Raw genomic sequence first — 109,170 nt, forward strand, 5'->3', positions numbered from 1 at the left:
CCGACTCCCAGGGGCCCCCGACCGTGTACCGCCACCGTCGGTCGCCGTCGTCGGCGTCGAGCGCGTACAGGTACCCGCCGCCCGGTGCGTAGACTGTCCCGCCGGCGACCTCGCCCCAGAGCACGTTCATCCGGCGCTTCGTCTCGAACGACCACTGCTCGCTCCCGTCCGACGGGTCGAGCGCGTAGATGGTTCCCAGCCGCGTCGGCGCGTACACCGTCCCGTTCGCAACCTGTGGGCGGTACCCGACGTTCTGCTCCTGGGTCGCATCGTCGAGTTCGAACCGCCACCGCTCCGTCCCGTCCGCCACGTCGATGGCGTGCAGCGCCGTCCCCCAGACGTACATCGTCCCCTTGTGGAGTCGCCCGGGGTACCAGTAGGACTCGCCGTCGACGGTGAGCGTCCACTCGACGCTGCCGTCTCCGGCGTCGAGTGCGGCCACGCCGCCGCCACCCTCCTCCCAGACGTACACGCGCTCGCCGTCGGTAGCGACCGGCGGGCCGTCGAAGTGTTCCGGCTCCGCCAGCCACAGTTCCGTCCCGTCGTTCCGGTCGACGGCGTACACGTTGCCGGACCCTCGTTCGCCGACGAACACCGCCCTGTCGGTGTATACGAGAGGCGAACCCATGTTCGACGCTCTGACCCCTGCCGGTCCGTCGAAGGTCCACAGCTCCTCGCCCGTCGCCGCGTCGTACGCGACGAGCGCCCGGGACCGGGCGACGTACAGCGTCCCGTCGACGAACGTTGGGACGCCCGCGAAACGCTCGGCCGATTTCACCCACTCGACGCTGCCGCTGTCGGCGTCCAGTGCGTAGAGAGTGGCGGTGGTCTGGTCGTCGTCGCGAACGGTGCCGACGGCGTACACGCGGTCGCCGCCCCGCTCGTGGAACGCGCCGAAGCCGCCGAGGGCCTTCTTCCACTTCGTCTCGCCGCTATCGAGGTCGAACGCGCGCATCTCCGCGCCCTCGCTCCGATTCTCGAACCCGCCGTCGGTCTGGAACCGGACGACGGCGTGGGCCAGTCCGCCGTCGACGGTCGGCGGATAGACCAGCTCGGCGTTCTCTTCGTTGACCGACCACCGCGTCTCGGGGGCCGACCCGCCGGTCGTGGTGGTCGTCTCGCTGGTCGTTGTTGCGGCACCACGGCCGGCCGCGCCGAGCGCGGCGGCGGTGAGCAGGCCGCGCCGGGAGAGGGAACCGCTGCTCGGGGGACACATGGTAGTACGGTCCGCGACCACTCATTTATATCTGACCACGCGGGAACGATGCGGCGATGGCGCGCCCCGGAGCCACCCACGGCCCGCGCAGGACAACTGCCGGAACGGAAAGCGACTTGCCCGCGGTCCCACTAGGTCGTCGCATGAGCGCCAGTTCACAGCGACGGGAGGCCGAGACCGCGTCGGTCGTCGTGGTCGACTACGGGCTCGGGAACCTCCGGAGCGTCTCGCGCGGCCTCGAACGCGCCGGGGCGACCGTCCAGGTGTCCGACGACCCCGACGACTTCGAAGCCGCAGACGGCGTCGTCCTGCCCGGCGTCGGTGCGTTCCGCGAGGGCGTCGAGAACGCGGGGCCGTACCGCGACGTGCTGGTGGAGGAGGCCGGGCGCGGCACGCCGCTGTTCGGCATCTGCCTCGGGATGCAGATGCTGCTCACGTCCAGCGAGGAAGCCGAGCGCACGGGCCAGGGCGACGCCCGCGGCCTCGACCTGATTCCCGGGACGAACGTCCGCTTCTCGGGCGACCTGACGGTGCCCCACATGGGCTGGAACCGCCTCTCGGTCGAGCGCGACCATCCCATCGTCGACGGCGTCGACGGCGATTACGCCTACTTCGTCCACTCCTACTACGCGGTCCCGGACGACGGGGACGCCGTCGTGGCGACGACCACCTACGGTGAGAGCGACGACGCGCGCACCGACGGCGCGTTCCCGAGCGTCGTCGCCAACGAGGCGGGCAACGTCTTCGGCACGCAGTTCCACCCCGAGAAGAGCGGGGAGACGGGACTGCAGATTCTCCGGAATTTCGTCGACATCTGTCAGGAGTAGTCGGAACGGTATCGGCGTCCGTCAGCCATCGCCGTCCGTCAGGAGCAGTCAGAGGAAGTCGCGGACGTCCGAGTACCACATGTCGTGGTCGTCCATCGCGTCGACGCGGCGGGCGATCTCGTACGCGAGGACGTGCCAGCACTGTTCGGTGGGGTCGTCGGGGTCGATGTTGTACTCGCTGTCCTTGCAGGTGCAGCCGTCCTCGACGACGTACTCGTCCTCGTAGCCGACGACGACGACGAAGTCGCGGTACTGCTTGACGCGCCGTTCCGTCACCGCCTCGATGGCGTGCTGGCCGCGGTCGCCGTGGACGGCGAGGATGCGCTGGACGACCTCCGGCGTCAGTTCCCCGGCGTCGTCCAGGTCGGCCTGCCACTCTTCGACGGCGTTCACGCTGGCACCTCCTCGCGAACCCGCAGGCCGGACGGACGCGTCGCCGGGAGCACGAGCGGGGCGTTCGAACGGGCGCGACATACGCGTTCCGGTCGCCCCGGGAGCGGTTCCGCCCGCTCGCTGGCAAACGCATCTCTTTTCGCCCCGGACCGTCGACCCGTGTACATGAACGTCCGCGAGGGAGGAGTCGAGGTCGAGGTCCCCGAGCAAGGGAGCGAGGGAATCGGCGACGAGGTGTTCTTCAACCCGGTCCAGGAGCTCAACCGGGACGTGACGGTCGCCGTGCTGCGGGCCTACGAGGACCGCGAACCGCGCGCGGAGACGTACCTCGACGCGATGGCCGCCTCCGGCATCCGCGGCGTCCGCGCCGCCGCGGCGGGGTGGGACGTCACCTGCGCGGATATCGACCCCGACGCCGTCGACCTCTGCCGCGAGAACCTCGCGCGCAACGACCTCGACGGCGAGGTCGTCCACCGGAACGCCAACGCGCTCATGCACGAGTCGGTCTTCGACGTGGTCGACGTCGACCCCTTCGGGACGCCGGTGCCCTTCGCCGACGCCGCGTTCGCCAACACGCGGGACCTCGTCTGCGTGACCGCCACCGACACCGCGCCGCTCTGTGGCGCCCACTTCGACAGCGGCGTCCGCAAGTACGGCGCAGTCCCGCGCAACACCGACTACCACGCCGAGATGGGCGTGCGCGTCCTGCTGTCGGCGATGGCGCGCACGGCCGCCCGCTACGACGTCGGCGTCACGCCCGTGCTGACCCACGCGACGAACCACTACGTCCGTACCTACCTCGAACTCGACCACAGCGCTACCGACGCCAACGACGCCGTCGACCGGCTCGGCCACGTCTACCACTGCGAGGACTGCCTCCACCGCGAGCACGAGTTCGGACTCATCGCAAACCCGCTCGACACCTGTCCGGCGTGCGGCGGCAACCGGATGCTCACCGCCGGCCCGCTGTGGCTCGGGCCGGCCCACGACGCCGACTTCGTCGACGCCGTCCGCGAGCAGGTCACCGACGACATGGCGACCGCCAAGCGTGCCCGGAAGCTGTTGGCGACGCTCGCCGGCGAACTCCACGAGCCCACCCACTACGACCAGCACCGCCTCTGCAAGGAGTGGACCCGGGAGGCCTCGGGCATGGACGCGTTCCTGGAGCGCCTTCGCGACGCCGGCTTCCCCGCCTCGCGCACCCACTACGGCGGGACGACGTTCAAGACGCCCGCGACCGTCGCCGAGATACGCGAGGCGACCGCCGGGGACTGACCGGCCGAGGGCCGCCTCACCCCCACCGTCTTCACTGCCGCGCCGCAACTACGGACGATGCGCTCGGTGCTGGCGATCGACCGGCGCGTGCTCGCGCTGGCGCTGGCCCGGATGGCCGACGCCGTCGGTAACTTCTTTCTCATCGTCGTCCTCCCCGTCTACGTCGCCCCGGGCGTCGCGGGCGCGCTGGTGTTCGCGCCGGCGCTCGCGCTCGCCGGCGACCTCGCCCGCGAGGGCCAGTCAGGCACCCAGCTCTCCGTGTTGACGATGGCGTTCGGGCTCGGCACCGCCGTCGGGCCGCTGGCCTCCGGCGCGCTCGTCGCCCACGGCTTCGTCGCCCCCTTCGCGTTCGGCGCGACGCTGGCGGCGCTCGCGGCGGTGCTCGTCTACTCGCAGGTCGAAGAGACGGTGACGCCGGGCGCGACCGAACCGGGAGCCGCGCCGCAGGACTGACGCTACTCGAACTCCGGTTCGCGGTCCTCGACGAACGCTTCCATCCCCTCGCGCTGGTCGTGGGTGCCGAACAGCGAGCTCCAGAGCCGGCGCTCGTAGCGCAGCCCCGAGTCCAGGTCGCCCTCTTGCACCTGGTTCAGCGCCTCCTTGGCCGCCTCCAGTGCGTAGGTCGGCTTCGCGGCGAGGTCGGCGGCCATGTCCGCGACGTAGCCGTCGAGCTGGTCGTGGGCGACCACGTCACCGACGAGGCCCATCTCGTGGGCGTCCTGGGCGTCGACGCGCTCGCCGAAGAAGACGAGTCGGCGTGCGAGTTCGTCGCCGACGAGCCGCGCGAGGCGCTGGGTGCCGCCCCAGCCGGGGACGATGCCGAGGTCGATCTCGGTCTGGCCGAGGACGGCGTTCTCGCTGGCGACGCGGAGGTCGCAGGCCAGCGCGAGCTCGCAGCCGCCGCCGAAGGCGTAGCCGTTGATGGCCGCGATGGTCGGCCCCGGGAACGTCTCGAAGGCGTCGGCGACCTCGTGGCCGAGTTCCGCGTACGCCTGCGCCTCCGGCGTCGAGAGGTCCTGCATGTACCCGATGTCCGCGCCGGCGACGAACGCGTCCTCGCCGGCGCCGGTGAGCACGACCACCTGCGCCTCCTGTTCGGCTGCCTCGGCGAGTGCCTCCTTCATCGCCGTCAGCGTCGCGACGTTCACGGCGTTCAGCCGGTCCGGTCGGTCGACGGTGAGCGTGGCGACGTCGTCCTCTATCTCGAGTCGGATGGTGTCCCACTCTGACATGCGCGATACGTCTCCCGGGGGCGGGGTAAGCGTTCCGGGGGACGCGGGGACCCGGTGGCACAGGGAGACCGGCTCTTCGTTCCGTGCTCTCGACCGTGGACGTGGGTGCCGACGGCGGCGGCCTCGCTGCTGGTCGCTGACCGCTCACTGGTGGCCGCCGACTCGTCGGTGTCCGACTGTTCGACGTCCCGTCAGTCGACACGTCGCTATCGGAGGGGTGCCGTTCTCGAACCGGCGACGAAAATCGGTCCGACGACGTTCAGGAGATGAACTTGTTGTCGCGCCAGTCGACGCCGCCGCTCGAGGAACTGTCGCTGCTCGGTCCCTCGACCACCTCGATGGTCGCGGGGCGGTCCTCGCCGTCGACGATGCGGGTCGCTTCGAGTTCCTCGTCGATCTCCGCGATGGCGGTCAGCGTCCCCTTGTCGGCTTCGCGGGCGAGTTCGCAGAGCACCTCGAACATGGGGTACTGGAGCGCGCTGTTCTGGAGGACGGTCTCGCGGTCGCCCTTGAACGCGGCGACCTCGATGAGTTCGCCCAGCGGTTCCTCGTTCTCCTCTTCCTCTTCGTTGCCCCACTGGGGCTGGTTGCGCAACTCTTCCTCCTCTTCCGTGAACACTCGCGTCTCGGTCACGCTCGCCTTCAACTGCGCCGTCGGCGTGTACTTGCTGATGCTTTCGTCGGTCGAGACGGCGCTGATTATGAGCGTGTTGTTCCGCCGCGTGATGTCGACGCTGTCGATGGCGCCCGGAAGATCCGGGTCGTCCTCGAAATAATCGTACACCGTTTCCAGCGGCAGTTCGAGCGTCGAGTGCAGTCTGTATACCTGGCTCATTTGTTATGCTGTGGTCCGTCTCCCATCGGCTGTTCACGGTACAGTACGCGGTCCGAACTTATAGGGCCTGCCCTTCGGCTCGTCGTCGGCATGGCGTCAGGTCCGGAGCGTCTCGGCGAGGTCGCCGCGTTCGGCCATCTCCGCGAGCACGTCGCTGCCGCCGACGAACTCCCCGTCGACGAACGTCTGGGGGATGGTCTCCCAGTCGCTGTGCTCCGCCAGGACCTCGCGGTACGCCTCGAGGTTCTCGAGCACGTCCACGGTCTCGAACTCCTCCTCGCGGTGCTGGTCGATCAGTTCGAGCGCACGTCGCGAGTAGCCACACTGGGGCATCATCCGCGTGCCCTTCATGAAGAGGACGACGTCCTCCTCTTCCAGAGCCGTGTCGACGCGCTCGCGGACGTCGTCCTCGCTCAGTTCCTCGCCAGGCGTGAACGTCATACGGTTACGTTAGCGCTCCCAACGCAAAGAAGTTGCGACCGCTTCGTCGGTACGAGCGCCTGTCTTCGTCGTTACGGCCGTCTGCCTTCGTCGCTACGGGCACCTGCACCGCCGGTCGAGGTGAACGTGCTCCGCTCGCCCACCTCCCGTCACTCGTTCAGCCGTTCCAGCGACCGCTCGATCTGCCTGCACTCCGCGGTCTGCTGTTCGGCCGCGGCGGCGATCTCGCGGACGGAGTCGGATATCAGGTCCGCCTTCTCGGACGCCTGGTCGACCATCGCGGCGATCTCCTCGGAGCTGGCGGCCTGCTCGTCGGTCGCCGTCGCGACCTCCTCCAGGCCGTCCGCGGTGGCCTGCACGGCGTCGACGATCTCCTCGAGCTGGCGGAGCGACGACTCGATGTGCTCGATGCCGCGGTCGATACGCTCGTCCGTCTCCTGGAGGCTCTCGACCGTCTCCTCGGTGTTCGCCTGCATCTCGTCGATCATCCCCTCGATGCGCCCGGCCTGTGCCTTCGACTCCTCGGCGAGTCCCTTGATCTCCTCGGCGACGACGGCGAACCCGTCGCCGGCCTCCCCGGCGCGCGCCGCCTCGATGTTGGCGTTGAGCGCGAGGAGGTTGGTCTGGTCGGCGATGTCGTTGATGACGTCGGCGATCTCGGTTATCTCGTTCGCGGTGGTCTGGAGGTCGTCCATGTCGTCCGACACCTGCTCGCTCGCCTCCTCGATGTCGGTCATGACCTCGATGGCGTCGCCGGCCGACTCCTGGCCGTCGAGGGCGAGCTCCTCGGCCTCCTGACTCTCGCGTTTGACCTCCTCGGCGCTGGCCGCGACCTCCTCGACCGTCGCGCTCAGACTGGACACCTCGGACGCTATCGACCCCATGTCGTCGGACTGCTCGTCGGCGAGGTCGGTGATCTCCTGGGTCCCGTCCGCCACGCCCCCTGCCGACTCGTGGAGGTCCGACACCGACTCCTCTATCTCGCGGGTGGCCTCCGCGCGTCGCGCCAGTTCGCCCTCGACCGTCTGGTTGTACGAGTGGATGTACGTGTCCATCGCCACCTGCTGGTCGATGTTGATGAGCCGCAGCACCGACATCGCGCGCTCGACGGTCTCCTCGACGGCGAGTTCGACCGCGTCGTCGCCACCGCCGCTCCCGTACGCCGCCGACACGTCCTCCGCGATGGCCTCGAGGATGCCCTCGTAGTAGACCGCGTACGCCCCCAGGTAGATCTTCGGTCCCAGGTCCAGCAGGTCGTGTATCTTCCCGATACGGGCCCGTCCCTCGAAGTAGCGCTCGTCGTAGCGGCCGCGGCCGAGGCCGCGGAGGTATTCGACCTGGGACGCCTTCAACTGGTCCATCGACCGCGTCGACTTCTCCAGGAACGCTACCGTCTCGTCGCGCTGCTGGAGGTGCGCGTAGAACCGCTCGACCAGGTCCTCGCTGACGTCGTCGAACAGACCCGACATCTCGTCCAGCCGTCGTGCGTCCTCGGCGTCGAACCCGGTGTACTCCTTGCGCCACCGAATCTCCGCTTCGTCGATGCCGATGTCCCCGAGAAGGTCCTGTCCGTCGATCTGTGACGCCCGCCCGCTTTTTTCTCCGGCCCCTGACATACATCGCTTGTCACGGACACAAGTTATAAACGTAGTGCCAACACCTACCACACAGACGGTTGGTTTTAGGGCTAAACGGAAAGATTACTGGCGTCTCTGGGCGTTTCTATCGCCGGAACGGGGCCGTCGCGGACGGCTCTTCCCTCGCCGTCACTCCTCGCTGCCGACGCCGATGACCTGCACGAGCGAGTAGACCGGGACGTCGCGGATCTCGTCGATGCCCTGCTTGTCCGCGAGGACGACGCAGGCGACGGGGTTGCCCCCCTGGTCCTGGATGGCCTCGATGGTCTCGGTCATCGTCGTCCCGCTCGTGATGGTGTCGTCGACGACGTAGCAGTCCCGGTCGCGGATCTGGGCGAAGTTGCGCGAGAAGCTGCCGCCGTACTCCTCGATGTCGCCCTCCTCCCACTGGTGCTTGCGGGGAGCGTACGTCCCGAGGTCCGTGTCGAGTTCGCGGGCGACGGTCGTCGCGAGCGGCGCGCCGGCCTTCTCGATGCCGATGGTGAGGTCGACCTCCTCGCCGTGCTTCGACAGGAGGTCCGCCATTGCCGCGCCGACGTGGCCGAGGCGGGCGCTGTCCCGCCCGACTGCGCTCCAGTCGACGTGGATGTCCTGGGTGCCGCCGGCCGGTTCGTCCCTCGCGGTCGCCGCCGTTCCGCTGCGCTCGACCAGCCAGCTGGCGGTCTCGCGCGAGACGTTCAGTTCGTCGGCGATCTCTCCCTTCGACAGGCCGCCCTCGGCCAGCTCTGCCGCACTCTCTATGAGGTCGTCTACGTTCTTCATTGGTTATCGAATTTCACGGCCGTCTTTATTGTCGTTTCGTCGTCGGCGAACGCGCGGTCGACGTTCTCCAGGTCCGCGACCTCTGTGACGAGGTCGTCGAGCAGCCACGCCGGCAGGTCCGCCAGCGTCTCGACGGCCGCCTCGAAGTGGCGGTAACCGGAGTTGACGCTCCCGACGAGCGCCTTGTTCGTCATCACCAGTTCGCGGTGGAGGGCACCGCCGTCGACCTCGAACGTCCACGAGTCGGGGACGCCCAGCAGCGCCGCGACGCCGTTCGGCGCGAGCGCGTCGACGCTCTCGAAGGCGTGTCGCGCGTAGCCCGTCGCCTCGAAGACGAGGTCCGTCGCCTCGTGGGCGTCCGGGACCGTCGACACCGGCGTCTCCCGGGAGTCGACGTAGGTGCCGCCGAGCGCCTCGATGACGTCGACGGTCGGGTCGGGGCGGTCGCGCCGTCCGAGGCAGTAGGTGCGCTCGACGCGGTCGCCCAGCATCGCCAGCGTGAGCAGTCCGAGGCTCCCGTTGCCGAGCACCATCGCGGACTCGGGCCGCCAGTCGAACGACGACCGCGAGGCGTCGGCCAGTTCGAGTGCCTTCTCGGCGACGCTGACGGGTTCGACGAGGAAGCCCCACTCCGCGAGGTCCGCGGGGATGGGGACCAGGTACTCCGCGGGACTCGTGAAGTACTCGCTCATGAACCCGTGCGCCCCCGAGATGCCGCGCTCGACGGTCTCGTCCGGCGGCGCCATGTCCGGTTGCCCGCGGTCGAACCACTCGGTCGGGCCGTCGGCGGGCGGTCGTCGGACCGTGGGCACGACCACGTCGCCCTCGGACAGCGCCGTTCCGTTGGCGTCCGCGACGACGCCGACCGCCTCGTGTCCGAGGACGAGGTGGTCGGCGTCAGCCGGGAACTCGCCGTGATGGCCCGCCAGTATCTCGTGGTCCGTGCCGTCGACGCCCACGCGGAGCGTCCGGACGAGCGCCTCGCCGTCGTCCGGAACCGGACGCGGCTTCTCGACGAGTTCCGGGGACGACGACCCCCGGCGGAGTGCGACTGCTTGCATACCCGACCGTTGTCACCCCACACGCAAAAGATTTATTCTTATCCGAGTTAACCCTGGGCGGTGGCTGGCGTCCGCCGTCGTCGTCTTCTCCGCTCTCCCGACGGCTGGCGCTGCCGTCGAGCCGTCAGGGGTCCTCGAGCCGTCAGGACGTCACCGCGACGCGCTCGCCCGCGTCCGCCGACTCGTATATCGCCGTCGTCGTCCGCACGTCGACCAGTGCGTGCTCGCCGTCCGGGCCGGGGTCGCGCCCGTCGAGCAGGCAGTCGGCGAAGTAGTCGAACTCCGCGCGCACCTCGTCCACCGGTTCGACCGAGAACGCCGCCTCGGCGTCGTCGCGCTCGACCGTCAACTGGGCCTCTCCGAAGAACGCCGGTTTCAGCGTGGCCCGTCCTTCCGTTCCGGTGACGGTGAGGTGGTCGCGCCGCTGGGCGTACTGGCTGGCGACGCAGGCGGCCGCGACCCCGTCGTCGAACGCGACCTCGAAGGAGACGTGCTCGTCCACCCCGGCGAACGCCTCGTCCGGACTCGCGGTCGTCCCCTGGGCGTGCGTCGGGTCCGCGTCGAGCACGAACCGCGCCGTGTTCAGGGGGTACACCCCGAGGTCGACGAGCGCCGACCCGCCGGCGAGGTCGGGGTCGAGTCGCCACTGGTCGGGGTCCGGCGACACCGTCGCGAACACGTCCTGGCACATCGCCCCCTCGACGAGCGCCGGGTCGCCGAGGAACCCGTCCCGCACCAGCTCCCGCATGCGCCGCGCGGCCGGTTCCACGTGCATCCGGTAGCCGACCATCAACTGGACGCCGGCAGCGTCGCAGCGCTCGACCAGCCGCTCGGCGCGCTCGACCGTCGCCTCCATCGGCTTCTCGCAGAGGACCGCCTTGCCGTGGTCGGCCGCCGTCGCGGCGAAGTCCAGGTGGGTCGCGTTCGGCGTCGCGACGTAGACGGCGTCGTAGGCGTCCGTCCCCTCGCCGTCGTGGTACGCCTCGTAGTCCAGCGCCCGCTCGGCCTCCGTCCGCTCGCGCACCCGCTCGGCCTTCGACGACGACCCGCTGACGACCGCTCCCACCTCGCAGTAGTCACTCGCCGCGAGCGCCGGGACGACCTGTTCGCGCGCCCACCACCCCAGGCCGACGAGCGCGAACCGAACGGGCTCGTCGGGGACGTCGACCGTCTGCCAGTCGCGCCGCGTGAACTCCGCAAGATGTTCGGCCAGTTCCATGCCGCCGGCACGGCGTCGCGTCGATTAGGTCTTCGGGCTTCCGCGCTACACCACCAGTACGCTCGAAGACGATGAGTACGCTCGAAGACGATGCTGGGAACGACTCTGCGTGTGAGAAATCAACGACGGCCGTGAACGACCCGAAAGCCCCTGGCGGCTCCGGTCGAGGGGCTCGTTGCGGTCCTCGCTCCGCTGCGGTCCTTACGTCGCCCGTCTTCCCGGAGCCGCCAGCCCCTTTCAGTCCCACCCGTGTGCTTTCCCGGCCAGCCGGAACGGGTGGGACTGAAAGGGGCCGCGTGCTCGACGTGCCCGGACGACGCAAGCACCGCAGGTCGAAGACCGAGGAGCGCAGCGAGTCCCCGGCGTCGAGCACGCGGGGGCTTTCGGGGTGTTCGAAACTGGTCCAGTAGCCGCCCGATACGATTGCAACACTATCTTGGCGTTCACTCGGGTTGCAGCGTTCGGGTCGCGTACGTGGCGCTTTTGAGGACGGACCGACTACGGCCCGGTATGCAGTTCTGCGACGACTGTGGCTCCATGATGAAGTCGATGGGGTCGAAGATGATCTGCACGAACGACGACTGCCAGGCGACGGTCGGCAAGGACGAGGAGAAGGCCGCCGAGTTCGTCTCGACGGAGGAGCAGACCGGCGACGAGGTCATCGAGACCGACGAGAACGCCAACTTCGAGGGCAAGCCGACCGCCGACGACGTGACCTGCGAGAAGTGCGGCCACGGCGAGGCGTGGTACACCATCAAGCAGACCGGCGCTGCCGACGAACCGCCGACGCGCTTCTTCAAGTGCAAGGAGTGTGGCTACCGCTGGCGGGAGTACGCGTAGCCCCGTTTCTCCTGTGGTCCCTGACGTGCGACGAGGTGGACGTTCGGCGTTGTCTGTGCCGCTCGAGGTCACCTGCCAGAATGGTGTCGTAGATGACCAGTTGTGTTTGAGTGACGAACGCTCGCAATATTTGCTCTGACGCAGATTTTTTCCTCCTGCCCGTGTAAATTTCTGGCATGGAACTGCATGCCAGGGACGTCCGCCAGGACGTCCGCGAGCTCGGCACGATGCTCGGGGAGGCGCTCGAGCAGCACGCCTCCTCCGAGGCGTTCGAGACGGTAGAGACGCTTCGCACTGCGGCTATCGACTACCGGCGTGGCGACGCCGACTCCCGCGACGCGGTCCGCGAGACCGTCGCGGAACTGTCGTCGGACCGGGCCGTGGCCGTCGCGCGCGCGTTCGCCCTCTACTTCGAGCTCATTAACCTCGCCGAGGAGCGCCAGCGCGTGCGGGCTATCCGGGAGGGCCGCCAGTCGGGGACGCTGCCGGACGACGTGCGCGCCGCCGCGGAGCGACTCGCCGCGTCGGACGCCGACACGGAGACGGTCCAGTCGCTACTGGACGACGTGCTCGTCGAACCGACCTTCACCGCGCACCCGACGGAGGCGCGCCGGAAGACGGTGAAGGCGAAGCTGCGCACCGTCGCCGACCTGCTGGAGACGCTCGACGAACACCGGCTCACCGAGCGCGAGCAGCGCCGCCTGGAGCGTCGCCTCGACGCCGAGGTGGTCGGCCTCTGGACGACCCGGCAGGTGCGCGAACGCCAGCCCGAGGTGGCCGACGAGGCGCGCAACGTCCAGTGGTACCTCGAGAACGTACTCTTCGACGTGGTCGGCGAGGTGTACGAGGAGCTCGGGCAGGCGTTCGACGACTTCGACGCCGACGTCCCCAAGCTCTTCGAGTTCCGCTCGTGGGCGGGCAGCGACCGCGACGGCAACCCCTACGTCACGCCCGAGGTGACCGCCGAGACGCTCGACCGCCAGCGCGAGATCGCCTGCGAGCGCTACCGCTCCGAACTGGAGCGGCTCATCGGCGTCCTCAGCCAGGACGGCGCTCGCATCCCCACGAGCGACGCGTTCGAGGCGAGCCTCGACGCCGACCGCGAGCACCTGCCGCGCGTGGCCGAGGCCGTGCAGGAGCGCTACCCCGACGAGCCGTACCGCCAGAAGCTCGCGGTGATGCTGGAGCGCGTCGACCGCGTCGGGAGCGTCCGTCCGGGCGGGTACGACGACGCCGACGAACTGCTGGCGGACCTCGACGCCGTCGCCGACGGTCTCCGGGCCGCCGGCCTGGACGACGTCGTCGCCGCGGAGGTGACGCCGCTCGCCCGCCAGGTCGACACGTTCGGCCTCTCGCTGGCGAACCTCGACCTGCGCGACCACCGCGAGAACCACGAGATGGCGGTCGACGAGGCGCTCGCCCGGGAGGGTGTCGACTACGCGGCGATGGACGAGGGGGAGCGCCAACAGCTGCTCACCGAGGCCATCCTGGACGACGAACGGGTGATCTCACTCGACGGCGAGGGCCTCTCGGAGACCGCCGCACGCGTGCTGACGCTGTTCGAGCGGCTGGGCGAGTGGCAGCGCGAGTACGGCACCGACGCCATCGACACCTACTGCATCAGCATGACCGAGGAGCCGAGCCACGTCCTCGAGGTGCTGTTCCTGGCCGACCAGGCCGGCGTCGTCGACCTGCCGGGGCACTGCGGCATCGACGTGGCGCCGCTGCTGGAGACGGAGTCGGCGCTCGCGAGCGCCCAGGAGTTCCTCGCCACCCTGTTCGAGAACGAGGCGTACGCCGCCGCGCTCGACGTCCGCGGCGGGACCCAGGAGGTGATGCTCGGCTACTCCGACTCCAACAAGGAGAACGGCTTCCTCGCGGCGAACTGGGAGCTGAACCGCGCCCAGCGCGACCTCGCGGCCGTCTGCGACGAGTACGGCGTCCGCCTGCGGCTGTTCCACGGGCGCGGCGGCTCCATCTCCCGCGGCGGCGGCCCGATGAACGAGGCGCTGCTGGCGCTGCCGCCCGAGACCGTCTCCGGGCAGGTGAAGTTCACCGAGCAGGGCGAGTCCATCGCCGAGAAGTACGCCAACCCCGCCGTCGCGGAGCGGGAACTCGAACAGATGCTCAACGCCCAGATCCGGGCGCGGTACGGCGCGGTGAGCGACGAGCGGACGGCCCCCCGCGAGGAGTGGGTCGACGCGATGTCGACGGCGGCCGAGAGCGCCCGCGTCGCGTACCGCGACCTCCTCGAATCGGAGGGGTTCGTCCGCTACTTCGAGGAGACGACGCCCATCACGGTCATCGAACAGTTGAACCTCGGGTCCCGGCCGGCCTCGCGGTCGGGCGAGCGCACCGTCGAGGACCTCCGCGCGATACCCTGGGTGTTCTCGTGGACCCAGACCCGCTGCATCCTCCCGGGCTGGTACGGGCTGGCGTCCGGGTTCGACGCCTACCTCGACGGCGGCGGCGACCTCGAACGGCTCCAGGAGATGTACGCCGAGTGGCCGTTCTTCCGCACGACGCTGGAGAACGCCGCGCTGGCGCTCGCCCGCACCGACCTCGAGATAGCGGCCGAGTACGCCGACCTCGCCTCCGACGACCTCGACGAGAAGTTCTTCCCGCGACTCCGCGCGGAGTACGAGCGCGCGGTCGAACTGGTCACGGCCATCGTCGGCCGCGACGACCTGCTGGCGCGGGAGTGGCTCCGCGAGAGCCTCGACCGCCGAAACCCGTACGTCGACCCGCTGAACCTGCTGCAGGCCGACCTCCTGGGGCGAACCCACCGGACGCCGGCGGAGGAGCGGGCGCTCCGGTTGACGGTCACCGGCGTCGCGGCCGGGATGAAGAACACCGGCTAGGCGGCGTCGTAGGCCGTACCCTGGTAGCCCGTCAGCTCGTCGACGTTCATCCGCACGAGTTCGAACTCGACGTCCTCGCTGCGCGCCCCGAACGCCCGGAGGGGCGGTATCGACGCGTCGGTCGCCAGTCGCTCGAACGCCTCCGCCGACTCCACGTCCGGGACGGGCGTGAGCGCCCCGGCGGCGACGACGCTCCGCCACTCGTGGACGCCGTCCATCTCGGTGACGACGAGGCGGGCGCGGGACGTCGTCTCGAGGAACTCGTCTTTCGTGCCGCCGTCGAGACTGCCGAACTGGAAGAAGAACTGGCGGTCGCCGTCGTAGCCGTACGACATCGGTATCGCGTACGCCTCGTCGTCCCGGGCGAGGGCGAGCGTCCCGTACCCCATCTCACGGAGGAACGCCGTCCGCTCCGTCGCTTCCATCACGATACCCTGTTGGTTGGTCATAACCCTGTTAAGAATCAGGGTGGAAAAAGGATAGCGGTTCGGCCAGGTTCGCGGAACGAGCGTCAGATGCGGTCGGTGTCCGTCGACTTCTCTCCAAGTTGCTCGACCGTCTCGTCCAGGTCCCTGAGGGTGTTCGCCATCTCCTCGTTCGTGCTGGCGATGGTCGTCACCTCTTCGGAGACCTGCGTCGCGGTTGCGGCGGCCTCGTCGATCATGTTCGCCACCTCCTGGGTGCTCGCGGCCTGCTCGTCCGTCGCCTCCGTTATCTCCTCCATCCCGATGGCCGTCTCGGTCGCCGCCTCGACGATGCGCTCCAGTTTCTCGCTCGTCTCCTGGACCGCCTCGACCGTCTCCTCGATCGACGACTCGCTGTCCTCGAGACTGTCGAGGGTGCTCCCGGTCCGCTGCTCGATGCGGCCGACCATCGACTCTATCTCGGCGGCGCGGTCCTGGGACTCCTCGGCGAGCGACTTCACCTCCTCGGCGACGACGGCGAACCCGTCGCCGGCCTCGCCGGCGCGCGCCGCCTCGATGGAGGCGTTGAGCGCGAGCAGGTTCGTCTGGTCGGCCACGTCGTTGATCATCTCGACGGCGTCGCCGATCTCCTCGACGGCGTCCTGGAGCGCGCGGGCGTCCTGCACCATGCTCTCGCGGGCCTCGTCGGTCGACTCCGTCGCCGCGATGGCCTTCTCGCCGAGCTCCTTCCCCTCCTCGGCCAGGTCGCGCGCCTCCTGGCTCTGCTCCTCGACCTCGGCGGCGCTGGCGGCGATCTCCTCGACCGTCGCGCTCTGGGTGCCGACCTCCTTCGCGACGTCGTCCATCTTCTCGGACTGCTCGCCGGTGAGGTCGCTGATCTCCTGGGAGCTCTCGGCGACCTCCTCGGCGGACTCGTGGAGGTCGACGATGGTCGACGCCGTCTCCTCCCGCATCTCGCGGGAGTGTTCGATCTCCGTCCGCATCTCCTCGGAGTGGGAGTGGACGTACGTGTCGGCGGCGATCTGCATGTCGAAGTTGATGAGACGCAACAGCGAGAGGGCGTCGTTCATGCGGTCGTCGACGGCCGACCGGAGGTCGTCCACGAGCGCGTCCACGTCCGTGCCCGCGGCCGCCGCCTGCCCGCCGTCGGCGGCGTGCGACGACACGCGCTCGCGTACCATCTCCTCGACCTGGTCCGCGAGGCGACCGGACAGCAGCGGCAGGATGAGGTCGTAGTAGACGCCGTACTGGCCGATGTAGTGCTTCAGCGGCATGTCGATCATGTCGTGGAGCTTGCCGATGCGCGCGCGGTTGCGGACGTACTCCTCGCCGTACTCGCCGTCGGCGAGCGAGACGAGGTAGGCCGCCTGGGTCTCCTTCAGCGACTCGACGGACCGCGAGGACGACTCCAGGATCTCCATCGTCTGGTCGTACTGCTGAAGGTTGTCGTAGAACTGTTCGGCGATTTCCTCACGGTTCGCCATCAGCATGTCGCGCATCTCGGCGAGCCGTTCGGCGTCCTCGTCGTCGATGTTCAGGAAGTCCTTCCGCCACTCGATCTCGTCTTCGTCCATTCCGATGTTCTCTAGCTGTCCCCTCGCGTCGATCTGCTTCGACCGGCTAGAGTTCCCGAAAATCTCCTCGGGGTTTTCCATGACGGTTACTGTCGACACCCCTTTAAATTCCTACCGTTATCAGAGACGAAATTCCCGATGCAAGAATTTGGATAAAACACAGGTGAACTCCGGGATGGTTGAATACTCGCCGGACCAGGCGACGGTGGTCGTCGTTACATCGGTGTCAGGGGGTATGCACGTCTGCGCTCGGCCAACGACGGCGCGCCGGCTCGCATCGTCCGCGGTCGACGTGGGCGAATCCGTGCCGACCGGGGCGTTTATTCGGCCGGCTCCCCAATCGCCCGTCGATGGACGGCGAGATCGCTCCGGCGGAGGTGTACGAACTCCTCGAGGACGGCGAGGACGTCCGCGTCGTCGACATCCGCTCCGAGGCGGAGTTCGAGACCGGCCACGTTCCGGGCAGCGAGTGCATCCCCTTCCACGCGCTCCCCGGTCGCATCGACGAGCTCGACGGCGCGAGCTACGTCGTCACCGTCTGCCCGCACGGCAAGTCCAGCGTCCAGGCGGCCCGACTCATCGGGTCCTACGAGGGCGTCCCCGACGACGCCCGCGTCGAGAGCATGGCGGGCGGACTCGACGCGTGGGACCACGAACTCGAGTCCGACGCGGACGTCGCGTCGAGCGACGAGCCGACCTCGGACGCAGCGTCCGACGCCCCGTTCTGAGACGGCGGCCGCTACGCTCCGTGGGCCGTAGACGCGCAATGGGCCGTGGACGCCCGTAGTCCCGCGAGCGTCGCCACTTTTCGGGCTTTCGACCGGCGAGAGTTAGTTAGAGAGCCGCGTGGCGCTCTTCACCCCGCGAGAGCGGCAGAGTCGACGTGAGGTCAGGCGACGTTGAATCCCTTATCGCGCAGGAAATCCTCGACGCGTCCGGTGTGGTTGCCCTGGAGTTCTATCTGGCCGTTTTCGACAGTCCCGCCACAGGCGAACTTCGATTTCAGATCTGAGGACAGACTGTCCAGGTCCACGTCCTTGGGGTCGAATCCTTCGATGATCGTTACTTCCTTTCCGTAACGGCGCTCGTCGATGCGGATGGTGATCTGCTGGGACTCTTTCGCGACGTCTTCGCAGACGCAGAGCTCCTCGGGCAGCCCGCACGTCGAGCAGACTTCCGACATTACGTCTTGGCGTACGAAATCAACCTATTAAACATTGTCGGGTATGTTGCCATGTCCGGCGGTAGGTGTCCTCACGCCCCGTTCTCGGCGTCGGGGCCGCAAACCGGTGCCACAGGAATCAGTCGCGGTGTTGCAGGTTACCGTGTGTCGAACACCGGGAGCGCGGTCACTCCAGGGCGCTGCCGACCCGGACGATGGTCTCCTCGCCGAACTTCGGGCCGATGAACTGCGCGCCGACCGGTAGCCCGTCGGTCTCGCCGGCCGGCACGGAGATGGCAGGCAGGTTCGCCAGGTTGACGGGCACCGTGTTCGCGTCCGCGAGGTACATCGTCAGCGGGTCGTCCAGGCTCTCGCCCATCGGGAACGGCGGCGTCGGCATCGTCGGGCTCGCCAGCACGTCGACGTCCTCGAACGCCTCGTCGAAGTCCTGCTTGACCCACGCGCGGGCGTCCTGGGCCTTCTTGTAGTACTTGTCGTGGTAGCCAGCCGACAGCGCGTAGGTGCCGAGCAGGATGCGGCGCTTGACCTCGTCGCCGAACGCCTTCTCGCGGGCCTTCGCGAACGTCTCGTTCCAGTTGCCGTCGTAGCCGCCCGAGTGGCCGTACCGGACCCCGTCGTAGCGTGCGAGGTTCGAGGACGCCTCGGACATGGCGATGACGTAGTACGCCTCGACGGCGTGCTCGACGGAGGGCAGCGACACCTCCTCGACGGTCGCGCCCTGGGCTTCCAGGTCGTCCATCGCCGCCCAGAACTGCTCGACGACGCCCTCGTCGGCCCCGTCGACGAGTTCGGTCGGGACGCCGATTGTCGTCCCCTCGACGTCGCCGTCCGCAGCGGCAGCGTAGTTCGAGTCGGCACCGTCCTCGCGCGTGGTTGCATCGTTGCCGTCCGGGCCCGCGATGACGTCGAGTAGTTCCGCCGCTTCCTCGACCGTCGGCGCGATGGGGCCGATCTGTTCGAGGCTGTTCGCGTACGCGACGAGGCCGTAGCGCGAGACGAGCCCGTAGGTCGGTTTGATGCCGACGACGCCGCAGAACGCGGCCGGGCAGCGGATGGAGCCGCCGGTGTCGGTGCCGAGCGCGAGGTCGGTCTCGTCCGCGGCGACCGCGGCGGCGCTCCCGCCGGAGGAGCCGCCGGGGACGCGCCCCTCGGCGACGGGATTCTCGGTCGGGCCGAACGCCGACGTCTCGGTGGTCGTCCCCATGCCGAACTCGTCCATGTTCGCCTTGCCGGCGATGGTCGCGCCGGCGTCGGTCAGGCGCTCGACGACCGTCGCGTCGTACGGCGGGACGTAGTCTTCGAGCATCTCGGACCCGCAGGTCGTCCGGACGCCCTCGGTGCTGATGTTGTCCTTGACGGCGACCGTCTTCCCGGCGAGCGGGCCGTCCTCGCTCCCCTCGATGGTCTCCTCGGTGATGAAGACGTTCGAGCTCATGACACGTTCGGTCCCTTGAAGTAGCCGTCCTCGGTCTCGGGTGCGTTCGCCAGCGCCTCCTCCTGGGAGAGACCCTCGCGCACTTCGTCCTCACGCATGACGTTCACGAGGTCGGCGTCGCGGTCGACCTCCGGCACCTCGTCCAGCGTCTCGAAGTAGCCCAGGATGTCCGCGAACTGCCCGGCGAACTCCTCGGCCTCCTCGTCGGAGACGCCGACGCGGGCCAGTCGGGCGACGTAGCGGACCTCGTCGGGGCCTGGGGCCGTGTCGCTCATGGTTTCACGAAGCCCCGGACGCGCGGTAAGGGTTTCGATACACCCGACCCGCGCGGCGGCCGCACGACAGTACATAAATGGTGCCGTAACCGGGGGAATCGGAAGATACTGGAACAGCTGCTCTCGGCCCCTCTCGGCCGATTATTCCGGCTCGAACGGAGCGAGAGAATCTCTGCTTTACCCACCGGATTTAAGTACGAAGAACACATACTGGATATGTCTGTCGAATTCTCCACGCTCTCCACGCTCCGCTGCACCCGACGTACGCTCTCTACCGCTCCCAACGCACGCTCCCATGACTGACACACGTATCCGAACGAACGCCGACGAAGAACGCAGTGAACGAACCGAGGAAACGGCCGACGAGCGCCAGCGGTGTCCCGAGTGCGGCGGGCCGCTGGTAACCGACGAGGAGCGCGGCGAGCGCGTCTGTGACGACTGCGGTCTCGTGGTCGAGGAGGGCGCGATGGACCGCGGGCCGGAGTGGCGCGCCTTCGACGCCACCGAGCGGGAGCAGAAGTCCCGCGTCGGCGCCCCCACGACCACGATGATGCACGACAAGGGGCTGTCGACGAACATCGACTGGCGGGACAAGGACGCCTACGGCAACTCGCTGGGGTCGCGCCAGCGCGAGAAGATGCAGCGCCTGCGCAAGTGGAACGAGCGCTTCCGCACCCGCGACTCGAAAGAGCGCAACCTGAAGCAGGCGCTCGGCGAGATCGACCGCATGGCCAGCGCGCTCGGCCTTCCCGAGAACGTCCGCGAGACGGCGTCGGTCATCTACCGTCGCGCCCTCGACGAGGACCTCCTCCCCGGCCGCTCGATCGAAGGCGTCGCCACCTCCTCGCTGTACGCCGCGGCGCGCCAGTCGGGCAACCCCCGCAGCCTCGACGAGGTGGCCGGCGTCTCCCGCGTCGAGAAGGAAGAGATCGCGCGGACCTACCGCTACGTCGTCCGCGAGCTCGGCCTGGAGATCGAACCCGCCGACCCGAAGAGCTACGTCCCGCGGTTCGTCTCCGAACTCGACCTCTCGGAGGAGACCGAACGCCGCGCGCGGTCGCTGCTCGAGACCGCGACCGAGAAGGGAATCCACAGCGGGAAGTCGCCGGTCGGCCTCGCCGCCGCCGCCGTCTACGCCGCCGCCCTCCTCACCAACGAGAAGGTGACCCAGAGCGAGGTCAGCGACGTGGCCAGCATCAGCGAGGTCACCATCCGCAACCGCTACCACGAACTCCTCGAGGCCGAGGACGGCACCGTCGCTCCCTGACGACACTCTTCTACCGGGAGCGGTCGGTCCGACCGAGCGAGTGCGGACCGTAACCGGGAAGCCACCGCTCCGACACGGCATCCGCATGGAGACGACCCGTCACTTCACGGCGACCGTCTACGTCGTCCACGACGGCGCGACCGCCCTCCACGAGCACAGGCGACTCGGCATCCGAACGCCGCCCGGCGGACACGTCGACAGGGACGAACTCCCCCACGAGACGGCCGTCCGCGAGTGCCGCGAGGAGACCGGTCTCACCCCGACCATCGTCACCGACGAGGACCCCATCGAGGCCGACGCGGGCCGGTCGCTCCCCCGCCCCCGCCGGCAGATGCTCTACGACATCGACGTGTTCGACGGGACGGCCGCCCACCAGCACGTCGACCACGTCTACTACGCGACGGTCCCGGATCGCGACGTCGACCCCGCCGACGGCGAGGAGGGAGCCGACGCCTGGGACTGGTACACCCCCGCGGACCTCCGCGCGGGCGACTTCGATTCGGACGTCGTCGAACTCGGCGTCGAAGCCATCCGGGTCGCGGGAGCCACGTCCGAGTAGTTCCGTTCCGCACCTCCGTTCCTCACGCGCGATTAGGCCCTGCCTAACGGCCGTCTCTCCCCGTCCAGCCCGCGCGTCGCCGGTGCCCGCCGGCGGCCTCGAACGGGCGACGCGTGGTGCGCCAGCGACGAGCGCGCGTCACGCTCGACGACGTCTGCGGTCGCGGCGGTGGCACTGCCGTGTGTGGGTATCCCATGGCACCGACCGACGGACCGGGTGGCGGTTCGCCACAGCGACGTGTCACCGAGACGGCCGTACGGGACGAACCGGACCGTGAGACGGGGAATGGGATGTCGGACGTGTCAGGCAATCGTTCGGACGTTGCGACAGCTGAATCCGGTAATTTCCCGGTAGACGCCGCTGAATTGACCTTTAGGCGGCGTATAATAATACCGTTCCTGGCTGTTGGGACAACTCGGAGATGAGATTTGTCAGCCGGGCCGCGCTGGAATTCCACCGTGAACCGGAGGTGGAACCGGAGCGGTTCGAGTGCAAGGCGTGCGGTTCGACGTACGAACTGAACCGGCAGGAGTGTCCCGAGTGTGGGTGCTTCTGTATCGGCTACCGCGATTCGTGGCTCGAACGGGAACTCGACGACGCGGGTACCACTGAATCCACGTCCTGATCCCCCGGCTACTGCGGCCCTCCCTCACTTGCTCGCGACCGGACGTACTCCGTCACGTGGTCGTCCTGCCGCCGCTTGAATCCCGCCCGACGGGCGAGCCTGTCGAGTTCGCGCGCGACGAAGCTACCGTACTGGACCGCCTTCTTCTCCCGGAACGCGACCCGGTCGGGGACGAACGCGCGCGCGGCCAGCCTCAGCGCCCACTTCCGGTCGCCGCGCTCGCTCACCAGCGCCTCGCCCGGGAGTCGAAGCGCCGTCGAGACGACGCGGTCGTCCAGCAGCGGCGCGACCGGTTCGACGCCCCCGGAACGGACCGCCAGTACGTCGCGGGGCAACTGTTCCGGGAGCGTCCGTATCGTCTCCCGGGTCGCCCCGCGGACCGTGTCGGCGTCGACGCGGTGGTCGACGCGCGCCACCTTGTCGTACCCGCCGAACAGTTCGTCGGCGCCCTGGCCCACGGCGAGGCGGTCGTGGCCGTCGGCAGCGGCGCGCTCGGCGGCCAGGTGGAGCGGCAAGGCTATCTCGACGTCCATGGCGTTCGTCCGTCCCGTCGCGCGAGCGACCCGCGGGACGGCGCGCTCGACGGCGTCGTGGTCCAGTTCGACCACCCGGAGGTCGCAGTCCAGCATGGCGGCCCCTTCCCGCGCGGCGACCAGGTCGGGGCTGCCGGGGAACCCGGCGACGTAGCACGGGAGGTCCAGCGCGGCGGCGACCAGCGCGGAGTCGACGCCGCCGGAGAACGCCACCGCGGTCCCGTCGGCGGTCAGGTCGTCGAGACTCGCCGCCAGCGCCTCGCGGACGGCCGCGACGGCCGCCCGTTCGTCCGCGAACGTGGGCGGGTCGGGCAGGTCCCAGAGCCGCTCGTCACTACCGTCCCCGTCGAGAGGGGTGCGGGCGTGTCCGGCGGGGACGGGGTCGGGGTCGTCGAGGTCGGTGGGGTCGTGACTCCACGTCGTCGGGTCCGTCCGTTCGGAGAACAGTGGGACCCGCCCGAGCACGTCCCTGACGAGGCGGCCGTCCGCCAGGCGTCCGGCGAACCCCCGCGTCCCCGGGAGGGGGTCGCCCTCGTCGACCGCCCGGCGGACGACCGCGGCGTCGGTGCCCCGCATCGACGCCCCCGTCACCCGAAGAATCCGACGAGGCGGTTGATGACGCGGCGCTTCGCCCCGCCGGCGGCCTGGCGGAAGCTGATGTGCCACGGCGTCCGCTTGCCGTCGGTCACGGTCCGCCCGGCGGCGATGGCGTCCAGTATCGCACCGCTGCTCCGGCCGTCGGCATCGATCCTCGTCACGGCCTGGCCGACCATCTCGCTGATGTGGGCGTCGCTGCCGGCCGTCATCGGCAGGCCGTGCGCCTCGGCGAACGCGCGGGCGCGGCGGTTGCCGCGCCCGGTCAGCAGCCGCGAGTTGTACACCTCGATGGCGTCCGCTTCGGCGAGTTCGGTCCGCGAGACGTTGGCGGCGACGCCGCTCCGCGACTTCTGGAAGGGATGCGGAACGACGGCGACGCCGCCCTGGTCGTGGATGCGGTCGAGCGTCTCGCCGAACGAGAGCCCGGCCGGAACGAGTTCCTCGAGCCCGAGTCCGAGGACGTGTCCCGCGCTGGTGGTTATCTCGGCGCCCGGGATGCCGACCAGCCCGTAGTCCGACGCCAACTTCGCGGCCCGGAGACTCGCCTCTATCTCGTCGTGGTCGGTGACCGCGAGCGCGTCGAGGCCGACCGCCTCGGCCTGCTCCAGCAGCAGTTCGACGGGGTCACGACCGTCGTGCGAGAGCTCGGAGTGCGTGTGGAGCTCGACCGTCAGCACGGGCGACGCTTGGCAGGGTGGTGGCAAAAGCGCCTCGGTATGCGCCCTGTTCAGGCGACCCGGTTGACGAACCCCTCGTCGGCGGCGTCGCGGACGTTCTCGCGCACCAGGTCGGCGACGTGGCGGTGATAGTCGCGCTCGGCCGCCGCCGCGTGCGGCGTGACGACGACGTCGTCCATCCCCCACAGCGGCGACTCCTCCGGCAGCGGCTCCGTCTCGAACACGTCGAGCGCCGCGCCGGCCAGCGACCCCTCCTGCAGCGCCGCGACGAGCGCGTTCTGGTCCGCGCAGGCGCCGCGCGCGACGTTGACGAAGTAGGCGTCGTCGCGCATGGCGTCGAACGCCGCCGCGTCCATCAGCCCCCGCGTCGCCTCCGTGAGCGGCGTCGCCAGCGCGACGAACCGGGCGTCCGCGACGGCCTCGTGCAGGTCGTCGGCCGCGTACACCTCGTCGACGTTCGGGACCGGGTCGGGCGTCCGGCGCACCCCGTCGACCGTCATGCCGACGGCGGCGGCGCGCTCGGCGATGCCGCGCCCGAGCGTGCCCAGGCCGACGACGCAGAGGCGCTCGTCCGCTAGCGTGAACGGCTCGTCCCACGCCGGCCAGGCCCACTCGCGCTCGGTCTGGTTGCGGGCGTAGGCGTGGAGGCGGCGCGCCAGCGCGAGCATCATCCCGAGCACCGTCTCGCCGACGCTCGTCCCGTGGATGCCCGTGCTGTTCGTCAGGACGACGCCGGCGTCGTCGAACGCCTCGACCGGGAAGCGGTCGTAGCCCGCCTGGATGGAGTGGACCCAGTCGACCGACGTGAGGAACGCCTCGCGGTGTTCGAACGTGACGACTGCGTCGCACTCGCCGATGTCGTCGCCGACGACGCGGACGGTCTGGTCGAGGTCCGCGAGTTCGTCCCGCAATTCCCCGGGCGGGAAGACCTGTTCGACGGACTCGTGGACGCCGATGGTGGACACCTGCATGGCCCCCGATACCGCGGGCTCAGGATTCAATCTTCGGAACGGGGCGGCTCGGGGTGAGTGCCTCGTCACAAGGGGCTCGGAGGGGGTAACTCTCGTCACCGCCGCCCGGATGGAGGTAGACCGCTCGCCGTGAAAAGCGTCACGCAGTGTCGGTCCCCTCTGGCGAACGGTGTCGACGCGAGGTCGCCCTCACTCCCGGGGGGGCCCACCCGGACCGCTGATCAGCATCGCGTTGATGCCGTCGGCGTGCTGGATGAGGACCGTTCCGAGGACGCTCATGATCAGCACGTAGCCGACGGCGAACGCCGGTATCACCGACCGCAGCGTCTCAGTCCCCGCACCGGAGGCCAGCGCCGCGATGACGAGCGAGAACTCCCCTCGCGGGACCAGTCCGAGGCCGACGCGGAGCGACCGTCTCGCGTCGAGTCCGTACGTCCGACCGGAGAGGGTCCCGCTCGCGGCCTTCCCGACCGTCGTGAGGACGACGGCGCTGGCGAGCAGGAGGACGACGTCGTCGAGCACCGTCACGTCGGTCGTCAGCCCGATGGCGAAGAAGAACACCGCGGCGAAGAAGTCCCGCGTCGGGGCGACGACGTCCTCGATGCGGTCGGTGTGGTCGGTGTTGCTGAAGGCGGTGCCGATGAAGAACGCCGCGACGGCCTCGCTCAGGCCGATGGCCAGGGCTGCGCCGGCGACGAGCGTCGTCACCCCGAGGATTCGAAGCAGGAACAGCTCGTCGGACGAGACGTCGAACGCCCGTTCCACCGTCTCCGCGCCGTACCAGGCGACGACTGCCAGGCCGCCGAGGAAGCCCAACGCGACGCCGACGGACGTCATTGCTTCGACCACGGACCCGCCTCCGAGGACGACCGCCGACAGGAGCGCGAGATAGACGGCGATGAGGACGTCCTCGAACACCAGCGTTCCCAGTATCGGACCGCTCTCCGGGTTCGCGATCCAGCCGTTCTCCGTCAGCGACTTGGTGATGACGGCGCTGGAGGAGATGTACACGATTCCGGCGACGAACAGCGTCTCGACTATCGAGAATCCGAACGCGAACCCGAGGGCAGTCCCGAGCCCGAAGTTGACGAGGAAGTCGATCGTCCCGGCCTTCACGATCCGCGTCCGATCGGACAGGAGTTGCGAGATGCTGAACTCCAGCCCCAGGAAGAACAGGAGGAAGACGATGCCGAGTTCGGCGAGGACGTCGATGAACTCGCGGTTCTCCACGAGCGTGAGCGAGACGCCGCCGACCGACGAAGGTTCGTTCGGGCCGATGAGGATTCCGACGAGGATGTACGCGGGGATGACGGAGAGGCCGACCCGGTCGGCGATCGCGCCGGCGATGGCGATACCCGTGAGCGCGATCCCGGCCTCGAGCAGCAGCGTCTTCGCCATTCTCAGCCGCCGCTGTCGTCCGTTTGCTCGGTGAGTTCGGAGAACGACTGCTGTTCGTCGCGCGTCCCGAGCGTGACGAGGATGTCGTCGGCCTGGACGACGGTGTCCGGTTGCGGATTGCCGATGGTCTCGTCACCGCGCTGGATCGCGATCACGGAGACGCCAGTCCGTTCGCGGATCTCCGCCGCCTGGAGCGATTGCCCGACCAGCGACGACCCGCCGGGAACGTCGTTCCACTCGATGATGGATTCCCCCATCGGGACCTGGATGTCGTCCATCTCGACGGGCTGGAAGTACGCCCCTTCGAGGATCGACCCCAGTTGTCGTGCGCGCTTGCCCGGAAGCTCGAACAGCTTCCGACTGTCCGCGTTCTCCTCGGGGCGGAGATAGACCTCCCGCTTCCCGTCGTGGTGGAGGATCACGACCAGCCGGGACTCCCCGTCGAGTTCGAGTTCGAACTTGTGTCCCACCCCAGGGACGTCCGTCTCGTAAACCGTCATGAGTGAATACAGGGCGTTGCGGCGTGATAAACGTCATGCGTCCACAGGGTCGCCCCGCCAGTAGAAGACGATACCGACGTGCCCCTGTCGTTGAATCGAAACGCCGGCGTCCGTCTCCGGACGAACGCAACGACCCTCTCTGCATGAACGGTTAAGTCGTCGCGTGACACGTCTTCGTACGATGAGTTCGCGGAGCTTCGAGACCGTCCATCTCTCCATCGACACGACGGACGCGCACCGGATCATCGCCGCCGAGGTCGACGGTATCCGCTCGAAGCGGGTCGACGGGTCCGTCGAGTATCAGGTCGACGGCGGAATGCTGATCGCCGTGCTCTCGAACGACGTCGTCGACGGTCGCGGTGACTCGAAACTGCGATACCAGACGTCGATACTCACGCCGCCGCTCGCTCACGGAGAGGCGAAAGCCCGAGAGATATACGAGGCAGTCGCCGACCACCGCGTCACGAAGTAAGGCCCCGGGGCCGCCGCCGTCAGCCCCGCCACGTCGCCCGGTCGCGGTGCTCCTCGGCGACCGCGCGGACGTCGTCGGCGTCGAGCACCCCGCGCTCGGTGACGTAGCCCGCGACGCAGTCCGCGGGCGTCACGTCGAAGGTCGGGTTCAGCACGTCGAGGTCGGCGTCGCCGTCGTACACCGCGGCGGGGTCACCGTCCTCCAGCGCCGCCTCCTCGTCGGTCGCCACCTTGTCGTTCGCCGCCACGACGTCGACGGGGACGCCCTCCCGGTCGGCCGCGAACGCGGCGGCGCGCGTGCCGGTCTTGTTCACCACGTCGCCGTCCGGCAGTATCGTGTCCGCGCCGACGACCACGCGGTCGACGTCCCGCGTCGCCAGCACGTGCGCGACGGCGGCGTCGGTGTGCAGCGTCACCGTTCGTTCCTCTCGCTCTCCATCCTCCGCGAGCGTCGCCGCGACGCCGACGCCCTCGCGCGCCGGCCGCGACTCCGCGACGAAGACCTCCCGGGCGGCGTCGAGCGCGTCGAGCACGGTCCCCGACCGCGAGAGCGTCAGCACCGCCTCGCCGTCGACGCGCTTTCGTGCTTCGGCGGCCGCCTCCTCGTCGGCCGCCAGCGCGCGCTCGACGCTCTCGGTCGCCGCCGCCTCGACCGCTTCGGGGGTGCGCTCGTCGCTCGCCGCCGCCATCGCGCGGTTCACGCGGTTGCCCAGCGCCGCCATGCTCGGCCGGGCGTCGAGTAGCGCGCCCGCGAGGGCGGCGAGTTCGTTCCACCCTCCGCCGTCGCGGACCGCGAAGCTCCCCGCCCGGTCCCGGAGGACCTCCAGCGCGCGGACGGAGATGTACGCCGACCCGTGCTCGTCGTCGTCGGCGACGCTCGACACCGACGGCGCGACCCGCGAGTACGACGTCCAGAGCTGCGGGACGGTGTCGCGCCGCAGTATCTCGGTCGGCGTCACCCACTCCGCCTCGGCGGTCTCCCAGTCGGTCTCGACCGCGCGGCCGTCGCAGTCGAAGCAGTAGGGGTGGACGACCCAGCGGGTGTCGAGGTCCGCGTCCTCGAACTCGAAGGTGACGCCCTCGCGGGCGAGCGTGCAGGCGTCGAGCAGCCCCGTCTCCTCCTCGACCTCCTCGCGCGCGGCGGCGTCCGGGTCGCCCTCGGCGTGACCGGCGACGCCGCCCCACTGGCCGGGGTACGACCCGACCTCGTCGCTTCGCCGGAGCAACAGCACCTCGCCGCGGTTGCGCAGGAAGCAGGTGACGACGTGCGTCTCGTCCATACCGGAACTGACCGCGTTCGTCGCCTTGAACGTGTGGGGAAGTGTCGTACCCGTGTGCTGGAAAGAGTCGGTAACGTGAGCGGTTTCGTTGAACCGCCAGAAAGCCCTCGGCCGTCTCGACTCCCGCGCACCGGAAGACTCGCACTGCTCGTCGTCCGAGGTCCCGTTCGCTCCGCTCACGGGACGCTCGCTGCGCTCCTCGCCGCCGTCGGCGACTGCGGTGCTTGCGTCGTCGGGGTTCGCCGGACGACTCGCGGTGCTCGTCGTCCGAGCCATCCGCTCGCTACACTCGCGGAGACGTCGACACGGCCTCGCCCTTTCAATCCGCCAGGGTGATGCCTGGTCCGGACCTCGACACCGGCGGTTGTCCAGTGCCCAACCGAGGCGGCGGCTTGGGGCGTGAAAACGCTGTGAAATGGTACGGTCGTAATGAACGATGCCGAGAATACCCGCCACGCTTGCACGTTCCGGGCGGGTTTTTACCGGGCCGTCCCAACGAGGGGTATGAACGTTTTCGCGGTGGAGGGCCTGCCGGAGGTCCGACCCGGCGACGACCTCGCGGCGCTGGTCGAACGGCGCGTCGACCTGGAACCGGGCGACGTGCTCGTGGTGGCGAGCACCGTCGTCTCGAAGGCGGAGGGCCGGACGGCCGACCTCGACGACTTCCCGCCGAGTCCGCGCGCCGAGGAGATCGCCGACCGCCTCGCCGACGTCGCCGGCGAGGAGAAGGACCCCCGGTTCGCCCAGGCGGTCCTGGAGGAGAGCACCGAACTCGTGATGGAAGCGCCGTTCCTGCTGACGGCGACCCGGTTCGGACACGTCGGCGTCAACGCCGGCATCGACCGCTCGAACACCGGCGACGCCGACCTGCTGTTGCTGCCGGAGCGCCCGCGCGAGAGCGCGGCGCGCATCCGCGACGGCCTCTCGGTCGACGTCCCCGTGGTCGTGACCGACACCAGCGGGCGACCGTTCCGGCACGGCCAGCGCGGCGTCGCCATCGGCTGGGCGGGGATGCCGGCCAGCCGCGACTGGCGCGGCGAGCGCGACCGCGACGGCCACGAACTCGAGGTCACGGTCGAGTCGGTCGTCGACGAACTCGCGGCCACGGCGAACCTCGTCACCGGCGAGGGCGACGACGGCCTCCCGGTGGCCGTCGTCCGCGACTGGGAGTTCGGCAACCACGAGGGCAGCGACGAACTGTACCGCGCCGTCGACGGCGACTTCGTCCGCCAGGCGCTCCGGGAGTGGGAGTATGCGCGGGATTGAACTCACGCCCGAGGCGCCGGTCGAGGAGATGGTCGCCCTCGGCGAGCGCGCGGAGGAGGCCGGGTTCGACGCCGCCTTCGCCAGCAGCCACTACAACAACCGCGACCCGTTCGTGGTCCTGTCGCGCATCGCGGCCGCCACGGACGGGATACGGGTGGGGCCGGGCGTCGCCAACCCCTACGAGACGCATCCGGTGGCGCTCGCCTCGCGCGTGGCGACCCTCGACGAGGCGAGCGACGGCCGTGCCGTCTTCGGTCTCGGGGCGGGCGACCGCTCGACGCTCACGAACCTCGGCGTCGAGCGCGACCGGCCGCTCCGGCGCGTGCTGGAGACGATGAAGGTCGCCCAGCGGCTGTTCGACGGCGAGCGCGTCACCCACGACGGCACGTTCGCGGCGCGCGACGCCGGGCTGAACTACGAACCCGGCGACGTGCCGGTGTACGTCGGCGCGCAGGGCCCGCACATGCTCCGGATGAGCGCGAAGCACGCCGACGGCGTGCTCGTCAACGCCGCCCACCCGCGCGACTTCGCGTGGGCCGCGGAGCGCATCGAGGAGGGACTCGCCGAGCGCCCCGACGACCGCGGCGACTTCGACGCGGCGGCGTTCGCCAGCGTCAGCGTCGACGAGGACGGCGACGCCGCCCGCGAGGCGGCCCGGCCGCCCGTCGCGTTCATCGCCGGCGGCGCGCCGGAGCCGGTGCTCGACAGGCACGGAATCGACCGCGAGCGCGCACGGCTGGTCGGCGAGAAGATCGAGGCCGGCGACTTCGCGGCGGCGTTCGAGGCGGTGACGCCGTCGATGGTCGACGCCTTCTGCATCGTCGGGACGCCCGAAACCGTCGCCGACAGGATGGAAGCGGTGCTGGAGTACGTCGACAGCTTCGTCGTCGGGTCGCCGCTCGGTCCCGACAGGGCCGAGGCCGTCAGCCTCGCTGCTGGGGCCCTCGACCGGGCCGCTCGGGGATGATGGCCGCGCCGATGCCGCCGATCGCGAGGTAGCCGAAGACGAGCACCGAGACGCCCACGAACGCCGCACCGAACAGCAGCAGTACGGCCGAAACCGGACTGGTCGTCGCCACGTCGGCGAACAGGTTCACCATGTCGATGACGTTCTGCACGAGTCCTGCCATGTGTCGACGTGTGTAGTCCTGGTACTTGTGTGCTCCGTCACGCTTACGACGGGGGCATCCGTAGGAGCGCGCGTGTCACGAGACGCGTCGCTCTCCGACTACGCCGCCACCGACAGCGACGGGGACGACGAGCGCGAAGCAGCGACGGACGACGCGGCGGACGACCCCGACGCGGCGCCCGAACTCGACGGCGTCGACCCCGCGCAGGCGACGTACGCGTGGGTGCCCGACGGCGCGGCCTGCGACCGCTGTGCGGCGACGGTCACCGCGCGCTGGCGGGACGGCGACGACCTCGTGTGCGCCGACTGCAAGGACTGGTAGGCCGACGCGCCGGCGCGGTCGGCGCTCGCCTCACTCGTTGCGGTATCCGCCACGTTGAAGCCACCCCGATTCCACGGTGAGAGTATGACACGTTCCGTGTGGCTGAAGGCCGACGACCAGGTCGGCGACTGGGACGCTCGCCGCCAGCGAATCACCGCTGGTCTGGAGGCGGGCGTCGACTGGGTACTCGTGGACGAGGCCGACGTGGCCCGCGTCCGAGAACTGGGCGACGTCAACGTCGCCGCGTTCCGCGAGGACGGCGACGTCCACGTGATGGACGCGGAGGGCAGCGACGACGCCGCCGACCCCGACACGCTGTTCGTCGGCAAGGGCGGCGAGGGCGACGGCACGGTCGACCTTCCCTCGGACTTCTCCGGGTCCGCGGACCTCTCGACGCTCCGGCGCGACGGGGCAGACGGCGCGTACGTCCGCATCCACGACGAGGAGTACGAGGCGTTCGCCGAGTCGGCGGCCGACGACGCGACGTACACCGTCGTCGTCGGCGAGGACTGGACCATCATCCCGCTGGAGAACCTCATCGCACGCATCGGCGAGGAGACGGAACTCGTCGCCGGCGTCACCAGCGCGGAGGAGGCCCGCACCGCCTTCGAGACGCTGGAGATCGGGGCCGACGCCGTCCTGCTGGACACCGACGACCCCGACGAGATCCGCGCCACGGTGTCGGTCCGCGACGACGCCGAACGCGAGACCCTCGACCTGGAGTGGGCGGAGGTGCGAACCGTCGAGCGCACGGGCAGCGCCGACCGCGTCTGCGTCGACACCGGGAACCTGATGGACGACGACGAGGGGATGCTCGTCGGGTCGATGTCCCGCGGTCTCTTCTTCGTCCACGCCGAGACGGCCGAGTCGCCCTACGTCGCCTCCCGCCCGTTCCGGGTGAACGCGGGCGCGGTCCACGCCTACGTCCGGACGCCCGACGGCGGCACGAAGTACCTCTCGGAGCTGTCGAGCGGCGACGAGGTGCAGGTCGTCGACACCGACGGCAACACCCGCGAGGCGGTCGTCGGTCGGGTGAAGATAGAGAAGCGGCCGATGTTCCGGGTCGAGGTCGAGACGGGGGACGGCGACCGCATCGAGACGCTGCTGCAGAACGCCGAGACCATCAAGGTCCCCACCCGCGACGGCCGGACCGCCGTGACCGACCTCGAGTCGGGCGACGAACTGCAGGTCTACCTCGAGGGCGGGGCGCGCCACTTCGGCGAGACGGTCGAGGAGAGCATCATCGAGAAGTAGCCGCTCACTTCGCGGCGTCGTCGTCCAGCTGCGTCGTACACCAGTGACAGAAGTCCAGGTCCTCCTCCAGTTCCTTGCCGCAGTGCGGACAGCTAGCGCCGTTCGACCCCACGGGCACGTCGGGGCCGACGCTCACGGTCCGGTTGCCCCTGATGGCGGTCCAGTAGGCGTCGATGATGTTTATCGCCTGGACCGCGAGGATGGGGAGGACGGCGTCCAGCCCGAGGTTCCGCGTCGCCTCGGCGGCGGCCTGCAGGTTCCCCGGTTCGACCGCCTGGAACGTCGACTCGGGGATGAACACGAACGCGGTCGCGATGGTCAGCCCGAACCAGAGGAGCGCTCGAAGCCACTTTCGCAGGTAGACGTGGCCCAGGCCGGGGTAGACGAACGCGAACACGGCGGCGAGCCACGGGCGTTTCTGGGTACTGGTCACTGTCCCCCACTAGCGAGTCCGCCGAGTTAAATGCTTCTTACCGCATCCTTCGTTCACGAGATTTTCGCTGCGGTTCCGACCGCCGCCCCGTCGCCGGTTCTCACTCCACAAACCCTTAACCCTCACGACGCTAACGTCTACCCATGGCATCGCCGCTCGACTCGCTCCCGCTCCTGCTCGTCATCGCCGGAGCCGGCCTCGCGCTCGCGGAGGCGATCATCCCCGGCGCCCACTTCATCGTCCTCGGCGTCGCGCTGCTGGTCGCCGGCCTCGTCGCGCTGTTGTTCCCACCGCTGGCGACGCCGTTCGTGCTGGCTGCGCTGGTGCTCGCCATCGGCGGGGTCGCGCTGTACGGCTACCGCGAACTCGACCTCTACGGAGGGAAGGGGACCGGCCGGACCAGCGACTCGGACTCGCTGAAGGGGGCGATGGGCCGGGTGACCGAGCGCGTCACGACCTCCGAAGGAGAGGTGAAACTCGACGAGGGCGGTTTCAGCCCCTACTACGCCGCGCGGTCGATGGACGGCGAGATACCGGAGGGCACGCAGGTGATGGTCATCGACCCGGGCGGCGGCAACGTCGTCACCGTCGAACCGCTCGAACACGTCGAGGACCGCATCGACCGCGAACTCGCGCAGGAGCGCGACCGCGAAACGCGCGACCGCGAACCCGAGACCGAGGGGGCGTGAGGACGCCGCGGACGGTCACGCCCGAGGACGTGGCAGGTCGCCATCCCCGCCACCGGTCACCCGGACGGACCCTGGCCAGGGTGTGAGGCTCCGTCGGACCCGTCGCTTCTCTCGAATCTGCAACGCTCCGGTATTCCGGCGCGTCTGCCTTCGTCGCGGAATTTTCCAGCGGTATCGGACTCGTGAACGGCAGAATACTTAACAAGTCTTCATTCCAAGACTCATGTATGCTGCCCCCAGTACCCCTACAGTCAGTCCCTGGAACGGGGACGTTCACGATAATCGCGTTGCTGTTCCTGGTTCTCGCTATCGTCACCATCTGGCAGTCCGTCGAGATCGTCGACGCGACCGAGAAGCGGGCGCTGACGGTGTTCGGCGAGTACCGGAAGCTGCTCGAACCGGGCATCAACTTCGTCCCGCCGTTCGTGAGCGCGACCCACCGCTTCGACATGCGGACCCAGACGCTCGACGTGCCACGCCAGGAGGCCATCACCCGCGACAACTCGCCGGTCACCGCCGACGCAGTCGTCTACATCAAGGTGATGGACGCGAAGAAGGCGTTCCTCGAGGTCGAGGACTACAAGCGCGCCGTCTCGAACCTCGCCCAGACGACGCTGCGCGCCGTGCTCGGCGACATGGAACTCGACGACACGCTCAACAAGCGCCAGGAGATCAACGCCAAGATCCGGCGCGAACTCGACGAACCCACCGACGAGTGGGGCATCCGCGTCGAGAGCGTCGAGGTGCGCGAGGTCAACCCGAGCAAGGACGTCCAGCAGGCGATGGAACAGCAGACGTCCGCGGAGCGCAAGCGCCGCGCCATGATCCTGGAGGCGCAGGGTGAACGCCGCAGCGCCATCGAGAAGGCCGAGGGTGACAAGCAGTCCAACATCATCCGCGCGCAGGGTGAGAAGCAGAGTCAGATCCTCGAAGCGCAGGGTGACGCCGTCTCGACCGTCCTCCGCGCGAAGTCCGCCGAGTCGATGGGCGAGCGCGCCGTCATCGAGAAGGGCATGGAGACGCTCGAACACATCGGCCAGGGCGAGTCGACGACGTTCGTCCTGCCCCAGGAGCTGTCGTCGATGCTCGGCCGCTACGGCAAGCACCTCACCGGTAGCGACGTGGCCGAAGACGGCGAACAGCTCGAGAGCCTGGAGTTCGACGAGGAAACCCGAGAACTCCTCGGCCTGGACAACATCGAGGAGATCCTCGGCCAGATCGACGAGGAGGCCGAGATGGACGTCGAGGCCATGGAGAAGGAGGCCCAGGCCATCAAGGAGGGCGAGGACCCCAAGAACATCAAGAGCGCCGACGAGGTCATCGAGGAGATGGACGCCGAGATGGAGCCACCCGAGGAGGAACTGGAGACGGAGACGGAGTGACCATGCTGGTAGAGGAGGCCATGTCCACCGACGTCGTGACCGTCGACGTCGACGCGAACCTCCACGAGGCCGTCGAGCGGATGCTCCGCGAGCGCGTCGGGAGCGCCGTCGTCGAGGACGACGGCCCGACCGGCATCGTGACCGAGACCGACGTGCTGATGGCCGGTTACCGCGCTGAACGACCGTTCGCCGACATCGCCGTCGCGAAGGCGATGAGCAGCCCGCTCGTCACCGTCGACCCGACGACGACCGTCCGGACCGCCGCCGAGAAGATGCGCGAGGAGCGCGTCAAGAAGCTCCCCGTCGCCGAGAACTTCGAACTCGTCGGCATCCTCACGACCGCGGACGTCGTCGCCAACCAGTCCGAGCTCCTGCAGGAGGCCGGCTCGTTCGCCCGCGAGCGCGGCACCTGGTCGATGGACTGACCCGCGGTTCTCCGTTCTCCTGCCGTCCCCTTCTACTCCCACAGCGCGTAGAGGTCGTCGCGTGGCGCCTCCTCGATCAGTTCGTCGTCGAGCGCGACGGCCGGACGGTCGGCCTCGACCGCGGTGCCGATGACGGCCGCGTCGACGTTCGCGTCGTCGAGGTCGGCCAGCGCCACGTCGACGTGTTCCTCCGGGACCGCCGCCAGCAGCGCCCCGGACCCGAAGATGTGAAGCGGGTCGACGGCGGCGGCGTCGCAGAGCGCGCGCGTCGGCTCGCGGACCGGCACCGCCGAGCGGTCGACGTCGAGGCGGACGCCCGCCGCCGTTGCCATCTCCAGCAGCCCCGTGAGGACGCCGCCCTCCGTCGGGTCGTGCATCCCGGTGGCGTACTCCCGGAGTACCCGGGCCTCGTGGGCGACGCTGATCTCGTCGAAGAAGCGCTCCGCGCGCTCGATGGTCTCCGCGCCCGCCGACTCGACGCGCTCGCTGAAGTCGGTCGCGAGGATGGCGGTCCCCTCGACCCCCGCGCCCTTCGTCAGCACGAGGCGGTCGCCCGGTCGCGCGCCGCCGGTCGGCACGAACTCGTCGGCGAGCCCCATGCACGTCATCGAGACGGTCGGCCGCTCGAGGTCGGGCGCGTACTCGGCGTGTCCGCCGACGATGGAGACGCCCAGCGACTCGGCGGCCGCGTCGATCTGTCCCGTGACGACGTCCAGCGTCTCGGGGTCGTCGTCGGGGAGGAAGACGACGTTCGTCAGCCAGCGCGGGTCGGCGCCGCTGGCCGCCACGTCGTTGCAGGCCACGTCGACTGCGAGCGAGCCCAGTCGCTCGCGCGCCAGCGAGAGCGGGTCCGAACTGACGACCAGCGTCTCGTCGCCGACCTGTATCGCCGCGGCGTCCTCGCCGTACCGCGGACCGACCAGCACGTCGTCGTCCGACGCGCCGGTCCGTGAGAGGATGAGCCCGAGCGCTTCCGGGTCGAGTTTGCCGATCATCGTGCGAACCGTTCCAGCGGCGCGGGCATGTAGGTTTCGCCCGGCGTTACCGGCGCTGCTCCGCCTCTCTCGCCACCGACGCGCCCGTTCGCGTCCGCCGGACCCTCGGCGACAAGCGACTTGCCGCTGTCCGTCGTACCCGGCCGTCATGTGGGGATGCGGTGAGCGACGATGACCGTCCTCGACGACGCCCGGGCGCTGCTGGCCACCGGGCCCCTCTGTGACCCCTGTCTCGGCCGGCCGTTCGCAGAGCGGAGCCACGGGCTGACGAACCGCGAACGGGGGCGCGCGCTCCGGGTCGCCGTCGCGCTCGACGACGACGAGTCGTTCGCACCGCCCGACGAGACGTGCCGGGTCTGTGCGGGCCACGCGTCGGAGTACGACGCGTGGGCCGAGCGCGCTGCGAACGCGCTCGCGGACACGGAGTTCGCGACGTACCTGGTCGGGACGCGCCCGCCGCCGGACCTCGCCGACCGCGAACGGAGCGCGCGCGAGCAGGCGGACCTCCCGGCAGACGCCGGCGAGTCGTTCCGGTCGGAGTGCAACCGCGAGGTGGGCAAGCGCCTCGGCGACCGCACCGACGCGACCGTCGACTTCGAACGCCCGGACGTGACCGTCCTGGTCGACTTCGAGCGGTCGACGGTCGACGTCGAGCGGAACCCGGCGTTCGTCTACGGGCGCTACCGGAAACTGGAGCGCGACGTGGCCCAGACCGACGCCACCTGCAGCGCCTGCGGTGGCCGGGGGTCGGTCTGGCGCGAGGGTGAGGCCCGGCCCTGCGAGCAGTGCGGCGGGACGGGTCGCCTCGCGGAGACCAGCGTCGAGGAACTGGTCTGTCCGCCGGTCCGCGAGGCGATGCGGGGACGGGAGGCGGTGTTCCACGGCGCGGGGCGCGAGGAGGCCGCCGCGCTGGTGCTGGGGTCCGGCCGGCCGTTCGTCGTCGAGGTGAAGGCGCCGCGCCGGCGGACGCCGGACCTGTCGGCGCTGGCCGACGCCGTCGCCGAGCGCGCCGGGGGCCGCGTCGAGGTCGAGGCGCTCGCCATCGCCGAGCGGGAGATGGTCGACCGCGTCAAGGAGACGCGGCTCCGACAGCGGTTCCGCCTCGAACTGTCGTTCGACGACGGCGTCGACGCGGCGGCGTTCGACGACGCGGTGGCCACCCTGGACGGCGAGCGCGTCCGCCAGCGGAGCGAGGCGACGGCGGAGGAGCGAACCCGGACGCTCCGCGACGTCACCGGCGAGTTCGGGGACGGCACCGCGACGCTGGAGTTCGCCGTCGACGCGGGCACGGACGTCCCGGCCGTCGCCACGGGCGAACGCACCGACCCGAGTCTCGCCGACCGCCTCGGCGTGGACGTCGCGGTCACGGCGGTCGACGTGGTCGGCGTGACGGCCCGCGACGGGTCGTTCGAGGACACGCCGCTGCTCGGGGCGTGACGGCCCCTCCGCTCTCCGGTCGCGCCCGGGCGGTACGAACTGGGGCGACGTCAGGGCCGGGCGACGTCAGGGACGGCGTAACGCGGTCGCCGGATGACCGTTGCGGCTCAGGGGTGGTCTGTGTCCCGGTAACCGCGGTCAGACGGCGCGAACGCGCCTGAACCGACACCCGGCCTTTTTCCGGAGACCGTCGAACGCCGGAACACGATGCGACGGCTATCACGGCTGGTGGCGACCGTACTGGTCTGTGGGCTGCTCGTCGGCGTGGGCGTCGCCACCGCCTTCGCGGGCGGCGGTGGCGACACCACCGAGCAGGTCGGCAGCCAGCGGATCACCATCAGCGACGCGACCGTAACCGTCTCGAACACGACCATCCGCGGGACCGGACTCCCGAACCTGACGCTCACCGACCAGACCATCACCGTCGAGCGGTCGACGACCACCGTCAGCGGACTCCAGTTCACCGTCGGCGGGACGACCTACGAGTTCGGTCGGACGACCGTCGTCGTCGACGACGTCGGCGTGCGCCTGGAAGCGGTGCGACTGGTCGGGGAGTAGCGGCCGGACCCCGTTCTCGCGCGTTCACTCGTCGGCGTCGAACCCGAGGTCCGTCTCCTCGGCGACGACCGGGCAGTCGGCCACCCGGAAGTGTTCCGTGTCCTCGACCGCCAGTATCTCCGTTCCCTCGTGCGTGCAGCGGAGCTCCGGTGGGTCGTCGAGGTGGGGACAGCCGTGACACGTCGCCTTGTCGACGGTGTGGACGTCGCGGTCTGCGTCATCCTCGGCCGCCCTGACGCTGACGCGGTCCGTCCCGTCGTCGCCCCGCAGGTCCGCCCACAGCTCGTCCCGGTCGACCTCCCCGACGTCGACCGCGGTGAACGCGTCGTCGACCGACGCGTCCGCCCGGTCACGCCGCTCCTCTATCTCGCTGACGAGGTCGGCCATCGGTTCGTCGCCGGTCGCCGGCTCCTCGTCGGCCGCCGGTTCCCCACTGGGCGTCGTTCCGTCGCCGTCAGTCGTCGGTTCGTCGTCGTTCACGTCCGTCACGCCCCCACGGTCCGTCTCACTCCTCGCTCACCTCGTCGAACAGTTCGTCGAAGTCGACGTCGTCGAGCGTCTCGCCCTCGAGCGCGGGCGGGTCGCCGACGACCAGGGTGTTCGAGCCGAAGAAGCCCTGCTTCGGATCGATGTCGCGGACCGCCGCGCCGCAGTGCGGACACTCCGGCTCCCGGAGCAGCGAGATGGTGACGCTCAGGTCGCAGCTCTCACAGACCGCGCTCTTGACGCCGTTGCGGTTCGCGGTGCGCGCGAGGTCGGCGACGGCCGCCCGCTCCTCGGCCGCCGCCGCCAGTTGCCGGGTGCGGTCGCGGACGTCCACCATCGCCGCCGCGAGCACGTCGAGCTTCTCCTCCAGCTCGTCGGTCGTCTCGGTCAGGTACGAGAGCACCTCCTCGTAGTTCTCGAACCCCGAGTCCACGTGCCGGCGGTTCGCCTCGACTTGCTCGCGCAACTCCTCCATCTCCTCGACCGCGGCGTCGAGTTCCGCGAGGTCCTCGCGGAGGTCGGCGTGGTCGTGGCCCGCGGGGGCCTTCTCGTCGGCCTCGCGCTTCACCTGGATGACGCGCTCGCGGACGTCCTCTAGCTTCTCCGTGAACTCCTCGCGGAGGTCCTCGACGGCCGCCGCCGGGCGGTCCGCCTCTACGGGGTCCGCCTCCTCGCCGTCTATCGAGCGGTGGGCCGCGAGCAGTTCGCGGACCACGGCCTCCCGCGTCGTCCCCGCGTCCTCCGCACGCTCGTCGAGCCATTCCTCGACCGAGTCCGGAAGGTCCAGCCCCAGTGCCCACGCCTCGTCACTCGACATTCGATTCCTTGGACAGTTCTCGCACCCGCGACTTAATCTTTCGGTCCCGAGAGGTCGCCGCGGCGGCGACGCACGGCGACGGCGCGAACCCCGTCGGTTCGTCGACCAGACCCGCCGACGGTACCGGGGCCGGCCGTCCGCCCGTCCTGTGGTCCGCCGCCCGTCGCGACGTGACAGCACGATTGGGTGAACGCGGGATTCTCCGCGCGACCGCGGGCCCTGCCTGTCAGCCTTGCCCGCCTGCCAGTCGGCCCTGCCCGTCAAGTTGCCTGCCCGACGACTCCGTCCGCGCGTGCGTCGGCGACTTCCCGCTCCCGCCCCGTCGCTCCCGCCGGTCTCCCCCATCCCGACGCCACACATCCCACCGCCGCCATCCGTCCGCTGCCCGGTGAATCACGGTCGGACAGACCTAAGTGTGACCGCCACCAATCGTCGCGAACAGGAGCATGAAACGCACCGACACAATCGAGGTGACGGCCTGATGGGGGCGCGACTCCGCCGTCTGTTCGCCGGGACGACGGCGCTGACGTTCGCGCTCATCCTGCTCGGCGTCTACACGGCTTCGGCCGGCGCCGGCCTGTCGTGCGGTGCCGACTGGCCGTTCTGTAACGGTGGGCTGATGTGGGAGACGGTGCCCGGGTTCATCGAGTGGTTCCACCGTCTCGTGGCGATGATAACCGGCTTCTTCATCCTCGGGTCGACGTGGGGCGCCTGGCGGTACTACGACAGCACTCGCATCCGCGCGGCCGCGACGCTGGCGCTGCTCGTCCTGCCGGTCCAGATTCTGCTCGGCGGCGGCACCGTCCTGTTCTACGGGGCCTGGGTCCAGGTCGCCCACCACGGCGCGGCGCTGATAATCTTCGGCGCGCTGCTGGCGACGACGCTGTGGGCCTACGAGGAACCGCGCCGTAAGACCGGCGCGACGGCCGAGGCGGGAAGCGGCTACCCCTCCGACGACTGACGCGGTTCTCCGCCGTCGGAGAAAGTTTTAGCGTCCGCCTCCGGACAACCGATAGTAAGGTTATATAGCACTATCGACCATGTAGTTCCGGGGGATATCACAATGCACAGACGGCAGTTTCTCAGGGGGAGTGCAGGAACCGTCGCGGGACTGACCGTGGTCGGACGCGCCGCCGCACAGGACGGCGGCGTCGTCCGGATCGGCTCGGACATCCCGTACAAGCCGTTCGAGTACCGGACGGAGTCGGGCGAACTCATCGGCTTCGACGTCGAACTCGCGGGCGCCGTCTTCGAGAACCAGATGAACCGCGACTACGAGTTCGTCCAGACGGGGTTCGACACCATCATCCCGAGTCTGAACAACGGCAACTTCCGCATCATCATGTCCGCGATGACCATCAACGAGGAGCGCGCCCAGAAGGTGGACTTCTCGGACCCGTACTTCGTCGCCTACCAGACCGTCGCGGTGCTCCAGGGAGGCGACGTCCAGTCGGTCGACGACCTGCAGGGCACGACCGTCGCGGTCCAGAAGGGGACGACCGGCGAGACGGCCGCAGAAGAGTTGAAAGAGGAGTTCGGCGGCGACCTCACCATCGACAGCTACGACCAGATTCCCGGTGCGTTCAACGCGCTGTTGAACAACCAGGCGGCCGCGGTCATCAACGACAACTCGGTCAACGTCCAGTACTCCGAGGACAACGAGAACATCGTCCTGCTCCAGGGTGAAGGCGAAGCCGCCCAGCAGAGCGAGAGCGCGCCGGACTATCTCACGCTCACCGTCGAGGAGTACGGCATCGCGTTCCGCCAGGACGACGACCAGTTCCGCCAGCAGGTCAACGAGGCGCTCAACGCGGTCGTCAGGAGCGGTACGTACGAGGAACTGTACTCCGAGTACTTCTCCGGCGAGCCGCCGGCGTCAATCATCGAGCGGGCGAGCGGGACCGCGACGGGAACCGAGGGAACCACGACCACCGGTACCGGCACGACCACCTGATCGGTCTGGTCCGGACCCGCGACCGTCGGACCGTTTCTCGTCGGCGTCACCCTCGAAGACCGTCGGTTGAAGACAGAAGTATTGGGTGAATCAAAACAGATAAACACACCCACGTTAAACCACGCCACACCACATACATGAAACGGCGCACTTTTGTCAAGGGTAGCGCAGGTGCCGCTACCGGCTTGACGCTGGCTGGCTGTCTCGGCGGGTCCGACGGTGGGTCGGACCAGGACACGACGACCGAGGGTACCACGACCGGGGACTCGGGGTCCACAGAGAAGATCGTCATCGGTTCGGACATCCCGTACAAGCCGTTCGAGTACAAGACTGAGAGTGGCGAGCTCAAGGGATTCGACGTCGATATCGCGGAGGCGCTGTTCAAGGAGCAACTCGACCTCGAGTACGAGTTCAAGCAGACGGGGTTCGACACGATCATACCGAGCCTGAACAACGGCAACTTCCGCATCATCATGTCCGCGATGACCATCAACGACAAGCGGGCGGAGAAGGTCGACTTCTCGGACCCGTACTTCACCGCCTACCAGACGGTCGCCGTGCTGAAGGGGGACGACATCTCGACGCTCGACGACCTGAAGGGCACGACCGTCGCGGTCCAGAAGGGGACGACCGGACAGTCGGCCGCAGAGGACCTGAAGGAGGAGTTCGGCGGCGACCTCACCATCGACAGCTACGACCAGATCACGGGCGCGTTCAACGCGCTGTTGAACAACCAGGCGGCCGCGGTCATCAACGACAACACGGTCAACGCGCAGTACGTCGAGGAGAACGACGCGGTCGGCTTCCTCGAGGGCGAAGGCGAGGCCGCGGAGCAGGGGAAGAACGCACCGCCGTACCTCACGCTCACCGTCGAGGAGTACGGCATCGCGTTCCGCCAGGACGACGACGACTTCCGCAAGCAGGTCAACGATGCCCTGGCTGCCATCAAGGATAGCGGCCGGTACGACGAGATCTACAACGAGTACTTCGGCTCCGGCGGTAACTAACCCCCGAACGAGTGATTTTTGGTCTTTGGTAACACCGTGATACACATTGAGTAGCAATGGCAGGAACATATTCCGAAGAGACGACGGCCGAACGTCGGACTGAGGACGGACTCCTCACCGACAGGCGGGTCAAGTGGTTCGGCATCGTGGTGGCCGGGGTGTTCACCACGGCAGTGGCGTACCTGCTGTATCGTATCCTGAGTGACTTCGTCGACTACGACCTGCTCGTCGGGGTTATCCCACGGTTCCTGGACGCGTACCTGCTGGTTCTCCAGATATTCCTGATATCGAGCGTGCTCTCGCTCGTCGCCGGTGTCTTCGTGGGGCTCGGTCGCGTCTCCCGGACCAGGTTCACCCGCTCGATAGCGACGGGGTACGTCGAGTTCTTCCGGGGGACGCCGCTGCTCTTCCAGCTGTTCATCATCTACCTGGGCATCCCGGCCTTCTGGCCGCCGGGCCAGTTCCCCATCGGCAACTGGAACGTCCCAGCCGCCATCATCGGCCTGACGCTCAATCACGCGGCGTACTCGGGGGAGGCGATCAAGGGCGGTATCAACTCCGTCCCCGACGGACAGATGGAGGCCGCCCGGTCGCTCGGCATGTCGTACATCGACGCGATGCGGGAGGTCGTCATGCCGCAGGCCGCCCGGAACGCGCTCGCGGCGCTGGGCAACGACCAGGTCATCCTCGTGAAGGACACCTCGCTGCTGACGGTCATCGCGGTGCCGGAGATCATCAGCGTGTTCCGGAACGTCAACAGCACCGAGTTCGACGCGTGGACGCCCATCGTGCTCGTGGCCGTCGCCTACCTCGCCATCACGCTCCCGCTCGGCAAGACCGTGCGCTACTTCGAACGTCGCTCCGAATGGGGTGGGACGGATGAGTAGCGACTTCGATGGAACCCCCGAAGTCGAGTTCGACGGGGTGGACAAGTACTTCGGCGACACGCACGTCCTGAAGGACGTCGACCTCGCCATCGAGGAGCGCGAGGTCGTGGTCATCGTCGGCCCGAGCGGCAGCGGGAAGTCGACACTGCTCCGGTGTACGAACCGCCTGGAGGAGATACAGAGCGGCGAGATCCGCATCGAGGGGACGGCCATCACCGACCCGGACGTGGACGTGAACCGCCTCCGCCAGCGCATCGGGATGGTGTTCCAGAGCTTCAACCTCTTCCCGCACAAGACGGCGCTGGAGAACGTCATCCTCGCGCCGATGAAGGTGCGCGGCGTGCCGCGCGAGGAGGCCGAAGAGGCCGGCCTCGACCTGCTCGAACGCGTCGGCCTCGCCGACGAGGCGATGTCGTACCCGAACCAGCTCTCGGGGGGACAGCAGCAGCGCGTCGCAATCGCCCGGGCGCTGGCGATGGACCCCAGCGTGATGCTGTTCGACGAGGTGACCAGCGCGCTCGACCCCGAACTCGTCGGCGAGGTCCTCTCGGTGATGCGGACGCTCGCCGACGAGGGCATGACGATGATGGTCGTGACCCACGAGATGGGCTTCGCCCGCGAGGTCGGCGACCGGATCGTGCTGATGTCTGACGGGCGCGTCGTCGAGAGCAAGTCTCCCGCCGACTTCTTCGACAACCCCGAGACGGATCGCGCGAAGCAGTTCCTCTCGCGCGTGCACTGACCTCGGTCTCTCTACGCGCCACCGCCTCTCTCGTCTGTCCATCCCGACCGCCTCATCGTCGACCCGTTTTCTCTCCGTCGCGTCGACGATAATCGCTGTGTCTACATGTAACGCAGAAAACTGATATGGGCGGGGATACAGGGACCGGTATGGCCGCCATCCAGACAAGGTCCCTGACGAAGCGGTTCGGCGACGTCGTCGCCGTTCGAGACCTCGATCTCACCGTCGAGGCGGGCGAGGTGTACGGCTTCCTCGGCCCGAACGGCGCCGGCAAGTCCACGACGATCAACCTCCTCCTCGACTTCATGCGCCCCACCGAAGGGTCCGCGACGGTGCTGGGCCACGACGCCCAGACCGAGTCGCGGACCGTCCGCGAACGCGTCGGCATCCTCCCCGAGGGGTACAGCCTGTACGACCGCCTCACCGGGCGCGAACACCTGTCGTTCACCGTCGACGCGAAGGACGCCGCCGACGACCCGGACGCGCTGCTGGAGCGGGTCGGCCTCTCCGCTGAGGAGGCCGAACGCCGCGTCGGCGGCTACTCCAAGGGGATGACCCAGCGCCTCGCGCTCGGCTGTGCGCTGGTCGGCGACCCCGACCTCCTCGTCCTCGACGAGCCCTCCTCCGGGCTGGACCCGCACGGCATCCAGCAGATGCGCGAGATACTCCGCGCCGAGGCCGACCGCGGCACGGCCGTCTTCTTCTCCAGCCACATCCTCTCGGAGGTCGAGGCGGTCTGCGACCGCGTCGGCATCATGAACGAGGGCGAACTCGTCGCGGAGAACACCGTCGAAGGACTCCGTGAGATGTCCGACGCGACGTCGCAACTGCTGCTCGACGTCGAGCGCGTCCCGACCGACCTCGACCTGACGGCGGTCGACGGGGTGTCGAGCGTCACCGCGGACGGCGAGCGACTGCGCGTGGCGTTCTCCGACCCCGCGGCGAAGGCGGCGGCGGTCGAGCGCGTCAACGCGGCGACGCGCGTCACCGACATCGAGTCCGAGGAGGCGTCGCTGGAGGACCTGTTCACCTCCTACACGACCGAGGACGAGGCGGCGGACGACGCGGTCGAAGCACCGGCGGAGGTGTCGGCATGAGCTGGCTCTCGGTGGCGAAGAAGGACTTCCTCGACGCCCGCCGCTCGAAGGGGCTGTTGGCGCTCGTGACGCTGTACGTCGCCCTGCTGTCGATCATCGTCTACGTCGGCGGCGACGGTTCGTCGGAGCTCGCGATGGCCGACGTCCTCCAGCTGGTGGCGATGGTCGCCATCTTCATCGTGCCCATCAGTGCGCTGGTCGTCGCCTACCTCGCGGTCGCCGGCGAACGCGAGTCGGGCAGCATCAAGTACCTGCTCGGGTTGCCCTACACGCGCAGGGACGTCGTCGTCGGGAAGTTCCTGGGCCGGACCGCGGTCGTGGCGGTCGGCCTGCTGCTGGCGTTCGTCGTCGCGGGTGCGCTCGGCGCCGTGATGCTCGCCTCCGTCTCGCTCGAGACGTTCGCGTCGTTCTTCCTGTTGTTGTTGTTCTTCGCGGTGGTGTACGTCGGCATCGCCGTCGGCATCTCGGCGGCCTGCGCCTCCCGGTCGCGCGCGATGGCGGGCGCCGTCGGCGTCTTCTTCGTGTTCAACGTGCTCTGGACGGTGCCGGCGGTGTCGCCCACGAAGATACTCCAGTACGTCGCGGAGGACACGCTCGGCATGAGCCTCGGCGCGTCGGTATACGAGTTCGTCTACCTCCTGAGCCCGCCGTACGCCTTCCAGAAGGCGAGCAACATGGTGTTCGAGGACCAGCTGTACTACTCCCGCTACGTCGACGCGTCCGCCGACCTGCCGTTCTACCTCGACGGCTGGTTCATGCTGGTCGTGCTCGGCGCGTGGCTGGCCGTCCCGCTCGTCCTCGGTTACTGGCGGTTCCAGCGGGCGGACCTGGGCTGACTGCCGGACGCCCGTCTGGCTCTCCCTTCTCCCGACGCCTCAGACGACGCCGGTCGTCTCGACCGCCTCGACGGCTGCTGCCTCGCTCATCCCGTTGCCGAGGATGGTGTAGCGGTCGCGGATCTCGTGGGCGGTCGTCAGCGCCTCGACGACCGTGTCGTCGTCGATGCCGAGTTCCTCGGCGGTCGTCGGCGCGCCGATGGTCGCGAGCGCGTCGCGGATGCCGCGCCAGTCGCCGCCGTGGAGGTACTCCGTCACGATGGAACCGACGCCCACCTGGTGGCCGTGCAGCGCCGCCCCGGGCGCGATGCGGTCGAGCTGGTGCGAGAAGAGGTGTTCCGCGCCGCTCGCGGGCCGCGAGGAGTCGGCGATGGACATCGCGACGCCGGAGGAGACGAGCGCCTTCACGACCACCCACGCCGACTCCTCCAGGCCTGGCTTGATCGAGCCGGCGTTGTCGACGAGCATCTCGGCGGTCATCTCCGCGAGCGCGGCGGCGTACTCCGAGTACTCGACGTTCTGCAGTCGCTGGGCGAGCCGCCAGTCCTTCACCGCGGTGTAGTTGCTGATGATGTCCGCGCAGCCGGCAGTGGTGAGCCGCCACGGCGCGTCCGCGAGCACCTCGGTGTCGGCGACGACCGCCAGCGGCGGCTCGGCGGCGACGCTGTGGCGCGTCCCCTCGTCCGGCACCGACCCGCGCCCGCTGACGATGCCGTCGTGGCTCGCGGCGGTCGGGACGGAGACGAAGCCGAGGCCGAGTTCGTCGCTCGCCATCTTCGCGATGTCGATGGCCTTCCCGCCGCCGACGCCGACGAGGAAGCCGACCTCCGCCTCGCGCGCGGCGTCGATGACGCGCGTCACGGCGGCGAAGCTGGCTTCGTCGACGACGACCGTCTTCGGATCGAGGCCCTCGTCGGCGAACCCCGCCGCCACGCGCTCGCCCGCCACCTCGCGCGGCGTCGGGCTGGTGACGATCAGCGGCCGCCCGTGGAGGTGGAGCTCGTCGACGGCGTCCACCGTCTCCGAGAGGACGCCGTGGCCTACCACGACGTTCCGCGGCAGGCGAATCCAGGTGGACTTCTCGAACATACCCCCACCTCTCTCGCGCGGTGGGAAAACAGTTTACTCTCGACCCCCTGGGGCCGCGCCGCCCGCTACCTCACTCGTAGCGGATCCAGAACGTCCGTTTCTCCGGTGCGTCCGTCCCGCCGAAGTACAGCGTCAGCCAGTCGCCGTCTCCCGAATACTCGTAGTCGTCGTAGTCGTCCGGTCGGAAGACCAGACTTCCCTCCTCCGGGTCCTCGATGCAGAACGTCGGCCTGGCGCGCTCGCCGCTGGTGCTCTCCCCCATGGTAGGTGCTCAGGTGTGAGAGATGATAACGATTGTTGCCGAGGAACTGCCGCGTCGCGACTGCGAAGCCGTCTGCAGGTCGTAGTCGTCCCGCGGGTCAGTCGAGTTCGCGAGCCAGCAGGTCGCGGCGGTCGGCGATCTCGGCCGCGTCGTACTGGAGTCGTTCGCCGTCGACGGTCAGTTCGAGGGCCCCGGAGTCGTCGGCGCTGCCGATGCGGGTCACCGGCGCGACGCCGTCGAACGCCGCCTCCACGGCCGCGGGGTCGGTCGTCTCGACGACGGCGCGGCCCGGCCGTTCGCCGAACAGCAACTCCGCGGCGCTTCCGTCGCCGTCGAGCGACACGGACGCGCCGGCCTCCGCCGTCACCATCTCCGCGAGCGTCACCGCGAGGCCGCCGTCGCTGACGTCGTGGACCGCGAGCGTCCCGTCCGCCTCGGCCACCTCGCGGAGCGCGTCGACGACCGCAGCGGGCTCGTCGGGCAGGTCCGGGAAGCGGTCGTTCCCGCCGAACTGGGCGAGGTACTCCGACCCACCGAGGTCGCTCGCGACGGGACCGCCGACCAGCAGGAGGTCGCCCTCGCCGGCGAGCGCCGTCGGCGGCGCGTCGTAGCCGGCCTTCGTCCCGGTCATCGCCAGCGTCGGCGTCGGCGGGATGGGGCCGCTGGGCGAGTCGTTGTACAGCGAGACGTTCCCGCCGACGACCGGCACGTCGAGCGTCGCACACATGTCCGCGAGACCGTCGACGATGCCGGCGAAGCCGCCGTAGACGTCCGGCTTCTCGGGGTTGCCGCCGTTCAGGCAGTCGACCGCCGCGAGCGGTCGCGTCCCCTTGGCGGCGAGGTTCGTCGCGTTCTCCAGCGCGACGGCGCGGGCACCGTCGTACGGCGCGGCCGTCGTCCAGTGGGGGTTCGCACCCGCCGAGACGGCGAGGCCCGTTCCGTCCTCGCCCTCGCTCACCGCCTCGCGGACGGCGAGCAGGGCCGCGTCGTCGCCGGGCGGCGTCGCCGTCCGGGTACCGACCTCGTGGTCGTACTGGCGGTACACCCACTGCTTGCTCGCGCAGTTGGGCGACCCGACGACCGCCTCGAACGCGTCCGCCAGGTCGGCGTCGGGCAGGTCACGCTCCGGTTGCGCGACCTTCTCCGTCGGCAGGTCGTTCAGCGGCGCGCCGTCGCCGAGGAACTCCGCCGGCACGTCGACGACCGTCTCGCGCCCTCGCGGTTCGCTGCCCTCGCCGCTCGGGTCGTCCGAGGCGCTCTGCGCCTCGCCGTCCTCGAAGGTGCAGACGTAGTTGCCCTCGGTCACCTCGCCGATGACCGAGCAGCCGAGGTCGTACTTCTCCGCGACGGCGCGGACGGCGTCGACGTCCTCGGGCCGGACCTCGTAGCACATCCGCTCCTGGGACTCCGCGAGCAGGATCTCCAGGGCGTTCATGTTCGGCTCGCGCTGGTGGACGCGGTCGAGTTCGATCTCCGCGCCGAGGTCGCCCTTGGCGACCATCTCGCTGGAGGCGCCGCCGAGGCCGGCCGCGCCGAGGTCGCGAGCGGCCATCACCAGGTCGTCCGCGACCAGTTCCTCGTTGGCCTCGATGAGCAGCTTCTCGGTGTACGGGTCACCGACCTGCACCGCGGGGCGGTCCTCCGTCTCGGCGTCCTCGCTCAGGTCCTCGCTGGCGAAGCTCGCGCCGCCGAGGCCGTCGCGGCCGGTCGCGTTGCCGACGAGCACCAGCTTGTTGCCGGGCTCCTTCGCGTCGGCCGTGACGAGGCGGTCGTCGTCCAGCAGGCCGACGCAGGCGACGTTCACGAGCGGGTTGCCTTCGTAGTCGGGGTGGAACTGCGTGCTGCCCCCGACCGTCGGGACGCCGATGGAGTTGCCGTAGTCGCTGATGCCCTCGACGACGCCCTCAAGCAGGTAGCGGGAGTGCTCGCGGTCGAAGTCGCCGAAGTAGAGCGAGTCGGTGAGTGCGATGGGGTAGGCGCCCATCGAGAGCGTGTCGCGGACGATGCCGCCGATGCCCGTCGCCGCGCCGTCGTACGGGTCGACGTAGGACGGGTGGTTGTGGCTCTCGATGCCCATCGTGACGTACGTCTCGTCCTCGCCGTCGCCCGACGGCAGCGCGACGACCGCCGCGTCGTCGCCGGGGCCGACGACGACCTGCTCGCCGTCGGAGTCGAACGCCGTCAGCAGCGCCCGGGAGGAGCGGTACGCGCAGTGTTCGCTCCAGAGGTTCTCGAACAGGGCTTCCTCGGCCGGGGTCGGGTCGCGGCCCAGCTCCGCGACCACCAGTTCGCGATCCGAGTCGGAGAGGCTCATTCACTCTCCTGTACAGACAGCGCGGATTAATGCCTTTCCATGTGCAGGTGCGTGTATACTCTTCGGCAGGTCTGGTGGCGGCGACCGTCCACCGACAGACATTTATCACTACTGGCACACTTTCCGGGCGATGCCTGGACGAACGTGGGCGACGCTCGACGGGACGGCGTTCGAGGGCCAGGCGGACGAGTTCTACTGGCTCTGGATGCTCGCCACGGTCACCTACGGTGTCGGCGACGTCGTGACGACCGTCGCGCTCGTGCGATTCAGCGGCCGGGTCGACGAGGCGAACGTGCTCGTCCGGACCGCCGTCGACGCGTTCGGACTTGCGGGGCTCGTGGGACTGAAACTGGCCGTCTTCCTCCTCTGCATCGGGGTGCAGGTCGCCGCGATCGACGACACCGACGACCCCGTCGTCGTCTACGCACCCCCTGCCGTGCTCGCCGTCTTCGGCGCGTTCACCACGACGTTCAACCTCCGACTGCTGGCCGGGTAGAGTCGGTGAGCGACGCGACCGTGGCGTTGACCTCCGCGTGGATTCCGACGGCGGCGTCCTCGTCGGTCCCGTCCGACGGTTCCGAGTCGTCGTCCGTCTCGTACCACCAGTTCTCGTCGTCGCTCGTCCCGTCGCTGGCGTCGGCGGTGGTCGTCGTGGCCGTCGGGGTCACGACCGCGGTCCCGTCGTCTCCTCTCTCCGATGCCCTCGTCGTCTCCCCTGGCGACTGCCTCGTGGTTGCTCGCTCGCTCGCCGTCGTCGTCGGGTCGCTCGTCGTCCCGGTCGGCCCGGACGACGGAGGTCCGGCCCCAGCCGGGACGTCCGTCGAGTCGGTCAGCACCGGAAAGACGTACCCGACTCCCGCCCCCAGGACGCCGGCCGAGGCGACGAGCAGGACGATGACGCCGCGCTTGGTGAGCACGAGTCCGGACACGCCACGGCTCGCCATGGTCACGCGCCCTCGTCCGCCTCGTCCGTCGTGGCGTCGCTAGCGTCTGGTTTCGAAGTCACGCTCTGGTTCGTCGTCTGGTTCGGCGACGTCCGACTCGTCGTTGTCGTCTCCCGCTTCGTCGTGGTTCCGCTCCGTTCCGTTGTCGTCGTATCGTCGGGCTCACCCGTCGACGTCGCGGTCGGCGTCTTCACCTCGACGTTGGCCGTCCCCGAGACGTCCGCCGTCTCGGCGAGGTTCCTGACCGTCACCACGAACGTCCCGACCGCGTAGTCCGTCGTCAGCGTCGTCCCGTCGGGCGCGCTCACTGCGATCTCGAACCGGAGCTGGACCGGCGTGGTCTTCGCGTCTCCGTCGCGGGCCGCGAAGTCCGCCGCCGAGAACCCCTGGTGGTCCAAGAGCGCTAGCGTCTCGAAGGCGTAGTCCGTTTCGCCGTGGAGTCCGGCCGCGTCGAGTCGCCGGGTGGCGAGTGCGGCGTACTCGCGGTCGCGTGCGAGCTTCGCGTACAGCGCCAGCGTCACGCTTCCCGCCGGCTTCTCCAGCCCGGACCACGAGACGGCTCCCGACGGCGCGACGCTGAGGGAGCGCAGCGTCCCGTCGTCGCTTGTGACCATCACGTCGCCGGCGTCGAATCGCACGCGGGTGCTGGCTCCGGTTCGCTGGGCGAGCGCGGCCGCTCCCGTTCCGCCGGCTGCGACGCCCGCGAGCGCGCCCAGCAGTCGTCGTCGGTCGGCGTTCATGGAGGACCCACCGGGGGAGTCGAACCCCCGCGTGGCCGGCGTGGGTCGGTCAGAGAGCGTTTGCAGTCGCTACTCCGAACCGGTCGGCAGTTCTTCCGTCAGGTAGTACTCCGAGGAGGTCCAGTTGTTCTTCGTGGACCAGAACGACTGGTCCTTGCTCCCGACTGCGGCGTTCGGTGCCTCGCCGCCGGCGGCCATGTACGCTCCCGTCTTGTACTGTGCGCCGCCGTCGTCGAGTCTCGAACGCGGGACGACGAACGTGAACGTGTTCCCGGCCTTCGAGACGCTGATGTCGGTGGGGACGTTGCTCCACCCGGCGGACGTGTCTTTCTCCCACTGCGGCGTGCTGGTCACGCCCGAGTACCCCCAGTCGCTACCGAGTTCGCTCTGGAACTTCTCGGGGTGCCATGCTATCTGGAAGTCCCCGACGCCGTCGGCGTCCACGTCGAACCCCATCGTGACGTTCGCGGTCGTCCCGCTCTCGGTGTAGAGGTGGTCGATCGCGTCGTCCGGTTCGTCGAGGACGACCTCGAACACGACGTTACCGTTCCGACCGTAGTAGATGAACAGCTTCAGTTTCCCGTCTATCTGAAGTTCGTCGTCGGAGTCGTAGTAGTACTCGCCCTGGTAGAACTGGTCGTAGCTCGACGCGCTGGCGTCGGACTCGCCGTCGATGTTCGCGTCCGACGCTTCGTTTTTCGACCGGACGCGCATCGAGTCGGCCGCGTTCGCACCGTTCGTGCTCCCGTCCTGGGAGGTGACGGTGACGGAGACTCGGAGGTCGACCCACGTCGCGGTCAGTTTGCCATCCGTGTCGCTCTCGAAGTGGTCGTCCCCGAAGTGTTCGGTCAGGTCGACCGTGGGCAGCTCGAACGCCGCCTCTCCCGAGAGTCCGTTGACGTCGTACGTGTCCGAGGCCACCTCCGAGTAGTGCGCTGCCCCGACGCCGTGCCGTTTCGCCTCCAGCGTCACCTCGGCGGAGTCTGCGGGCGAGTCGAGGCCGCTCCACGACACCGTCCCGCTCGTGTCCACCATCACCTTCCGGACGCTGCCGTCCGCGGTCGTCACCGTGCCCGCGTTGTTGGCCTTGAACTCCGTGCTCACGCTCGCGGCCGCGCTCCCGGTGAACGCCGCGAGTCCGCTCCCCGCGATGGCGAGTCCGCCGACTGTGCCCAGTACCTTCCGTCGATCGAGATCCATGTTCGGTTTCATGTTTCGGTCGTTGTGTTCGTGCTCCGTGACGCCCGCTCCGCCGGAGCACTCGATTCGGGCAGTCGACCCGTTCCGTATTATTCATGAGCTCCGACACGAACGACAGTCGATCCAAGAAACCGTGCAAAGAGTGCCAGACGCGGTGCATGCAGTGGCAGACGTCGGTGCATGGAGTGGCAGAAGTCGGTGCAGGCGACGGGGGTCGCCCGAACCGCATCGAGCCGACTCCGGCGGACGACGATCGTCGGGATCGGCCCGGAAGTATTGGCGAGTAATAAATTGTCCGGTGGCGATAGGTACAAGGGGATGGCGTCACGTGCTATCAACCTGACAGCAGTCGTCGGTTCGCGCCGGGGGACTACAGAGAGAATGACAGTCGACCTTCGCACGGACGATACAGGCACCGCCTCGACAGGCACCGCCTCGGACGACCTCACGCAGGAGGAAGTGTTCGAGACGCTACGGAATCGGCGCCGAAGGTACGTCGTCCACTACCTGCTCCACGAGGAGGACGAATCCGACCTCCGTGACATCGCCCGGGTGGTCGCGGCGTGGGAGAACGACAAGCGACCGGGCGAGGTGACGTCGGAGGAGCGCCGTCGCGTGTACAACGCCCTCCAGCAGACCCACCTCCACAAGATGGACGACGCCGGCGTCGTTCGATTCGACGCGGCCCGGGGAACGGTGTCGGCGTCGGAGCGACTCGACGACCTGCAGGTGTACCTCGAGATCGTCCCCGGCAACGAGATCTCGTGGAGCCAGTACTACCTGCTGCTGGGGCTGTTCTCCCTGTCGCTGGTGCTCGCGCAGCTGGTCGCGGTCCCCCCGTTCGGACGCGTCCCCGGCGTCATTGTGGCGGGCGTGATCGCCCTGCTTTTCACCTGCTCTGGACTCGCCCACGAGTACTACAGCCGCGAGATGCGCCTCGGCGGCGACGAACGTCCGCCCGAGGTCTGACCGTCACCCTCGAGCGGGCGACGCTGGGCGGCTTCCGCTCAGACGTGCTCGTCGAGGAAGTCCGCGATGGAGGTGTACGCCTCGATGCGGTTCTCCAGCTTCGTGAAGCCGTGGCCCTCGTCGGGGAAGATGAGCTTCTCGACGGGGACGCCCTGCTCGGCGGCCTCGTCGGCGATCTGCTCGGCCTCGCCGACCGGCACCCTGGGGTCGTTCTCGCCGTGGAGGACGTACAGCGGCGCCTCGATGTCCTGGATGTTGTTGATGGGGCTGACCGACTCGAGGAACTCCCGGTCCTCCTCCAGGGAGCCGTACTCCGCCTCGCGGAGTTCGCGCCGCCAGTCGCCGGTGTTCTCCAGGAACGTGACGAAGTTCGCGATGCCGACGACGTCGACGCCCGCCGCCCAGAGGTCGGGGTACTCGGTGAGCGCCGCGAGCACCATGAACCCGCCGTAGGAGCCGCCCATGGCGACGATGCGGTCGGGGTCGACCGCGGGCTGGTCGTGCAGCCACTCGACGGCCGCCTCGATGTCGGCGACGGAGTCCATCCGGTTCTCCACGTCGTCGAGGTGGGTGTACTCGCGGCCGTAGCCGGAGGACCCGCGGACGTTCGGCTCGAAGTAGGCGTAGCCGCGGTTCAGGAAGTACTGCTTGACGGCGTGGAAGGAGGGTCGGCGCTGGGACTCCGGCCCGCCGTGGATGTCGACGACGACCGGCGTCTCGCCGTCGGTGGCGTCCTCGGGCACCGAGAAGAACGCCGGGATGTCGCGGTCGTCGAACGTCTCGTAGTGGACGAGCCGCGGTCGGACGAACGTTTCGGGGGGGATGCCGGCGGTCGAGGCGTCGGTCCAGCGCTCGGCGTCACCGGTCTCCGTCTCGACGACGTAGACGTTCGTGTTGTTCGTGCTCCCGGTGACGGTGATGGCGAACTGCTCCGCGTCCGGGCCGAAGCTCACGCCCCCCGCGACGCCGCGCGGGAGGTTCGGCGTCGGGAACTCCCGGAGCGTCCGTTCTCCCGTCAGCTCGGCGACCGTGAGGTCGGTGTAGCCGTCCTCGTTGCGCGAGTAGACGAGGCGGCCGGTGTCCTCGTCGAGCGCGACGCCGTCGACGTTCCAGTCGCCGCCCTCCTCGACCGTCTCCAGCTCCGTCGTCGCCAGGTCGAGGCGGGCGAGGTACATCGTGTCCGCGCCCTCGTCGGTGACCAGGTAGAGTGCGTCGCCCTCCGGTCCCCACTGGACGCTCTGGTACCGCACGTCGCCCTCGTGGGGGGTCACGTGTTCGAGGTCGCCCGAGGCCAGATCGAGCACGTAGAGGTCCTGGTCGAAGCTGGAGTAGGCTTCGCTGACGACGAGGCGGTCGTCGTCGGGGCTCCAGCCGGCGACCGTGAGCCAGCCGTCGCCCTCGTACACCAGTTCCGCGTCGTCGCCCCGTGCGTCCCGGTCCTGGACGTACACGTCGAACACGGCCTCGTCGCGCCGGTTGGAGGTGAACGCGAACTGCGACCCGTCGGAGTTCCAGCCGCCCCAGCGGTGTTTCGCGTCGGGTTTCGCGGTCAGCGGCGTGATGGCCTCGCCGTCGCCGTCGAGCCGGAACAGCTGTGCGCGCTCGTTGCCGCCCTCGTCCATGCCGAAGACGAGTTCGTCGCGCTCGGGCGACCACGAGGCGAAGGTCACTCGCTCGTCGTAGAACGTCATCTGCGTCGGCCACGACCGGGGTTCGTCGAGCCGCCACACCTGCGGAACGCCCGTCGTGTCCATCAGGAACGTCAGCCGTTCGCCGTCCGGGCCGAACGAGGCGCTGTGGGCGCTTCGTACGTTGAGATACCGTTCGAAATCGTAGGTAGCCATCTGTCTTCTCTTGTAAGGGGACCCCCAAATCCCTTCGGGCTCAGGTAACGTGTCACTCGAACTGTGGGTGTCGAAAGCAGCCCAACAGGAGATGTGACGTCTCACCCCTCATGGAGAACGGATATAGCCACTGAGGGGTGCTGTCGAACCGGTAGATTGAATTGAGCCACGTACTGGGATATACTATGGATGCGACATCTTCGGGGACCAACACTGAGCGTGAACTGATACGAGAGTTCACGTACGACGAGGGGCGGGTGGACGGCCTGGTCGTCGCCATCAGCGAAGCGGTCGCAGACGTCACCGACACGCCGATGGAGGAACTACCGCCGTTGCAGGCGACGCTGGACTGCGACGCGGTGGAGACGCTCTTCGCGTCGCTCGACCCCGGTCACGACGTCGCGCACGTGCAGTTCCCGTACCACGGCTGTACGGTCCGCGTCGACACGACCGGCACGATCCAGGTGTACTACACGGACGACCGTCTCACCCCCGAGAGCTCAAGGTGTTAGAACCGTGTCGGAGGACACGCAACTGGTCTCGCTGGGCGAGTTCGAACGCGAACTGGGTGACCTCGTCGCCGTCGGCGCACGCAACGGCATCGACTTCGACCGGTCGTGGACGTTCCGTCACCCCGAGGACGGCGTCCCCGACGTGATGGTCGAGGTGACCTACCTCGAAGAGTCCGACGACGCCTGACCACTCGCCGACCCGAAACGCATCCCTGCGGTAACGACGAGTTTCGTGGCCGCCTCGTCGACGCCGCCCGCTCTCAATCTGGACGTACGGCGACCGATCGCGACCGCCGTCCCGTCCGACGATATCTGTGTCCGTTCGTCCCGCCAGCGACGAGCCGCCGCCTCGAACGACCTGGCCGTTCGTCCCGCCCTCTCCTCGGGGGGCAGGAACGGACGTTCCCGGTTCGCTGGCGACGAGGCGGTCGCCGACCCCTGTCCAGGTTTCCGCGCCGTCGAGGTCGAAGCGAACGGTGTTACGCCGAGAATCCGGCCCGTGACCGGGCGGTCGGTGGGCCGGTAACGAGCGATTGAACCACCGACGTCGGACGCGATGCGCAGGAAATCATTCTGACGCCGGTGGAAGGGTTCAATACTACTTTGCCGCGAAACTGACTGTTCAGCAGCTCGGGACATCTTCCGATACGGTCTAAACGGAGTCGCCGATTTATGCGGCCGTTCGGCGTCACCGGGACTGGGTGGGAGGAATGTCGACAAGGTCAACGACACAATCAGAGTCTTCGACGCGGTCACGTGACTTCTCCGAGGAGGAGGTGTACGACGCGGTGAAGAACTTGCGTCGTCGCTACGTCCTGTACTATCTCAACGAACGGGGCCGCCCCGTCGAACTCGGCGACCTCGCCGAACAGGTGGCGGCCTGGGAGAACAACGTCGCCGTCGAGGACGTCTCTCCGGAGCAACGCAAGTCCGTCTACAGCGCGCTCTACCAGACACATCTGCCGAAACTGGAGGACATCGGCATCGTCACCTACGACCGGGAGTCGAAGCGGGTCTCGTTCTCCGACTGTGCGAACGACTTCCAGCTGTACCTGGCGAACGACTCCGGAACGACGATACCGTGGGACAGGCTCTACCTCCTCTTCTCCGTTCTGGGGACGGCGCTGGTCGGCCTCGCGTGGCTCGGCGTCCTCACCGTCTCGCCGCTGGGCGTGGCGACCCTGCTTCTGGTCCTCTTCGGAACGGCCGCGGTCGGCCACGTCTACGACCGCTACTGCTGGCGACAGCGATTCGACGGGACGACCCCCGACTTCGCGCTGGAGTTCGACGGCCAGCGCTGGTTTCGATGACGACTGACCCCGTCGACCCGCCGACGCTGCACGGACCGTAACGCCGCTTGCTCTGCTCGCGCTGCATCGTCCACGCACGTCACTCCACAGTCGCGTCGCTCCCGTCCGCTCGCCGTCCCCTTTCCTCCCCGTCCCCGTTGCCAATGCACGGGCCGCGTGTCCTCTCCGATGCCCGTCCGGTTTCCTCGACCCGCCGCCCGTCCTTTCCACGTCCTGACCCGCTGTTCGTCCTCTCCGCTTCCACCGTCTCGTCGCCGCGACTGGCGGTCCCGTCCCCCACCCGGCCATCCTTCCGACGGCTATGAAAGAAGTTTTTTACTTACCCGTTTCGTGCCGACGAGTATGCGCGTCGCGTTCGTCGTAGAAGTGACGGCCCAGCAAGCAGACACGGGGGCGACCCGTCGGCTCCGGCGCACGGCCGAACTCCTGGCCGGCCGGGGACACGACGTCGTCGTCCTCTGTGCGCAGTGGTGGGACGGCGAACACGACGCTTTCGAACAGGACGACGTGACGTACCGTGCGGTCACGACCGAACCGCCGACGGACGGGCCGTCGCGCCGGTTCGCGATGGCGCTGCCCGGCGCGCTCAGGCGAGCGAAGCCGGACGTCATCCACGCCGACGCCGCGCCGGAGCACGTGCTCGCGGCGAAGACGGCGAGCAAGCTCGTCCGTGCGCCCCTCGTCGTCGACTGGTACGACGCCCCGCTGGCGAGCGAGGCGTCGAACACCCGGACGCTGCGGATGGCGGCCCGGGCGGCGGACGAGATCGTCGCGCCGTCCGAGACCGTCAAGACCCGGGTCCGCGAACTCGGCGCGGACGGCGACGACGTGCGCGTCATCCCCAACAGCATCGACGTGGACGCCATCCGCGAGGCCGACGTCGTCGAGGGAGCCGACGTGGTGTACTCGCGGCGACTCGACGAGGACGCCAACCTCGAGAGCCTGCTGCTGGCGCTGGCGGAGCTCCGCGACCGCGACTGGCACGCCGTCGTCATCGGCGACGGTCCGGAGCGGGACGGCTACGAGCGGCAGGTGCGCGACCTGCGCATCGACGACCGCGTCGAGTTCACCGGCAGCCAGCCCGTCGAGAAGCGCATCCCGGTGTTCAAGGGCGCGCACGTCTACGTCCAGACGGCGCGCCGCGAGGCGTTCCCGACCGACCTCCTCCGGGCGTTGACCTGCGGGTGCTCGGGCGTCGTCGAGTACCACGTCGACTCCAGCGCGCACGAACTGGTCGAGAACGAGGACCGCACCTTCCGGACGACGAGCGAACAGGAGCTCACCGAGGCGCTCGTCACCGCCGCCGACCTCCCCCAGATGGAGGTCAACGAGGCGTTCGCGGAGTACGACCACCAGCAGGTGCTCGAACGCTATCTCGACTGCTACCGCGACGTCCAGGACGACTTCGGACTGTTCTAGGACGAGCCGTCGTCCCGTCGGCGCTACCGTTCTCGATGCAGTCGCTCGGCAGTCTTATCGCGTTCGAAAGAAGTAGTGAGTTCAGCTTACTCCGCGGCGATGACGTCGTCGATGCGGACGATCATCGTCGCGGACTCGGTGGCGCTCTCGACGGCCTCGCGCTTGACGGCGGCCGGGTCGATGACGCCCGCCTCGACGGGGTCGGCGATCTCGCCCGTCTCGCCGGAGGAGATGATGCCGGCGCGGCCCTGCTCGTCGTCGTTGGCGGCGCGCAGGTCGACCAGCGCGTCGATGGGGTCCATGCCGGTGTTCTCCGCGAGCGTGCGGGGGAGCGTCTCGACGGCGTCGGCGAACGCCTCGACGGCCAGCTGCTTGCGCCCCTCGATGCCGGCGGCCTCGTCGCGGACGAGCGCGGCGACGTTGATCTCGGTCGCGCCCGCGCCCGGGACGACGCTGCCCGTGTCGACGGCGGCGGTGACGACGTCGAGCGCGTCCTCGAGGGCGCGCTCCAGTTCGTCGACGACGTGGTCGGTGCCGCCGCGGACGAAGACGGTGACGGCCTCGGCGGCCGCACCGCCCTCGACGAACGCGAAGGTGTCGTCGCCGTACTTCTCGACGCTCACGCTGTCGGCGTGGCCGAGTTCGTCGTCCTCGACGTCGTCGGGCTTGCTCGTGCGTTTGCCGCCGGTGGCCCGCGCGATGGCGGACGTCATGTCGTCGTCGACGTCCTCGAACGCCAGGACGTCGCGGTCAGCGAGGTAGGCCGCGGTTCGGTCGTCGATGGAGGAGTGCGAGAAGACGACGTCGACGCCGGCGTCGGCGATGGCGTCGGCGAGCTCACGTAGCTGGCGGTCCTCGGCGTCCATCGCGGCGGTCAGCTGTTCGACGTCGTCGACGGTGTACTCGGCGTCGACCTCGGTCTCGCGGACGCCGAAGGAGCCGTCCGTGGCGAGAACGGTGGCGTCCTCGACCGTGGTCGGCATGTTCTTGTGGGCGGGTTCGGCGTCCTCGACGATGCCCTCGACGAGCTCCGTCGCGCTGGAACTGGAGCCGACCTGCGTGTGGACGCGGACGTCGCCGCGGGCGACGTCGTCCTCGCGCTCGGCGTGGCGGATGGCGTCGACGACGACCTCCGCGAGGCGCTCGGTCGTCACGTCGCCAGTACCCTTGCCCGTCATGCTGGATTCGGCGACCTGCCGGAGGACGTCGTCGTCGACGTCGGCCTCCAGCGTCAGGTCGTCGATGCCGTCGATGGCGATGTCGCGAGCCTGGGCGTACCCCTCGACGATGGTGGTCGGGTGTACGTCCTGTTCGAGCAGGTCCTCGGCCTTCGCGAGGAGTTCGCCGGCGAGCACGGCCGCCGTCGTCGTGCCGTCGCCGATCTCCTCCTCCTGGGTCTCGGCGACCTCGACGATCATCTGGGCGGCGGGGTGCTCGATGTCCATCGTCTCCAGGATGGTCGCCCCGTCGTTGGTGATGGTCACGTCGCCGCTGTCGGTGACCAGCATCTTGTCCATCCCGCGGGGGCCGAGCGTCGTGCGTACCGACTCGCTGACGGCCTTGCCCGCGCTGATGTTCGACGCCTGTGCGTCCTCACCCTGCGTGCGCTGGGTGTCCTCGCCGAGGATGAACATCGGTCGTCCACCCATGCGCCGCTGACCGTAATCTGATCCTGACATCATGTTAAACGATGTTTGATGTTCTATATATATTTTTCCACTGATGCCGGGCTGGTCAGCCGTTCGCACACGTACCGGGACCGACAACTACTAAGACCGATACGTGCCAAGGATTTCGCGATGCTGGAACTGGAGCACCGCTTTCGCGTCGTCGACGTCCACGCACGACTCACGCTCGACGAGGCGGTGACGGCGCGCGGGCGAGCCATCTCGCCCGAGAAACTGGAACGCGAGATGCATCAGGCGGGCGTCGTGTCGACCGTCGTCTTCGCAGGCCCCCGCGAGGGGCAGAGCTACCTGAGCGCGAACAACGCCGTGGCGCGACGCAGCGTCGACCGGCCGTTCGTCACCTTCGCCCGCATCAACGGTCCGCGGGACCCGACCGGGAACGCGACGGCACGACTGCGCAACCTCGGTGCACGGCGCAAGGACCACCACACGTCGCCGGGAGACGTCGAGCAGTACGCCTACGACGACCGCTTCCACGGCTTCAAGCTCGACCCGACGACCGACGGACTACCGACCGAAGACGTGCTCGACGAACTGGAGGCCGTCGACCTGCCCGTGCTCGTCACCGCCGGGCAGGGGTTCCCGCCGGACGCGGCTGCGGAGGCGCTGCTCGGCCGGTCGTTCCCCGTCGTCCTCTCGCACTTCGGCGGCTTCCCCCTCGACCGCGACCTGATGGACGACGCCATCGACCTGCTGGAGTTCTACGACGACTGTTACCTCGACACGAGCTTCGTCCGCTATCGCGCCCCGATGGAGCGGGCCATCATGGAACACCCCGACCGGGTGCTGTTCGGCAGCGGCACCCCCGACGTCCACCCCAACGTCGCCGTCATGGAGATTCTCACGCTCGACGTCCCGGAGGACGCCATGCGGAAGGTCTTCTCCAGGAATCCGGGGCGCGTCGTCGACGCGCTCGCATCGGAGTAGCGTCGGCGCACCCCTCCGTCGCTATCGCCAGTCGTAGCGCTCGACGGCGCGGTCGGCGCGCGAGGAGAGCCCCGCCGGGTTGCGCGCGTCGGTCCGGTCTTCGACGCGCGCTCGCACGCCGTCGCGTGTACCGGCGGCGATGTTCCGGAGGACGTGCTTGCCGGAGTTGATCCACGAAGAGGGCTGGGCGTCGCCGGCCACGACCTCCCTTGCGACGGACGTCCCGTCCTCGACCGCGTCCTGCAGCGTTCGCCGGAACACCGTCAGTCGCGGGCCGTAGTTCTTCACCAGTCGGTAGCTCAGCGCGTGGTACTTCACGCCCCAGTCCCGGTCGACGCCCTCGCCGTCGTCGGTCGACTCGACGCAGACGTCGGTGGACCACGACACCGATAACCCCTGGTGGGTGAGTCGGTGGGCGCAGTCGCGCGCCCCGCCGGTCAGGAGGTTCTCGTCGAAGCCGTCGACGCTCTCCAGGGTCTCGCGTTCGAACGCGACGTTCTCCCCGGCGAAGTACGTCACTTCGCGCCCGGCGATGGTCCGGGTCTCTCTGTCCTCGGTCGTCATCCCCGCCCGGACCGCCCGGTGGACCGGACCGGTCACCGCCGCCGCCGCCGCGCCGTCCGCCATCGCCTCGGCGACGCCGTCGCGCCACGATTCCTCGACGACGACGTCGTGGCCGACCAGCGCGACGACGTCGCCGGTCGCCTCGACGATGCCGGCGTTCCGCGCGACGTTGAGGTTGCGGTCGGACACCTCGACCAGCGCGCTCACGTCGTCGCGCTCCCGCACCATCCCCGTGGTTCCGTCGGCCGAGGGGCCGTTGACGACGACCACCTCGGCGTCCGGGACGTGGTCGTCGAGCGCGTCGAGACAGGTGCTGAGGCGCTCCCGACCGTTCAGGGTCGGCACGACCACGGAGATATCCATACGACCCTCTCAGATTCCAGCCCCCTAAAAGTTCTCCGGGATTACTCCACGGCCGTACTCCAGTAGGAAACCGACGCGAGGCTGTCTCCGACCATCGAGTCGACGATCGTCTCGTCGACGTTGCGGATCGGGCTCGCCACGCTGTCCGGAATCTTCCGGTAGAAGCCGTACGGCAGCACCCAGTCGTGCTCGGCGTCGACCAGCGTGAGGCCGGTCTCGTCGAGCAGTTTCTCGACGTCGTCGGGGGAGTAGAGCCGCGACCCCATCGGCAGTAGCCAGTTGTAGAGGCTGCGGGTGCTCGGACCGGCGAACGTGTCGAAGAAGACCTGCTCCTTCGCGACGCGTCGCATCTCGCTCAGGAACGTCGCGGGCGTGTCTGCGAGGTGGAAGAACCGCATGGCGAAGACGGCGTCGAAGTGGTCGTCCGGGAACGGCAGCCGCCCGGCGTCGCCCCGCATGAACTCCAGGTGGTCGGCGACGCCGGCCTGGCGTGCCTTGTGCCGCCCCTGTTGGAGCATCGCGGAGGAGATGTCGAGGCCGACGATGTCCGTCCCGCGCTCGGCCAGCATGACGGTGAAGCGTCCGGTTCCGCAGGCTATCTCGAGCACCTTCTTCTCGTCGACGGGTGCGAGCGCGTCGAGCACGGCCTGTTTCTCGCGCCGGTCGATGAGGCGACCGCCGCGCGAGAACCGCTTCTCCTCGTACTCCTCGGCGACCTCCGTCGCCTGGTACCACTCCTGCCCTTTCACGCTTCTCTCACACGGGATTAGCTCGCCGGGGGGATAAAATGGTACTGAATATCGCTCGTCCTGGCTCCCGTCGGCGAGTGCTGCGCGTTCTGGTTCTGCCCACGCGAGTCCCCCTATCCACCTCGATAAATCACATACTGCGATATAGAATGTCGTTCGTTCGCCCCCGTGGACTCTGCCGTGTCGCTGCAAGTCGTCGGGACCGGCCCGGCGACTCTGCCACGATTCCGGTCCTCGAACGGTTGCCCGGCGCCTTTTTCCGGTTCGAACGCCCGAGCGTGTGGGTGTGGCGCAGTTCGACTGCATTTTAGGTCGGTGGCGCTATCGGCGTCGTGCGATGGTCCTCGAATCGCCCCGTCCCGAGCGACTGGCGTTCGTTCCGATCCTGCTCTCCAACCTCGTTCCGCTCCCGGGAATCGCCTTCCTCGGCTGGTCGGCACGGAACGTCCTGTTCGTGTACTGGGTCGAGGTCGGCGTGCTCGTCCTGCTCTACAGTGGGTTGACGCTGTTCGCGCAGCGGGAACCGCGACCGGAGGAACGAACGATGCGCCCGGTGACGCTGTCGGTGCCGTTCGTGGGTACCTCGTCCGATTCGATACGCCCCGTCAGTTGGCTGCCGCCGATTCACTACCGTAACCTCCGGTACGCCGCCGGAATGTTCGTCTGGGGGCTCGGGTTCTGGGCGTGTCTCAGCGTCCTGATGGTCGTGCTTCCGTCCCCTCGGCACGCCGGGTACGACTCCGGTATGAGCGAACTCGCCGCTGTCGTCTCGGCCGCCTACTCGCCGACGGTTCTCCTGAGCGTGTGTGCGCTGGTCGTCTCACGGGTCGTGACCGTGCGTCGCGAGTTCTTCGGCCGCCGGGTGTACGAGCGGCTCTCGGCACCCATGACGGCCGAGATTCCGGCACGGCAGGTCGTCTTCTGGTTCCTCCTGACGCCGGTCGCGCAGTTCGGGTTGCCGATGGTGGCGCTGCCGCTCGTGGGAGTGTTCGACCAGCGGGCGCTGGTCGAGGGGGGAATCGCCCTGCTGGTGGTCGCTGGGAAACTGTTCGTCGAATGGTCGAACTTCAGGGCACAGGAACTCGGCGAGACCGACGGGGTCGCGGGATGGTTCACGCCCGAAGAACTGGAGTAATAGACAGGTTTTTATTCAGTTCGTTTTCAACTTGTCAGCATGGTCCCCCCGATCGTCAGACACGGAATGGGTCTTACGAGTGCTCTCGTCCTCGCAGCGGTCGCGTTCGTCTTCCTCGACGGGACGGTGAAGTGGCTGGTGCTCGGTATGGCGGTCGTCGAGGCCGTGCTCGTCCCGCAATTGCTGAAGCGGACGACGTAGCATCGCGGCTGGTGGATGGACGCCTGGAGGAACGCGTTCGCTGACCGCGGTGGGGTCGGACTCGCGTTCGTCGGCCTCGACGCGACGCCGTTCGCCCCGTGACGTCGTTCCCTCGACGCCGTTCGTCCCGCAACGCCGTGCTCGACGCTCACCGGTCGAACGCCGCGGAGACGTATGCGTCACCGCCAGTACGCGACCGTTTCCTCTCCGCCTGAAATCGTGGGCCGCGAGCGTCGACACCAACGCTTTTCGACGAATCTCTCGTAGTCCCGGTGCCTTGGGGTTTCAGAAGTCGCATCGGACGACGTGGTCAGCGTCGACCAGGACGATACGGTAGAAACGATGCACAGCAGATGTTCCAACGCGGCGTCGGCAGCGTGGTTGTCGAGGGGGCGTCGAACTCCGCGGCATCGTCGCGTTCGACGACCTGGTGGTGCACGCGACGGCCGACGCCGAGCGTCTCACGGCGATGCTGCGCGGCTTCTCGGACGTCATCGAGGCTGAGACGCCGCTCGAACGCTAGCCTGCACTCGTGCTGGCGTGCCGGCGGTCGTCGCCGCGGCGAGACCAGCGCCGACGGTGCCGACGGGTGCCTGACTATTCGTCGTCCTCTCCGTCGTCTCCGGGTCCGAACAGCCCGAGACAGACGTACGCCCAGCTCCTGCCGCGGTTGGCACGGCGCTTGCCGAGTCGTTCGCTCTCCATGCGAGGGTTTAGGCCGGCCTAATTATTTAATCGTTGTCGTCGGTTCCGTCCGCCGACGCACCGCAACCAGTCCGCGAAGCGGCGTGTCGTTGTCGACGTCGCGCTCCGCAATCCACTTGGTCGCCACGCGCCAAGCGACCGGTATGACGCTGGCGGACCGGGAGTGGCGGCTGATCAGAGAGGAGTCGTGGGAGGGTCCGCTGAACATGGCCCTCGACGAGATAGCGGCGGAGACGGCGGCGGCGGGCGGTCCCCGGACGCTCCGGGTGTACCGCTGGGAGCCGAGCACGCTCTCGCTGGGCTATCGACAGGACCCCGACACCGTCGACTGGGAGTTCTGCGACCGGGAGGGGATCACGGTGACCCGCCGGCCGACCGGCGGTGGCGGCATCTACCACGACAGCTACGGCGACGTCTCCTACACCATCGTCGCGCCGGCCGACGAACTCCCGGGCGACCTGATGGAGACCTACGAACTGCTCTGTGCGCCCATCTTCGACGCCTTCGAGCGCATGGGCGTCGACGCCCGGTTCACCGACGAGGAGCGGCCGGCCATCCACCAGCCGGCCTGTTACCTGCGCGAGCTTCACCCCGCCCACGACGTGGTCGCGGACGGTCGAAAGGGCGACGACGGGGGCGTACCGGCGAAGAAGATCAGCGGCAACGCCCAGTACCGGCGCAAGGACGCCGTCATCCAGCACGGGTCGCTCAAGTTCTCGCTCGACGCGGACCGCCACCTCGGCGTCTTCGACGCCCCCGACGCGACGCCCGCCGAGTTCCGCGACCGCGTGACGACCGTGGACGCGCTGTCCGAGGTCGACCGCGAGAACGCGGTCCGGGCGGTCGAGGAGGCGCTGGCCGACTGGGCCGACGCCGAGGCGGGGGCGTGGACCGACGAGGAACTGGCGCGGGCCCGCGACCACGCCGACGCGAAGTTCGCGAGCGAGGCGTGGAACCGGCGGCGGGAGGACCCGACGGCCTGACCCGCTACAGTCCGAACGTCTCCATCTCCGGCCCGAACTCGTCTTCGAGCGTGGCGTGTATCTCCGACAGCGGCGGCGTGTCGAGGGTCGGGTCGACCGGATGCTCGCCGACCCAGACGTACCGGACCTCCCTGTTCTGGTCGACGAGGAAGCACGACCGCCGCGCCCGCGCGACGACCTTGAACGTCCGGTACTTCACGTCGAACGCCTCCGCGACGGCGAGGTCGCGGTCGGAGAACAGCGGGAACTGGAGGTCGAGGTGGTCGATGAACCGCCTGTGGGTGCCGGGTCTGGACTTGCTGATACCGACGACCTGCACCTGTTCGCCGCTGGCGAACCACTCGTAATCCCGGAACGAGCACCACTCGTCGACGCAGTCCGGCGCGAAATCGTTCGTGTAGAAGGAGAGCAACGCCGGCCGCTCGTCGAGCAGCGCGGAGAGGGACGTCTCCTCGACCGTCCCGTCGGGGTGGACGAGCGGTGCAGAGAACTCCGGCGCCGCGTCGCCCACGTCGAGTCCCGCTGAACGAGTCATGGGCTATCGTCTCACCACTCTTACTTAAGATTTCAGCCACTGGCCCGTGACGGCGGTTCGAAGTACCTTTGAGGGCTGGTTGCTAGCGCAACCACATGAGAGTTGGAGCACACGTCTCGATCGCTGGCGGCGTCGACAACGCCGTCGAACGGGAACTCGACGTCGGTGGCAACTGCGGACAGGTCTTCACCCACTCCCCGCAGGTGTGGCAGGACCCCAACATCGGCGACGGGGAGGCCGAGCGCTTCCGCGAGGAGACGGCGGCCGAGCTGGACGGCCCCTGGGTCATCCACTCCTCGTACCTCGTCAACCTCTGTACGCCCAAGGACGACCTCCGCGAGAAGTCCGTCGACAGCATGCAGAAGGAGGTCGACGCCGCGGCCAAGCTCGGCATCGACTACGTCAACGTCCACCTCGGCGCCCACACCGGCGCGGGCGTCGACGGCGGCCTCGACAACGCCGCGAGCGCCCTCGACGAGCTCGACGTCCCCGACGGCGTGACCGTCCTCGTCGAGAGCGACGCCGGCAGCGGGACGAAGCTCGGCGGCGACTTCGAGCACCTCGCCGAGGTCATCGACCGCAGCGAACAGGACCTCGACGTCTGTCTCGACACGGCGCACATGTTCGCCGCCGGCTACGACCTCTCCAGCGCCGCGGCCGTCGACGAGACGGTCGCGGAGTTCGACGACGTCGTCGGCCTGGACCACCTCCGGTGCATCCACCTCAACGACTCCAAGCACGAGTGCGGCACGAACAAGGACGAGCACGCCCACATCGGCGAGGGACTCATCGGCGAGGAGGGGATGGAGGCCATCGTCAACCACCCCGACCTCGCGGATATCCCCCTCGTCCTGGAGACGCCCAACGAGGACGGCAAGGGCTTCGCGTGGAACATCGAGCGCGTGAAGGAACTGCGCGAGTAATCGAACCCGACTCCGTCACTCCTCTTCCTGTTGTGTCCTCTCACGGCAGCAGCGCGGACAGCAGCCACATCGCGGCCATCCCCGAGACGAGCGTCGCCAGGATGTCCTCCGTCTTCCACGACACCACCACCGCCAGCGTCCCCGCGAGCAGGCGGGCGTTGGTCGGGGACAGCGACATCGCCCCGTCGACGAAGACGAACTGCGGGACGACGAGCGCCGACAGCACCGCCGCGGGGACGAGGCGGAGGCCCCGCTCGACGCTCTCGGGAACGTCGTCGAGGCGGCCGAACAGGGCGATGAACGACAGGCGCAGCGCGAACGTTCCGACGCCCGCCGCCAGGATGATGAGCCACAGCGTCCCCGCGTCGAAGGTCGTCTCAGTCATCGAGCACCTCCTCGACGACCAGGCCGGCCGCGATGCCGGCGACGGCGGCGGTCAGCAGGCCGAGGTTGAACGGGAGGCCGTTCGCCGCGACGGCCACCGCGCCGCCGACGACGGCCGTGACGACGGTCGTGCGGTCGGTGATCGCGGGGACGAGCACCGCGAGGAAGACCAGCGGGACGGCGAACTCCAGGTGCCAGCTCGCGGGGACGCTGCTCCCCAGGAGGATACCGGCGACCGTCGAGGCCTGCCACACCACCCACAGCGGCGTCGCGACGCCGAGGTAGTACCACCGGCGGCTGGTCGCCTCGTCGCTGCGGAACTCCATCACCGAGACGGCGTACGCCTGGTCGGTGAGCAGGTACGCGAGCCAGGCCTTCCAGCGCGCCGACTGGCGCTCGAAGTACGGTGCGATGGACGCGCTGTACATCACCAGCCGCAGGTTGACGACGATGACGGTCAGCACGACCACCGCGACCGGAGCGTTCTGGCCGATGAGCTCGATCGCAGCGAGCTGCGACGCGCCGGCGAAGATGACGACCGACATGGCGAGCGCCTGGATCGCGGGGACGCCGACGCCGACGGCTGCGACGCCGGCGACCATCCCGAACGGGGCGACGCCGAGGATTATCGGAACCGCGACACGAACGCCGGAGAGGAAGTCCGCACGTGCTGAAGACACTGCCTCGGTGTAGGCCCCGGTGGTGGTATCAAGCTTGGTATCGCGGCCAGTGACGACGGCGTATCGTCTCACTTTTGCCCCTCCCATCCGAACAGTCGCGCGTGCGAGAGTTTTCTGCCGACTACCTGCGGCGCACGCGAGAAGGGCTCTGGGAGGACCGCGACGCGCTCGCGGACCTCGAACTCGGGTCCCGCGAGCGCGTGCTGGACGTCGGCTGTGGGACGGGCGAACTGACCCGCGTCCTCGCCGCGGAGACGTCGGGCGAGGTCGTCGGCGTCGACGCCGACACCGCCCTGCTCGCCGTCGCGAACGACCACCGGGAGCCGGGCGACCGCACGTCGTTCGTCGCGGGCGACGCCAACCGGCTTCCGTTCCCGGACGACCACTTCGACCTCGTCGTCTGCCAGGCCCTGCTCGTCAACCTGCCCGACCCGGCACGCGCCGTCCAGGAGTTCGCCCGCGTTTCCCGCGACCTCGTGGCCGCGGTCGAACCCGACAACGCCGCGGTGTCGGTCGAGTCGACGGTCGACGCGGAGCGCGACCTGGCCCGCCGCGCCAGGGAGGCGTTCGTCGCGGGCGTCGACACGGACGTCGCGCTCGGCGGCGGGGGCACCAGAGCGGCGTTCCGCGACGTCGGCCTCCACGACGTCCGGACCCGCGAACACTACCACGCGAAGACCGTCGAACCGCCGTACGACGAGCGCGACGTCGAGGCCGCGAAGCGGAAGGCCAGCGGCGCGGCGCTCGCCGACCGCCGCGAGACGCTGGTCGGCCCGCTCGACGCCGAGGAGTACGACCGCCTGCGGACGGCGTGGCGCGAGATGGGCCGCGACGTCGTCGAGCAGATGGCCGACGGCGACTATCGGCGCTCGGAGGTCGTCCCCTTCTACGTGACCGTCGGCCGGGTCGACGGCCCCCCGACCTCCTCCGCGGGGTAACCGCACCGACACGAGCCGACGGCCCCGATGCCTCGCCGACGCGCGGCAGAACGCGACCGGTCTCGAAAACCCTTATCGGACTGCCGTACCGCCTATCCGCATGGACCCACGAATCAGGCAGCACGCCGAGATCCTGGTCGACCACAGCACCGACGTGCAGGCGGGCGACAACGTCCTCGTCCGTGCGCCGGCCGTCGCGGAGGACCTCGCCGTCGCCGTCTTCGAACGGCTCGGCGACCGGGGTGCGAACCCCTCGCTCGCGATGCGGAGTCCGCGCGCCGACCGCGCCTTCCTCCGGGCGACCGACGAGGAGGACTTCGAACTCCACGGGCACGAACTCGCCGAGATGGAGGAGACCGACGTCGTCATCATCGTCAAGGGCACCCGGAACGCGGCGGAGACGAGCGACGTTCCGCCCGAGAAGACCGCGGCGATGGCCCGCGCCAACAGCGCCGTCAGCGAGGAGCGGATGGGCAAACGCTGGGTCGGCACCCAGTTCCCGGCGTCCGGCGAGGCCCAGCTCGCGGAGATGAGCACCGAGGCGTACGAGGACTTCGTCTACGGCGCGGTCAACAAGGACTGGGAGGCCCAGCGCACCCACCAGGAGCAGATGGTGGCGATCCTCGACCCGGCCGACGAGGTCCGCGTTGTCTCCGGCGACGCCACCGACCTCCGAATGAGCGTCGACGGCATGAAGACGGTCAACGACTACGGCGAGAAGAACCTCCCCGGCGGTGAGGTGTTCACCGCGCCCGTCCCCGACTCCGTCGAGGGTGAGGTGCTCTTCGACAAGCCGCTCGTCCGGAACGGTCGCGAGATAGAGGACGTCTACCTGAAGTTCGAGGACGGCGAGGTCGTCGACCACCGTGCAGCGAAGAACGAGGAGGTCCTGACGGGCGTGCTCGAGACGGACGAGGGCGCGCGCCGTCTGGGCGAACTCGGCATCGGAATGAACCGCGACATCGATCGGTTCACCTACAACATGCTATTCGACGAGAAGATGGGCGACACCGTCCACCTCGCCATCGGCAAGGCTATCCGCGAGACGGTGCCAGAGGGCCAGCCCTACAACGAGAGCGCGACGCACCTCGACATGATCGTCGACATGAGCGAGGACTCCTACATCGAGGTCGACGGGGAGATCGTCCAGCGTGACGGAACCTTCCGGTTCGAGGACGGTTTCGAGGGCTGACGTCAAGACTTTTTGGTGCAGCTTTTGCGAGCGAAGCGAGACAAAAGGTGCGGGCAGGTGGTTCAGCGTGACGGAACCTTCCGGTTCGAGGACGGTTTCGAGGGCTGACGTCAAGACTTTTTGGTGCAGCTTTTGCGAGCGAAGCGAGACAAAAGGTGCGGGCAGGTGGTTCAGCGTGACGGAACCTTCCGGTTCGAGGACGGTTTCGAGGGCTGACCGACCGGCACGAGATTTTAAATACGAACCCGCGGCCACACCCGGCGTGACCTGACGCCGGCGCGCGAGCGGCCGAAGCGGGTGTGCGGTGCTCCCTCGCGCGCAACCGACGCTGCACCGCCTGTTCGCCCCTTACACCACGTCGCCGCGGACCGTCGCTCCGTCCTGACGCTTGCGGTAGGACTCGACCGCAGCGGCAGCCTCGTCCGTCTTCTCCCCGGCCATGCCGAGCATCTCCAGCGCGTCGGGTAGCGTCGGGAAGGCGAGCTCGCTCTCCTGGAGCTTCCGCAACGCCTCGTCGCTGCGCTGTCCCCCGGCCCAGAGACAGACCCCGCGCGGGTCGAGGATCTGTTCGTAGGCCTCGCGGGCGACGGCGCCCTTCAGCCGCTGGGTGACGTTGTCCTCGAAACTGGAGTTGCACACCTCGAGATGGACGGGTTCGTCGTCGTGCAGGAGATGTGCCGCGAGGCACTTCTCGGGCGCGGCGTGTCCGTTCTCGTTCGCGCGGAGCAGGTCGGGGTGGGCGTCGGCCCACTCCGCCCGGACCGTCTTGCCGACGCCTTTCACGCCGTGGGACCTGTGGAACTCCTCTTCGCGGTCGGCGTCGCCGCGCAGCAGGATGTCCTTCGTGACGTACACGTCGAGGCGGTCGATCGGGTCGAGCCCGAGCGCGACGTCGCCGTACACCCACACTTCCCGCACCGGGACCGGCATCGTGTCGTTCTCGACGGTGTCGACGATCTCCTCGACGCGTTCGATGGCCACGCTTCGCTCCATTCGGTCGGTCAGTTCGGGTTCGCACCGCATAAACGCGCTGGATGCTGGAGGTCGGCTATCGACAGGTCCTCAGTCGTCGGGGGAGGACTCGACCTGGCTGGTCCGGACGCTGCCGTCGACGCCGACGTCGCCCGTGAGCTGCCGGTGGGGATAGGGCATGTCGATGCCCTCGGCGTCGAAGCGCTCCTTGACGCGCTTGACGAACTCGGAGTTGACGCCTACCACGTCGCCGCGGTCGGGGTTCCGGATCCAGATCCGCGACTGGAGGTTGATCGACGAGTCCCCCAGTTCGGTCACCCGTACCGACGGTCCGGGGTCGTCCATGATCCCTTCGACGTCGGCGGCCTCGTCGAGGATGGCCTCGATTGCCTGGTCGATGTCGTCGCCGTACCCGATGCCGAAGACGATGGTCCGCCGGAGCTTGTCGTACGCGACGGGATTCGTCACGGCGTCGTTGGCGAGCGTCCCGTTCGGTACCGTCACGAGTTCGTTGTCGAACGTCCGGACGCGCGTCACCCGCAGGTCGATCTCCTCGACGCGCCCCTCGCCGTCGACCCACTCGATCCAGTCGCCCACCTCGAACGGGCGGTCCTTGAGGATGAACACGCCGGCGACGAAGTTCGCGAGGAGGTCCTGCATGGCGAACCCGACGGCCAGCGCGATGGCTCCTGCGAAGACGGAGAAGGCGGCGATGACGCTCCCGAATCCGGCGACCGTGAACGCGACTGCGACGGCGAGCAGGACGACGACGACGTTCGCCACGTTCTCGCCCAGGCTTCGCACCGTCGGATCGAACCCGCGCTGGTCGAGCACGCGCCGCACCAGCGGCAAGAGCACGAACTTCCCGAGCAGGTAGACGACGACGAAGGCGAGCAGGAACGCGAGGACCTTGCCGACGAGGCCGCTGTACTGGCTCAGGAGTTCGTCGACCGAGTTCGGAACCGGGCCGTCGCCCTGTGCGAGGATGATACTCTGCACTACCGGCGGTAGAAACGACATAGGGGCGATTCGAAGAAGTAGGTGAAGAACGTTTTGGCCGCCTCGACGCAGGTCCGGATATTGTCCGTCATTGGTCGCACTGTCCATCACCGTTAAGCCGGTACGCGTCGATTCTGATGCTTGAGCCATGGTCACGGAGATCACAGCGGAACAGCTGGCAGACCGGCAGGACGCCGGCGAGCAGTACCTCCTCCTGGACACGCGGCCCGAGGAGAGCTTCGAGTCGTGGCACGTGGAGGGCGCGAAGAACTTCCCGTTCAGTTCGGACGACTCGCTCTCCGAGTCGGACGTAGAGGAAGTCCACTCGATGCTGGACGGCCACGACGAGATACTGACCATCTGCGCGAAGGGTATCTCGTCGTTCCACTTCGCCGAGGAGCTACGCGAACAAGGGTTCGACGATGTGACGGTCGTGAAAGGCGGGATGGAGGACTGGAGCCAGGTGTACGAGCACGTCCTCGTCGACACGCCAGGCGACGCGAACGTCGTCCAGGTCCAGCGGCGTGCGAAGGGCTGTCTTGGCTACGTCGTCGGCAGCGACAGGGAGGCCGTCGTCGTCGACGCGACGCGGCACGTCCGGGAGTTCCAGGAGGCCGCCGCGATGCTGGGCTGTGAGATAACGCACGTCCTCGACACGCACGTCCACGCCGACCACGTCTCCGGCGGGCGGAAGCTCGCGGACGAACTCGGCGTGCCGTACCACCTCGGCGACCGCGCGACGGAGCGCGACGTCGAGTACGAGTACGAACCGCTCGGGAGGAACGAGGTGCTGACGGTCGGCGACGCCGAGATCAAGGCCGTCCGCACGCCTGGCCACACCTCCGAGCTGGTCAGCTACCTCGTCAACGACGAGGCGGTCCTGACGGGCGACGCCCTCTTCGTCGACTCCATCGGGCGGACGGAACTGGAGTTCGGCGACGCGGGTGCGGCCCGCGGCGCGCGGATGCAGTACGAGTCGCTGCACCGGTCGCTGATGAGCGAACCGGACAGCGTCGTCGTCCTTCCGGGCCACGTCACCGTCACCGAGGAGGGGCGCTACGCTTACGGCAGCCCCGGCGAACCCATCTACTCGACCATCGGCGAACTGCGCACCACCCTCGACGTGCTTCAGCTCGACGAGGAGGCGTTCGTCGACCGACTGTCGAGCGACGTCCCGGAGAAGCCGCCGAACTACGAGACGGTCATCGCCATCAATCGCGGCGCGGAGCAGCCGGACGACGAACAGGCAGCGACCGAACTCGAACTCGGTCCGAACCGCTGTTCAGCGCCCTGATCGGTCATTTTCTTCCTGCGCCGCCCGACGCTTCAGGTCACCGTCCGCCACCTGCCGTTGCGGTCGCGGACCGCGGCGAACGCCATGGAGGTACCGCCGACTGCGAGGCCGACGCCGAACAGTGACCAGCGGACGTGTGCGCCGCCGGGCCAGCCGACCGCCAGCAGCGCCGCCAGCGTTAGCTGGACCGCGGCCGTCGCCAGCAGCGAGCGTCGGTCCGCGCCCGTCTCCCGGAGGCCGGCGACGACGCGGTGGGCGGCGAACGCACCGAGCACGCCGGCGAGCAACAGCGCGACCGTCGTCGGCCCGACCGGGAACGCCAGAAGGCCGAACGCGGCGAGGCCGTAGACGACCGCCAGGGCGAGCCCTCGGACCGTCTCCTCGGTGTCGTCGGGGACCGCCACGGCGTGCTGTGTCAGGACGAGCGCGACGACGACCAGCGCGACCGCGAGCCAGCCGGTGAGCACGCCGAGCAACGCCGGCAGGCCGACGACGAGCAGGCCGACGCCCGTCACCACCACGCCAGCCGAGAACCGGCTTCGCCACTCCTCCGTTCCGGGCGGTTCGACCCCCGTCGCCGTCCCGGTCCCCCCGTTCGACCCCATTCTCGACCGAGGTACGTGACCCTCGCAGAAGTGTGTTCCCCCGGAGATGGCCGCTTCGGCGACCGTCGGTCGCTGTCCCGATATCCGGTTCAGCGACGGCCGTCGCGCCGAGCCGCGGCCTCTCTCGCAGCCGACACGACCGACCCAGGGCCGATTTGCTATAGCATCATCGGCTTTATACGAACCCGAAACGGTGAAACGGCCGGCGACGCAACCCGCTCGTAATGGACTGCGACAAGTGCGACCGGGAGGCGGTCATGCACGCCGCCTACTCGGGGTTGCACCTCTGCGACGAGCACTTCCGTCGGTCGGTCGACAAGCGCGTCCGGCGCCGCATCCGCGAGGACGATCTCCTGTCATCGTCGGCGACGCCCGACGACCCCGAGACGTGGCTGATCGGCCTCTCCGGCGGGAAGGACAGCGTCGTCCTCACCAAGCTGTTGCACGACACCTTCGAGGAGGACCCGCGGGTCGAACTCGTCGCGCTGACCATCCACGAGGGAATCGAGGGGTACCGCGACGAGAGCCTGGCAGCCTGCGAGGAGCTGGCCGCCGACCTCGGCATCCGCCACGAGGTCGTCACCTACGAGGAGGAGTTCGACCTCCGGATGGACGACGTGGTCGAGAAAGACCCCGAGAACATGGCCGCCTGTGCCTACTGCGGCGTGTTCCGCCGCGACCTGCTGTCGAAGTACGCCGAGGAGTTCGGCGCGGACAAGCTGCTCACCGGCCACAACCTCGACGACGAGGCCGAGACGGCGCTGATGAACTTCCTCGAGGGCGACGTCGCCCAGACCGCCAAGCACTTCGACGCCAGCCTCGCCCCGTTCGGCGAGCGCGACGACGAGGCGACGCGCAGCGACCAGGACCACTTCGTCCCGCGCGCGAAGCCGCTCCGGGACGTCCCCGAGAAGGAGGTCGCTCTCTACGCCCGGCTGGCCGACCTCCCGGCGCACATCACGGAGTGTCCCCACTCCAGCGAGGCCTACCGCGGGGAGATACAGGACCTCATGCTCTCGCTGGAGGACAACCACCCCGGAACCCGCCACTCCATCATGGCCGGGTACGAGCAGCTCGCCGCCCTCGCTGCCGACGAGTACGGCGCCGGCGAGGGCGACCGGGAACTCGTCGAGTGTGAACGCTGCGGCGCGTCGACGACGCGCGACCTGTGCCGGAAGTGCGCGCTCGTCGACGCCATCGAGGCTGCGTGAGCTACCGCCTCACTCGTTTTTCGTCCACTCCGGTGGGTCGGCCGTTTCGAGGTACCCGTGGACGATTCCGAGTTGTACGAAGCAATATCCAATCCCGGCTACGCTCACGAAGGCTGCATACGTCACGCTACCGAACTGGAGACCGTTCAGACTGTCAAGCGCACCGATGATGGCTCCAACGACGATGACGACGAACAGTCGCGCCACTTGCCCCTTCGTCGCTATCCAGGACTGGACGAGCGCCGGGATCGGCTCCTGACCGTCGATGGTGACTGCCGGAATGGCGAACGAGACCGCAGCAGGCAGTAGATGGCGACCGGCAGACCCATGAGCGCGAACACCCACTGGTCCGTTACCAACGTTACCACGGCTGGAATCCCGATAACGACAGCCATGACGAGTGTGAAGATGATCTCCACCGCGAACACCATCGGAACGAACCACGCCATCGCGCGCAGATGACTCCTGACGTCCGTTGGTCCGCCGAACCTGGCGACGGCGGCGTACCGGTGGGTGAGTCCGAGTGCAGCGGTCATGACCACGAGAACGCCGACCAGACCCACCCCGCCGAGGAGCGGGTCTTCGATGGCGCTGTCGCGGATAAGTTTCGCGAGGCCGTACGCGACGGTCGTTATCAGGAACAGCACGATGACTGTCGGCTGTGAGCGGGCGACCCAGACGCCCTCCAAAAGCGCTTCGAACGGGTTCCACGAGGGTGCCCCGCCGACCGCCGACTCCCAGTCCGTGGAGTCAGTCTTCACCGCCGTCACCTCCGGCCCGACCGCCGCTGTGACCGTATCCGAAACTACAAGAAGTATTCACAAACATACTTAACAACATTAAATCACATAAGATTATTTATATATAAAACTGTCGCCGTGCGTCATTGCCGTTCGAGTCGACCCCGAGTCGGGCGATTCCGCGCAGGGGGCAAACTCACGTGGTACGAATCCCCGCCGTTCTTCCCCCAACAGGCGCGAGGAGGGACCTATCGTCGGTCCGTCCGCGCTGGCTCGCCGCTGTCCGTCCACCTGGGTGGGTCGGCTGTTTCGAGATACGCGTGGGCGAATGCGAGATACACGAAACCGTAGGCTATTCCGATTGCCCCGATGAACGCGGCGTGCGTAACGTTCGTACCGAACTGGAATCCGTTCAGTTCCTCGACTGCACGGATTGCGCTCGCGGCCATGACGAGGACGAATAGCCGGCCAAGTTGTCCCTTTGCTGACCTCCAGGAGTAGACGAGGGCCTGTACTGGATTCTGTCTGCCGATGGTGACGGCCGGATAAGCCAGGGAGATGCGCAGTAGGCAGTAGATGGCAATCGGAACGCCCACCAGTTGAAACACGTGCTGGCCGGTTATCGACGCGAACACGTACGGCACCGCGACGATGAGGGTCATGCCGATGATGATGAGGATGTTCAGTGAGAGGAACATCGGTATCAACCACACCAATGCCCGCAGGTGGGGTTCGAGGCCCGTCGGACCACCATATCTGGCGACTGCAGCATACCGATGCGTGATTCCGAGTACCGCGGTCGCTATCAAGACGGTGCCGACCAGCCATGACCCCGCGAGAAATAGATTCTCGATGGGTCCGTCGCTGATCACCTTCTCAAGCCCATAGATGGCCCCCAGTGTAACAAACAGCCCCACGACTATCGGCTGTGAACGAGCGACCTGAATACCCTTGACGAGCGCTTCGAACGGGTTCCACGAGGGTGCCCCGCCGACCGTCGACTCCCGACCCGTGGATTCAGCTCTCATCGTCGTCACCTCCGAGAACGATCGCGCCGAGGGTCCAGACGAGCCCCAGTCCTGCCAGACCGAGGACTCCCTCCAACTTCTCGTCGTCAGCCTCGACGAGTTCGAACAGCCGTGCGGTTTGGCGCTGGCCTGTTATCGCAGTGTCTGTTCCAGCGACGACGACCGAATCGTCTCGAACCACGATACCGGCCACGGTGTCCAGCTCCCGATAGCCGGTCCGCCCCCACCGTTTCGTGCCATCGGCCGCGTATCGACTCACCGCTGTACCGCCGCTCCCTATGCCGACGACGAGAATATCGCCGTCGTCGCCGACGGAAACGCCTCTCACTCTTCCGGCCTCCGTCAGGGAGTGTTGCGAGCGCACCTCGAACGACTCCGTCAGCGAGACGAGTCGACGGGACCCGGTGATACGTTTAAATCCGTTCCCGGCGTCGCGTTCACGCTCTACGTCCACTGCCATCGCGTATCCACCATCCGGATGGCGAGCCATCGCGTTCACTGCTATCTTGCCTTTCAACTCGAGGTCGACGCTTCTGCTCCCCTGCTCCGTTCCGTCGTCGCCGAACTGGACGACCTGCGGGTCGGCTATGCTGGACTGATAATCGCGGTAGTCCAGCACCGCACGGAACCCACTCTCGGTCGGTTCGAGGAGTACGACGTCAGTTTTGTACTTATAATGCCTTTTCGTCTCCCAGGTCCGTCTCCACGCGACTTCACCGTCGGACGTCAGTTTCGTGAACATGGGATAGGAGGATTCACCTTTGAGGGTCGTCCCGGCGATGACGTAGCCGCCGGCTTCGAGTTCAACCGCGCTCGTGACCTCCTCGTCGACTGGCTCCCCGGGAATTTCCGACCATTCCATGCGCGTTCGCCACTGCTTCTCTCCGTCGGGGCCGGTCTTCACGGCGAACGTCTCGTGCTCGCCGCCGTCGTCACTTGTTCCATCTCCGGCGATGAAGAATCCGCCGTCATCTGTCTCGACGACGTCTTTCCCCGACACTTCGTAGGTAATGCCGGTCCAGTACCTGCGCTCCCACTGCTTCGTCCCGTCGGCGTCAACCTTCACGAACCAGAGTCCGTTGTTGGCGACGTTGCCAGTGAAGACGTAGCCGTCGCTCGTCTGGATTAGGGCGTTGCTCGTGCCTCTTTTCCCCTCTTTACTGCCGTAGTACAACTCGTTTGTGGTCTCGACGATACGCTCCCCCAGTCCGAACAGAGGACGTGCGGAAAGGTTCAGTGGGCCTGCGCCGCCAAGCGCTAGTGTGGAGCTGACAAATTTTCGTCTTCCCCCAGCTTCGAACATATATTCTATCAAATATTAACAGAATAAATAACTAATGGAAGTGTCACACTGGGGTGTTCGAGAAACGTTCCGTAGACGTGACGATGTAGCGGTCGTGAACCAGAGGGTCGACCGTCCGCTGGCGTTCGAGTCGATTCCGAAAGGACGACCCCGGCTTGTACTGAAACGAACTCCAATGGTCCTTTATTTCGACAGTTCATCCCCCAGCAGTGAGCCGTCGCCGGCGGTTTCGGTCTCGTCACGCCGGCCACCTGCCTGACGGTGAATCCCTTGGACGTGCTGTGGCAGCCATTCGCCGCAGCGCTGGGAGCGTCCCGGTCACGCTCTGCCTGTTCGCGCTCGTCGGTGGCTCGAGCCGACGGTGGGCCGGCATCGGCTTCGGAACTGCCATCGGCTTCGCAGTCGCCGAACACCTCGCGCTCGCCGGCGCGGCGTAACCGTCCAGTGCGTCGACCCGCGGCGGCGAGTGCTTCTATTCCGCTGGAGCGCGTTCGTGTGGGCGATGACCGACGTGCTCGTCTGCTACGGCACCACCGAGGGACAGACCGCAACGGTCGCCGACCGCATCGCCGACGTCCTCCGCGGGGCGGGTCACGACGTCGACGTTGCAGACCTGCCTATCGACGCCGCTCCGGCCGACTACGACGGCGTCCTCGTCGGAGCGTCCGTCCACGCCGGCAAGCACCAGCGGCCTGTCACGGAGTTCGTCGCCGACCACCGCGACGAACTGAACGCGATGCCGTCCGGCTTCTTCTCGGTCAGCCTGTCGGCCGCGTCGGAGAGTCCCGACGGTCGCGAGGAGGCGCAGGCCGTCGTCGACGACTTCCTCGACGAGACCGGGTGGTCGCCCGACGTGGCGACGACCGTCGCGGGGGCGCTCCGGTACAGCCAGTACGGTCGGATCAAGCGCCTGCTGATGCGGTTCATCGCTGGCCGTCACTCCGGCGACACCGACACCTCGCGGGACTACGAGTACACGGACTGGGACGACGTCGAGGCGTTCGCCCACGAGTTCGAGCGGACTCTCGTTCGCCCCGGCGGACCGTCCGTGTGACCGGCATACGGAGGGCGTTCGGGACCGTGGACGGGAGAACCTGCGGTTGGGGGACGTTGCGACCCGATGAAAAGCGATCAGAGACGATCGCCGTGAACGGTACGGCGGATTACCGGATGACGTCGAGTCCGTTGTTCTGTTCGACCTCGTCGCGCCCGCCGTCGCTCTGCGTGCCGAAGGAGGCGGTGTCCTCCGTCGGGACGTTCTGGCTGGCGTCGAACGCCTGGGCGTCGACGTCGCGCATCTTCTCGCGGGACTTGTCGGCCTGCTGCTGCGTGGAGGGGCCGAGCACCTGGGCGCTCTGGACGCCCGTCATGATGGCCATCACGCGCACCTTGTTCTTGTAGTTCTCCTGGATGCGCGCGCCCCAGATGACGTTCGCGCTGGCCTCCAGTCGCTCGGTGATGTTCGCCGCGATGCCCTCGGCCTCCTTGAGGGTGAGGTCGGGGCCGCCCGTGATGTGGACGAGGCCGCCGGACGCGCCGCGGTAGTCGACGTCGAGCAGCGGGTGGTTCATCGCGTCGCGGACGACCTCCTCGGTCTTGTTCTTGTCCTGGGTCTCGCCGACGAGCATCACCGCGACGCCGCCCTGGTTCATGATGGAGGTCATGTCGGCGTAGTCGAGGTTGATGAGCGACGGCTGGGTGATGGTCTCGGAGATGCCCTTCACCGTCTCGGCGATGATCTGGTCCATCACCGAGAACGCCTTGCCGATGGGCAGGTTCGGGACGTAGTCGAGCAGGCGGTTGTTGTCGAGGACGATGATGGAGTCGGCCTCGTTGCGAAGCTTCTCCAGCCCTTCCTCGGCCTTCACCGTGCGGGCGCGCTCGACGTTGAACGGCGTCGAGACCATGCCGACGACGATGGCGCCCTGCTCTTTGGCGATCTTCGAGACGACGGGAGCGGCGCCGGTACCGGTGCCGCCGCCCATGCCTGCGGTCACGAAGACGAGGTCGGCGTCGCCGAGTACCTCCTTGATGGTCCCCTGGGCCATCTCGGTGGCACGCTCGCCCATCTCTGGGTCGCCGCCAGCGCCGAGTCCCTGGGTGAGCGACTTGCCGACGAGGATCTTCGTGTCGGCCTCGATCATCTTCAGGTGCTGCTTGTCGGTGTTGATGGCGACCGTGTCGGCGCCGTCGACGCCGATGTTGTAGAGGCGGTTGATGGTGTTGTTGCCCGCACCGCCGCAGCCGACGATGACGATTCGCGGGTCGCCGAACTCGTCGCCAGTCGCCGCGTCCATCTCGCGCTGTTCTTCCTCGGCGTTGTCGAGGGCTTCCTGGACGATGTCCTGCATCGTTACACCTTCGCCCAGGTGCGTTTGTTGTTCGTGGTCTCCGTGCTCGAGTCGCTCTCGCTGAGCATGTCTCGGACTGCCGCCCGGATCGCCTCGCTGCGATTCGGGAACTCGCCAGTCTCGACCATCTGTTCGACTTCCTCGATCTGCTGTTTCGGAATGCGAAGTGTCACGCGCTCCATAGCTGTATTCCCCTTGTTCGGTAAGACGATGCGCGCGGTGTGCGCCGCCCCGTCTTACGCCGCGTTACGGTCTGAGGCAGTTATTTGCCCGGCTTTGGCGTGCGGCGTAAGACGACCGTCTTACGTAGACTTACCCACATACGCATTGCTTATATAATTAACGGCGGCTGTAAAACAACTCGTTTTACGACGGGTCTAAAACGTCCGCCGACGGGGTTCTGCGGCCGCAGCCCGGGCAGAACGCCCAGTCCGAACGCAGTTCGTCGCCGCAATCGCAGAAGACGCGACGGGTGGCCTTCTCTCCGCAGTTGGGGCAGTAGACGTGTCCCTCCGCGATGGACTCGCCGCACTGCGCGCACGTATCAGATGCCAAGGGTGTGTCGGCGGATGTCTGACGGTCCGCGTCGCGGCTCTCGGCACGCCGATCGTCGCTTGCACTGGCGCGTTCGGCGGACGCCTCGCGCACGCTGCCCTCGTTCGGACCCTCGACAGTGACGTTGACGTTGATGTCCTGTGCGTCCTGGCGCGGCGGACGTCGGCCGAGTCGCTCCTCGACGAGCGCGTCCACGCGCTCCGCGACCACGGCGTCGATGCTGCCCTCGTCGTCGTCGGCAGCGTCGGACGCGTCGAGGTACTGTCGGAGTGCCTCCCGCATCACCTCGCTCTTGGAGGTGTCGAGCGCCTCAATACGCTCGACAAGGTCGTCGTCCGCGCGGAAGGTAATCTTGCTCATGTCGGCCACCTGAATTGCTGTGTGTGACGATACCACTTGCTCCAACATATTTGAATCTTTCCGTCGAGGCCATCTCCGCGAATAACAATTCTTAAGTCCGGCAGGGCTCCTACCTGTAACTGCGTGCCCGCCCTTAGCTCAGACTGGTAGAGCAGTCGACTGTAGATCGACTTGTCCCCCGTTCAAATCGGGGAGGGCGGACTTTTCCTGCGAACATCGTAAGCAGTGAAAAGTCCTGACCGACTCTATTTGAGCACGGAAGTCGCAGTCCGCGAACGAAGTGAGCGGAATCGTCTTCCGGCGTTCAAATCGGGGAGGGCGGACTACTTCTGCCGTCGCTCGACTCCGAGCGACGGCTGTGTAGGTTCACCGACCCGATGTGTTCTCGTGCCGTGCGCGATGTGCCCTCGTGCCGTGCGGACCGTTCCGTTCTTCGCCGCTAGGCCTCTGACGTGCTCCGGACCCGTATCACTCGCCATCCACCGACTCGTCTAACCGCTGTAAACGCTTCCTCTGGCGCCGCTGCTCCGCCATCTCTTGCGGGGGTACTATTGCGCCTTTCCGTAATACGGCTGACGTAATACGGCTGGCTTGCGCCGGTCCCGCTGGCGTGGCGGCCGTTCTGCAGCGGGTCCGACGCCCACCTCAGACGGGGAACCGGTGGGTGCGCTCGCTGTGGACGGCCTCGGGGACGATCGTCTCGCCGTCCACCTCGACCGCCTGGCCGTTCGACAGCTTTCCGAACGCCGGTCCCTCCGGCACGCCCAGTTTCCGGGCCTTCGCGGGGTCGAACGCGGTCTCGTGGGCGACGACGGCACCGTCGGCGCGCTCGACGGCGTCGTACTTCTCGGCGACGACGGCGGCCAGTTCGTCGACGATGCGGTCGTAGTCGTCCCGGTCGCGGACCGCCGCGCGGCCCGCCACGCGGCTGCCACCGTCGGTGGTCTCGTAGGCAAGCGCGTGCCCGGCGACGGCCTCGCGTGCTCGCTCGTGGTCGACGCCGGAGGCGTCGTCGAGCAGTTCGGCCGGCAGGTCGACGACCGAGAACGACCGGCGTTCGTCCGCCAGGTCGCCGAAGCGCAGGCCGTCGTCGACGTGCGTCAGCGCCGCTTCGAGGTCGCCCGCGAGGTCGAGCGGGACGCCCGTCGTCTCCCGGACCCACGTCTCGCTCACGACGCGGTAGCCCAGGTCCTCCACGACGGCCGTCAGCCCTGGGTGGTCGCCCTCGACGAGGGCGTGGTCGGCGTCGCTCCGCTCGAAGGCCTGCCGGACCGTGTCGCGGCGCTTCGCCGGGTCGCCCAGCGACTCGAGACACCAGTCGGCGGCGACGTGTCCGACGGCCCAGTCCGTCTCGCGGACGACCCGCTCGAAGCGCGGGACGTAGTGGCCGCCGCCGAAGCCGACCAGCTGGCGCTCGCGATGGGGTGCGACGCCGCGCAGGTCGAGGATGGCGCGCGCGACCGCGCGGGCTCCGTCGGGGTCCGACCACTCCTCCTCGCCACTGCCGAGTTCGACGAACATCGAGGGGACGCCAACCCTGCTCGGGCCGTGGTGGGTGCACTCCATGCCGACCTCGTACCCCTCGGGCGCGTGCTCGTCGAACGCCGACAGCAGGCGCGCCTGGGCGTTCGGGCAGGCCCGCGCGAGGTCGCCCTCGGTCCCGCCGTACTCCGCGTGGCCGAAGTTGCCCGTGAAGTGGCCGGTGAGCAGCGGCCCCGTCTCGCCGGAGTGGCGCGAGGCAAACAGGAGGAGGTCCGGGTCGTCGAACGCCGCCGCGGCGTCCTCGACGTCGAGGTGGAGGGCGTCGAACTCTCGAAGCTCGACCCCGTCCGTCCGGTAGTACCCGCCACCCCCTTCGCCGTCCGGTCGGCTGGCGTCTTCGCGTTCGGTCCACTCCGCGAGGTCCAGCAGGTGCTCGCCGATATGTTCGGAGGCGTGGTCGGCGCGACTGACGACGACGGCTATCACTGTTGCCCGGAGGTGCGTGACGGCTCGGAAAAAGGGCGTCGAATCGGCCGTCGAGACGACCGGGCCGTCCACGCGTCACCACGGTCGTCGGTCCGCGTCGCCTTGCCTGCAATGGAATCGCTCGTCCGACTCCACGATAGGCATTTCAGGGTACGGTTCCAAACCGGGGTATGCGCGAGGCCGAGACGACGCGGAAACGCATCGCCGACTTCCTTCGCGAGGAGCCAGCCTCCCCGAGCGCACTCGCCGCCGAGTTCGACATCAGCCCCGACGCGGCCATCCGGCACGTCCGACACGTCGCCCGCTCGGTCGACGGCGACGAGCAACTGCTGGCCGCGCCGCCGGAGTGCCGCGAGTGCGGCTTCGACCGGTTCGACGACCCGGCGAACCGCCCGTCGCGCTGCCCGGAGTGCAAGAGCGAGGCACTCGACGAACCGGAGTTCGCGATAGAGGCGTAGTCACTGGAAGCCGAGCGACCGGTTCGAGGAGAGGTCGTGCTGGATGGTGGACCCGCGCTCGACGAACTCGTAGTCGTCGTCGGTGAGGTACACCGCTCCGTCCTCGACGGTCACGTCGATCTCGGTGAGCACGGCGCCCTCGCAGGGACCGTAGGTGCAGTATCCGCTGTCGGCCTCGAACAGCGCGCCGTGCTTGCCGCAGACGATCTCGCCGTCGCGTACCGTCGCGCCGTCGCCTTTGTCGAGGCGCACGTCGGTCCAGTGCTGGCAGTAGTTCTTCCACGCCTGGACCTCGCCGTCCCGTCGCACGAGGATGGCCTCGACCTCGTCGAACCCCTCGCGGACGGTAAACAGCAGGGTCGTCTCCTCGGGCACGTCGTCGACGTCGGCAATCCGACTGTCCTCGTCCATCGCCCGCGACTACTCACGGCGGCGGTTTGAGGCTTTCCAACGGCGGCCGCGGCCGCCCGTGGGCACGCTTCGTCCACCAGCACGCTTTAGCCCCGGCGCTCGCAATACCCGATTCGACTGTCCGGCATGTACTTCCACGTCGACGGCGATCTCGTTCCGGCCGACGAAGCCACGGTGAGCGTCCGAGACCGCGGGTTCATGTACGGCGACGCGGCGTTCGAGACGCTGCGCGCCTACGGCGGCGACCCGTTCGAGTGGGCGGCGCACGCGGAGCGCCTCCGTGCGACCTGCGACGCGCTCGCGCTCGACCACGGCATCCCGGACGCCGACCTTCGCGCCCACGTCGACGAGACGCTCGCGGCGAACGACCTGGACGACGCCTACGTGAAACTCTCCATTTCGCGGGGCGTCCAGCCCGGGAAGCTGACGCCCGCCCCCGTCGACGACCCGACGGTCGTGGTGTACGTCGCCGACCTCCCCCGCGGCGGCGCCGACGGCGAGTCGGTGTGGGACGTCCCTGCGACGGCCGCGGTGGTCGAGACCCGGCGCGTCCCGGACGCCGCGCTCCCTGCGAGCGCCAAGACCCACAACTACCTGAACGGCATCCTTGCGCGTCTCGACGCCGACGATGCGGACGAGGCGGTGATGATCGATTCGGACGGCGCGGTGACGGAGGGCGCGACGAGCAACCTCTTTTTCGTCCGCGACGGCGTGCTGAAGACGCCGAGCCTCGACGGCCCCGTCCTGCCGGGCATCACCCGCCGGGTCGTCCTCGACCTCGCCGACGTCGTCGGCGTGCCGACCGAGACGGGGCGGTACTCGCCCGACGACGTCCGCGCGGCCGACGAGGCGTTCCTGACGAACTCGACCTGGGAACTCCGTCCGCTCGCCTGCCTCGACGGCGTCGAACTCGGAGGCGGGCCGGTGACGGAGCGACTCGTACGGGCGTTCGACGAGCGCGTCGAACGGCGGCACTACTGAGGCGTCGACGCGCGACGGTCGTCTTCCGTGGGACGACGCTACCGTCAGTGCGCCCTTCTTGCAGTCCGTCGGCCGACGGGCTCCCCTCCCCGTCTCCTCCCGGAGTTGGCACTGCTGCTGTACGTACTTCCCGTGATGGATGCACACCCTGATGGGAGTTCACTTATGTCATGGTACAGATCCAGCGCGCGCGTATGCACCCTCCGAAAATACTCCATGCCCAACCAGAACGACGTCCTGACGAACTCGGTATCTATCGGTGAACTGGACCTCGACCGGGACGCCACGCCCGGCGGGGCCGCCCGGGCGGCGTCGCGGAACACGGTCCGCGAGGTGGTGACCGGCGGCCTACAGCGACTTCGCACGCTCCACCCAGCCCGCGATGCGCTTGGGTGAGAGGTCGGTCTCCTCGGCGATCTCCTCGGGGTCTGCCTCGGCGAGTGCCGCCGTGTTCTCGACGCCCGCGCTGCGGAGTCGCTCGGCGTACGCCGGCCCGATGCCCTTCACGTCCTCCAGCGGACGTGCGTCGGCGTCCGCCTCGGACGGCGTCGGTTCCTCCGCCTCCGGTTCCTCCGCTCCCCCAGCGTCCCCCTCCGTGCCGTTCGACTCGGCGGAGTCGGACTCGACGCGCTCGATGTGAGCGGTGGGATCGGTCTCGTCGACGTCCGCTTCGCTCGCTGCTGTCCCGCCGCCGTCGACCGTCTCGTCGGTCGTCTTGATCGCTCGCTCGGTCTCGGCGTCGGGTCGTTCGTTCGACTCGTCGGGCTCCCGTTCGATCGTGACGCCGGACTCGCTCGACCGCGGTTGCGGTCGATCCTCCGCGAGTCCAAGCAACGATTTCAGCTTGGTGATAAGCCCCATTATTGGACAGTACATAGTCCCTGTACTTAAAGCCGTCTTCGGAGCGCCGCGTCCATGCGCTCGACCGGGGCCGACCGCCCGGTCCACAGTTCGAACGCCGCCACGCCCTGGTACAGCAGCATCCACGCGCCGTCGATGGTCGTCGCGCCGCGCTCGCCCGCGTCCCGGAGCAGTCGCGTCTCGACCGGTCGGTACACCGCGTCGAGCACCGCGAGGTCGCCGTGGAGCGCGTCGGCGGGCACCGGCGAGCGGTCCTCCTCCATCCCCACGCTGGTCGCGTTGACGAGCACGTCCGCGTCCGCGACGTCCCCCTGGACGCCGTCGAGGCCGCCGGCGGTCGCTTCAGGTACGTCCGCTGCCAGCGACTCGGCGCGTTCGACGGTCCGGTTGGCGACGTGGACCGTCGCGTCCGCGTCGGCCAGCGCGAACGCGGCGGCCCGCGCGGCGCCGCCGGCCCCGACGACGACCGCGTCCTGGCCCGCGAGGTCGACGTCGTGGTGCTCGAACGAGCGCCGGACCCCCTCCGCGTCGGTGTTGTGACCGGTGGGTTCGCCGCAGAGGTCGACGGTGTTCACCGCGCCGATTCGGGTCGCGAGGTCGTCCGGTTCGACGTGGTCGAGCACCGTCTCCTTGAAAGGAATCGTGACGTTGAGGCCGCGGATGCCGAGCGCCCGCGCCCCTGCGACGGCGTCGCCGACGTCGTCGGGTTCGAAGGTGACGTAGCGGGCGTCGATGTCGAGTTCGTCGTACGCCGCCTCGTGCATCGGCGGCGACAGCGAGTGGCCGACCGGGTTCCCGAGCAGTCCGTACACCTGCATACGTCCGGGGAGCGTCGGGACGACGATAACGCCTGTGATTCACTGGCAGTGTCAGCCGAGGCCACAGTTAATTTTTCCAACGATAACGCGCCGTTCGCTGGTCCGAACTATATCAGTAAGCTTTAGCTGTACAACTTGGTAGAAATGCGCGATGTCACCCCTCGTACTCGCTTCAATCGGCACCCCGTTCGCGATGGACGTCGTCTTCCTCCTCGCGGGCATCCTGTTTCTCTACCTGGGTGCGGAACTACTGGTCAGTAGCGCGTCGACGCTCGCCATCGGGTTCGGCATCGCGCCGGCGACGGTGGGCGTCACCGTCGTCGCGTTCGCGACGACCGCACCGGAACTGTTCGTCAGCATGATCGGCGGCATCGACATCTCCGGGGACATCGGCCTCGGGAACATCGTCGGGTCGAACATCGCCAACATCGGCCTGGTGCTCGGTGCGTCCGCGCTCGTCCAGCCGATGAGCGTCGACCGCGAACTGCTGGTGAAACACGGTCCGTTCATGCTCACGGCCGCACTGCTACTCGTCGTCCTCGGGATGGACGGTCACCTCGGCGTCCTCGACGGCGGCGCGATGCTGCTGGTGCTCGCGGTGTTCACCGGGTTCCTGCTCTACCAGTCCCGCCAGGGCAACGACGACGCGGTGATCACCGAGGAGGTCGACCTCGAGGAGAACGTGTCCGCGAACGCCCGCGACGTGGCGAAGTTCGTCGCCGCCGGGGTGTGCCTGCTCGCAGGGTCCATGGGCCTGCTCGAGGGGAGTACCGGCCTGCTCAAATCGTACGGCTTCAGCAACCTCTTCATCGGCCTGACCGTCATCGCCTTCGGCACGTCGCTGCCCGAACTCGCCACCTCGGTCGTGAGTTCGATGCGCGACGAGGCGGAGTTCAGCGTCGGCAACGTCATCGGGAGCAACATCTACAACGTGCTCGCCGTCATCGGCCTGCTCGCCATCGTCAACCCGCTCTCGGTGAAGACCGGCGTCCAGTCGTTCCACTTCCCGATACTCATCGGGTTCACCGTCGGCGTCTTCGCGCTCGTCGCTACGAATCACCGCGTCTCGCGGCTCAACGGCGCGGTCCTCCTCGCCGGCTACCTCGGGTTCGTCTACTTCCTCCTCCCGTAGTCCGTCCCCCGTCTCGCTCTCTACCGTCCGTCGCTTTCCTTCTCGGCGACCCGCAACAGAAGAACTACCTTGCGGGTATCTGTACGATTGAACGAATGTCCAGTAGCCTCCGTCGTCCGCTGACTGCCGTCCTCCTTGCAGCCCTCCTCACGGTTCCCTGGCTCGGCATCACCGCCACCGGCAACGCCCACAGCGTCAGCACGCTCGCGACCGTGGGTCTCACCGGCATCGCCGTCCTCGGCGCGTCGTTCCTGCTGGCGTGGGCCGCCGAGACGGCGGAGAAGGACGTCCCGCGGGCGTTCGCGCTCGCGGTCCTCGCGGTGCTCGCCGTCGCCCCGGAGTACGCGGTCGACGCGCTGTACGCCTGGGAGGCGGGCGCGAACGTCGGCACGCCGCTCGGTAACGAGAAGGCGAGCCTCGCCGTCGCGAACATGACGGGCGCGAACCGCATCCTCATCGGCATCGGCTGGTCGGCCATCGCGATGTTCGCCGTCTACAAGGCGTTCTCGACCGACGACCCCGCCGTCGAGTACCGCCACGGCTGGCTGGCCGACCGCGACGTCGAACGGTTCCCCGGCGGCACGTATCTCGCCCGACTCGACGACGCGCTCGCCAATCGGGTGCGACTCGACGTCGACATCTCGACCGAGATACTGTTCCTGTTCGTCGCCACCGTCTACGCGTTCTTCGTGCCGCTCGGACGCGGCATCGGCGCCCCCGACATGCTCTTTCTCGTCGGGCTCTACCTCGCTTACATCGTCTTCACGCTGAACATGCCCCACGGCGACGAGGGGGAGCAGGTCGGCATCCCCGCGTACTTCCAGTCGTTCCCGACCCACCTCCGGGTCCCCGTCTACGTCGGGATGTTCCTCTACGCCGGCGCCACGATCATGGTCGCGGTCGAGCCGTTCGCGCACGGCCTCGAACAGCTCGGACAGCAGTTCGGCGTCCCGAAGTTCCTCATGATACAGTGGGTCGCGCCGCTGGCCTCCGAGTCGCCCGAACTCATCGTCGTCGCCTACCTCGTCCACAAGGCGCGCTCGACCGCCGCGTTCAACGCGCTCATCTCCTCGAAGCTGAACCAGTGGACGCTTCTCATCGGTACGCTCGTGCTCGTCTACAGCATCTCGATGGGCGAGTACGGCGCGCTCCCGCTCGAACAGAAGCAGACCGGCGAGATCTGGCTCACCGCCTCCCAGAGCTTCTTCGCGCTCGCCATCCTCGTCAACTTCAGCATCAGCATTCGCGAGGCCGTCGCGCTCCTCTTTCTCTTCCTCGTCCAGCTCTACCCCGACTTCCACCACTACGAGGCGCTCGTCGGGTTCAGCGTGCTGTACGTCGCGCTCGGCCTGCTGCTACTCGCGACCCGGTTCGATGCGCTCCAGCGCCTCGTCGCACGCGTCTACCACCGCATCACCGGCGGCGCGGGCGTCGCGGCGGAAGGCGCCTGACCGGTCTCGTCGCTCCGGAATCACGTCGCTCCTTCGATAGCTGACGTCGGACCGCGCCCGCTCGCGGTCCACCTCCGGCATCTCCCCACCTTCGTACCCGTCGCGCCCGGACGCATCGCCGTTCCAACATAAACCGTTTTGGTACTGGGACTCATCTGTCGGACGAAATGGGGTACCGAAGGACGACTTTCCACACTCGCTCCATCCATGACTGAGGAGACGGTCGTCCTCCTGCTCGAGCACGAGACGGCGTACGCACCTGAGCTGGCCGGGTACGACGAACTCGATGTACTCGTCGCGGACACCGCCGCCGACGCCAGACTCCGCGTCGAGCGGCGAGGGGTCGACTGCGTCGTCTGCAACGACGACCTCCCCGACGACGACGGCCTCGCGGTGCTCGATGCCGTACGCAAGCGCCGCCCCGGCATCCCTTTCGTCCTGCTGGCGGTGGACGGCGACGAGGAACTGGCGAGCGACGCCATCGCCGCCGGCGTGACCGACTACCTGCCGGCGCGGACCGTCGACGGCCCCGACGCACTCCGGGACCGCATCCTGGCGGTGACCGAGCGACAGGCCACCGTCGACGACCGCGTCCGCGCGCTCACGACCGCGTTCCCCGACGTCGCGTTTCTCATCGACGAGGACGGCTACTACCGCGAACTGCTCGTCGGGCCGAACGCCGTTCCGCTCGTGGTCGAGGACCAGCGCGACCTCATCGGCAAGAACGTCCACGACGTGTTCCCGGCGGCGAAGGCCGACCGCTTCCTCGACCACATCAGCGAGACGCTCGCCTCCGACGGCGTGGAGACGATGGAGTACCCGGTCGACCTCGCGGGCAACGAGCGCTGGTACGAGGCCCGGACGACCGCGCTCGGCCAGCAGATCGACGGCAAGGACGCGGTGGTCTGGGTCGCACGCGACGTGACCGACCGCAGGGGGCGCGAGCGCCGTCTCGAACGACAACACGAGGAACTGGAGACGCTGAACCGTATCAACCAGGTCATCCAGGACGTCCTCCACGGCCTCGTCCAGGCGGCGACGCGGGAGGAGATCGAGCAGATGGTGTGCGACCGCCTGGTCGACTCCGACCTGTACGAGGTCGCCTGGACGGCGGAGAACGAGATACGCCGCGACGGGCTCTCACCCCGGGCGCGCGCCGGCGGCGTCGACGGCTACCTCGACGCGCTGGTCGACCTCGGCAGCGACGTCGTGACGGATCCGGCCACCCGCGCGATGGACGGCGACGAACTACAGGTCATCCAGGACATCGACGACACGGAGCTGCTGACGGAGCGGATGAAGACGTTGGCACGCGAGCGGAACGTGGCGTCGGGCATCTCGATCCCGCTCTCGTACGGGAACACGATTTACGGCGCGCTCTCGCTGGTCTCGACGCGGACCGGCGTGTTCAGCGAGCGCGCGCAGTCGGCGTTCGCCATCCTCGGGGAGACCATCGGGTTCGCCATCAACGCCGCGAAGAACCGCAAGCTGCTGCTTTCGGACACGGCCGTCGAACTGGAGTTCGAGATGACCGGCTCGCAGGCGGTGTTCGTCGACGCCTGCGATACGCTGGACTGCAGTTGCCGCCTCCGGGGGCTGGTCCCCGCGTCGGAGGGGCAACTGCTTCACTACGTCCGCGTCGACGACGCGCCGGCGAGCGAGGTGGCGGCGGCCGTCGAGGAACGCGACCAGGTCGAGGAGCAGCGGGTGATCGGCGACGACGACGACGATTCGGTCATCGAGGTCGTGATGTCGGCCTCGCCCATCAAGCGGCTGGTCGAGGCTGGTGCGGCGGTCCAGACCGCCACGACGGCCGAGGGCCAGGCGACCATCGTTGCCGAGGTCCCGCAGGACGCCGACGTGCGCGCCATCGTCGACACGTTCCAGGCCGCCTACCCCGACTCGGAGCTGGTCGGCAAGCGCACCGTCGACCGTCCCATCCAGACCGCCCAGGAGTTCCGCCGGTCGCTGACCCAGCACCTCACCGAGCGCCAGGAGACGGCGCTGCGGACCGCGTACTTCGCCGGTTACTACGACTGGCCGCGCGGCAGTACCGCCGAGGAGGTCGCGGAGTCGCTCGACATCACGTCCGCGACGCTGCACTACCACCTCCGGCAGGCCGAACAGCAGTTGCTCGCCGCCGTCTTCGCGGACTGACCGCCGTCACTGCGACGCCAGCAGCGCCAGCGCGGCGAGCAGGACGACCACCGCGACGATGCCGTAGCCGACGCCGACCAGTTGCTGTGCCGCCCCGTGCCCGCCGGGCGTCACCGTCCAGACGAGGTAGTAGTACGTCCCCCCGACGACGCCGGCGAACCCCCACGTCGAGAACGCGAACGCCTGCGGCACCGCCACCCCCAGCGCCGCCAGCGTCGGCGTGAAGAACGCGTAACTGAGCAGGAGGCCGAGCGCGGCGACGACGAAGAACGGCACGGGGTCGACCGTCTCCCCGTGACGGTTCTGTAGCATGGCATATCGTACGACGGACGGCCGTTTGACTGTGCTGGCCGGAAAGTTCGCTGACAGTGCTACGTCCGGATGACGTTCGACTCCAGGTCGCGCGGGAAGTAGGTGAGCATCTCGGTGCCGTCCTCGGTGACGGCGACGGTGTCGGAGTGGCGGTAGCCGTAGGTGTCGGTGTAGATACCGGGTTCGATGGTGTAGATGTGACCGGGTTCCATCTCCGCGTCGCCCGCGTCGACGTGGTCGTCCCAGCCGCGGTCGATGTACGGCGGTTCGTGGCCGCCGAGGCCGATGTTGTGGCCGACGTGGTGCTGGGCGAGGTCGGTGACGCCCTGCTCCTCGAAGTAGCTCCACACCTGCTCGTCGACGTACGAGATGGAGACGCCGGGACCGAGCGCGTCGATGGCGATGGTCTGGGCCTCCAGCATCAGTTCGAAGTAGTGCTCCTGTTCGTCGGTCGGTTCGCCGACGAACATCGTCCGTTCCAGTTCCGAGTGGTAGCCGTCGACGTTCGCTGACGCGCCGGTGACGAGCACGTCGCCCTCCTGGATACGGCGGTTGACGGTGTGGCCGTGGGGGAGCGCCGTCTGCTCGCCGGTGATGTAGCCGGCCACGACCGGGCCGTCGCCGCGCGTCCGCGGGACGTACTCGTCGCCGAGCGCGTCCAGCATCGCCCGCGAGCCCTCCATCGACGCGCGCTGGCTGGTGGTCGCCGGATGCGCGCCCGGTTCGGTGTGGTCGACCAGATAGCGGTGGGCGAGGTTGGCCCACTTCGCGGACTCGCGGACGAGTTCCACCTCGACGTCGGACTTCGCCCAGCGCATCCGGTCGACCCACGACTGGGACTCGACGTCGACGAACGTCGACAGCGCGGGCCCCTCGTAGCCCATGACGCCCGGCGCGCCGTCGGAGTCGGCGGCGACGGTCTCCGCGTCGAGGCCGTCCAGCATCTCGGCGGCCGTGGCGATGGGCTTCCCGCCGGGGTAGTCGAAGTAGTGGTGGACGTCGTCGATGCGCGGGTTCGGCTGGACCCGCTCCACTTCGAGTCGGGGGACGGTCACCTCGACGCGGTCGTCGGTCACCGCGAGGACGACCGGTCGCTCGGTCTGGATGTGGTCGAAGCCGGTGAGGTACTCGATGCTCGTGGCGCCGAACCAGACGCCGGCGTCGGCACCGGCATCGCCGATCCGCTCGCGGACGGCGGCGAGACGCTCTCTGAACTCCGATTCCGGCACACGCGTTGGCATGCGAGAGGGTTTGACGCGACGGGGGTAAAAGGATTGACCTGGGGGCAAGGCGCCCCGTGGACCTGCGTCAGGTGCCGACGGACGATGACGCCGGACGACGGCGACGGGCCACGGTCGTCACGACGGTGCCGGGCCGCCGGTCGCGGCGTCACTCGCCCTCGACGTAGCTGCTTCGCCCTTCGAGGACGACGTTCACGGTCGCGCCGGCGAGCATGACCACGCCGGCGAAGTAGAGCCACGTCAGGAAGACGAGGACGGTCCCGAGGAGGCCGTAGAGACCGAACTTGCTGGAACTGCCCGCGTAGACCTGGAATCCTGCCTGGAGGGCGAGCCAGCCGACGGCCGCGACGACGGTCCCAGGAAGCACCTCGCGGACGGACACGTCCACGGGCGGGAGCACGTAGTACAGCGGGAGGAAGGCGACGACGAGGCCGACGACGAGGGCCAGTCCGCCGACGAGGTCGAGGTACGGGACGTTCGCCAGTGCGGGCGCTCCCAGCACCGCGCCGACGCCGACCATCAGCGCCACGGCGAGCGCGACGCCGACGAGCGCCACGGTCCCCGTCTTCACCTCCTCGACGATGCCCGGGTTCGGCGAGGTCTCGTACACCTCCTCGAACGCGAGCACGAGTCCCCGGAACAGTTTCAGGGCGCTCCACAGCAGGACGGCGAGCCCGACGGCGGACGCGCCCGCCGTACCCTGCGTGTTGTCCACCGTCCGTTCGACGATGGTCGCACCCTCCGCGGAGAGGTACCGCTTGGTCACCTCGATGAGGGAGTCGGCGAACGCCTGGCCGCCGACCGCGGTCCCCACCGCCACCGCCAGCAACAGCAGCGGGAACAGCGAGATGAACGCGTAGTACGCGAAGCTCGCGGCGAGGAACGTGATGTTGCGTTCACGCGCGAGTCCGACGACCGACTGCACCGTCGAGACGAGGCCCGTGCCGGACTGCCCGCGTCTGGAGACGTCCATGCTGTACCCTCGACGGCCGCCGACAAGTTAGGTGTGGCTATCGGGGACGGTGGCGGCAGCCACGCCGGAGCGGCATCGACGGCCTGGACTCCGGCAACCCGCGCCGCACCCGGAACCTACTCGCCGCCGGAACGGCACGGTCGGGTATGGAGATAGACCCGGAGGAGGTGGGGTCGCTGTACCGGACGCTGGCGGGCGCGGTCGTTCCCCGGCCGGTCGCGTGGGTGAGCACGCGCTCGCCCGCCGGAGTGGACAATCTCGCGCCGTACAGCTTCTTCACGGTGGCGTCGGTCGCGCCGCCCGTGCTCCTGTTCGCCCCCGTCGACGGCCCAGACGGCCTGAAGGACACGCCGCGCAACGTCCGCGAGACGGAAGCGTTCGTCGTCAACGTCGTCACGGAACCGCAGTCGACGGCGATGAACGCCACCAGCGCGACGCTCCCGGCGGGCGAGAGCGAGTTCGACCACGCGGACGTCGAGCGCGCCGAGGCGACCGTCGTCGACGCGCCGCGGGTCGCGGACGCCCCCGTGGCCTTCGAGTGCTCGCTGTACGACTTGCTGTCGGTCGGCTCGTCGACGCTGGTCCTCGGCGAGGTCGAGCGCGTCCACGTCGACGACGACGTTACGACCGATGGGCGACTCGACGTGACGAAACTGGACGCGGTCGGTCGCCTCGCCGGCAACCAGTACGCTCGGACGGACGGCCGGTTCTCGATGGAGCGACCGCCGTAGTGTGACGGTCGGGTTGATAGCGAGACGTTCGGCAGAGAAGGAGCACGGACCGTCCGTCGGTTGGAGTCAGTCGTCGTCGGCCGCCGCACCGTCGCCCATGGCCTCGACGTCGGTCTCGATGCTCGGCGGGTACTTGCCCCGGTCGAGCACGAGGTCGCTCTGCGGGCGGGCCATGCAGGTGAGGGCGTACTCTTCGGCCTCCGCGTCGGTGAGGCCGCGGGCCGCGGGCTGGGTCACGTCCCCCTCGATTATCTTCGCCGAACAGGCGAGACACATGCCCACGCGGCAGGAGTACTCCTGGGCGATGCCCTCCTCGATGCAGCGGGAGAGGATGGTCTCCTTGTCGGAGACCTCGACGGTCTCGCCCGTCCCGACGAACTCGACGGTGTACTCGGTCATACGGCGCGATACGAACGACCCGTACTAAACGTTTTATCCACCGCTTCGACCTTCGTGAGAGGACAAAACCGTGGATAAAGAGTTTTCTCGTTCCCGTCACGTAGCGGAAGGTATGACTACACACGAGTACGACGTCGTCGTCGTCGGCGCGGGGACGTCGGGCTGTTACGCCGCCGCGACCGCCGCCCGGGAGAGCTACGACGTGGCGGTCGTCGAGCGCAAGACCGAGGAGGAAGCGGGACACATCGCCTGCGGCGACGCGCTGAAGGGCGCGGACGAGTTTCCCGAGGCCATCCCGAAGTCCCAGATCGAGTCGGCGTTCACCAACACCGACGTCGACCACGGCCGCTTCGAGATTCCCCAGGAGGACACGGTCCTGGAGATCCCCGTCCCCGGCGAACTCGCGGTCATCGACCGCTGGGAGTACGGCCGCAAGGTCATCGAGGGCGCGACGAAGGCGGGTGCCGACTTCCACTACGACACCGTCGTTCAGGACGTGAAACAGGACGAGACCGGTACGGTCACCGGCGTCCGCGCCACGTGCGACGGCGACGCCGTCGAGTTCGACTCCACCGTTCTCGTCGACGCCGCCGGGTCGCTCTCCATCCTCCAGGACAAGGCCGACCTCGCGGACGCGACCTTCGACACGAACGTCAACTACTCGCAGTTCTGCTCGGCGTACCGCGAGATCGTCCACGTCGACGAACCCGTCGAGTGGGACGACGCGCTCGTGTTCAAGCCGACCGACCGCGCGGCGGGCTACCTCTGGTACTTCCCCCGCACGGAGACGGAGATCAACGCCGGCCTGGGCTTCCAGATGACCGAGGAGCCGATGCACCTCGTCGACGACCTCAAGGAGGACCTCCAGAACCGGCCCGAGTTCGAGGGTGCGACCGTCGAGGACAAACTCGGCGCGGCGCTGCCGACCCGGCGTCCCTACGATTCGGCCGTGGCGCCCGGCTTCATGGCGGTCGGCGACGCCGCCGGCCACGTCAACCCGACCACGGGCGGCGGCATCGCGGGCGCAGCCTACGCCGGCAAGTACGCCGCCGAACAGGCGATGGAGGCCGTCGAGTCCGGTGACGTGAGCGAGGCCGCACTCTGGGAGTACAACGAGCGCGTCATGGACCACTTCGGCGCGCGCTACGCCGGCCTGGACGTGTACAACATCTTCACGACCGCGGTCGACGTCGACGACCTGATGGGGCTGCTCGGCGCGCTGCCCACCCAGAAGCTCTCGGAGGCGCTGTACTCCGGCAGCGCCAGCATCGGCTGGAAGCTGAAGCTCCGGACGGCGATCAGGTCCATCGGCCACTTCGACCTGGTCACCGACCTCTACCGCACCAAGAACCTCGCCGACGAGATCATCGACCACTACGAGCGTTACCCGGCCGACCCGCGCGGACTCCCCGCGTGGCAGGAGACGCGCGACTCGCTGCTCGACCGCGTCTACGAGACGACCGGTGCAGAACCGAAGTACTGAGCCGACGACCCTTCTCGATACGTCCCGGGTGGACTTCGTCCGCCGATACGCACGCTCGTCGCGTTCGTCCGTCGCGCGCCGGTCAGTTCAGGTCGCGGACGACGATCTGACCGTAGCTGTAGACCGTCACCTCGTAGTCGAGCACGGTGAAGACGACCTGGCCCCCGATCCGCGGCGACCCGTCTATCTTGTCGCTGAACAGGTTGTCGAGCGCGTCGGGGTCCATGATGTCGTACAAAGGCGTCCCGATGTCGGCAGGGTCGACCCCGGCCGCGTCCGCGATCGCCACCACGACCGCCGTGCTGAGCGGTTCGTCGTCGGCGTAGGTCGTGTACTGCGTCGCTCGCTCGGTGTTCTTCAGCGTTACCGCGTTCTCGTCGTTGACGTTTCCGTTCATGATAATCCTCGTTGTGCGTTGGATGTCGCGTGCCGCAGTTGCCTACTCCGTCCAAACCGGGCAGAGGAATATAAAAATTGCCGTGTGTCTTTGAAACGGTTGGAAGGATTTCACTATTGTGCGCCAGCCACAGAACCGGCCGTCAGTCGAGTCCGTAGTCACCCCCGTACTTCAGGAAGAAGTACACGAGCAGGAGGACTGACGCCATCGCCGAGACGGTGGCGACGCCGATGGTCTTGGCGCTGTTGGGGATGGACGGCACTGCTGCACCGTCCCCTTCGCCGCCGCCCGCGCCGACCGTTATGGTGCCGACCATCCCGGCCGACTCGTGCGGGATGCAGAAGTACCCGAACTCCCCTTCTGTCTCGAACGTGTACTCGTACGTCTCACCGCCGCCGATGTCGCCCTGGTCCGGATACGCCTGCCGGGCGGCGTCCTCGCCGTCGAACGGGCCGCCGCTGGCGAAGAACTCCGCCTCCTCCGGGATCTCGTCCTCGTAGGCGGTCACCGAGTGACCGACGGTGCCGACGTTCTCCCAGACGACGGTCGTTCCCGGGGCGACCGTCGCCTCCGCCGGTTCGTACACGAGAGCGTCGGTCATGTCGATGGTCTGCTGTTCCTGTGCGACTGCTTCACCGGCGGCGGCCGACGCTGCTGCTCCCCCGGTCATCGCGCGGAGGAAGCCGCGCCGTGTGGTACCCCCCATGGAACCCGAATCGACGTCCGGGGAAAAGCAACTTTCGCCCAACGAAGCTACTTTCCCCGCCGGGGCGTCGCCACGGGAACGCTGGCGGGGGTCCAACCTGTCGTCGTTCCGAGACGGGGATGGACAGGGATTTGTTCCCGCCCGCGGAACGGTCGGACATGGAGACGACGGACGCGTTCATCGGCCTCACCTGCGTCGACTGCGGCGAGACGTTCGACGCGGAGACGGCGACGCACCGGTGCCCGGACTGCGGGGGAATCCTCGACCCCGACTACGACTACGACGATATCGAACTCTCGCGTGAGGACCTGGCGGCCCGGCGGTTCGACACGATGTGGCGCTACGAGGAACTGCTGCCGTTCACGCGCGAATCGGCGGTCTCGATGGCCGAGGGCGCGACCGCGCTCGTCGACTGTCCCTCGCTCGCCGAGGAGATGGGCGTCGGGCGCGTGCTCATCAAGGACGAGGGTCGCAACCCGACGGGGACGTTCAAGGACCGCGGCCAGTCCGCAGCGGTGACGGCGGCGGTCCAGCACGGCGCGACCGACGTGGCGCTGAACTCGGCCGGCAACGCGGGCCAGGCCGCGGCCGCGTACGCCGCCCGGGCCGGCCTCGACTCCCACGTCTTCCTCCCGACGCGCGCCGGGTTCACGAACAAGGCGATGGTGAACGTCCACGGCGGCGACATGACCGTCGTGGAGGGGCGCATCGGCGACGCCGCCGCGGCCTACGAGGACGCGATGGCCGACGAGGACTGGTACTCGGTCAGGACGTTCGAGACGCCGTACCGCCACGAAGGGAAGAAGACGATGCTGTACGAACTGGTCGAGCAGAACGACTGGGCGGTTCCGGACGCCGTGGTCTACCCGACCGGCGGCGGCGTCGGCCTCGTCGGGATGCACAAGGCCGCGACGGAACTCCAGGAACTCGGACTGGTCGACGACGGCCCCGCGATGTACGCCGCCCAGGCCGAGGGCTGTGCGCCCATCGTCGAGGCGTTCGAGGCGGGTCGCGACGCCCACGAACCGTGGGAGACCCCGGACACTATCTGCGGCGGCATCGAGATCCCAGACCCCGGCGCTAGCCCGCTCGTCCTCGACGCGCTCCGCGAGAGCGGCGGCGGCGCGGTGGCGACCAGCGACGAGGACATCCTCGACGCGGCGGTGGCGGTCGCCCAGCAGGCCGGCGTCGAGATGGGCGCGACCTGCGCCGCGACCGCCAGCGGTGCCTGGGAACTCTCCCGGCAAGGCGCGTTCGACGAGGACGACACGGTCGTCCTGCTGAACACCGGCGCGGGCAACAAGGACGACGACATCCTCCGCAGCCACCTGATGAGCAAGGGCATCTGAGGACCGGACGGTCACCGACCCGCGACCGTCGTTCCTGCCGGCCCGCGACCCTCTTTCTCCGCCGCCCGGGCCCCTCTCACGATTGGACGCGCGTCGAGCCGACCGCACCGTCCGCGCCACTTCTACAAACATAGTTGCCTTACAGCAAACAGCATTTCACACGGATTTCCGTTAAAGTGAAAGCCGAACACCCGGAAGTGGGTGGTATGAGCGCAGATCAGGAACCGCAGTCGATCCGCTGTCTCGTCGCCAAGGTCGGTCTGGACGGTCACGACCGGGGCGCCCACGTCATCGCGCGGGCGTTCCGGGACGCCGGGTTCGAGGTCATCTACTCCGGCCTCCACAACGCGCCCGACGAGATCGTGCAGGCGGCGGTCCAGGAGGACGTGAACGTCCTCGGCATCTCCATCCTCTCCGGCGCGCACAACACGCTCGTCCCCAAAGTCATCGAGGGGCTGAAGGAGTACGACGCGTTCGACGACACGCTCCTGCTGGTCGGCGGCGTCGTCCCCGACGACGACAAGGAGGAACTCAAGGAGGCGGGCGTCGCCGAGGTGTTCGGTCCCGGGACGCCGATGGAGCAGACCATCGAGTTCGTCCGCGAGAACGCGCCCGAGCGATGAACGCCGAGCAGGGCGACCTCGTCGACGAGCTACTGGACGGCAAACACCGGGCGCTCGCGCGGGTCATCACCAAGATCGAGAACCGCGAGCCGGGCTACCGCGACCTCGTCTCCGAACTGCACGCGCACACCGGCACCGCCGACGTCGTCGGCGTCACCGGCAGTCCCGGCGCGGGCAAGTCGACGCTCGTCGACAAGGTGGCCAACCGCTACCGCGAGCGGGGGCTGACGGTCGGCGTCATCGCCGTCGACCCCTCCTCGCCGTTCACCGGTGGCGCCGTCCTCGGCGACCGCATCCGGATGGCGAGCAACGTCGGCGACATGGACGTGTTCTTCCGCTCGATGAGCGCCCGCGGGAGCCTGGGCGGCCTCTCGACGGCGACGACGGACGCCGTGAAGGCGCTCGACGCCTTCGGCAAGGACAAGATCATCATCGAGACCGTCGGCGCGGGCCAGAACGAGATCGACGTGGTGAAGACCGCCGACACCGTCGCCGTGCTGGTCCCGCCGGAGAGCGGCGACAACGTCCAGATGCTGAAGGCCGGCATCCTGGAGATCGGCGACGTGTTCGTCGTCAACAAGGCCGACCTGAAGGGCGCCGACCGGACGGTCCAGGAGCTCACCGAGATGATCGAACTGCGCGACGGCTACGGCGCGAACCTGGAGTTCCCGGGCGAGGTCGACGGCGTCGAGGACTACGACTGGAAGCCCCAGGTCGTCGAGACCGTCGCCAAGGACGGCGACGGCGTCGACGAGTTCCTCGACGTCCTCGCCGAGCATCGCGACGTCCTCGAATCCACGGGGATGAAGGAGGCGAAGGCCCGCACGCGCTACGCCGAGGAGATACGCACGCTGCTGCGCGAGGACCTCGGCGACCTCGTCGAGGCGGAACTCGACGACCAGGGCGGGATGGCGGCGTTCGTCGACGCCGTGCTGGCCCGTGAGACCGACCCGTACGCGGTCGCGGCTGACGTCCTCGCCCCCGTCGAGGACTGCATCGACGAGGCCTGACGACGCCGCGATACCGCTCGTTTCTCCCGGCGACCGCTACGGACTGGCACAACGGCTAAACCCGGCGACGTTGGTTGTTCGTACATGAAGCTCCGGAGACTCGCCACTGCCGTCGCCGGTGGACTCGGCGCGACGGCGGTCGCGAACAGGACGCTCGCCCGGCGTGCCGACCCGCTCGACCCGCCGCTGGAGGGCCACCAGGGCACCTATCGCTGGCGCGGGTTCGACGTGGCGTACACGGAGGCCGGCGACCCCGCCGACCAGGACGTCCTCCTGCTCCACGGGGTCCACGCCGCCGCGTCGAACAAGGAGTTCGACCAGGTGTTCGACCAGCTATCGAAGACCTACCACGTCGTCGCGCCTGACCTGCCGGGGTTCGGACGCTCGGCGCGCCCGCCCGTGAACTACACGGCGCCGCTGTACGTCGACTTCGTCACCGCGTTCGCCGACGACTTCGTCGACGACGCCATCTGCGTCGCCTCGTCGCTGTCGGGCGCGTACGCGGTGCTCGCCCAGCGCGAGACGGGCGCGTTCGCCCGCCTGGAACTCATCTGTCCCACCGCCGACACCACGAAGCAGCGGCCCTGGCTGCGCACGCTCCTCCGGTCGCCGCTCGTCGGCACCGGGCTGTTCAACGCGCTGGCGAGCAAGCGCTCCATCCGGCGGTTCAACGACCGCGACGGCTACTACAGCGAGGTGTCGTACACCGAGCGCGACGTCGACCACCAGTGGCAGGCCGCCCACCAGCCGGGCGCGCGGTTCGCGCCCGCCTCCTTCGTCGCGGGCTACCTCGACCCCGACGCGGACCTCGGCGCGGAGCTCGCCGCGCTCGACGTGCCGGTGACGCTGGTCTGGGGGCGGGAGGCGGCGGTGACGCCGCTCTCGGAGGGCGAGGAACTGGCCGACCGCGGGGACACCCGTCTCGTCGTGTTCGACGAGACGCGACTGCTTCCCCACGCCGAGCACCCCGGTCCGTTCCTCGACGTGCTGTTCGACGAACTCGCGCCGATGGAGGAGCCCGGATAGGGAACCACGGACGTTCTCGCGAACGGACGATAGTTTCACACGGTCCTGTAGGGTATCTAACGCTATGGCCGAGGTTGTGAGCGCCGCCGACTGGCCCCTGTTCGGCCTCTGTCTCGTCGCCGCGACGCTCGGGTTCTACCTGGACCCGGAGAACGCGCTGGTCGTCGCCGCCGTCATCCTCTGGGGCATGCTCGTCGTCCGGGGGGAGGTCCGCAGGGGATACGAAGACGTATAGAGGCAGAACCGGACGGCTGAACGGCCGGTACTCCTTTCGAGAAAGAAGCAAAATCGGCGGGCTCGGAAAACGAGGTCGGGGCTCAGCGCGGCTCGAAGACGAGGACGCGCTCGCCGGTCGTCTGGGTCTCGCCGACCGCGGGCGCGACGGTCATCCCGACGGCCACGTCGTCGCCGACGAGTTCCGCGCCGTCGGCGTCCCGGACCTGGCCCGTCAGGCGGACCGGGCCGAAGTCGACGACCGCCGTGACGTAGGGCGTCTCGTCCTCGAACGACGGCGGGGCGACGGCGATCTCGGTGAACGTCGCCACCTCGCCGGCGTCGGGCAGCGGGGCCTCCGCCAGGTCGGTCGCGCCGCAGTCGGGGCAGACCCGGCGCGGCGGCAGCGACCCGTGGCCGTTCTCGCACTCCAGGTAGAAGCCGTCGCCGTCCTCGACGGCGTCCAGCCAGTCGTCGTAGCCCTCGTCGTGGTAGTCTGCGTCGGTCATTCTTCCACCTCCAGGACGTGGACGGTGGTGCTGGCGACGGTGCCGCCGGCGTTGTGCGTCACGCCGAGGTCGGCGTCCGGCACGGCGTCGCTGTTGGGGTGGTCGCCCCGCAGGATACGGGTCATCTCGACGATCTGGGACGTCCCCGTCGCGCCGACCGGGTGGCCCTTCGCCTTGAGGCCGCCGGAGAGGTTCACCGGGCGGTCGCCGTCGCGGGTCGTCTCCCCGCGGCGCGCTGCGCCGACGGCCTCGCCGGGTGCGTAGAAGTCCAGCGCCTCCAGCGCGAGCACCTCGGCGATGGTGAAGCAGTCGTGGACCTCGGCGACGTCGACGTCCGTCGCGTCGACGCCGGCGTCGGCGTACGCCTCCTCGGCGGCGCGCTCGGCCGCGGGCGTCCGCGCGAGGTGGCCGCGACCCTGGAGCGCCATCCGGTCGCCGCCCTGGCCGGTGCCGGTGACGGTGACCGGAGCGTCGACGTCGTGCTCTGCGGCGTACTCCTCGCTGACGAGGACGGCCGCGCTCGCGCCGTCCGTGATGGGGCACGCGTCGTAGAGGCCGAGTGGACTGGCGACCGTCGGCGCGTCGAGCGCCTCCTCGACGGTGATCTCGCGCTGGAACTGCGCGAACTCGTTCGGCAGCGCGTTCTCGTGGTTCTTCACCGCGACGTGTGCGAGGTCCTCCTCCGACCCGCCGTACTCGTCGAAGTACGCCCGCGCCATCAGCGCGTACGCGCCGGGGAACGTCATCCCGGCCCGCACCTCGAAGAGGTCGTCGGCGGCGATGGCCAGCGCCTCCGTCGTCCTGGCGGTGCCGAGGTTGTTCATGCGTTCGGCGCCGCCGACCAGCACGACGTCGGCCTCGCCGTTGCGCAGGTCCTTCACGGCCTGGCGCACCGCCGTCCCGCTGGACGCGCACGCGCTCTCGTAGCGGGTCGCCGGCGCGCGGACGCCGGCCGCCTCCGCCATCAGCGGCCCCTGGTGGCCCTGGTGCTCGGCGAGTTCGCCCATGAAGTTCCCGTAGTACAGCTCCTCGACGTCGTCGCGGTCCACGCCGGCGTCGTCGAACGCCGCCGCGGTGGCCTCCGCGAAGAGGTCCCGACCCGTCCGCTCGGGATGTTCCCCGAAGTGCGTGAGCCCGACGCCTGCTATCCGAACGCCTGTCATGAATCGGCGTACGCGCCGGACAGTTAAGAAAGGCTTCCCTTCGGCGATACCTGTCGGAGGGGCCGGAAACCGCGTTACAGCAGCCCCTCGTCGTCCAAGCGCTGGACGGCCTCCTCGATGCGCTCGACGCTGTTGGCGTAGGACATCCGCGCGTACCCCGGCGCGCCGAAGGCGCTCCCGGGGACCGTCGCGACCTGCGCCTGCTCGATGGCGTCCTCGCACCACTGCCGGTCGTCGTCTGCCACGGGGAGCATGGCGTAGAACGCGCCGTCGGGCGTCGCGACGTCCACGCCGTGGTCGTCGAGGAGTTCGACCAGGCGGTCGCGGCGCTCCTCGAACGCTTCGACCATCTGCTCGACCTCGTCGTCGGTGTTCTGCAGGGCCTCGACGCCGGCGTGCTGGACGAAGTTGACGGCCGAGGAGACGGAGTGGGAGTGGAGCTTCGCGGCCTGCGAGACCAGTTCCTCGGGCGCGGCGAAGTAGCCGAGCCGCCACCCCGTCATCGAGTAGGCCTTCGAGAAGCCGTTGACGGTGATGGTGCGCTCGTACATGTCGTCGAGCGTCGCGAGGCTGGTCGGGTCGACTCCGTAGGTGATGCGCTCGTATATCTCGTCGCTGATGACCGTCACGTCGTGGTCGACCGCGAGGTCGCGGACGCCCTCCAGCGCGGCGTCGGAGTAGACGGCGCCAGTCGGGTTGCTCGGCGAGTTGACGACGAGCAGCTCCGTCTCGTCGGAGACGGCGTCGGCGAGGTCGTCGAGCGCCGGTTCGAGCTGGAAGTCGTACGGCGAGAGGTCGACGCGGTTCAGGTCGCCGCCGGCGAGCTTCACCATCGCCTCGTAGGAGACCCACGCCGGGTCGAGCAGGACGACCTCGTCGCCGTCGTCGACGACCGACTGGACGGCTTCGTAGAGGGCCATCTTCGCGCCGGGCGTGACGACGACGTTCTCGGCCTCGTAGTCCAGCCCGTCGCCCTGGAGCTTCTCGGCGACGGCCTCTCGCAGCGCGGGGATGCCGTTCGACGGCGCGTAGCCGGTGTGGCCCTCGGCCATCGCCGTCTCGCAGGCGTCCACGATGTTGTCCGGCGTCGGGAAGTCGGGTTCGCCCACGCTGAGGTCGACGACGTCCTTGCCCTCGGCCTCGAGCTGGGAGGCGAGGTTGCTGATTGCAAGCGTTGCACTCGGTTCGACTCGCTGGATGCGTTCGGAGAAGTTCATAGTTCCTCGACGAGATCGACCGCGCTCTCGACGGCGCGCGCGCCGTAGTCGGTGCGGTCGCGTGCTTCTTCGGCGGACATCCCTGGACCCGTGATGCCGAGCGCGACCGGGGTGTCCCGGTCGAGGCTCACGTCGGTCAGCTTCCCCGCCGCGGCGTCGGCGATGACCTGGTCGTGGTCCGTGTCGCCGGTGACGATGCAGCCGAGGACCGCGACCGCGTCCACGCCCGGCCGGCGGGCGAGGCGGTCGGCGGCCAGCGGCGTGTCGTACGCCCCGGGGACGTGCAGCGTCTCGACGACGTCCGCACCGCGTTCCTCGGCGGCTTCGCGTGCCGACTCCTCCATCTGCTCGGTTACCGACGCGTTGAACTCCGCGACGACGAGTCCGAGGGATACCATGTGTGCGGGGAGGCCAGCGCGCCTAAAAGAACTACCGCTCTCCGCAAGCTTCGAGGCGGAACGCTCCGGAACCCATCCGCCAGGGCGGTGCGCTCCGGAAAGCTTGTTACCCCCTGTCCGCATGTGAGCAAACGATGAGTACGAGCGAACGCCCTGAATCGCTCCTCGACGCCCTGCGGCGACGGAATCCGACGGCCGTCGCCCTGGTCGCCGTCACCCTCGCCGCACTCGCCCTCCGCCTGTTCGAGCTCGGCGACCGGGCCGCCCACTGGGACGAGGCTCGGGTCGGCTACTGGATCCTCAAGTACCAGGAGTACGGCACCTGGGAGTACTACGCCCCGATCCACGGGCCCTTCTTCCCGCAGGTGAACCGCCTCCTGTTCATGTTCTTCGGCGCGAGCGACTTCCTCGCGCGCCTCCCGGTCGCCGTCGTCACCGGACTCCTCCCGCTGGCGGCGTGGCTATACCGCGACCACCTCGACGACGCCGAGATGGTCGCGCTCGGCGTCTTCCTCGCCGTCAACCCCATCCTGCTGTACTACTCGCGGTTCATGCGCAACGACGTCCTGCTCGCGGCGTTCATGCTCTTCGCTCTCGGATTCTACCTCCGGGCGCACGCGACCCGGAAGGTCCGATACCTCTACCTCGGCACCGCCGCCCTCGGCCTGGGGTTCACCACGAAGGAGAACGTCCTCCTCTACGTGCTGTCGTGGCTCGGCGCGACGGCCCTGCTGCTCGACCACCGCCTCTACCTCGCGCGCAACGGGGAGCGCGAGTGGACCGGCGTGCTCGCGGACGAGGTCGCCGCGACCGCCCGCGGTCTGTGGTCGTGGGGGCCCCACCTCCTGCTCGCCGTCGTCGAGTTCTTCGCCATCGTTGTCTACTTCTACGCGCCGCGTCGTCCCGTCGATGGGGCCGGCATCGTGGACGCGATGGGCGACCCCACGCTCTGGCCGCCGGTCGTCGCGGAGGCCACCGTCGGGTCGTGGAAGAAGTTCGCCGGCCAGTGGGCGCAGAGCCACGGCCACCCCTACCTGCCGTACCTGGAACACTTCGTGAACGTGCTCGAACAGGGCGCGCTCCCGCTGCTCGCGTTCGCGGTCGTCGGCTTCCTCGTCGCGCGGTACGTCGACGACCGCCCGCGGGACCTCGTCTCCTTCGCGTTCTACTGGGGTGCGGTGAGCGTCCTGGGCTACCCCCTCGTGACCGACATCAAGGCGCCGTGGGCGACGGTCCACGCCCTCGCGCCGCTGGCCATCCCCGCGGCCGTCGGCGCCGCAATGCTCTACCGCTGGACGCGGGAGGCCTACGAGGACGACGACACCGTGAGCGCCGCGCTGGCGGCCGTCCTCGTCCTGGTCGTCGCGTGGCAGGTCGCCGTCCCCATGGTCGGCGCGGTGTACGTCAGCCCCCAGGAGGAGCAGATCGACCCGCCGCTCTCCGAACCGGAGAAGAACTACATCGTCCAGTTCGGCCAACCCGCGACGGGCATCGATTCGACGCTGGACTCGGTCCGGTCCGTCGCGCGCGCCAACGAGGGCACCGACGTGCTCTACTACGGGTTCATCAACGACCAGAGCAAGTACGTCTTCTACGTCCCCGACGAGGGCGACAACGAACAGATACCCGCCGCCCCCGGCTGGTACAACCGCCTGCCGCTGCCGTGGTACACGGAACTCGCCGACGCGAACGTCCAGAGCACGAAGGACGTGGCGGACCTGGAGGGTGACACCCCGCCGGTGGTCATCACGCGCACGGAGAAGGCCGAGAACGTCTCGGCCTACCTGGACGGCTACGCGCGCTACGACCACGAACTGACCGTCGTCGGCAGCGAGACGACCATCTTCGTCGACCGGGACGCGTTGCAGTCGGCGCGGAGCGGGTCCGCCTGATTCGGTGTCGAGGGGATTCGCACTGAAGGCACGGGAACGTGGGGCGGCTACGAGTCCGCGGGAAGGGGAGGATGCGGCACTTCGTCGGCTGTCGTCAGGGTCTTTGCACCCCACACTGCGACGAGGACGCCCACGAGAACGAACCACAGCGGGTAGTAGATGATCTCCGGAACAACGATGACTTCGGCGGTGAAGTTCACCCAGCCGTGCAGGAGGATGATGCCGAGGATGCTGCGCTCAGTGTTGTTGTAGATCCACGTGAACGTCGGCGACAGGGCGACGATGCCGAGCGTGAACAGCCAGAACTCTGTCGTCGCGAATCCCACCGAGTCGTGCTGGTACGACCCCTCGATGAAGAACAGCGGGAGGTGCCAGACCGACCAGACGACCCCCAGGATGACGCTCGCACTCAACGCCGACCAGCGCAACTGGAGTCGGTCCAGCGCGTAGCCTCGCCACCCCAGTTCCTCCAGGAGCGGTGGGAGCGTCGCGAAGAACAGCGCCGGAAGTATCGCGAGCGGGTCGACGCCGAATCGGCTCACGCCCTCTCCCCACGCCGGCCCCGCACCGCCGGCCAGGAGGTCGACGACCCCCGCCAGGAGGGTCACGCCCAGTGGCACCAGCAGGATGACGGCGAACCCCCGTGTCCCGAACCGTCGGACGTTGGTGACGCGGTTCCAGAAGTCCGCTCGGCCACGCTCGTCGTAGACGAGGTAGACGAACGCGATACCGGCAACGCCCGGGCTCGCGAGCCCCGCCAGGAGCAACAGCGCCCCCGTCGCACTGTCGAAGCTCACGCCGAGGACGATAGCGGGCAGCCAGAAGACCCAGGTCACCCCGACTGCGGCGGTGAGGAACAGCCACGGACGTCCGACGGCGATAGTGGTCTCGCCGACCGTTCGCTCGGACGTTTCATGGGCGGATTGCGCTGCGGAACTTCTCCTCATCGAGTGACGTAGGGCAGGAAGCAACTTGTACCCGCCCGTCGGCTCACGGGTAACTCCGGCGAGCAGCGTACCGGTACGTCGGGGCGCTCATCGTGCGTTGGAAATCGCTACTTTCCTTCGGGGGTTCGTTGCGTACCCTGACAAGCACGGCTCCGCGCGTCGACTGCGGTGAGCACTGCGTGTCAGCCGTGCGGACGCCGCCCGGATCCGATTACACGAACGTGCCTATCCAGCGGTGAAGTTGGCAAATCTTATGCAGGCCCGACGATAA

The 109,170-nt window shown here is 68.5% G+C and carries 118 protein-coding genes, 1 tRNA gene and 1 pseudogene (1 of these 120 only partly in view); 57 read left to right on the top strand and 63 right to left on the bottom strand.

Annotated features, from left to right (window positions below; all coding sequences use genetic code 11):
- Positions 1-1,216, bottom strand: partial view of an outer membrane protein assembly factor BamB family protein gene (locus NKT36_RS11860; protein ID WP_327051259.1) — the 5' portion only. Its footprint begins 1,004 nt before the window's first position; only the first 1,216 of its 2,220 coding nucleotides appear in the window; the start codon lies at positions 1,214-1,216; the stop codon falls past the left edge of the window.
- Positions 1,217-1,359: 143 nt separating this feature from the next.
- On the opposite strand from NKT36_RS11860, the gene hisH reads away from it, so the two are divergent.
- Positions 1,360-2,043, top strand: a complete 684-nt coding sequence (gene hisH / locus NKT36_RS11865) for an imidazole glycerol phosphate synthase subunit HisH (RefSeq protein WP_327051260.1) — start codon at positions 1,360-1,362, stop codon at positions 2,041-2,043.
- Positions 2,044-2,091: 48 nt separating this feature from the next.
- Here the strand turns inward: hisH and NKT36_RS11870 are convergent, their stop codons facing one another.
- Positions 2,092-2,436 (bottom strand): hypothetical protein, encoded by a 345-nt coding sequence (locus NKT36_RS11870; protein ID WP_327051261.1) that lies wholly within the window; start codon positions 2,434-2,436, stop codon positions 2,092-2,094.
- 165 nt (positions 2,437-2,601) lie between these two features.
- Here NKT36_RS11870 and NKT36_RS11875 point away from each other — a divergent pair, with 165 nt between their 5' ends.
- Both NKT36_RS11875 and NKT36_RS11880 read left to right on the top strand, forming a co-directional pair.
- Positions 2,602-3,711 carry a tRNA (guanine(26)-N(2))-dimethyltransferase gene (locus NKT36_RS11875; protein ID WP_327051262.1) on the top strand — a complete coding sequence of 370 codons (1,110 nt, stop codon included), beginning with the start codon at positions 2,602-2,604 and terminating at the stop codon, positions 3,709-3,711.
- 147 nt (positions 3,712-3,858) lie between these two features.
- Positions 3,859-4,164: pseudogene (locus NKT36_RS11880) on the top strand (MFS transporter); the annotation flags it as partial.
- 2 nt (positions 4,165-4,166) lie between these two features.
- Here NKT36_RS11880 and NKT36_RS11885 read toward each other — a convergent pair.
- From NKT36_RS11885 to gfo6, 7 genes are all read right to left on the bottom strand, one after another.
- Positions 4,167-4,943, bottom strand: coding sequence for an enoyl-CoA hydratase/isomerase family protein (locus NKT36_RS11885; RefSeq protein ID WP_327051263.1), 777 nt, complete (start codon positions 4,941-4,943; stop codon positions 4,167-4,169).
- Between the two features lie 259 nt (positions 4,944-5,202).
- Positions 5,203-5,778, bottom strand: a complete 576-nt coding sequence (locus NKT36_RS11890; protein ID WP_327051264.1) for a DUF7110 family protein — start codon at positions 5,776-5,778, stop codon at positions 5,203-5,205.
- A gap of 96 nt (positions 5,779-5,874) precedes the next feature.
- The gene (locus NKT36_RS11895) at positions 5,875-6,219 is read right to left on the bottom strand and encodes a glutaredoxin family protein (RefSeq protein WP_327051265.1); all 345 of its coding nucleotides are present in this window, start codon (positions 6,217-6,219) and stop codon (positions 5,875-5,877) included.
- A gap of 149 nt (positions 6,220-6,368) precedes the next feature.
- A complete protein-coding gene (locus NKT36_RS11900) occupies positions 6,369-7,835 on the bottom strand; it encodes a globin-coupled sensor protein (protein ID WP_327051266.1) in 1,467 nt (488 codons plus the stop codon).
- Positions 7,836-7,985: 150 nt separating this feature from the next.
- Positions 7,986-8,618 carry a transcriptional regulator GfcR gene (gene gfcR, locus NKT36_RS11905; RefSeq protein ID WP_327051267.1) on the bottom strand — a complete coding sequence of 211 codons (633 nt, stop codon included), beginning with the start codon at positions 8,616-8,618 and terminating at the stop codon, positions 7,986-7,988.
- Positions 8,615-9,679: a glucose 1-dehydrogenase gene (locus NKT36_RS11910; protein WP_327051269.1), complete on the bottom strand. Its 1,065-nt coding sequence runs from the start codon at positions 9,677-9,679 to the stop codon at positions 8,615-8,617. Before NKT36_RS11910 ends, gfcR begins: the two co-directional genes overlap by 4 nt.
- A gap of 142 nt (positions 9,680-9,821) precedes the next feature.
- A complete protein-coding gene (gene gfo6, locus NKT36_RS11915; protein WP_327051270.1) occupies positions 9,822-10,898 on the bottom strand; it encodes a D-xylose 1-dehydrogenase Gfo6 in 1,077 nt (358 codons plus the stop codon).
- Positions 10,899-11,408: 510 nt separating this feature from the next.
- Between gfo6 and NKT36_RS11920 the strand changes: the two genes are divergently transcribed.
- Positions 11,409-11,738, top strand: a complete 330-nt coding sequence (locus tag NKT36_RS11920) for a transcription factor S (RefSeq protein ID WP_327051271.1) — start codon at positions 11,409-11,411, stop codon at positions 11,736-11,738.
- Positions 11,739-11,914: 176 nt separating this feature from the next.
- Entirely contained in the window at positions 11,915-14,599 is a 2,685-nt protein-coding gene (gene ppc / locus NKT36_RS11925) for a phosphoenolpyruvate carboxylase (protein WP_327051272.1), read from the top strand.
- On the opposite strand, the gene NKT36_RS11930 is transcribed toward ppc, so the two are convergent.
- On the bottom strand, positions 14,596-15,048 hold the full coding sequence (locus tag NKT36_RS11930; RefSeq protein WP_327051273.1) for a pyridoxamine 5'-phosphate oxidase family protein: 453 nt from the start codon (positions 15,046-15,048) through the stop codon (positions 14,596-14,598). The genes ppc and NKT36_RS11930 overlap by 4 nt on opposite strands.
- A gap of 62 nt (positions 15,049-15,110) precedes the next feature.
- Positions 15,111-16,679 carry a globin-coupled sensor protein gene (locus NKT36_RS11935; RefSeq protein WP_327051274.1) on the bottom strand — a complete coding sequence of 523 codons (1,569 nt, stop codon included), beginning with the start codon at positions 16,677-16,679 and terminating at the stop codon, positions 15,111-15,113.
- A gap of 269 nt (positions 16,680-16,948) precedes the next feature.
- Between NKT36_RS11935 and NKT36_RS11940 the strand changes: the two genes are divergently transcribed.
- Positions 16,949-17,326 (top strand): rhodanese-like domain-containing protein, encoded by a 378-nt coding sequence (locus NKT36_RS11940; RefSeq protein ID WP_327051275.1) that lies wholly within the window; start codon positions 16,949-16,951, stop codon positions 17,324-17,326.
- Positions 17,327-17,487: 161 nt separating this feature from the next.
- On the opposite strand, the gene yciH is transcribed toward NKT36_RS11940, so the two are convergent.
- From yciH to gatC, 3 genes are all read right to left on the bottom strand, one after another.
- The gene (gene yciH, locus NKT36_RS11945; protein WP_327051276.1) at positions 17,488-17,781 is read right to left on the bottom strand and encodes a stress response translation initiation inhibitor YciH; all 294 of its coding nucleotides are present in this window, start codon (positions 17,779-17,781) and stop codon (positions 17,488-17,490) included.
- A 166-nt stretch (positions 17,782-17,947) separates the two neighbouring features.
- Positions 17,948-19,216 (bottom strand): Asp-tRNA(Asn)/Glu-tRNA(Gln) amidotransferase subunit GatA, encoded by a 1,269-nt coding sequence (gene gatA / locus NKT36_RS11950; protein ID WP_327051277.1) that lies wholly within the window; start codon positions 19,214-19,216, stop codon positions 17,948-17,950.
- Complete coding sequence (gene gatC, locus NKT36_RS11955) at positions 19,213-19,491, bottom strand: Asp-tRNA(Asn)/Glu-tRNA(Gln) amidotransferase subunit GatC (protein ID WP_327051278.1); 279 nt, start codon at positions 19,489-19,491, stop codon at positions 19,213-19,215. Before gatC ends, gatA begins: the two co-directional genes overlap by 4 nt.
- A gap of 295 nt (positions 19,492-19,786) precedes the next feature.
- On the opposite strand from gatC, the gene NKT36_RS11960 reads away from it, so the two are divergent.
- The 3 genes from NKT36_RS11960 (at position 19,787) to NKT36_RS11970 (ending at position 21,942) form a co-directional block, all read left to right on the top strand.
- Complete coding sequence (locus NKT36_RS11960; RefSeq protein ID WP_327051279.1) at positions 19,787-20,758, top strand: transcription initiation factor IIB; 972 nt, start codon at positions 19,787-19,789, stop codon at positions 20,756-20,758.
- Between the two features lie 85 nt (positions 20,759-20,843).
- Positions 20,844-21,317, top strand: a complete 474-nt coding sequence (locus NKT36_RS11965) for an NUDIX hydrolase (protein WP_327051280.1) — start codon at positions 20,844-20,846, stop codon at positions 21,315-21,317.
- Between the two features lie 421 nt (positions 21,318-21,738).
- Complete coding sequence (locus NKT36_RS11970; RefSeq protein ID WP_327051281.1) at positions 21,739-21,942, top strand: hypothetical protein; 204 nt, start codon at positions 21,739-21,741, stop codon at positions 21,940-21,942.
- Positions 21,943-21,950: 8 nt separating this feature from the next.
- Here NKT36_RS11970 and NKT36_RS11975 read toward each other — a convergent pair whose 3' ends face one another.
- The 5 genes from NKT36_RS11975 to NKT36_RS11995 all read right to left on the bottom strand — a co-directional run bounded on the left by NKT36_RS11975 (position 21,951) and on the right by NKT36_RS11995 (position 26,618).
- Entirely contained in the window at positions 21,951-23,051 is a 1,101-nt protein-coding gene (locus NKT36_RS11975; RefSeq protein WP_327051282.1) for an asparagine synthase C-terminal domain-containing protein, read from the bottom strand.
- Between the two features lie 11 nt (positions 23,052-23,062).
- Positions 23,063-23,749, bottom strand: a complete 687-nt coding sequence (locus tag NKT36_RS11980; RefSeq protein ID WP_327051283.1) for a PHP domain-containing protein — start codon at positions 23,747-23,749, stop codon at positions 23,063-23,065.
- Between the two features lie 50 nt (positions 23,750-23,799).
- Entirely contained in the window at positions 23,800-24,720 is a 921-nt protein-coding gene (ddh, locus tag NKT36_RS11985) for a D-2-hydroxyacid dehydrogenase (RefSeq protein WP_327051284.1), read from the bottom strand.
- A gap of 189 nt (positions 24,721-24,909) precedes the next feature.
- A complete protein-coding gene (locus NKT36_RS11990) occupies positions 24,910-26,118 on the bottom strand; it encodes a cation:proton antiporter (protein ID WP_327051285.1) in 1,209 nt (402 codons plus the stop codon).
- Between the two features lie 2 nt (positions 26,119-26,120).
- A complete protein-coding gene (locus NKT36_RS11995; protein ID WP_327051286.1) occupies positions 26,121-26,618 on the bottom strand; it encodes a cation:proton antiporter regulatory subunit in 498 nt (165 codons plus the stop codon).
- 181 nt (positions 26,619-26,799) lie between these two features.
- Between NKT36_RS11995 and NKT36_RS12000 the strand changes: the two genes are divergently transcribed.
- The gene (locus NKT36_RS12000; RefSeq protein WP_327051287.1) at positions 26,800-27,090 is read left to right on the top strand and encodes a hypothetical protein; all 291 of its coding nucleotides are present in this window, start codon (positions 26,800-26,802) and stop codon (positions 27,088-27,090) included.
- Between the two features lie 19 nt (positions 27,091-27,109).
- Here the strand turns inward: NKT36_RS12000 and NKT36_RS12005 are convergent, their stop codons facing one another.
- Positions 27,110-28,369: an NUDIX domain-containing protein gene (locus NKT36_RS12005; protein ID WP_327051288.1), complete on the bottom strand. Its 1,260-nt coding sequence runs from the start codon at positions 28,367-28,369 to the stop codon at positions 27,110-27,112.
- A 504-nt stretch (positions 28,370-28,873) separates the two neighbouring features.
- Here NKT36_RS12005 and NKT36_RS12010 point away from each other — a divergent pair.
- A complete protein-coding gene (locus tag NKT36_RS12010) occupies positions 28,874-29,635 on the top strand; it encodes a coenzyme F420-0:L-glutamate ligase (protein ID WP_327051289.1) in 762 nt (253 codons plus the stop codon).
- Positions 29,622-30,602 carry a 5,10-methylenetetrahydromethanopterin reductase gene (locus NKT36_RS12015; protein WP_327051290.1) on the top strand — a complete coding sequence of 327 codons (981 nt, stop codon included), beginning with the start codon at positions 29,622-29,624 and terminating at the stop codon, positions 30,600-30,602. Before NKT36_RS12010 ends, NKT36_RS12015 begins: the two co-directional genes overlap by 14 nt.
- Here the strand turns inward: NKT36_RS12015 and NKT36_RS12020 are convergent.
- The gene (locus NKT36_RS12020; protein WP_327051291.1) at positions 30,559-30,765 is read right to left on the bottom strand and encodes a hypothetical protein; all 207 of its coding nucleotides are present in this window, start codon (positions 30,763-30,765) and stop codon (positions 30,559-30,561) included. The genes NKT36_RS12015 and NKT36_RS12020 overlap by 44 nt on opposite strands.
- A gap of 72 nt (positions 30,766-30,837) precedes the next feature.
- Here NKT36_RS12020 and NKT36_RS12025 point away from each other — a divergent pair, with 72 nt between their 5' ends.
- Entirely contained in the window at positions 30,838-31,086 is a 249-nt protein-coding gene (locus NKT36_RS12025; protein WP_327051292.1) for a DUF7573 domain-containing protein, read from the top strand.
- An 84-nt stretch (positions 31,087-31,170) separates the two neighbouring features.
- Positions 31,171-32,340 (top strand): 3-dehydroquinate synthase II, encoded by a 1,170-nt coding sequence (locus tag NKT36_RS12030; protein ID WP_327051293.1) that lies wholly within the window; start codon positions 31,171-31,173, stop codon positions 32,338-32,340.
- 4 nt (positions 32,341-32,344) lie between these two features.
- Here NKT36_RS12030 and NKT36_RS12035 read toward each other — a convergent pair whose 3' ends face one another.
- Positions 32,345-32,773 carry a zinc ribbon domain-containing protein gene (locus NKT36_RS12035; RefSeq protein ID WP_327051294.1) on the bottom strand — a complete coding sequence of 143 codons (429 nt, stop codon included), beginning with the start codon at positions 32,771-32,773 and terminating at the stop codon, positions 32,345-32,347.
- Positions 32,774-32,916: 143 nt separating this feature from the next.
- Here NKT36_RS12035 and NKT36_RS12040 point away from each other — a divergent pair, with 143 nt between their 5' ends.
- From NKT36_RS12040 to NKT36_RS12050, 3 genes are all read left to right on the top strand, one after another.
- Entirely contained in the window at positions 32,917-33,462 is a 546-nt protein-coding gene (locus NKT36_RS12040; protein WP_327051295.1) for an NfeD family protein, read from the top strand.
- 227 nt (positions 33,463-33,689) lie between these two features.
- On the top strand, positions 33,690-34,844 hold the full coding sequence (locus NKT36_RS12045; RefSeq protein ID WP_327051296.1) for an SPFH domain-containing protein: 1,155 nt from the start codon (positions 33,690-33,692) through the stop codon (positions 34,842-34,844).
- A gap of 2 nt (positions 34,845-34,846) precedes the next feature.
- Positions 34,847-35,269 carry a CBS domain-containing protein gene (locus NKT36_RS12050; RefSeq protein ID WP_327051297.1) on the top strand — a complete coding sequence of 141 codons (423 nt, stop codon included), beginning with the start codon at positions 34,847-34,849 and terminating at the stop codon, positions 35,267-35,269.
- A 32-nt stretch (positions 35,270-35,301) separates the two neighbouring features.
- Here NKT36_RS12050 and NKT36_RS12055 read toward each other — a convergent pair whose 3' ends face one another.
- Positions 35,302-36,264 (bottom strand): AIR synthase family protein, encoded by a 963-nt coding sequence (locus tag NKT36_RS12055; RefSeq protein WP_327051298.1) that lies wholly within the window; start codon positions 36,262-36,264, stop codon positions 35,302-35,304.
- A gap of 171 nt (positions 36,265-36,435) precedes the next feature.
- Here NKT36_RS12055 and NKT36_RS12060 point away from each other — a divergent pair, with 171 nt between their 5' ends.
- Positions 36,436-37,701, top strand: a complete 1,266-nt coding sequence (locus NKT36_RS12060) for a tRNA pseudouridine(54/55) synthase Pus10 (protein ID WP_327051299.1) — start codon at positions 36,436-36,438, stop codon at positions 37,699-37,701.
- A 207-nt stretch (positions 37,702-37,908) separates the two neighbouring features.
- On the top strand, positions 37,909-38,259 hold the full coding sequence (locus NKT36_RS12065; protein ID WP_327051300.1) for a hypothetical protein: 351 nt from the start codon (positions 37,909-37,911) through the stop codon (positions 38,257-38,259).
- A gap of 24 nt (positions 38,260-38,283) precedes the next feature.
- On the opposite strand, the gene NKT36_RS12070 is transcribed toward NKT36_RS12065, so the two are convergent.
- Positions 38,284-38,748 (bottom strand): hypothetical protein, encoded by a 465-nt coding sequence (locus tag NKT36_RS12070; protein ID WP_327051301.1) that lies wholly within the window; start codon positions 38,746-38,748, stop codon positions 38,284-38,286.
- Positions 38,749-38,764: 16 nt separating this feature from the next.
- Positions 38,765-39,562, bottom strand: coding sequence for a hypothetical protein (locus NKT36_RS12075; protein WP_327051302.1), 798 nt, complete (start codon positions 39,560-39,562; stop codon positions 38,765-38,767).
- 481 nt (positions 39,563-40,043) lie between these two features.
- Here NKT36_RS12075 and NKT36_RS12080 point away from each other — a divergent pair, with 481 nt between their 5' ends.
- The 7 genes from NKT36_RS12080 (at position 40,044) to NKT36_RS12110 (ending at position 46,085) form a co-directional block, all read left to right on the top strand.
- Positions 40,044-40,523, top strand: coding sequence for a COX15/CtaA family protein (locus tag NKT36_RS12080; RefSeq protein ID WP_327051303.1), 480 nt, complete (start codon positions 40,044-40,046; stop codon positions 40,521-40,523).
- A 102-nt stretch (positions 40,524-40,625) separates the two neighbouring features.
- A complete protein-coding gene (locus NKT36_RS12085; RefSeq protein ID WP_327051304.1) occupies positions 40,626-41,516 on the top strand; it encodes a transporter substrate-binding domain-containing protein in 891 nt (296 codons plus the stop codon).
- Positions 41,517-41,653: 137 nt separating this feature from the next.
- Positions 41,654-42,523: a transporter substrate-binding domain-containing protein gene (locus tag NKT36_RS12090; protein WP_407652176.1), complete on the top strand. Its 870-nt coding sequence runs from the start codon at positions 41,654-41,656 to the stop codon at positions 42,521-42,523.
- A gap of 56 nt (positions 42,524-42,579) precedes the next feature.
- Positions 42,580-43,410: an amino acid ABC transporter permease gene (locus NKT36_RS12095; RefSeq protein WP_327051306.1), complete on the top strand. Its 831-nt coding sequence runs from the start codon at positions 42,580-42,582 to the stop codon at positions 43,408-43,410.
- Positions 43,403-44,152, top strand: coding sequence for an amino acid ABC transporter ATP-binding protein (locus NKT36_RS12100; protein WP_327051307.1), 750 nt, complete (start codon positions 43,403-43,405; stop codon positions 44,150-44,152). The genes NKT36_RS12095 and NKT36_RS12100 overlap by 8 nt, the downstream gene beginning before the upstream one ends.
- Positions 44,153-44,301: 149 nt before the next feature.
- A complete protein-coding gene (locus NKT36_RS12105; RefSeq protein ID WP_327051308.1) occupies positions 44,302-45,249 on the top strand; it encodes an ABC transporter ATP-binding protein in 948 nt (315 codons plus the stop codon).
- Positions 45,246-46,085, top strand: coding sequence for an ABC transporter permease subunit (locus NKT36_RS12110; RefSeq protein WP_327051309.1), 840 nt, complete (start codon positions 45,246-45,248; stop codon positions 46,083-46,085). The genes NKT36_RS12105 and NKT36_RS12110 overlap by 4 nt, the downstream gene beginning before the upstream one ends.
- A gap of 39 nt (positions 46,086-46,124) precedes the next feature.
- Here NKT36_RS12110 and NKT36_RS12115 read toward each other — a convergent pair whose 3' ends face one another.
- The 3 genes from NKT36_RS12115 to purL all read right to left on the bottom strand — a co-directional run bounded on the left by NKT36_RS12115 (position 46,125) and on the right by purL (position 49,750).
- Complete coding sequence (locus tag NKT36_RS12115; protein WP_327051310.1) at positions 46,125-47,174, bottom strand: NAD(P)-dependent glycerol-1-phosphate dehydrogenase; 1,050 nt, start codon at positions 47,172-47,174, stop codon at positions 46,125-46,127.
- A 70-nt stretch (positions 47,175-47,244) separates the two neighbouring features.
- Positions 47,245-47,436 (bottom strand): hypothetical protein, encoded by a 192-nt coding sequence (locus NKT36_RS12120; RefSeq protein WP_327051311.1) that lies wholly within the window; start codon positions 47,434-47,436, stop codon positions 47,245-47,247.
- A 97-nt stretch (positions 47,437-47,533) separates the two neighbouring features.
- The gene (purL, locus tag NKT36_RS12125; RefSeq protein WP_327051312.1) at positions 47,534-49,750 is read right to left on the bottom strand and encodes a phosphoribosylformylglycinamidine synthase subunit PurL; all 2,217 of its coding nucleotides are present in this window, start codon (positions 49,748-49,750) and stop codon (positions 47,534-47,536) included.
- A gap of 130 nt (positions 49,751-49,880) precedes the next feature.
- Between purL and NKT36_RS12130 the strand changes: the two genes are divergently transcribed.
- A complete protein-coding gene (locus tag NKT36_RS12130) occupies positions 49,881-50,246 on the top strand; it encodes a hypothetical protein (protein ID WP_327051313.1) in 366 nt (121 codons plus the stop codon).
- On the opposite strand, the gene NKT36_RS12135 is transcribed toward NKT36_RS12130, so the two are convergent.
- From NKT36_RS12135 to NKT36_RS12145, 3 genes are all read right to left on the bottom strand, one after another.
- On the bottom strand, positions 50,221-50,694 hold the full coding sequence (locus NKT36_RS12135) for a hypothetical protein (RefSeq protein ID WP_327051314.1): 474 nt from the start codon (positions 50,692-50,694) through the stop codon (positions 50,221-50,223). The genes NKT36_RS12130 and NKT36_RS12135 overlap by 26 nt on opposite strands.
- A gap of 2 nt (positions 50,695-50,696) precedes the next feature.
- On the bottom strand, positions 50,697-51,434 hold the full coding sequence (locus NKT36_RS12140) for a hypothetical protein (RefSeq protein WP_327051315.1): 738 nt from the start codon (positions 51,432-51,434) through the stop codon (positions 50,697-50,699).
- Positions 51,435-51,503: 69 nt separating this feature from the next.
- On the bottom strand, positions 51,504-52,634 hold the full coding sequence (locus NKT36_RS12145; RefSeq protein WP_327051316.1) for a hypothetical protein: 1,131 nt from the start codon (positions 52,632-52,634) through the stop codon (positions 51,504-51,506).
- Positions 52,635-53,015: 381 nt separating this feature from the next.
- On the opposite strand from NKT36_RS12145, the gene NKT36_RS12150 reads away from it, so the two are divergent.
- On the top strand, positions 53,016-53,603 hold the full coding sequence (locus NKT36_RS12150; RefSeq protein ID WP_327051317.1) for a DUF7344 domain-containing protein: 588 nt from the start codon (positions 53,016-53,018) through the stop codon (positions 53,601-53,603).
- A gap of 38 nt (positions 53,604-53,641) precedes the next feature.
- Here the strand turns inward: NKT36_RS12150 and NKT36_RS12155 are convergent, their stop codons facing one another.
- Positions 53,642-55,447: a S9 family peptidase gene (locus NKT36_RS12155; RefSeq protein ID WP_327051318.1), complete on the bottom strand. Its 1,806-nt coding sequence runs from the start codon at positions 55,445-55,447 to the stop codon at positions 53,642-53,644.
- Between the two features lie 185 nt (positions 55,448-55,632).
- Between NKT36_RS12155 and NKT36_RS12160 the strand changes: the two genes are divergently transcribed.
- From NKT36_RS12160 to NKT36_RS12175, 4 genes are all read left to right on the top strand, one after another.
- Positions 55,633-55,959, top strand: coding sequence for a HalOD1 output domain-containing protein (locus tag NKT36_RS12160; protein ID WP_327051319.1), 327 nt, complete (start codon positions 55,633-55,635; stop codon positions 55,957-55,959).
- A 4-nt stretch (positions 55,960-55,963) separates the two neighbouring features.
- Positions 55,964-56,146, top strand: coding sequence for a hypothetical protein (locus tag NKT36_RS12165; RefSeq protein WP_327051320.1), 183 nt, complete (start codon positions 55,964-55,966; stop codon positions 56,144-56,146).
- A gap of 601 nt (positions 56,147-56,747) precedes the next feature.
- Positions 56,748-57,269 carry a DUF7344 domain-containing protein gene (locus tag NKT36_RS12170; RefSeq protein ID WP_327051321.1) on the top strand — a complete coding sequence of 174 codons (522 nt, stop codon included), beginning with the start codon at positions 56,748-56,750 and terminating at the stop codon, positions 57,267-57,269.
- 342 nt (positions 57,270-57,611) lie between these two features.
- On the top strand, positions 57,612-58,688 hold the full coding sequence (locus NKT36_RS12175; RefSeq protein ID WP_327051322.1) for a glycosyltransferase: 1,077 nt from the start codon (positions 57,612-57,614) through the stop codon (positions 58,686-58,688).
- Between the two features lie 86 nt (positions 58,689-58,774).
- Here the strand turns inward: NKT36_RS12175 and thsA are convergent, their stop codons facing one another.
- A complete protein-coding gene (gene thsA / locus NKT36_RS12180) occupies positions 58,775-60,337 on the bottom strand; it encodes a thermosome subunit alpha (RefSeq protein ID WP_327053390.1) in 1,563 nt (520 codons plus the stop codon).
- Positions 60,338-60,487: 150 nt separating this feature from the next.
- Here thsA and NKT36_RS12185 point away from each other — a divergent pair, with 150 nt between their 5' ends.
- A complete protein-coding gene (locus tag NKT36_RS12185) occupies positions 60,488-61,303 on the top strand; it encodes an amidohydrolase family protein (protein ID WP_327051323.1) in 816 nt (271 codons plus the stop codon).
- Between the two features lie 21 nt (positions 61,304-61,324).
- On the opposite strand, the gene NKT36_RS12190 is transcribed toward NKT36_RS12185, so the two are convergent.
- Together NKT36_RS12190 and NKT36_RS12195 are read right to left on the bottom strand one after the other, a co-directional pair.
- Positions 61,325-62,230, bottom strand: a complete 906-nt coding sequence (locus NKT36_RS12190; RefSeq protein WP_327051324.1) for a glycosyltransferase family 2 protein — start codon at positions 62,228-62,230, stop codon at positions 61,325-61,327.
- A 41-nt stretch (positions 62,231-62,271) separates the two neighbouring features.
- Positions 62,272-62,979 carry a class I SAM-dependent methyltransferase gene (locus tag NKT36_RS12195; RefSeq protein WP_327051325.1) on the bottom strand — a complete coding sequence of 236 codons (708 nt, stop codon included), beginning with the start codon at positions 62,977-62,979 and terminating at the stop codon, positions 62,272-62,274.
- A gap of 337 nt (positions 62,980-63,316) precedes the next feature.
- On the opposite strand from NKT36_RS12195, the gene NKT36_RS12200 reads away from it, so the two are divergent.
- The 3 genes from NKT36_RS12200 to NKT36_RS12210 all read left to right on the top strand — a co-directional run bounded on the left by NKT36_RS12200 (position 63,317) and on the right by NKT36_RS12210 (position 66,003).
- Positions 63,317-64,114, top strand: coding sequence for a DUF6498-containing protein (locus tag NKT36_RS12200; protein WP_327051326.1), 798 nt, complete (start codon positions 63,317-63,319; stop codon positions 64,112-64,114).
- A 39-nt stretch (positions 64,115-64,153) separates the two neighbouring features.
- Entirely contained in the window at positions 64,154-64,315 is a 162-nt protein-coding gene (locus NKT36_RS12205) for a hypothetical protein (RefSeq protein WP_327051327.1), read from the top strand.
- An 848-nt stretch (positions 64,316-65,163) separates the two neighbouring features.
- Positions 65,164-66,003: a lipoate--protein ligase family protein gene (locus tag NKT36_RS12210; protein ID WP_327051328.1), complete on the top strand. Its 840-nt coding sequence runs from the start codon at positions 65,164-65,166 to the stop codon at positions 66,001-66,003.
- Between the two features lie 4 nt (positions 66,004-66,007).
- Here the strand turns inward: NKT36_RS12210 and NKT36_RS12215 are convergent, their stop codons facing one another.
- On the bottom strand, positions 66,008-66,538 hold the full coding sequence (locus tag NKT36_RS12215) for a peroxiredoxin family protein (protein ID WP_327051329.1): 531 nt from the start codon (positions 66,536-66,538) through the stop codon (positions 66,008-66,010).
- 95 nt (positions 66,539-66,633) lie between these two features.
- On the opposite strand from NKT36_RS12215, the gene NKT36_RS12220 reads away from it, so the two are divergent.
- Entirely contained in the window at positions 66,634-67,461 is an 828-nt protein-coding gene (locus tag NKT36_RS12220) for a deoxyribonuclease IV (protein ID WP_327051330.1), read from the top strand.
- 40 nt (positions 67,462-67,501) lie between these two features.
- Here NKT36_RS12220 and NKT36_RS12225 read toward each other — a convergent pair whose 3' ends face one another.
- Positions 67,502-67,846 carry an AzlD domain-containing protein gene (locus tag NKT36_RS12225; RefSeq protein WP_327051331.1) on the bottom strand — a complete coding sequence of 115 codons (345 nt, stop codon included), beginning with the start codon at positions 67,844-67,846 and terminating at the stop codon, positions 67,502-67,504.
- Positions 67,839-68,525, bottom strand: a complete 687-nt coding sequence (locus NKT36_RS12230; protein WP_327051332.1) for an AzlC family ABC transporter permease — start codon at positions 68,523-68,525, stop codon at positions 67,839-67,841. The genes NKT36_RS12225 and NKT36_RS12230 overlap by 8 nt, the downstream gene beginning before the upstream one ends.
- Positions 68,526-68,626: 101 nt before the next feature.
- On the opposite strand from NKT36_RS12230, the gene NKT36_RS12235 reads away from it, so the two are divergent.
- Together NKT36_RS12235 and NKT36_RS12240 are read left to right on the top strand one after the other, a co-directional pair.
- Positions 68,627-69,463, top strand: coding sequence for a class I SAM-dependent methyltransferase (locus NKT36_RS12235; protein WP_327051333.1), 837 nt, complete (start codon positions 68,627-68,629; stop codon positions 69,461-69,463).
- Between the two features lie 100 nt (positions 69,464-69,563).
- A complete protein-coding gene (locus NKT36_RS12240) occupies positions 69,564-70,655 on the top strand; it encodes an aminopeptidase (protein ID WP_327051334.1) in 1,092 nt (363 codons plus the stop codon).
- Positions 70,656-71,003: 348 nt separating this feature from the next.
- Here NKT36_RS12240 and NKT36_RS12245 read toward each other — a convergent pair whose 3' ends face one another.
- Positions 71,004-71,648 (bottom strand): DUF7095 family protein, encoded by a 645-nt coding sequence (locus NKT36_RS12245; protein ID WP_327051335.1) that lies wholly within the window; start codon positions 71,646-71,648, stop codon positions 71,004-71,006.
- Positions 71,649-71,717: 69 nt separating this feature from the next.
- A complete protein-coding gene (locus NKT36_RS12250; RefSeq protein WP_407652177.1) occupies positions 71,718-72,647 on the bottom strand; it encodes a mechanosensitive ion channel family protein in 930 nt (309 codons plus the stop codon).
- Between the two features lie 127 nt (positions 72,648-72,774).
- Between NKT36_RS12250 and NKT36_RS12255 the strand changes: the two genes are divergently transcribed.
- Positions 72,775-73,920, top strand: a complete 1,146-nt coding sequence (locus NKT36_RS12255) for an MBL fold metallo-hydrolase (protein WP_327051337.1) — start codon at positions 72,775-72,777, stop codon at positions 73,918-73,920.
- A gap of 32 nt (positions 73,921-73,952) precedes the next feature.
- Here NKT36_RS12255 and NKT36_RS12260 read toward each other — a convergent pair whose 3' ends face one another.
- Positions 73,953-74,525: a hypothetical protein gene (locus NKT36_RS12260; RefSeq protein ID WP_327051338.1), complete on the bottom strand. Its 573-nt coding sequence runs from the start codon at positions 74,523-74,525 to the stop codon at positions 73,953-73,955.
- 224 nt (positions 74,526-74,749) lie between these two features.
- Between NKT36_RS12260 and ncsA the strand changes: the two genes are divergently transcribed.
- The gene (gene ncsA / locus NKT36_RS12265) at positions 74,750-75,736 is read left to right on the top strand and encodes a tRNA 2-thiolation protein NcsA (protein ID WP_327051339.1); all 987 of its coding nucleotides are present in this window, start codon (positions 74,750-74,752) and stop codon (positions 75,734-75,736) included.
- A gap of 9 nt (positions 75,737-75,745) precedes the next feature.
- Here ncsA and NKT36_RS12270 read toward each other — a convergent pair whose 3' ends face one another.
- From NKT36_RS12270 to NKT36_RS12285, 4 genes are all read right to left on the bottom strand, one after another.
- Complete coding sequence (locus tag NKT36_RS12270) at positions 75,746-75,943, bottom strand: hypothetical protein (protein WP_327051340.1); 198 nt, start codon at positions 75,941-75,943, stop codon at positions 75,746-75,748.
- A gap of 14 nt (positions 75,944-75,957) precedes the next feature.
- Positions 75,958-76,506, bottom strand: a complete 549-nt coding sequence (locus NKT36_RS12275; protein WP_327051341.1) for a hypothetical protein — start codon at positions 76,504-76,506, stop codon at positions 75,958-75,960.
- 218 nt (positions 76,507-76,724) lie between these two features.
- Positions 76,725-77,504 carry a hypothetical protein gene (locus NKT36_RS12280; protein ID WP_327051342.1) on the bottom strand — a complete coding sequence of 260 codons (780 nt, stop codon included), beginning with the start codon at positions 77,502-77,504 and terminating at the stop codon, positions 76,725-76,727.
- Entirely contained in the window at positions 77,494-78,807 is a 1,314-nt protein-coding gene (locus NKT36_RS12285) for a hypothetical protein (RefSeq protein WP_327051343.1), read from the bottom strand. Before NKT36_RS12285 ends, NKT36_RS12280 begins: the two co-directional genes overlap by 11 nt.
- A gap of 281 nt (positions 78,808-79,088) precedes the next feature.
- Between NKT36_RS12285 and NKT36_RS12290 the strand changes: the two genes are divergently transcribed.
- Both NKT36_RS12290 and NKT36_RS12295 read left to right on the top strand, forming a co-directional pair.
- Positions 79,089-79,244: a hypothetical protein gene (locus tag NKT36_RS12290; RefSeq protein WP_327051344.1), complete on the top strand. Its 156-nt coding sequence runs from the start codon at positions 79,089-79,091 to the stop codon at positions 79,242-79,244.
- A 65-nt stretch (positions 79,245-79,309) separates the two neighbouring features.
- A complete protein-coding gene (locus tag NKT36_RS12295) occupies positions 79,310-79,861 on the top strand; it encodes a flavodoxin domain-containing protein (protein WP_327051345.1) in 552 nt (183 codons plus the stop codon).
- 109 nt (positions 79,862-79,970) lie between these two features.
- Here the strand turns inward: NKT36_RS12295 and ftsZ are convergent, their stop codons facing one another.
- The 3 genes from ftsZ to NKT36_RS12310 form a co-directional block, all read right to left on the bottom strand.
- The gene (ftsZ, locus tag NKT36_RS12300) at positions 79,971-81,158 is read right to left on the bottom strand and encodes a cell division protein FtsZ (RefSeq protein WP_327051346.1); all 1,188 of its coding nucleotides are present in this window, start codon (positions 81,156-81,158) and stop codon (positions 79,971-79,973) included.
- A 2-nt stretch (positions 81,159-81,160) separates the two neighbouring features.
- Entirely contained in the window at positions 81,161-81,340 is a 180-nt protein-coding gene (locus NKT36_RS12305) for a ribbon-helix-helix domain-containing protein (protein WP_327051347.1), read from the bottom strand.
- A 184-nt stretch (positions 81,341-81,524) separates the two neighbouring features.
- The gene (locus tag NKT36_RS12310) at positions 81,525-82,073 is read right to left on the bottom strand and encodes a double zinc ribbon domain-containing protein (protein ID WP_327053391.1); all 549 of its coding nucleotides are present in this window, start codon (positions 82,071-82,073) and stop codon (positions 81,525-81,527) included.
- Between the two features lie 127 nt (positions 82,074-82,200).
- Between NKT36_RS12310 and NKT36_RS12315 the strand changes: the two genes are divergently transcribed.
- A tRNA-Tyr gene (locus NKT36_RS12315) sits at positions 82,201-82,274 on the top strand.
- A 444-nt stretch (positions 82,275-82,718) separates the two neighbouring features.
- Here the strand turns inward: NKT36_RS12315 and NKT36_RS12320 are convergent.
- Positions 82,719-84,041 carry a D-aminoacyl-tRNA deacylase gene (locus NKT36_RS12320; protein WP_327051348.1) on the bottom strand — a complete coding sequence of 441 codons (1,323 nt, stop codon included), beginning with the start codon at positions 84,039-84,041 and terminating at the stop codon, positions 82,719-82,721.
- A gap of 170 nt (positions 84,042-84,211) precedes the next feature.
- Here NKT36_RS12320 and NKT36_RS12325 point away from each other — a divergent pair, with 170 nt between their 5' ends.
- A complete protein-coding gene (locus NKT36_RS12325; RefSeq protein WP_327051349.1) occupies positions 84,212-84,499 on the top strand; it encodes a transcriptional regulator in 288 nt (95 codons plus the stop codon).
- Here NKT36_RS12325 and NKT36_RS12330 read toward each other — a convergent pair whose 3' ends face one another.
- The gene (locus tag NKT36_RS12330) at positions 84,500-84,910 is read right to left on the bottom strand and encodes a Rieske (2Fe-2S) protein (protein WP_327051350.1); all 411 of its coding nucleotides are present in this window, start codon (positions 84,908-84,910) and stop codon (positions 84,500-84,502) included. It lies immediately after the preceding gene.
- 126 nt (positions 84,911-85,036) lie between these two features.
- Here NKT36_RS12330 and NKT36_RS12335 point away from each other — a divergent pair, with 126 nt between their 5' ends.
- Positions 85,037-85,891, top strand: coding sequence for an aminotransferase class IV (locus tag NKT36_RS12335; protein WP_327051351.1), 855 nt, complete (start codon positions 85,037-85,039; stop codon positions 85,889-85,891).
- Between the two features lie 348 nt (positions 85,892-86,239).
- Here the strand turns inward: NKT36_RS12335 and NKT36_RS12340 are convergent, their stop codons facing one another.
- Together NKT36_RS12340 and NKT36_RS12345 are read right to left on the bottom strand one after the other, a co-directional pair.
- Entirely contained in the window at positions 86,240-86,752 is a 513-nt protein-coding gene (locus tag NKT36_RS12340) for a helix-hairpin-helix domain-containing protein (protein ID WP_327051352.1), read from the bottom strand.
- 26 nt (positions 86,753-86,778) lie between these two features.
- Entirely contained in the window at positions 86,779-87,570 is a 792-nt protein-coding gene (locus NKT36_RS12345; RefSeq protein WP_327051353.1) for a shikimate dehydrogenase, read from the bottom strand.
- A gap of 151 nt (positions 87,571-87,721) precedes the next feature.
- Here NKT36_RS12345 and NKT36_RS12350 point away from each other — a divergent pair, with 151 nt between their 5' ends.
- The 3 genes from NKT36_RS12350 (at position 87,722) to NKT36_RS12360 (ending at position 92,310) form a co-directional block, all read left to right on the top strand.
- Positions 87,722-88,702, top strand: coding sequence for a calcium/sodium antiporter (locus NKT36_RS12350; RefSeq protein ID WP_327051354.1), 981 nt, complete (start codon positions 87,722-87,724; stop codon positions 88,700-88,702).
- Between the two features lie 95 nt (positions 88,703-88,797).
- Positions 88,798-90,153, top strand: a complete 1,356-nt coding sequence (locus tag NKT36_RS12355) for a sodium:calcium antiporter (protein WP_327051355.1) — start codon at positions 88,798-88,800, stop codon at positions 90,151-90,153.
- 207 nt (positions 90,154-90,360) lie between these two features.
- Positions 90,361-92,310, top strand: coding sequence for a bacterio-opsin activator domain-containing protein (locus NKT36_RS12360; RefSeq protein WP_327051356.1), 1,950 nt, complete (start codon positions 90,361-90,363; stop codon positions 92,308-92,310).
- A gap of 6 nt (positions 92,311-92,316) precedes the next feature.
- Here the strand turns inward: NKT36_RS12360 and NKT36_RS12365 are convergent, their stop codons facing one another.
- From NKT36_RS12365 to NKT36_RS12375, 3 genes are all read right to left on the bottom strand, one after another.
- Complete coding sequence (locus tag NKT36_RS12365) at positions 92,317-92,622, bottom strand: hypothetical protein (RefSeq protein ID WP_327051357.1); 306 nt, start codon at positions 92,620-92,622, stop codon at positions 92,317-92,319.
- A 59-nt stretch (positions 92,623-92,681) separates the two neighbouring features.
- Positions 92,682-93,863 (bottom strand): M24 family metallopeptidase, encoded by a 1,182-nt coding sequence (locus tag NKT36_RS12370; RefSeq protein WP_327051358.1) that lies wholly within the window; start codon positions 93,861-93,863, stop codon positions 92,682-92,684.
- 148 nt (positions 93,864-94,011) lie between these two features.
- Complete coding sequence (locus tag NKT36_RS12375) at positions 94,012-94,836, bottom strand: YihY/virulence factor BrkB family protein (protein WP_327051359.1); 825 nt, start codon at positions 94,834-94,836, stop codon at positions 94,012-94,014.
- Between the two features lie 146 nt (positions 94,837-94,982).
- On the opposite strand from NKT36_RS12375, the gene NKT36_RS12380 reads away from it, so the two are divergent.
- On the top strand, positions 94,983-95,567 hold the full coding sequence (locus NKT36_RS12380) for a flavin reductase family protein (RefSeq protein ID WP_327051360.1): 585 nt from the start codon (positions 94,983-94,985) through the stop codon (positions 95,565-95,567).
- A gap of 66 nt (positions 95,568-95,633) precedes the next feature.
- Here the strand turns inward: NKT36_RS12380 and NKT36_RS12385 are convergent, their stop codons facing one another.
- Positions 95,634-95,966, bottom strand: a complete 333-nt coding sequence (locus NKT36_RS12385) for a 2Fe-2S iron-sulfur cluster-binding protein (protein ID WP_327051361.1) — start codon at positions 95,964-95,966, stop codon at positions 95,634-95,636.
- A 112-nt stretch (positions 95,967-96,078) separates the two neighbouring features.
- On the opposite strand from NKT36_RS12385, the gene NKT36_RS12390 reads away from it, so the two are divergent.
- On the top strand, positions 96,079-97,449 hold the full coding sequence (locus tag NKT36_RS12390; protein WP_327051362.1) for a geranylgeranyl reductase family protein: 1,371 nt from the start codon (positions 96,079-96,081) through the stop codon (positions 97,447-97,449).
- A gap of 82 nt (positions 97,450-97,531) precedes the next feature.
- Here the strand turns inward: NKT36_RS12390 and NKT36_RS12395 are convergent, their stop codons facing one another.
- Positions 97,532-97,846: a HalOD1 output domain-containing protein gene (locus NKT36_RS12395; RefSeq protein ID WP_327051363.1), complete on the bottom strand. Its 315-nt coding sequence runs from the start codon at positions 97,844-97,846 to the stop codon at positions 97,532-97,534.
- Between the two features lie 142 nt (positions 97,847-97,988).
- Positions 97,989-98,552: a plastocyanin/azurin family copper-binding protein gene (locus NKT36_RS12400; protein ID WP_327051364.1), complete on the bottom strand. Its 564-nt coding sequence runs from the start codon at positions 98,550-98,552 to the stop codon at positions 97,989-97,991.
- 158 nt (positions 98,553-98,710) lie between these two features.
- Here NKT36_RS12400 and NKT36_RS12405 point away from each other — a divergent pair, with 158 nt between their 5' ends.
- From NKT36_RS12405 to NKT36_RS12425, 5 genes are all read left to right on the top strand, one after another.
- Positions 98,711-99,901, top strand: coding sequence for a threonine synthase (locus tag NKT36_RS12405; protein WP_327051365.1), 1,191 nt, complete (start codon positions 98,711-98,713; stop codon positions 99,899-99,901).
- 206 nt (positions 99,902-100,107) lie between these two features.
- Positions 100,108-100,524: a cobalamin B12-binding domain-containing protein gene (locus tag NKT36_RS12410; protein WP_327051366.1), complete on the top strand. Its 417-nt coding sequence runs from the start codon at positions 100,108-100,110 to the stop codon at positions 100,522-100,524.
- Entirely contained in the window at positions 100,521-101,534 is a 1,014-nt protein-coding gene (gene meaB, locus NKT36_RS12415) for a methylmalonyl Co-A mutase-associated GTPase MeaB (protein ID WP_327051367.1), read from the top strand. The genes NKT36_RS12410 and meaB overlap by 4 nt, the downstream gene beginning before the upstream one ends.
- 84 nt (positions 101,535-101,618) lie before the next feature.
- Positions 101,619-102,560 (top strand): alpha/beta fold hydrolase, encoded by a 942-nt coding sequence (locus NKT36_RS12420; RefSeq protein WP_327051368.1) that lies wholly within the window; start codon positions 101,619-101,621, stop codon positions 102,558-102,560.
- Positions 102,561-102,624: 64 nt separating this feature from the next.
- Entirely contained in the window at positions 102,625-102,795 is a 171-nt protein-coding gene (locus tag NKT36_RS12425) for a hypothetical protein (RefSeq protein ID WP_327051369.1), read from the top strand.
- An 82-nt stretch (positions 102,796-102,877) separates the two neighbouring features.
- Here NKT36_RS12425 and NKT36_RS12430 read toward each other — a convergent pair whose 3' ends face one another.
- The 4 genes from NKT36_RS12430 to ribH form a co-directional block, all read right to left on the bottom strand.
- Positions 102,878-103,282 carry a Zn-ribbon domain-containing OB-fold protein gene (locus NKT36_RS12430; protein WP_327051370.1) on the bottom strand — a complete coding sequence of 135 codons (405 nt, stop codon included), beginning with the start codon at positions 103,280-103,282 and terminating at the stop codon, positions 102,878-102,880.
- On the bottom strand, positions 103,279-104,445 hold the full coding sequence (locus NKT36_RS12435) for a thiolase domain-containing protein (protein WP_327051371.1): 1,167 nt from the start codon (positions 104,443-104,445) through the stop codon (positions 103,279-103,281). The genes NKT36_RS12430 and NKT36_RS12435 overlap by 4 nt, the downstream gene beginning before the upstream one ends.
- A 74-nt stretch (positions 104,446-104,519) precedes the next feature.
- The gene (locus NKT36_RS12440) at positions 104,520-105,662 is read right to left on the bottom strand and encodes a pyridoxal phosphate-dependent aminotransferase (protein ID WP_327051372.1); all 1,143 of its coding nucleotides are present in this window, start codon (positions 105,660-105,662) and stop codon (positions 104,520-104,522) included.
- Positions 105,659-106,060, bottom strand: a complete 402-nt coding sequence (gene ribH / locus NKT36_RS12445; protein ID WP_327051373.1) for a 6,7-dimethyl-8-ribityllumazine synthase — start codon at positions 106,058-106,060, stop codon at positions 105,659-105,661. The genes NKT36_RS12440 and ribH overlap by 4 nt, the downstream gene beginning before the upstream one ends.
- Before the next feature lie 134 nt (positions 106,061-106,194).
- On the opposite strand from ribH, the gene NKT36_RS12450 reads away from it, so the two are divergent.
- Positions 106,195-107,952, top strand: coding sequence for a flippase activity-associated protein Agl23 (locus NKT36_RS12450; RefSeq protein WP_327051374.1), 1,758 nt, complete (start codon positions 106,195-106,197; stop codon positions 107,950-107,952).
- Between the two features lie 47 nt (positions 107,953-107,999).
- Here the strand turns inward: NKT36_RS12450 and NKT36_RS12455 are convergent, their stop codons facing one another.
- Positions 108,000-108,788, bottom strand: a complete 789-nt coding sequence (locus tag NKT36_RS12455; RefSeq protein WP_327051375.1) for a CPBP family intramembrane glutamic endopeptidase — start codon at positions 108,786-108,788, stop codon at positions 108,000-108,002.
- Between the last annotated feature and the right edge of the window lie 382 nt (positions 108,789-109,170).

Origin of the sequence: Halomicrococcus gelatinilyticus, assembly GCA_024227995.1 — an archaeon.
Classification (GTDB): Archaea; Halobacteriota; Halobacteria; order Halobacteriales; family Haladaptataceae; genus Halomicrococcus; species Halomicrococcus gelatinilyticus.

Bases quoted from the DNA above. Each gene is read 5' to 3' on its own strand.
- hisH (WP_327051260.1), top strand. From the start codon at position 1,360: ATGAGCGCCAGTTCACAGCGACGGGAGGCCGAGACCGCGTCGGTCGTC.
- NKT36_RS11875 (WP_327051262.1), top strand. From the start codon at position 2,602: ATGAACGTCCGCGAGGGAGGAGTCGAGGTCGAGGTCCCCGAGCAAGGG.
- NKT36_RS11885 (WP_327051263.1), bottom strand. From the start codon at position 4,943: ATGTCAGAGTGGGACACCATCCGACTCGAGATAGAGGACGACGTCGCC.
- NKT36_RS11890 (WP_327051264.1), bottom strand. From the start codon at position 5,778: ATGAGCCAGGTATACAGACTGCACTCGACGCTCGAACTGCCGCTGGAA.
- NKT36_RS11895 (WP_327051265.1), bottom strand. From the start codon at position 6,219: ATGACGTTCACGCCTGGCGAGGAACTGAGCGAGGACGACGTCCGCGAG.
- NKT36_RS11900 (WP_327051266.1), bottom strand. From the start codon at position 7,835: ATGTCAGGGGCCGGAGAAAAAAGCGGGCGGGCGTCACAGATCGACGGA.
- gfcR (WP_327051267.1), bottom strand. From the start codon at position 8,618: ATGAAGAACGTAGACGACCTCATAGAGAGTGCGGCAGAGCTGGCCGAG.
- NKT36_RS11910 (WP_327051269.1), bottom strand. From the start codon at position 9,679: ATGCAAGCAGTCGCACTCCGCCGGGGGTCGTCGTCCCCGGAACTCGTC.
- gfo6 (WP_327051270.1), bottom strand. From the start codon at position 10,898: ATGGAACTGGCCGAACATCTTGCGGAGTTCACGCGGCGCGACTGGCAG.
- NKT36_RS11920 (WP_327051271.1), top strand. From the start codon at position 11,409: ATGCAGTTCTGCGACGACTGTGGCTCCATGATGAAGTCGATGGGGTCG.
- ppc (WP_327051272.1), top strand. From the start codon at position 11,915: ATGGAACTGCATGCCAGGGACGTCCGCCAGGACGTCCGCGAGCTCGGC.
- NKT36_RS11930 (WP_327051273.1), bottom strand. From the start codon at position 15,048: ATGACCAACCAACAGGGTATCGTGATGGAAGCGACGGAGCGGACGGCG.
- NKT36_RS11935 (WP_327051274.1), bottom strand. From the start codon at position 16,679: ATGGAAAACCCCGAGGAGATTTTCGGGAACTCTAGCCGGTCGAAGCAG.
- NKT36_RS11940 (WP_327051275.1), top strand. From the start codon at position 16,949: ATGGACGGCGAGATCGCTCCGGCGGAGGTGTACGAACTCCTCGAGGAC.
- yciH (WP_327051276.1), bottom strand. From the start codon at position 17,781: ATGTCGGAAGTCTGCTCGACGTGCGGGCTGCCCGAGGAGCTCTGCGTC.
- gatA (WP_327051277.1), bottom strand. From the start codon at position 19,216: ATGAGCTCGAACGTCTTCATCACCGAGGAGACCATCGAGGGGAGCGAG.
- gatC (WP_327051278.1), bottom strand. From the start codon at position 19,491: ATGAGCGACACGGCCCCAGGCCCCGACGAGGTCCGCTACGTCGCCCGA.
- NKT36_RS11960 (WP_327051279.1), top strand. From the start codon at position 19,787: ATGACTGACACACGTATCCGAACGAACGCCGACGAAGAACGCAGTGAA.
- NKT36_RS11965 (WP_327051280.1), top strand. From the start codon at position 20,844: ATGGAGACGACCCGTCACTTCACGGCGACCGTCTACGTCGTCCACGAC.
- NKT36_RS11970 (WP_327051281.1), top strand. From the start codon at position 21,739: ATGAGATTTGTCAGCCGGGCCGCGCTGGAATTCCACCGTGAACCGGAG.
- NKT36_RS11975 (WP_327051282.1), bottom strand. From the start codon at position 23,051: ATGCGGGGCACCGACGCCGCGGTCGTCCGCCGGGCGGTCGACGAGGGC.
- ddh (WP_327051284.1), bottom strand. From the start codon at position 24,720: ATGCAGGTGTCCACCATCGGCGTCCACGAGTCCGTCGAACAGGTCTTC.
- NKT36_RS11990 (WP_327051285.1), bottom strand. From the start codon at position 26,118: ATGGCGAAGACGCTGCTGCTCGAGGCCGGGATCGCGCTCACGGGTATC.
- NKT36_RS11995 (WP_327051286.1), bottom strand. From the start codon at position 26,618: ATGACGGTTTACGAGACGGACGTCCCTGGGGTGGGACACAAGTTCGAA.
- NKT36_RS12000 (WP_327051287.1), top strand. From the start codon at position 26,800: ATGAGTTCGCGGAGCTTCGAGACCGTCCATCTCTCCATCGACACGACG.
- NKT36_RS12005 (WP_327051288.1), bottom strand. From the start codon at position 28,369: ATGGACGAGACGCACGTCGTCACCTGCTTCCTGCGCAACCGCGGCGAG.
- NKT36_RS12010 (WP_327051289.1), top strand. From the start codon at position 28,874: ATGAACGTTTTCGCGGTGGAGGGCCTGCCGGAGGTCCGACCCGGCGAC.
- NKT36_RS12015 (WP_327051290.1), top strand. From the start codon at position 29,622: ATGCGCGGGATTGAACTCACGCCCGAGGCGCCGGTCGAGGAGATGGTC.
- NKT36_RS12020 (WP_327051291.1), bottom strand. From the start codon at position 30,765: ATGGCAGGACTCGTGCAGAACGTCATCGACATGGTGAACCTGTTCGCC.
- NKT36_RS12030 (WP_327051293.1), top strand. From the start codon at position 31,171: ATGACACGTTCCGTGTGGCTGAAGGCCGACGACCAGGTCGGCGACTGG.
- NKT36_RS12040 (WP_327051295.1), top strand. From the start codon at position 32,917: ATGGCATCGCCGCTCGACTCGCTCCCGCTCCTGCTCGTCATCGCCGGA.
- NKT36_RS12045 (WP_327051296.1), top strand. From the start codon at position 33,690: ATGCTGCCCCCAGTACCCCTACAGTCAGTCCCTGGAACGGGGACGTTC.
- NKT36_RS12050 (WP_327051297.1), top strand. From the start codon at position 34,847: ATGCTGGTAGAGGAGGCCATGTCCACCGACGTCGTGACCGTCGACGTC.
- NKT36_RS12055 (WP_327051298.1), bottom strand. From the start codon at position 36,264: ATGATCGGCAAACTCGACCCGGAAGCGCTCGGGCTCATCCTCTCACGG.
- NKT36_RS12060 (WP_327051299.1), top strand. From the start codon at position 36,436: ATGACCGTCCTCGACGACGCCCGGGCGCTGCTGGCCACCGGGCCCCTC.
- NKT36_RS12065 (WP_327051300.1), top strand. From the start codon at position 37,909: ATGCGACGGCTATCACGGCTGGTGGCGACCGTACTGGTCTGTGGGCTG.
- NKT36_RS12075 (WP_327051302.1), bottom strand. From the start codon at position 39,562: ATGTCGAGTGACGAGGCGTGGGCACTGGGGCTGGACCTTCCGGACTCG.
- NKT36_RS12080 (WP_327051303.1), top strand. From the start codon at position 40,044: ATGGGGGCGCGACTCCGCCGTCTGTTCGCCGGGACGACGGCGCTGACG.
- NKT36_RS12085 (WP_327051304.1), top strand. From the start codon at position 40,626: ATGCACAGACGGCAGTTTCTCAGGGGGAGTGCAGGAACCGTCGCGGGA.
- NKT36_RS12090 (WP_407652176.1), top strand. From the start codon at position 41,654: ATGAAACGGCGCACTTTTGTCAAGGGTAGCGCAGGTGCCGCTACCGGC.
- NKT36_RS12095 (WP_327051306.1), top strand. From the start codon at position 42,580: ATGGCAGGAACATATTCCGAAGAGACGACGGCCGAACGTCGGACTGAG.
- NKT36_RS12100 (WP_327051307.1), top strand. From the start codon at position 43,403: ATGAGTAGCGACTTCGATGGAACCCCCGAAGTCGAGTTCGACGGGGTG.
- NKT36_RS12105 (WP_327051308.1), top strand. From the start codon at position 44,302: ATGGCCGCCATCCAGACAAGGTCCCTGACGAAGCGGTTCGGCGACGTC.
- NKT36_RS12110 (WP_327051309.1), top strand. From the start codon at position 45,246: ATGAGCTGGCTCTCGGTGGCGAAGAAGGACTTCCTCGACGCCCGCCGC.
- NKT36_RS12115 (WP_327051310.1), bottom strand. From the start codon at position 47,174: ATGTTCGAGAAGTCCACCTGGATTCGCCTGCCGCGGAACGTCGTGGTA.
- NKT36_RS12120 (WP_327051311.1), bottom strand. From the start codon at position 47,436: ATGGGGGAGAGCACCAGCGGCGAGCGCGCCAGGCCGACGTTCTGCATC.
- purL (WP_327051312.1), bottom strand. From the start codon at position 49,750: ATGAGCCTCTCCGACTCGGATCGCGAACTGGTGGTCGCGGAGCTGGGC.
- NKT36_RS12130 (WP_327051313.1), top strand. From the start codon at position 49,881: ATGCCTGGACGAACGTGGGCGACGCTCGACGGGACGGCGTTCGAGGGC.
- NKT36_RS12135 (WP_327051314.1), bottom strand. From the start codon at position 50,694: ATGGCGAGCCGTGGCGTGTCCGGACTCGTGCTCACCAAGCGCGGCGTC.
- NKT36_RS12140 (WP_327051315.1), bottom strand. From the start codon at position 51,434: ATGAACGCCGACCGACGACGACTGCTGGGCGCGCTCGCGGGCGTCGCA.
- NKT36_RS12145 (WP_327051316.1), bottom strand. From the start codon at position 52,634: ATGGATCTCGATCGACGGAAGGTACTGGGCACAGTCGGCGGACTCGCC.
- NKT36_RS12150 (WP_327051317.1), top strand. From the start codon at position 53,016: ATGACAGTCGACCTTCGCACGGACGATACAGGCACCGCCTCGACAGGC.
- NKT36_RS12155 (WP_327051318.1), bottom strand. From the start codon at position 55,447: ATGGCTACCTACGATTTCGAACGGTATCTCAACGTACGAAGCGCCCAC.
- NKT36_RS12160 (WP_327051319.1), top strand. From the start codon at position 55,633: ATGGATGCGACATCTTCGGGGACCAACACTGAGCGTGAACTGATACGA.
- NKT36_RS12175 (WP_327051322.1), top strand. From the start codon at position 57,612: ATGCGCGTCGCGTTCGTCGTAGAAGTGACGGCCCAGCAAGCAGACACG.
- thsA (WP_327053390.1), bottom strand. From the start codon at position 60,337: ATGGGTGGACGACCGATGTTCATCCTCGGCGAGGACACCCAGCGCACG.
- NKT36_RS12185 (WP_327051323.1), top strand. From the start codon at position 60,488: ATGCTGGAACTGGAGCACCGCTTTCGCGTCGTCGACGTCCACGCACGA.
- NKT36_RS12190 (WP_327051324.1), bottom strand. From the start codon at position 62,230: ATGGATATCTCCGTGGTCGTGCCGACCCTGAACGGTCGGGAGCGCCTC.
- NKT36_RS12200 (WP_327051326.1), top strand. From the start codon at position 63,317: ATGGTCCTCGAATCGCCCCGTCCCGAGCGACTGGCGTTCGTTCCGATC.
- NKT36_RS12205 (WP_327051327.1), top strand. From the start codon at position 64,154: ATGGTCCCCCCGATCGTCAGACACGGAATGGGTCTTACGAGTGCTCTC.
- NKT36_RS12210 (WP_327051328.1), top strand. From the start codon at position 65,164: ATGACGCTGGCGGACCGGGAGTGGCGGCTGATCAGAGAGGAGTCGTGG.
- NKT36_RS12215 (WP_327051329.1), bottom strand. From the start codon at position 66,538: ATGACTCGTTCAGCGGGACTCGACGTGGGCGACGCGGCGCCGGAGTTC.
- NKT36_RS12220 (WP_327051330.1), top strand. From the start codon at position 66,634: ATGAGAGTTGGAGCACACGTCTCGATCGCTGGCGGCGTCGACAACGCC.
- NKT36_RS12225 (WP_327051331.1), bottom strand. From the start codon at position 67,846: ATGACTGAGACGACCTTCGACGCGGGGACGCTGTGGCTCATCATCCTG.
- NKT36_RS12240 (WP_327051334.1), top strand. From the start codon at position 69,564: ATGGACCCACGAATCAGGCAGCACGCCGAGATCCTGGTCGACCACAGC.
- NKT36_RS12245 (WP_327051335.1), bottom strand. From the start codon at position 71,648: ATGGAGCGAAGCGTGGCCATCGAACGCGTCGAGGAGATCGTCGACACC.
- NKT36_RS12250 (WP_407652177.1), bottom strand. From the start codon at position 72,647: ATGTCGTTTCTACCGCCGGTAGTGCAGAGTATCATCCTCGCACAGGGC.
- NKT36_RS12255 (WP_327051337.1), top strand. From the start codon at position 72,775: ATGGTCACGGAGATCACAGCGGAACAGCTGGCAGACCGGCAGGACGCC.
- NKT36_RS12260 (WP_327051338.1), bottom strand. From the start codon at position 74,525: ATGGGGTCGAACGGGGGGACCGGGACGGCGACGGGGGTCGAACCGCCC.
- ncsA (WP_327051339.1), top strand. From the start codon at position 74,750: ATGGACTGCGACAAGTGCGACCGGGAGGCGGTCATGCACGCCGCCTAC.
- NKT36_RS12280 (WP_327051342.1), bottom strand. From the start codon at position 77,504: ATGAGAGCTGAATCCACGGGTCGGGAGTCGACGGTCGGCGGGGCACCC.
- NKT36_RS12285 (WP_327051343.1), bottom strand. From the start codon at position 78,807: ATGTTCGAAGCTGGGGGAAGACGAAAATTTGTCAGCTCCACACTAGCG.
- NKT36_RS12295 (WP_327051345.1), top strand. From the start codon at position 79,310: ATGACCGACGTGCTCGTCTGCTACGGCACCACCGAGGGACAGACCGCA.
- ftsZ (WP_327051346.1), bottom strand. From the start codon at position 81,158: ATGCAGGACATCGTCCAGGAAGCCCTCGACAACGCCGAGGAAGAACAG.
- NKT36_RS12305 (WP_327051347.1), bottom strand. From the start codon at position 81,340: ATGGAGCGCGTGACACTTCGCATTCCGAAACAGCAGATCGAGGAAGTC.
- NKT36_RS12310 (WP_327053391.1), bottom strand. From the start codon at position 82,073: ATGAGCAAGATTACCTTCCGCGCGGACGACGACCTTGTCGAGCGTATT.
- NKT36_RS12325 (WP_327051349.1), top strand. From the start codon at position 84,212: ATGCGCGAGGCCGAGACGACGCGGAAACGCATCGCCGACTTCCTTCGC.
- NKT36_RS12330 (WP_327051350.1), bottom strand. From the start codon at position 84,910: ATGGACGAGGACAGTCGGATTGCCGACGTCGACGACGTGCCCGAGGAG.
- NKT36_RS12335 (WP_327051351.1), top strand. From the start codon at position 85,037: ATGTACTTCCACGTCGACGGCGATCTCGTTCCGGCCGACGAAGCCACG.
- NKT36_RS12340 (WP_327051352.1), bottom strand. From the start codon at position 86,752: ATGGGGCTTATCACCAAGCTGAAATCGTTGCTTGGACTCGCGGAGGAT.
- NKT36_RS12345 (WP_327051353.1), bottom strand. From the start codon at position 87,570: ATGCAGGTGTACGGACTGCTCGGGAACCCGGTCGGCCACTCGCTGTCG.
- NKT36_RS12350 (WP_327051354.1), top strand. From the start codon at position 87,722: ATGTCACCCCTCGTACTCGCTTCAATCGGCACCCCGTTCGCGATGGAC.
- NKT36_RS12355 (WP_327051355.1), top strand. From the start codon at position 88,798: ATGTCCAGTAGCCTCCGTCGTCCGCTGACTGCCGTCCTCCTTGCAGCC.
- NKT36_RS12360 (WP_327051356.1), top strand. From the start codon at position 90,361: ATGACTGAGGAGACGGTCGTCCTCCTGCTCGAGCACGAGACGGCGTAC.
- NKT36_RS12365 (WP_327051357.1), bottom strand. From the start codon at position 92,622: ATGCTACAGAACCGTCACGGGGAGACGGTCGACCCCGTGCCGTTCTTC.
- NKT36_RS12370 (WP_327051358.1), bottom strand. From the start codon at position 93,863: ATGCCAACGCGTGTGCCGGAATCGGAGTTCAGAGAGCGTCTCGCCGCC.
- NKT36_RS12375 (WP_327051359.1), bottom strand. From the start codon at position 94,836: ATGGACGTCTCCAGACGCGGGCAGTCCGGCACGGGCCTCGTCTCGACG.
- NKT36_RS12380 (WP_327051360.1), top strand. From the start codon at position 94,983: ATGGAGATAGACCCGGAGGAGGTGGGGTCGCTGTACCGGACGCTGGCG.
- NKT36_RS12385 (WP_327051361.1), bottom strand. From the start codon at position 95,966: ATGACCGAGTACACCGTCGAGTTCGTCGGGACGGGCGAGACCGTCGAG.
- NKT36_RS12390 (WP_327051362.1), top strand. From the start codon at position 96,079: ATGACTACACACGAGTACGACGTCGTCGTCGTCGGCGCGGGGACGTCG.
- NKT36_RS12395 (WP_327051363.1), bottom strand. From the start codon at position 97,846: ATGAACGGAAACGTCAACGACGAGAACGCGGTAACGCTGAAGAACACC.
- NKT36_RS12400 (WP_327051364.1), bottom strand. From the start codon at position 98,552: ATGGGGGGTACCACACGGCGCGGCTTCCTCCGCGCGATGACCGGGGGA.
- NKT36_RS12405 (WP_327051365.1), top strand. From the start codon at position 98,711: ATGGAGACGACGGACGCGTTCATCGGCCTCACCTGCGTCGACTGCGGC.
- NKT36_RS12410 (WP_327051366.1), top strand. From the start codon at position 100,108: ATGAGCGCAGATCAGGAACCGCAGTCGATCCGCTGTCTCGTCGCCAAG.
- meaB (WP_327051367.1), top strand. From the start codon at position 100,521: ATGAACGCCGAGCAGGGCGACCTCGTCGACGAGCTACTGGACGGCAAA.
- NKT36_RS12420 (WP_327051368.1), top strand. From the start codon at position 101,619: ATGAAGCTCCGGAGACTCGCCACTGCCGTCGCCGGTGGACTCGGCGCG.
- NKT36_RS12425 (WP_327051369.1), top strand. From the start codon at position 102,625: ATGGCCGAGGTTGTGAGCGCCGCCGACTGGCCCCTGTTCGGCCTCTGT.
- NKT36_RS12430 (WP_327051370.1), bottom strand. From the start codon at position 103,282: ATGACCGACGCAGACTACCACGACGAGGGCTACGACGACTGGCTGGAC.
- NKT36_RS12435 (WP_327051371.1), bottom strand. From the start codon at position 104,445: ATGACAGGCGTTCGGATAGCAGGCGTCGGGCTCACGCACTTCGGGGAA.
- NKT36_RS12440 (WP_327051372.1), bottom strand. From the start codon at position 105,662: ATGAACTTCTCCGAACGCATCCAGCGAGTCGAACCGAGTGCAACGCTT.
- ribH (WP_327051373.1), bottom strand. From the start codon at position 106,060: ATGGTATCCCTCGGACTCGTCGTCGCGGAGTTCAACGCGTCGGTAACC.
- NKT36_RS12450 (WP_327051374.1), top strand. From the start codon at position 106,195: ATGAGTACGAGCGAACGCCCTGAATCGCTCCTCGACGCCCTGCGGCGA.